This is a genomic window from Staphylococcus equorum (assembly GCF_001747895.1).
GTDB lineage: Bacteria > Bacillota > Bacilli > Staphylococcales > Staphylococcaceae > Staphylococcus > Staphylococcus equorum_A.
In genome coordinates this window covers 1-92,059 of record NZ_LNNB01000003.1, presented here as the reverse complement: position 1 = coordinate 92,059, position 92,059 = coordinate 1, and the positions used below count along the sequence as shown (strand labels likewise).

At 33.3% G+C, this 92,059-nt stretch carries 85 protein-coding genes, 1 pseudogene and 1 other annotated feature; of the genes and pseudogenes, 53 read left to right on the top strand and 33 right to left on the bottom strand.

The window, feature by feature from the left end; genetic code table 11:
• Positions 1–53: 53 nt before the first annotated feature.
• The 3 genes from yidC to AST02_RS00625 form a co-directional block, all read right to left on the bottom strand.
• Positions 54–905 carry a membrane protein insertase YidC gene (gene yidC, locus AST02_RS00635; RefSeq protein ID WP_081333341.1) on the bottom strand — a complete coding sequence of 284 codons (852 nt, stop codon included), beginning with the start codon at positions 903–905 and terminating at the stop codon, positions 54–56.
• The gene (locus AST02_RS00630) at positions 905–2,008 is read right to left on the bottom strand and encodes a helix-turn-helix domain-containing protein (protein WP_069814975.1); all 1,104 of its coding nucleotides are present in this window, start codon (positions 2,006–2,008) and stop codon (positions 905–907) included. The genes yidC and AST02_RS00630 overlap by 1 nt, the downstream gene beginning before the upstream one ends.
• A gap of 285 nt (positions 2,009–2,293) precedes the next feature.
• The gene (locus AST02_RS00625; RefSeq protein ID WP_069814973.1) at positions 2,294–4,444 is read right to left on the bottom strand and encodes a peptidase domain-containing ABC transporter; all 2,151 of its coding nucleotides are present in this window, start codon (positions 4,442–4,444) and stop codon (positions 2,294–2,296) included.
• A 138-nt stretch (positions 4,445–4,582) separates the two neighbouring features.
• Here AST02_RS00625 and AST02_RS00620 point away from each other — a divergent pair, with 138 nt between their 5' ends.
• Positions 4,583–4,807 carry a hypothetical protein gene (locus AST02_RS00620; RefSeq protein WP_069814971.1) on the top strand — a complete coding sequence of 75 codons (225 nt, stop codon included), beginning with the start codon at positions 4,583–4,585 and terminating at the stop codon, positions 4,805–4,807.
• A 295-nt stretch (positions 4,808–5,102) separates the two neighbouring features.
• Here AST02_RS00620 and AST02_RS14000 read toward each other — a convergent pair whose 3' ends face one another.
• From AST02_RS14000 to AST02_RS00605, 6 genes are all read right to left on the bottom strand, one after another.
• On the bottom strand, positions 5,103–5,273 hold the full coding sequence (locus AST02_RS14000) for a class IIb bacteriocin, lactobin A/cerein 7B family (protein WP_081333340.1): 171 nt from the start codon (positions 5,271–5,273) through the stop codon (positions 5,103–5,105).
• 53 nt (positions 5,274–5,326) lie between these two features.
• The gene (locus AST02_RS14265) at positions 5,327–5,494 is read right to left on the bottom strand and encodes a hypothetical protein (RefSeq protein WP_157946295.1); all 168 of its coding nucleotides are present in this window, start codon (positions 5,492–5,494) and stop codon (positions 5,327–5,329) included.
• 609 nt (positions 5,495–6,103) lie between these two features.
• Positions 6,104–6,391 carry an immunodominant staphylococcal antigen IsaB family protein gene (isaB, locus tag AST02_RS14645; protein ID WP_427707032.1) on the bottom strand — a complete coding sequence of 96 codons (288 nt, stop codon included), beginning with the start codon at positions 6,389–6,391 and terminating at the stop codon, positions 6,104–6,106.
• 140 nt (positions 6,392–6,531) lie between these two features.
• Positions 6,532–6,660 (bottom strand): hypothetical protein, encoded by a 129-nt coding sequence (locus tag AST02_RS14470; RefSeq protein ID WP_256092372.1) that lies wholly within the window; start codon positions 6,658–6,660, stop codon positions 6,532–6,534.
• An 87-nt stretch (positions 6,661–6,747) separates the two neighbouring features.
• Positions 6,748–7,548, bottom strand: a complete 801-nt coding sequence (locus tag AST02_RS00610) for an ABC transporter permease (protein WP_069814970.1) — start codon at positions 7,546–7,548, stop codon at positions 6,748–6,750.
• Positions 7,549–7,916: 368 nt separating this feature from the next.
• Positions 7,917–8,528 carry a YIP1 family protein gene (locus tag AST02_RS00605; RefSeq protein ID WP_069814967.1) on the bottom strand — a complete coding sequence of 204 codons (612 nt, stop codon included), beginning with the start codon at positions 8,526–8,528 and terminating at the stop codon, positions 7,917–7,919.
• Between the two features lie 245 nt (positions 8,529–8,773).
• Between AST02_RS00605 and AST02_RS00600 the strand changes: the two genes are divergently transcribed.
• Genes AST02_RS00600 through AST02_RS00590 form a run of 3 tightly spaced genes read left to right on the top strand, consistent with a single transcriptional unit; the run spans position 8,774 to position 11,735 of the window.
• Entirely contained in the window at positions 8,774–9,886 is a 1,113-nt protein-coding gene (locus tag AST02_RS00600) for an efflux RND transporter periplasmic adaptor subunit (RefSeq protein ID WP_069814966.1), read from the top strand.
• Positions 9,883–10,563 carry an ABC transporter ATP-binding protein gene (locus AST02_RS00595; RefSeq protein ID WP_069814964.1) on the top strand — a complete coding sequence of 227 codons (681 nt, stop codon included), beginning with the start codon at positions 9,883–9,885 and terminating at the stop codon, positions 10,561–10,563. Before AST02_RS00600 ends, AST02_RS00595 begins: the two co-directional genes overlap by 4 nt.
• Positions 10,560–11,735, top strand: coding sequence for an ABC transporter permease (locus tag AST02_RS00590; RefSeq protein WP_069814962.1), 1,176 nt, complete (start codon positions 10,560–10,562; stop codon positions 11,733–11,735). Before AST02_RS00595 ends, AST02_RS00590 begins: the two co-directional genes overlap by 4 nt.
• Before the next feature lie 154 nt (positions 11,736–11,889).
• Here the strand turns inward: AST02_RS00590 and AST02_RS00585 are convergent, their stop codons facing one another.
• The 4 genes from AST02_RS00585 to AST02_RS00570 all read right to left on the bottom strand — a co-directional run bounded on the left by AST02_RS00585 (position 11,890) and on the right by AST02_RS00570 (position 14,008).
• The gene (locus AST02_RS00585; protein WP_069814960.1) at positions 11,890–12,357 is read right to left on the bottom strand and encodes a DMT family transporter; all 468 of its coding nucleotides are present in this window, start codon (positions 12,355–12,357) and stop codon (positions 11,890–11,892) included.
• Positions 12,358–12,369: 12 nt separating this feature from the next.
• Positions 12,370–12,801, bottom strand: a complete 432-nt coding sequence (locus tag AST02_RS00580; RefSeq protein ID WP_069814958.1) for a DMT family transporter — start codon at positions 12,799–12,801, stop codon at positions 12,370–12,372.
• Positions 12,802–12,860: 59 nt separating this feature from the next.
• The gene (locus tag AST02_RS00575) at positions 12,861–13,172 is read right to left on the bottom strand and encodes an ArsR/SmtB family transcription factor (RefSeq protein ID WP_056935115.1); all 312 of its coding nucleotides are present in this window, start codon (positions 13,170–13,172) and stop codon (positions 12,861–12,863) included.
• A 215-nt stretch (positions 13,173–13,387) separates the two neighbouring features.
• The gene (locus AST02_RS00570; RefSeq protein ID WP_069814956.1) at positions 13,388–14,008 is read right to left on the bottom strand and encodes a hypothetical protein; all 621 of its coding nucleotides are present in this window, start codon (positions 14,006–14,008) and stop codon (positions 13,388–13,390) included.
• A 552-nt stretch (positions 14,009–14,560) separates the two neighbouring features.
• Between AST02_RS00570 and AST02_RS00565 the strand changes: the two are divergent.
• The 10 genes and pseudogenes from AST02_RS00565 to AST02_RS00525 all read left to right on the top strand — a co-directional run bounded on the left by AST02_RS00565 (position 14,561) and on the right by AST02_RS00525 (position 26,200).
• Positions 14,561–15,156 (top strand): annotated as a pseudogene (locus AST02_RS00565) (NDxxF motif lipoprotein).
• 350 nt (positions 15,157–15,506) lie between these two features.
• Entirely contained in the window at positions 15,507–15,779 is a 273-nt protein-coding gene (locus tag AST02_RS00560) for a hypothetical protein (protein WP_069814979.1), read from the top strand.
• A gap of 90 nt (positions 15,780–15,869) precedes the next feature.
• Positions 15,870–16,025 (top strand): hypothetical protein, encoded by a 156-nt coding sequence (locus tag AST02_RS14260; protein ID WP_176721532.1) that lies wholly within the window; start codon positions 15,870–15,872, stop codon positions 16,023–16,025.
• A gap of 316 nt (positions 16,026–16,341) precedes the next feature.
• Positions 16,342–17,244, top strand: a complete 903-nt coding sequence (locus tag AST02_RS00555) for an ABC transporter substrate-binding protein (RefSeq protein WP_069814954.1) — start codon at positions 16,342–16,344, stop codon at positions 17,242–17,244.
• A gap of 235 nt (positions 17,245–17,479) precedes the next feature.
• Positions 17,480–17,911, top strand: coding sequence for a universal stress protein (locus AST02_RS00550; protein WP_069814952.1), 432 nt, complete (start codon positions 17,480–17,482; stop codon positions 17,909–17,911).
• A gap of 339 nt (positions 17,912–18,250) precedes the next feature.
• A complete protein-coding gene (fadX, locus tag AST02_RS00545) occupies positions 18,251–19,825 on the top strand; it encodes a fatty acid degradation protein FadX (RefSeq protein WP_069814950.1) in 1,575 nt (524 codons plus the stop codon).
• A gap of 18 nt (positions 19,826–19,843) precedes the next feature.
• Positions 19,844–21,370, top strand: coding sequence for a long-chain-fatty-acid--CoA ligase FadD (gene fadD / locus AST02_RS00540; protein WP_069814949.1), 1,527 nt, complete (start codon positions 19,844–19,846; stop codon positions 21,368–21,370).
• A gap of 93 nt (positions 21,371–21,463) precedes the next feature.
• Positions 21,464–22,672, top strand: coding sequence for an acyl-CoA dehydrogenase FadE (gene fadE / locus AST02_RS00535; protein ID WP_069814947.1), 1,209 nt, complete (start codon positions 21,464–21,466; stop codon positions 22,670–22,672).
• Positions 22,673–22,724: 52 nt separating this feature from the next.
• Positions 22,725–24,983, top strand: a complete 2,259-nt coding sequence (gene fadB / locus AST02_RS00530; RefSeq protein WP_069814944.1) for a 3-hydroxyacyl-CoA dehydrogenase/crotonase FadB — start codon at positions 22,725–22,727, stop codon at positions 24,981–24,983.
• Positions 24,984–25,015: 32 nt separating this feature from the next.
• Entirely contained in the window at positions 25,016–26,200 is a 1,185-nt protein-coding gene (locus AST02_RS00525) for a thiolase family protein (protein WP_069814942.1), read from the top strand.
• 108 nt (positions 26,201–26,308) lie between these two features.
• Here AST02_RS00525 and AST02_RS00520 read toward each other — a convergent pair whose 3' ends face one another.
• From AST02_RS00520 to AST02_RS00485, 8 genes are all read right to left on the bottom strand, one after another.
• Entirely contained in the window at positions 26,309–28,132 is a 1,824-nt protein-coding gene (locus tag AST02_RS00520; protein WP_069814940.1) for an assimilatory sulfite reductase (NADPH) flavoprotein subunit, read from the bottom strand.
• A gap of 99 nt (positions 28,133–28,231) precedes the next feature.
• Positions 28,232–28,693: a DUF3021 domain-containing protein gene (locus AST02_RS00515; RefSeq protein WP_069814938.1), complete on the bottom strand. Its 462-nt coding sequence runs from the start codon at positions 28,691–28,693 to the stop codon at positions 28,232–28,234.
• Positions 28,690–29,130, bottom strand: coding sequence for a LytTR family DNA-binding domain-containing protein (locus tag AST02_RS00510; RefSeq protein WP_069814937.1), 441 nt, complete (start codon positions 29,128–29,130; stop codon positions 28,690–28,692). The genes AST02_RS00515 and AST02_RS00510 overlap by 4 nt, the downstream gene beginning before the upstream one ends.
• Positions 29,131–29,444: 314 nt before the next feature.
• Complete coding sequence (locus tag AST02_RS00505; RefSeq protein ID WP_069814934.1) at positions 29,445–30,185, bottom strand: cyclase family protein; 741 nt, start codon at positions 30,183–30,185, stop codon at positions 29,445–29,447.
• 24 nt (positions 30,186–30,209) lie between these two features.
• Complete coding sequence (gene metE / locus AST02_RS00500; RefSeq protein ID WP_141714580.1) at positions 30,210–32,456, bottom strand: 5-methyltetrahydropteroyltriglutamate--homocysteine S-methyltransferase; 2,247 nt, start codon at positions 32,454–32,456, stop codon at positions 30,210–30,212.
• A complete protein-coding gene (locus AST02_RS00495) occupies positions 32,450–34,291 on the bottom strand; it encodes a bifunctional homocysteine S-methyltransferase/methylenetetrahydrofolate reductase (protein ID WP_069814931.1) in 1,842 nt (613 codons plus the stop codon). The genes metE and AST02_RS00495 overlap by 7 nt, the downstream gene beginning before the upstream one ends.
• Complete coding sequence (metC, locus tag AST02_RS00490; protein WP_069814929.1) at positions 34,245–35,420, bottom strand: cystathionine beta-lyase MetC; 1,176 nt, start codon at positions 35,418–35,420, stop codon at positions 34,245–34,247. The genes AST02_RS00495 and metC overlap by 47 nt, the downstream gene beginning before the upstream one ends.
• Entirely contained in the window at positions 35,417–36,520 is a 1,104-nt protein-coding gene (locus AST02_RS00485) for a PLP-dependent transferase (RefSeq protein WP_069814927.1), read from the bottom strand. Before AST02_RS00485 ends, metC begins: the two co-directional genes overlap by 4 nt.
• 62 nt (positions 36,521–36,582) lie before the next feature.
• Positions 36,583–36,959: a binding site (T-box leader), on the bottom strand.
• 180 nt (positions 36,960–37,139) lie between these two features.
• Between AST02_RS00485 and AST02_RS00480 the strand changes: the two genes are divergently transcribed.
• Positions 37,140–37,985, top strand: coding sequence for a ParB/RepB/Spo0J family partition protein (locus tag AST02_RS00480; protein ID WP_069814925.1), 846 nt, complete (start codon positions 37,140–37,142; stop codon positions 37,983–37,985).
• 306 nt (positions 37,986–38,291) lie between these two features.
• Here AST02_RS00480 and AST02_RS00475 read toward each other — a convergent pair whose 3' ends face one another.
• A complete protein-coding gene (locus tag AST02_RS00475) occupies positions 38,292–39,896 on the bottom strand; it encodes an amidohydrolase (RefSeq protein WP_069814923.1) in 1,605 nt (534 codons plus the stop codon).
• 292 nt (positions 39,897–40,188) lie between these two features.
• Here AST02_RS00475 and AST02_RS00470 point away from each other — a divergent pair, with 292 nt between their 5' ends.
• The 12 genes from AST02_RS00470 to add all read left to right on the top strand — a co-directional run bounded on the left by AST02_RS00470 (position 40,189) and on the right by add (position 52,749).
• Positions 40,189–41,334, top strand: coding sequence for a globin domain-containing protein (locus AST02_RS00470; protein WP_069814921.1), 1,146 nt, complete (start codon positions 40,189–40,191; stop codon positions 41,332–41,334).
• Between the two features lie 421 nt (positions 41,335–41,755).
• Entirely contained in the window at positions 41,756–42,484 is a 729-nt protein-coding gene (locus AST02_RS00465; protein ID WP_069814909.1) for a phosphoadenylyl-sulfate reductase, read from the top strand.
• Positions 42,485–42,814: 330 nt separating this feature from the next.
• Positions 42,815–44,638, top strand: a complete 1,824-nt coding sequence (locus tag AST02_RS00460; RefSeq protein WP_069814907.1) for an assimilatory sulfite reductase (NADPH) flavoprotein subunit — start codon at positions 42,815–42,817, stop codon at positions 44,636–44,638.
• A gap of 20 nt (positions 44,639–44,658) precedes the next feature.
• Positions 44,659–46,368: an assimilatory sulfite reductase (NADPH) hemoprotein subunit gene (gene cysI, locus AST02_RS00455; protein ID WP_069814905.1), complete on the top strand. Its 1,710-nt coding sequence runs from the start codon at positions 44,659–44,661 to the stop codon at positions 46,366–46,368.
• A gap of 23 nt (positions 46,369–46,391) precedes the next feature.
• Complete coding sequence (gene cobA / locus AST02_RS00450) at positions 46,392–47,165, top strand: uroporphyrinogen-III C-methyltransferase (protein WP_069814904.1); 774 nt, start codon at positions 46,392–46,394, stop codon at positions 47,163–47,165.
• A 14-nt stretch (positions 47,166–47,179) separates the two neighbouring features.
• Complete coding sequence (locus AST02_RS00445; protein WP_069814902.1) at positions 47,180–47,920, top strand: sirohydrochlorin chelatase; 741 nt, start codon at positions 47,180–47,182, stop codon at positions 47,918–47,920.
• A gap of 36 nt (positions 47,921–47,956) precedes the next feature.
• The gene (locus AST02_RS00440) at positions 47,957–48,568 is read left to right on the top strand and encodes an NAD(P)-binding protein (protein ID WP_069814900.1); all 612 of its coding nucleotides are present in this window, start codon (positions 47,957–47,959) and stop codon (positions 48,566–48,568) included.
• A 25-nt stretch (positions 48,569–48,593) separates the two neighbouring features.
• Entirely contained in the window at positions 48,594–49,499 is a 906-nt protein-coding gene (locus AST02_RS00435; protein ID WP_069814898.1) for a sulfite exporter TauE/SafE family protein, read from the top strand.
• Between the two features lie 22 nt (positions 49,500–49,521).
• Complete coding sequence (sat, locus tag AST02_RS00430) at positions 49,522–50,700, top strand: sulfate adenylyltransferase (protein ID WP_069814896.1); 1,179 nt, start codon at positions 49,522–49,524, stop codon at positions 50,698–50,700.
• 18 nt (positions 50,701–50,718) lie between these two features.
• Complete coding sequence (gene cysC / locus AST02_RS00425; protein ID WP_069814894.1) at positions 50,719–51,318, top strand: adenylyl-sulfate kinase; 600 nt, start codon at positions 50,719–50,721, stop codon at positions 51,316–51,318.
• A 72-nt stretch (positions 51,319–51,390) separates the two neighbouring features.
• Entirely contained in the window at positions 51,391–51,591 is a 201-nt protein-coding gene (locus tag AST02_RS00420) for a hypothetical protein (protein ID WP_069814892.1), read from the top strand.
• A gap of 177 nt (positions 51,592–51,768) precedes the next feature.
• Positions 51,769–52,749 carry an adenosine deaminase gene (gene add / locus AST02_RS00415; RefSeq protein WP_069814890.1) on the top strand — a complete coding sequence of 327 codons (981 nt, stop codon included), beginning with the start codon at positions 51,769–51,771 and terminating at the stop codon, positions 52,747–52,749.
• 289 nt (positions 52,750–53,038) lie between these two features.
• On the opposite strand, the gene AST02_RS00410 is transcribed toward add, so the two are convergent.
• Positions 53,039–53,641 (bottom strand): class I SAM-dependent methyltransferase, encoded by a 603-nt coding sequence (locus tag AST02_RS00410; RefSeq protein WP_069814888.1) that lies wholly within the window; start codon positions 53,639–53,641, stop codon positions 53,039–53,041.
• Between the two features lie 255 nt (positions 53,642–53,896).
• Here AST02_RS00410 and AST02_RS00405 point away from each other — a divergent pair, with 255 nt between their 5' ends.
• Positions 53,897–55,078: an FtsW/RodA/SpoVE family cell cycle protein gene (locus tag AST02_RS00405; RefSeq protein ID WP_069814886.1), complete on the top strand. Its 1,182-nt coding sequence runs from the start codon at positions 53,897–53,899 to the stop codon at positions 55,076–55,078.
• Positions 55,079–55,096: 18 nt separating this feature from the next.
• A complete protein-coding gene (locus AST02_RS00400; protein ID WP_069814977.1) occupies positions 55,097–55,663 on the top strand; it encodes a phosphatase PAP2 family protein in 567 nt (188 codons plus the stop codon).
• 341 nt (positions 55,664–56,004) lie between these two features.
• On the opposite strand, the gene AST02_RS00395 is transcribed toward AST02_RS00400, so the two are convergent.
• Positions 56,005–56,790, bottom strand: coding sequence for a VLRF1 family aeRF1-type release factor (locus AST02_RS00395; RefSeq protein ID WP_069814884.1), 786 nt, complete (start codon positions 56,788–56,790; stop codon positions 56,005–56,007).
• Between the two features lie 248 nt (positions 56,791–57,038).
• Here AST02_RS00395 and AST02_RS00390 point away from each other — a divergent pair, with 248 nt between their 5' ends.
• From AST02_RS00390 to AST02_RS00360, 7 genes are all read left to right on the top strand, one after another.
• Complete coding sequence (locus AST02_RS00390) at positions 57,039–57,437, top strand: hypothetical protein (protein WP_069814882.1); 399 nt, start codon at positions 57,039–57,041, stop codon at positions 57,435–57,437.
• A 39-nt stretch (positions 57,438–57,476) separates the two neighbouring features.
• Entirely contained in the window at positions 57,477–57,809 is a 333-nt protein-coding gene (locus AST02_RS00385) for a general stress protein (protein WP_069814880.1), read from the top strand.
• 21 nt (positions 57,810–57,830) lie between these two features.
• Positions 57,831–58,727 carry an ABC transporter ATP-binding protein gene (locus AST02_RS00380; RefSeq protein ID WP_069814879.1) on the top strand — a complete coding sequence of 299 codons (897 nt, stop codon included), beginning with the start codon at positions 57,831–57,833 and terminating at the stop codon, positions 58,725–58,727.
• A 1-nt stretch (position 58,728) separates the two neighbouring features.
• Positions 58,729–60,318, top strand: a complete 1,590-nt coding sequence (locus AST02_RS00375) for an ABC transporter permease (RefSeq protein WP_069814877.1) — start codon at positions 58,729–58,731, stop codon at positions 60,316–60,318.
• Positions 60,319–60,765: 447 nt separating this feature from the next.
• Positions 60,766–61,713, top strand: coding sequence for a ferrochelatase (hemH, locus tag AST02_RS00370; protein ID WP_069814875.1), 948 nt, complete (start codon positions 60,766–60,768; stop codon positions 61,711–61,713).
• 13 nt (positions 61,714–61,726) lie between these two features.
• Positions 61,727–63,208 (top strand): catalase, encoded by a 1,482-nt coding sequence (locus AST02_RS00365; RefSeq protein ID WP_069814873.1) that lies wholly within the window; start codon positions 61,727–61,729, stop codon positions 63,206–63,208.
• A 20-nt stretch (positions 63,209–63,228) separates the two neighbouring features.
• The gene (locus tag AST02_RS00360) at positions 63,229–63,555 is read left to right on the top strand and encodes a PH domain-containing protein (protein ID WP_069814871.1); all 327 of its coding nucleotides are present in this window, start codon (positions 63,229–63,231) and stop codon (positions 63,553–63,555) included.
• A gap of 115 nt (positions 63,556–63,670) precedes the next feature.
• On the opposite strand, the gene AST02_RS00355 is transcribed toward AST02_RS00360, so the two are convergent.
• Entirely contained in the window at positions 63,671–64,405 is a 735-nt protein-coding gene (locus AST02_RS00355) for a glucose 1-dehydrogenase (protein ID WP_069814869.1), read from the bottom strand.
• Between the two features lie 149 nt (positions 64,406–64,554).
• On the opposite strand from AST02_RS00355, the gene AST02_RS00350 reads away from it, so the two are divergent.
• Together AST02_RS00350 and AST02_RS00345 are read left to right on the top strand one after the other, a co-directional pair.
• Positions 64,555–64,989 (top strand): MarR family winged helix-turn-helix transcriptional regulator, encoded by a 435-nt coding sequence (locus tag AST02_RS00350; RefSeq protein ID WP_069814867.1) that lies wholly within the window; start codon positions 64,555–64,557, stop codon positions 64,987–64,989.
• A 65-nt stretch (positions 64,990–65,054) separates the two neighbouring features.
• Positions 65,055–65,810: an SDR family NAD(P)-dependent oxidoreductase gene (locus tag AST02_RS00345; protein ID WP_069814865.1), complete on the top strand. Its 756-nt coding sequence runs from the start codon at positions 65,055–65,057 to the stop codon at positions 65,808–65,810.
• Positions 65,811–65,883: 73 nt separating this feature from the next.
• Here the strand turns inward: AST02_RS00345 and AST02_RS00340 are convergent, their stop codons facing one another.
• On the bottom strand, positions 65,884–66,309 hold the full coding sequence (locus AST02_RS00340; protein WP_069814863.1) for a MaoC family dehydratase: 426 nt from the start codon (positions 66,307–66,309) through the stop codon (positions 65,884–65,886).
• A 352-nt stretch (positions 66,310–66,661) separates the two neighbouring features.
• On the opposite strand from AST02_RS00340, the gene AST02_RS00330 reads away from it, so the two are divergent.
• The gene (locus AST02_RS00330) at positions 66,662–67,423 is read left to right on the top strand and encodes an SDR family oxidoreductase (RefSeq protein WP_069814859.1); all 762 of its coding nucleotides are present in this window, start codon (positions 66,662–66,664) and stop codon (positions 67,421–67,423) included.
• 163 nt (positions 67,424–67,586) lie between these two features.
• On the opposite strand, the gene AST02_RS00325 is transcribed toward AST02_RS00330, so the two are convergent.
• Both AST02_RS00325 and AST02_RS00320 read right to left on the bottom strand, forming a co-directional pair.
• A complete protein-coding gene (locus AST02_RS00325; protein WP_069814856.1) occupies positions 67,587–68,189 on the bottom strand; it encodes a hypothetical protein in 603 nt (200 codons plus the stop codon).
• Positions 68,182–68,814 carry a hypothetical protein gene (locus AST02_RS00320; RefSeq protein WP_069814854.1) on the bottom strand — a complete coding sequence of 211 codons (633 nt, stop codon included), beginning with the start codon at positions 68,812–68,814 and terminating at the stop codon, positions 68,182–68,184. The genes AST02_RS00325 and AST02_RS00320 overlap by 8 nt, the downstream gene beginning before the upstream one ends.
• A 176-nt stretch (positions 68,815–68,990) precedes the next feature.
• On the opposite strand from AST02_RS00320, the gene AST02_RS00315 reads away from it, so the two are divergent.
• Genes AST02_RS00315 through AST02_RS00295 form a run of 5 tightly spaced genes read left to right on the top strand, consistent with a single transcriptional unit; the run spans position 68,991 to position 73,165 of the window.
• Positions 68,991–69,614, top strand: a complete 624-nt coding sequence (locus AST02_RS00315; RefSeq protein ID WP_069814852.1) for a hypothetical protein — start codon at positions 68,991–68,993, stop codon at positions 69,612–69,614.
• Positions 69,611–70,216, top strand: a complete 606-nt coding sequence (locus AST02_RS00310) for a hypothetical protein (RefSeq protein WP_069814850.1) — start codon at positions 69,611–69,613, stop codon at positions 70,214–70,216. The genes AST02_RS00315 and AST02_RS00310 overlap by 4 nt, the downstream gene beginning before the upstream one ends.
• A complete protein-coding gene (locus tag AST02_RS00305; protein WP_069814848.1) occupies positions 70,213–71,346 on the top strand; it encodes an ABC transporter substrate-binding protein in 1,134 nt (377 codons plus the stop codon). The genes AST02_RS00310 and AST02_RS00305 overlap by 4 nt, the downstream gene beginning before the upstream one ends.
• Before the next feature lie 11 nt (positions 71,347–71,357).
• Entirely contained in the window at positions 71,358–72,356 is a 999-nt protein-coding gene (locus AST02_RS00300) for a FecCD family ABC transporter permease (RefSeq protein ID WP_002511943.1), read from the top strand.
• A complete protein-coding gene (locus AST02_RS00295) occupies positions 72,356–73,165 on the top strand; it encodes an ABC transporter ATP-binding protein (protein WP_069814846.1) in 810 nt (269 codons plus the stop codon). The genes AST02_RS00300 and AST02_RS00295 overlap by 1 nt, the downstream gene beginning before the upstream one ends.
• A 74-nt stretch (positions 73,166–73,239) precedes the next feature.
• Here AST02_RS00295 and AST02_RS00290 read toward each other — a convergent pair whose 3' ends face one another.
• Positions 73,240–73,620 (bottom strand): winged helix-turn-helix transcriptional regulator, encoded by a 381-nt coding sequence (locus tag AST02_RS00290; RefSeq protein ID WP_069814844.1) that lies wholly within the window; start codon positions 73,618–73,620, stop codon positions 73,240–73,242.
• Between the two features lie 121 nt (positions 73,621–73,741).
• Between AST02_RS00290 and AST02_RS00285 the strand changes: the two genes are divergently transcribed.
• The 3 genes from AST02_RS00285 to AST02_RS00275 all read left to right on the top strand — a co-directional run bounded on the left by AST02_RS00285 (position 73,742) and on the right by AST02_RS00275 (position 76,937).
• On the top strand, positions 73,742–74,923 hold the full coding sequence (locus AST02_RS00285; RefSeq protein ID WP_069814842.1) for an MFS transporter: 1,182 nt from the start codon (positions 73,742–73,744) through the stop codon (positions 74,921–74,923).
• A 157-nt stretch (positions 74,924–75,080) separates the two neighbouring features.
• Positions 75,081–76,277 carry an amidohydrolase gene (locus AST02_RS00280; protein WP_069814841.1) on the top strand — a complete coding sequence of 399 codons (1,197 nt, stop codon included), beginning with the start codon at positions 75,081–75,083 and terminating at the stop codon, positions 76,275–76,277.
• Positions 76,278–76,451: 174 nt separating this feature from the next.
• Positions 76,452–76,937 (top strand): hypothetical protein, encoded by a 486-nt coding sequence (locus AST02_RS00275; RefSeq protein ID WP_069814839.1) that lies wholly within the window; start codon positions 76,452–76,454, stop codon positions 76,935–76,937.
• A gap of 129 nt (positions 76,938–77,066) precedes the next feature.
• Here the strand turns inward: AST02_RS00275 and AST02_RS00270 are convergent, their stop codons facing one another.
• Positions 77,067–78,488: an MDR family MFS transporter gene (locus AST02_RS00270; protein WP_069814836.1), complete on the bottom strand. Its 1,422-nt coding sequence runs from the start codon at positions 78,486–78,488 to the stop codon at positions 77,067–77,069.
• Between the two features lie 589 nt (positions 78,489–79,077).
• Here AST02_RS00270 and mbcS point away from each other — a divergent pair.
• Positions 79,078–80,655 carry an acyl-CoA synthetase MbcS gene (gene mbcS / locus AST02_RS00265; protein WP_069814835.1) on the top strand — a complete coding sequence of 526 codons (1,578 nt, stop codon included), beginning with the start codon at positions 79,078–79,080 and terminating at the stop codon, positions 80,653–80,655.
• Between the two features lie 259 nt (positions 80,656–80,914).
• Here mbcS and AST02_RS00260 read toward each other — a convergent pair whose 3' ends face one another.
• A complete protein-coding gene (locus AST02_RS00260) occupies positions 80,915–81,460 on the bottom strand; it encodes a DUF1541 domain-containing protein (protein ID WP_069814833.1) in 546 nt (181 codons plus the stop codon).
• Between the two features lie 19 nt (positions 81,461–81,479).
• A complete protein-coding gene (locus AST02_RS00255) occupies positions 81,480–83,522 on the bottom strand; it encodes a heavy metal translocating P-type ATPase (protein ID WP_069814831.1) in 2,043 nt (680 codons plus the stop codon).
• 183 nt (positions 83,523–83,705) lie between these two features.
• Here AST02_RS00255 and AST02_RS00250 point away from each other — a divergent pair, with 183 nt between their 5' ends.
• From AST02_RS00250 to AST02_RS00240, 3 genes are all read left to right on the top strand, one after another.
• Positions 83,706–84,437 (top strand): MerR family transcriptional regulator, encoded by a 732-nt coding sequence (locus AST02_RS00250; RefSeq protein WP_069814830.1) that lies wholly within the window; start codon positions 83,706–83,708, stop codon positions 84,435–84,437.
• 177 nt (positions 84,438–84,614) lie between these two features.
• Positions 84,615–85,319, top strand: a complete 705-nt coding sequence (locus AST02_RS00245; protein WP_069814828.1) for a dihydropteridine reductase — start codon at positions 84,615–84,617, stop codon at positions 85,317–85,319.
• Positions 85,320–85,530: 211 nt separating this feature from the next.
• A complete protein-coding gene (locus AST02_RS00240; protein WP_069814826.1) occupies positions 85,531–86,118 on the top strand; it encodes an undecaprenyl-diphosphatase in 588 nt (195 codons plus the stop codon).
• A gap of 163 nt (positions 86,119–86,281) precedes the next feature.
• Here AST02_RS00240 and AST02_RS00235 read toward each other — a convergent pair whose 3' ends face one another.
• Positions 86,282–86,485, bottom strand: a complete 204-nt coding sequence (locus AST02_RS00235) for a TM2 domain-containing protein (RefSeq protein WP_069814824.1) — start codon at positions 86,483–86,485, stop codon at positions 86,282–86,284.
• A 263-nt stretch (positions 86,486–86,748) separates the two neighbouring features.
• On the opposite strand from AST02_RS00235, the gene AST02_RS00230 reads away from it, so the two are divergent.
• Together AST02_RS00230 and AST02_RS00225 are read left to right on the top strand one after the other, a co-directional pair.
• Positions 86,749–87,414 carry a 4'-phosphopantetheinyl transferase family protein gene (locus tag AST02_RS00230; protein WP_069814822.1) on the top strand — a complete coding sequence of 222 codons (666 nt, stop codon included), beginning with the start codon at positions 86,749–86,751 and terminating at the stop codon, positions 87,412–87,414.
• Between the two features lie 205 nt (positions 87,415–87,619).
• Positions 87,620–92,059, top strand: a 4,440-nt coding sequence (locus AST02_RS00225; RefSeq protein ID WP_081333339.1) for a non-ribosomal peptide synthetase, incomplete at its 3' end; no start/stop codon positions are given.

The following is a 92,059-nucleotide window of genomic DNA, read 5'->3' as shown; positions in this document are numbered from 1 at the left end:
TCTCTTAATCGTTTCAAAATCTAATATCGTCTTAATAACGATCGTTTAACAAACTACGTATTTTCAAACAAAGTTTGCTTACTTTCATTCTTTTGACTATGATTACTTTGAATTTTTTTCTCTAACTGATCAGCTTCTTCTCTCGCTAATTTTGAATAATACTTATTCGAAAAGAACATTTGAACGATTAAAAATGCAGCATTAATGGTCCAATACAATCCCAAGGCGGAAGCTGATGTGATTGATATATACATGATAAATATTGGAGAAATGATTGACATCATATAACCCATAGAACGCTGCTCTTTTGGCATATTTTCAAGATTTATTAATGGTTGGACGATGTATAGGATGCCAGCGATTATAGTAATCCAAATATCAGGCTGTGTTAAATTAAACCAAAGAAAATCGGCATGATCGGTTAAACCACCACTTGAGGGCCATTTTAGTGAAACATATAGCCCAAATAAGACAGGCATTTGTATAAGTAAAGGTAAGCATTCTAGCATTGTCTTCATAGGGTTCATGCCATAAGTTTTATATTTTTCCATCATTTCTTGATTGGCAGCCATTTTTTCTTCTTGAGTGTTTGCATTTTTAATTTTTTCTTGTATTTTAGTCATTTCTGGTTTAACTATATCCATTTTTTTGCGCATGAAATGCCCATTTTTAGATTGTGCTAACATAAATGGCAACATGATGAGTCTAACAATCAATACGATTGCAATAATTGCTAAACCATAGTTATTATCAAATATTGAACCTAACCAATGTAAAAGGTTATCCATGGGTACTGCAAATGTATTATAGAAAAACCCATCTTTATTTTCTGATTTTGAATAATCACAACCGGATAAAGTAATTAATGACGTTAATAGTAATAGCATTATCTTTTTCTTTTGTATCAATTAGATTCATCCTTTTTGTTATAAATTCTAAGCAAATCTTTCTTTATATATTTAAAATTTTCTAAAGTATTAAAGTTCTCGTTTTCCGAAACTCGTGAATACATAACACTCAAAGTATTTTCGTAATTAGCTGGTAATCGTTCTCCTAGGGGTAGTGTATCTAACCATTCATCAATTTCATTAAAGAAATCATCTTTTTGATATACAAAATCACTGACTAAATAATCAAAGCATTTGCAGTAATTTTTTAAATAATCAATAGCACAACTATCAGACTTCTCGACGTAATATAAGGCAAATTGATAATAACAATTAATACTTAGATGTGGGTATAAGTAATCCACATTAAAAGCTTTATTTAAATGGTAAAGCTTTGATTCTAATGATTCTATCGAAACAGAATGTAAGTCACGTGAAAGCATCAAAGCAAAATCATGCATGAAAATCATTAAAGATTGATACATATCCGTTTGGATTACATTTTTAGCTTTTGAAATATTATCTTTTTGTAAATAAGCCATCGCTAATGTCGCATTTTCTCCGATTTTCAAATCAAAATCTGGTGTGTTTTCTATAACAGAAGAGTAATCACCTTCAAACATATATAGCAATGTTTTGTATCCTTGTGCATGTTTTTTCAAATGAATTGAGTCTGAATTATCCTCTGTAGTCTTAATAAGTTCATGTGTTAGTGAGGCTGTTTCCTTTAGTTGTAATTCGTTTTCGCAATATAAAATATTGTTTAATAAAATACCTAATAACGAATTTAGAAATTTAAATTCATTACAATGCGTAATATAATATTCTCTCACAGTAGCTAAATATTCAGGATAACTTGTGTAATTAATCATTTTAGATAGTGATATAGATATTTTTTTAATTTCTTCATCAGTCATTGTAGTACTATAATTGAGTAAATCATCAACTGAAATATTAAATACTTTTGCTAATTTAGGGAGCATTGTAATATCAGGATAAAGGGATCTATTTTCCCATTTTGAAATGGTCGTTTTCGTCGTATTAAGATATTCAGCTAATGCTTCCTGCGTCATTCCGCGTCTCAATCGTTCTTTTTTAATTGTCTTTGCTATTTGGATCATTCATAACACCTCTTGTATTTAATGATACTAGAAAAACCATAGAGGGTATATTTCCCATATGACAACTTACATAAACAAAGTTTCCTAATAAGAAACAACAATTAAAGGAACTCCCTATTGAATAAGGAGTCCCTTTTAATTATGGCTTCTGATAACCATGGATTATGTTAAGCAGATATTGATGAACTTATATTTACTATACTGTAAGATATCTAGAGTTTTAAGCATCAATATTGTGAGACATGTTATAAAAATTTTGTGAAGAAAAGTCATATGGTAATTAATTTAAAATTGATTTGACCATAATTCGTAATATTCACCTTTATTATCTATTAAAGATTCATGCTTTCCTTGTTCAATGATTTTACCATGCTTAAGTAAATAAATATTATCGGCATTTTTAACGTTATTCAATTTATGTGTAATTAATATAATAGTTTTATTTATACAATGATTTTCTATGTTGTTTAATATGTTTTTTTCAGTTGAGGCATCTAATGAACTAGTGGCTTCATCTAATAATAATATATCTGAGTCTTTAAGAATAGCTCTTGCTAATGCTATTCTTTGTAGTTGTCCACCTGATAAATTAGATCCACCATTGTGTAATTGAGTGTCTAATTTTAGTGGGAGGTCATTTATAAAATCGTATGCGCAAACTATTTTACATACTTTATATATTTCCTCCTCACTAATATTTCTATTTAATCCAATTTTTAAATTTTCTTTGATTGTAGCACCGAAAATAAAATTTTGCTGTGTGACATAACTAATCATATTTCTTAATGAAGTCTTAGGAATATATTTTATAGAAATATTATTTATTTTAATAACTCCTTCATAATCCGTGTGAAAATTATCTATTAATTTAGCAACAGTTGACTTACCAGATCCACTTTCACCAATAATGGCTATTTTATGCCCTTTTGGTACTATCATATTTATATTTTTTAAAGTCATTTCTTTGAAAGTATATTGAAAATTAAGATTATTTATTTCTAATTGACTATTAAACTTAGTGGCCAAATCTGATGTTTTGTTATCATTTCTTTGTTCATTTTCAGTTTTGATATCCATAATGTCTAAGTATCTTTGAGTGGCTACAAGAGCTGACTGTATCTGTGGCTGTAGGTTTATTAAACGTTCTATAGGATCAATGTAGTATATGACTAGGGCATTAAATGTTAAAAGTGCACCTAATGACAACTCATCTTTCATAATAAGTGAAGACCCGATCCATAGAATTACTATGGTTGCTACCATTTTCATAAAGGCATTAATAGTAAGTTGAATGTTTGTAAAAAAACTTAATTTATAAAGTCTTTTTATTAAATTTTCAAAATAATGAACACCTTTTGTAAAAACTTCATTTTCTGCTCCAAAACTTTTTATAACAGGATAACCAGAAAAGCTTTCAATAAGATATGCACTTAAAGTTGCATCTTGTTCCATTACGAGTCTATTATATTTTTTTAAACTTTTTCTGAATGATAAACCTATTATTAAATATAATGGTACAAGAACTAAAGTAATGTAGAACAATGTTGAACTTTGAGTAAATAAAATAGTTCCTCCAACTACAACCATTAATGTATCTACAATCAGTGTGATTGTAACTGAAGAAAGGGCTTCTCGTATGTGAGACAGATCAGAAAATCTCGATAAAATTTCACCACTTTTTCTTGTTTCATAAAACTTAACAGGTAAATGTAGAACATGATAATAATAGTCCTTCATAAAGTTTATATCAATTTTCAAACTTAAATTTAGAGAAGCTTGGTACCTAATTAAAGAAATAAATGAATTTATTAAATATAAAAAAAGGACTGCTATAGAAATTATATGTAAATTCCCTAAAATTCTCGAAGGTATAATAGTGTCAATAAGGTATTTAAAGTAAAAAGCTCCAATAATTCCTAATAAATTTATAATTATTGAGAGTATAAGAATATTCATGATAGCAAACTTATTGTTTTTTAATATTTTTCTAAATAATTGAGACTTCTTAGGAATACTATAGGATTGCTCAAAAGAAGGGTTATTTTTTACGAGCAATAGGATACCTGTCCATTTTTCTTCGAATTCAGAAAAATTGCACTTTCTTTTTCCTCTTGCTGGATCCAAAATATGTAATTTGTTGTTCTTCTTTTTTTCTATTATTATAAAATGCATAAAGCCTTCTTCATTTACTACATGTGCGATTACAGGTAAATCGTCATTTTCAATATCTTCTATTTTCTCTCCTCTGACCCCTGTTAATTCAATGCCTAAATGCCCTCCGGCCTTTATGAGACCATATAGTGATGTACCTTCTTTATCTGTTTTTGACCATTCTCTAATTCTTGAGAGCATCGGTTTCTTTCCGTAGTGTTGGGCTAGCATTGCTAAACAAGCTGGACCACAATCACTTTCATCATATTGATTAATAAATTTCATTTTATCCCCTCGCGCAATATTTTGTAAAATAACTATAATAGTAATGTTTTTTAGAGAATTATTTTTAGCATAATAAAGATTAATATGTTATATTATAAATATAAAATATTTTATATTTATAAAACTAGAGGTGAAAACATGAGGGATCAAAAGCCTTTATACAAATTATTTTCAATTATATCAGGGGTTTTATTGGCCTTAGGTATTGTATTTTTATTAATGAGCTACAAAGAATTTTCTACTTTCTTATGTGTGTTAGCTGTAACTGTTGCATTCATTCCTAATTTATTAAACAAAGAAAAAATTGGTTATGTCTGTGTAATCTTCGGATTAATTATCCTCGTTTTATCATTGTTTTATTAAAATGAGGATAATTAATTTACAAGCTAGTCACAATAAAGTTATGTACTATTTTAAAGGTATTAATCATATTCTTTGACTCTATAAAAAAAGGAAAATATTAGGTTTTACTAACTTTAAAAGCAGATGAAGTTCTTATAATAATAAGGATTTCGCTTGCTTTTTTTCTATATCAATTACTTTCATATTGTTCAAGTTGGTAATAGAAAAATTAAGAAAACAGTTTAATTTGCATAAAGGAAGCACAAAACAATATGTATTTATTGTTTTGTGCTAATAGTTATGTATCAACTAATTATTATAATCTCTTTCCTCCGCCTGTTTCTTTCATTGCATCTTTATATCCTTTTTTGATCTCGTCTTGATAATTATAAACAGCAACACCTGCTGAACCTATCGCTGCTACTATTGGCCATACGCCACCATTAGTTGAATGTAATTCATTTTCACTAAGTTTTCTAAAAGTCATAATAAATTCCTCCTAAATTAATAAGTATTACCCAATTTATACTTCATTTCCAGTTACTTTCTACCGTACATTGCTTTTCCTGTATCATCAGTTGCTTTTCCTTGGGCTACTAAACCTTTGGTTACCCATCCTGAAGCAGTATAGAAAGCATCTGCAAAAAAATCTTTTACTCCGCCATTAACTGATTTCAAAGTATTGGTATCTAATTTATTATAAGTCATTAAATTTGGCTCCTTTCTAAGATATAAGTTTTACGTTACCACAAAAGAAATTTGTTTTAAATGTAATTTTTTTGTAATAATATACTTTTATAAACAAAAAAATGTAAAATTAAATTTTTATGGATAATTTAAATGAAAAGTTCATTAAGATTTTTTAAATACTAAATATTAATAATAGCACTTGAAGAGTGAAATAATGAAAAACTTAAGGAAGACAGAAAATAATAAATAGGATTTCGCTTTAGCATTTAAATTAGAAAAACAATTTTATATAATTGTTGATGAACTTTTTTCTAAACAATCGTTATTAAGATATTATTTGAATTTGGAAAGTTTAATACACAAATCTTTAAAAGGACTTATAGCTTTTTAAAAAGTGCAGACGTCTGAAAGAATCATATTTATGAGAGACTACATACTCGAATCATATTCCTAGATAAGCATGAACATCTGAAATCGAAAATTGCATAATATAAAATAAGCACATCACTTTGCGTCCTGATTTTAGTCAGTAGAGTGATGTGCTTACTATTTTACCTTAGGAGTTATGTCTCAAATTTTTAAATCCGCACTTTACTTTTAAGGTTACTACTTATTATAGTTGTTATTTCAATCTATTGAGCAATTATCATTTATATCAAAGAAAGCTTTATATGAACCATCATTTGTATTATAAGGAATCATTGTAACACCATTACTATCTGGTTTAGATTCATCGTCCGTGTCGATAGGTGCATGTGCTTTTTTGAATGCTTCTTTAGATACTGTGTCTGGTTTTGTATTAAAACTAATTTGAATAATTTCATTATTATAGTTAAAGTCTACTGATGTATCATAAATGTTTTTAGTATGGTCATAATTTTTATAAGCTTTGGGATCTACTTTATAGCCGTTGATTGAAGCATTGTCATATTTTAATGCACGTAAAAATAATAATCTTGTGTAAACGAGGGATCATACGTAGTATAACCTTCGTGGTTATACCATGGTGCTTCAGCTTTTAAACTTGCACTACTTTCAGTGTTGGCACCACTAGCTCAACTTTCACCATGACCCCATTTTTGAACTTGTTCTGCTACTTGAGCCTCTGGATTCATCGTCGTTAAATATGCCGCTGAAGAAACTACGACAAGTGTTGATACTATTTTTAGATATTTGTTTTTCATAATTTAACCAACTTACTTTATTTAAATTTAATTTCTAAATTTTCACTTCACTAATTCGAATCAATACATTAATTTTCAATCCTTTTATTACATATAATCGGCAAATCTATCTCTAAAACGCATATGCAAAATGGACCCTAAGCTAAAGATTAGAAGACAAAGGAAGATATTATACAGTGCCAGTTCCCAATGCGTAATAAAATACCATTCATGGTGTAATATAGCTGCCCTATATCCTCCAGCTAGAAAGTATATCGGATTAAATTGCATGACTGTTCCAACTATTTGATTATTTGGTAAATAGAGTATAGAAGAGACGAAAAATATCATTCTCATTAAAGTTTGTAGAATTAAATGTATGTCTCTAATTAACATACTTAATGTTGAAGCTAATAGTGCTATAGCGTTGGTTAAAACTAACGCATAAAACAAGTATATAAATAATTGTAAAGTATATATAGATGGCTTGTATCCTCCAATGAAACAAACACCCATAATAATTACTAGTAGAAAAATATGACCATAGAACTTACTAAAAACGACATAACTAGGAATAATAGAAAGTGGGAAATTCATTTTAGCTACTTGATTAAATTTTGAAGTAATAGACTTACTACCTTCTAGAACACCTTCATTTACGAAAAACCACATACTGATCCCAACAATGAGCCAATATATAAATGGAACGCCCTCCATAACCTTATTGCTTCTTAGAGCTAAACCAAATACAAACCAAAAAACAGCAATTTGCATAGTAGGATTAATTAACTCCCACGCCATTCCTAGATAATTCTTTTTGTTAGAAATTCTTAATTGAAATTCCGCTAATCTTCTTATTAAATATAAATTTTTTAGTTGTTCTTTTAATACAAACCATATTGAATTCATTTGAACATATCACTCTTTCTAAATGTAACGATACTTTTGCAAAAAACCAAATAAATATCATATTCATATTTTGTTATTATATAATTTGTTAACATTGCTAAACTTTACAATAACTAAATAACAGACACAACTTTTTATTCAGATAAAACAAAGTTATTTTTAAAATGAGTAGTCTAATTCAGTCAGCCACTGCCAATATAAAAAAAGGCTGACACATGTGATATGTCCCAACCTTATTGTATTCTTATATAGAATTTCATCTTAATAACAATTTCTCTGGTATCTAGAAAGTATATGTATTAAACAATCAATTTTCACTTGTTCTTTGTGCACCCTTAGCAAACTCCTAAACCTTTCACATAATTCTTTTATGAGAAAGATGCGCCTAACAATGCAAAGCCTATATACACTACAAGATATGCAATTGTCCAAATAATAGCTGATTTTTTAGAAAAACGATTTGTAGCGAATAGCATAACGCCAAATACATATGCACCAATAAATGTTTGTAAATTAAATGCACCTAATACTTTGTTTCCTTTATCAAAAATATTAAGACTTGTAATAGAATAATTTGTTGGTGATAAGCCAGCGATCCACTGGATGAGTATGACAATTAAAGCAATAATTCCGGTAATCAATGTATAACTTAAAGTAGCAGAGAAAATTGATTTTCCACTTGCATCAGATTTCATGATCTTGGAAATCAGTAAAAAGATGACAAATGTAATACCAATACTAACAATAGCACCGAATATGCCAGCAATTGCACCACCGATTTGTCCGAACATTTTAGCTTGTTCTAATTCCGCTCCTGTCATACCTGCATCTTTATACAGTTCGTTATAGTCAATTGCAAGCGACCCAATAACAGCTGATAATGTCATGACTACAATTGCGAGAATTAATTTTAAAACCCATTTAGGCTTATTACGTAGTTCTGAAAAGTGTGAAACTAAGGGTAATTTTGATGTTTCCATATGAATTTTTCCTCCTGTATGTATAATGACCAAAGCATAACACTACACATAAAATATTAAAATAGTTTTATAGAAATTAAAAAAATAATAAGTATTTATAACACTTAAAGATATATAAAGTAAATAATAAGTGTTTATGACATTCAAATAGTAATAATCATTCAAAAATATGTTATTAGATATATTTTTAATTGTGTGGCTATGGTAGTCTTGTAAAGTGAATAAATATAAGGAGTGTTTATCAATTGAAGAAAAAGTGGATGTGGCTTATAGGGATAGTCGCGATAATTGGATTAGTCGTCGTGGCATTGGTTTTGAAACAGACCAACAGTAGTTCGGCGGAGAAAGATGGTTATGATACATATACAGTGGAGAAAGAAAGTCCACTCAATTTAGAGGGAAAAGCATCACCCAATTCAGTTAAAACATATAACAACAACAGTCAATTAGGGGCATATATCAGTACACAAGTTGATGATGGTCAATCAGTTAAACAAGGAGACCCGTTAATTAACTACGATATTAATAATAGTAAGCGTGAACAATTAGCAGATAAAGTAGATGAAGCGCAAAATGCTGTGAATAAAGATTATCAAAATATTAATCAAAGTCCTAACAACAATGATTTGCAAAAGCAATTATCACAAGATCAAAATGCATTAAGTGAAGCACAACAACAACTGAATTCACAGGATAAACAAGTCAATGACAGTGTCTATGCAGATTTTGATGGAAAAGTAGATATTAAAAATGAAGATAATGTAACAGATGGTGAAAAGATTCTTCAATTAGTATCCAATGAACCACAGATTAAGACGACAGTTTCTGAATTTGACCTGAATAAAATCAAAGAAGGCAATAAAGTAGATGTGAAAGTGACAAGCACGGGGGAAACGGGCGAAGGTAAAATACAAAAAATTTCAGAATTACCTAAGAGTTATGAAGAAAATTTAAATGAATCGGCTGCTGGTGGTGCTTCGGCTGTATCGGGTAGTGAGGATGGAGGTGACACGCCGCAAGCCTCGAACCCAGTTGAAGGTGATCCTAGCGGTGGAAATGATTCAGAATCATCCAAATATACTGTAGTTATTGACGATATAGATATCCCAGTACGTGCGGGTTATTCTATGGAAGTGAAAGCACCTTTAGATTCTATTAAATTGCCTAAATCAGTCCTTACAAAAGATAATAATGTTTTTGTGGTAAATGAGGAAGGAAAAGTTAAAAAACGAAATATTAAAACAGACGAAATCAACGGTGAAAATTTCGTGAAAGAAGGTCTGGAAAAAGGGGATAAACTCATTAAAAACCCTAAAAAAACAATGAATGATGGAGATAAAGTTGAGGTGTCATCATGATAGAACTTGTAGATATCAATCGACATTTCAAAAATGGGGATGAACAAAACCATATTTTGAAAGACATTAATATCAACATCAATGAAGGTGAATTCATTGCTATTATGGGTCCTTCAGGTTCTGGAAAAAGTACGTTAATTAACATTTTAGGATTTATTGATCGTGGTTATGAAGGTGATTACCTTTTTAATCGTAAAAATTATCAAGAAAGTTCAGATAACCAACTTGCAGATATAAGAAATAAAACAGTTGGCTTTGTCTTTCAAAACTTTAAATTAATTCAAAATAATACAATTTTAGAAAATGTCAGCATTCCGCTCGTTTATGCAGGGTTAGGCACTCAAGCGCGTAAATCACGTGTAACACGTACATTACATGATGTAGGTTTGTTTGATAAAGAAAATTTAGTTCCCAACAAATTGTCGGGGGGCCAACAACAACGTGTTGCTATCGCACGTGCCATTATCAATCAACCCAAGTTTATTATTGCTGATGAGCCTACGGGGGCACTTGATTCGAAAACGTCTAAAGATATTATTGAATTATTTATAAAATTGAATAAAGAACATAATACGACGATGATATTAGTCACGCATGATCGCAAAGTTGCAGATCAAGCAGATCGTATTATTCATATTCTTGATGGTCGTGTTCAACGAGAAGAGGTGGTTGGATGAAGAATTTGTCTAATATCATCGTTATTTCATTCAAATCTATTTTAAAAAATAAGCGACGTAATATTTTTACGATGATTGGTATTATTATTGGTATTGCAGCTGTTATTACAATTATGTCTTTAGGAAACGGTTTTAAAAAAACGGCTTCTGAAGAATTTGAAGATACGGGTGCTGGAAAAAATTCTGCAAATATTAATTTCATGAGTAATGATATGGAAGGCGCGAAAAAGAACCCTTTCAGCCAGCAAGACTTGAGTATTATAAAACAAGTTGACGGCGTAGCAGATGCTGAAATTAAAGAAACGGATGACCAAGGTTTTTCTGCAAGAATGACTAATGCGCAGAAAAAAGGCGATATCAGTATTGTGAAAAAAGAAGCTATGGATAGTCCTGAAAAGGGCCAAGGCTTTGATAAAGATGATAATGAATTACGGAAGAAAGTCGTAACCGTTGATGATAAAATTGCCAAAGATGTTTTTAATAAAGATGCCATTGGTAAAACATTATATATTGATGATCAAGGTTTTGAAGTCGTGGGTATTGCCAATGACGCGATGAATCCATCAGCTGTGAATATGCCTTCAAAAACATTTGATCAATATATGAGTGGTTTAAGTCAAGATTTTCCGTCATTAAAACTTTCATTGGAAGACGGAGCTGATAAAAAAGATACAGCAAATAAGGTCGTAGATGAATTAAATAAAAAAGGTTCTGGCATCAGTGACGGAAGCTATAGTTACAATGACACTGAAGAAATGATGAAAGGCATCAATCAAGTCTTTGATGCGATTACTTACTTTGTGGCAGCTGTCGCGGGTATCTCATTGTTTATTGCCGGAATTGGCGTAATGAATGTGATGTACATTTCTGTTTCAGAACGTACAGAGGAAATTGCGATTCGACGCGCATTTGGTGCGAAGTCCCGAGATATCGAAATACAATTCTTAGTGGAAAGTGTCGTGCTTTGTGTGATTGGTGGCATCATCGGCCTGATTATAGGTATCTTAATAGCGTCAGGCGTCGATGCGTTAACGCCAGAGTACATTAAGAGTGTTGTCAGTCTAGGTTCCGTTTTAACAGCAGTTGGTGTATCTATGTTAATCGGCATCGTATTCGGTTGGATTCCAGCCAGATCCGCAGCTAAGAAAGAATTGATTGATATTATAAAATAGAGCTCTACAGTTCTATTTACATGATAAACGCCCTTCAAAGTGACACTTAAAATGTGAAATCTTTGAAGGGCGTTTTTTAGTTTGAAAAATATAAATAAGTCGTAATTAAGTGATAGATATTGCTGATTGCGATTTTGAACATATTAAAAATAGTTTAAGTTAACTTTTCATGTAAGCTATTTTTAATATCAGCTTTATAAATCAATCTTAGTGCGATAACCATTAAAATTAATGCGATAATTCTTTTTGCATCAAAGTGAATGACCATGCCTTCAAATAAACCAAAATGGTCGATGATCATACCCATGGTTAGTTGTCCGATAACAGCAGAGATATTTGTTGCTATAACGCCTATTTTGGGAATTGCTACAATTGTTAAAAATAGATAACCAACACCAAACCAAACGGCACTCAATTGCCATTTAGGGGCACTAAAGAAATCTAAGAAGTTACCTTCTCCAAAAAACAAAGTAATAATGAATAAAATCATACCACCTGTTATAAATGTTAAAAATGCACTTTCTAACGTTCCTGCTTTTTTGCTAAAAGCCCCGTTTACTGATGATTGTGTACTTAAAGTGATACCAGCTATTAAAGCTATGACTACTAAAGCTACTTGCATTTTATACTCCTCCTAATAAATAAGTGTTAATGCAACTATCATTAGTATAATTGCCACTACTTTTTCAATTCTTAATGGTCGTTTTTCACTGCCTAGTATGCCGTAATGTTCTATTAATGCACTCATAATCATTTGGCCAACCACAACGCTTCCCATTGCTAGGCCAACACCTATCATAGGAATGATGAAGACTAAAACAGTTAAGTAAATAACACCTAATATGCCGCCAGTTAATTGCCATTTAGGTGCTTTAATTGCGTAAGATAGTTTGCCTTTGCCTAAAAACAATAATGCAATGCCTAATATGATTGTTCCTATGGCAAAATTGTATAAACTACTTTCTAATTCTCCAATAGAATCACCTAATACTGCATACATGGCACCTTCGATACTCAAAAATATACCTGCTACTATAGCAAGGATATAAAATATAAATTTATTCATGATTTACCTCTTTTCCTCATTTCGCGAATTATCGAATTATAATCAATAAAAAAAGACCTTTAAAGATCTTCTTTTATTAGATTGGCTAATTCATTAATACTTTCTTCGTTTCTTCTATAATAAGTCCATTGACCATGTCTTTCAGATTCTAATAGCCCTACTTGCTGCATCATTTTTAAATAATGCGAGACAGTAGAGGGGGACATATTGGCTTTTTCTTGTATATCTCCTACACATACGCCTCCTTTTTCTTTTAAATATTCACCTGTATAAATATGTCCAAAATGTTCACTAGGATGTTTCAGCCAAACTAAGATATCAACACGGGCATAGTTACTTAATACTTTAAAAGTTTCAACTAAATTTTTCATAACACACATACTATTCGAGAATATTCGAAATGTCAATACACAAATACTTTTCAATAGAAGAACAACAAAATTTTGAATGTTATTCTCACTAAAATGACTAATAGTCTAAGCATATATATTAAAAGAGACTTCCTTTCAAAAAGGGAGTCTCTTAATTGTTTCATTATCAAATTTACTTTTAATAACAAAGCATACGGATAGTTATTGTTAGCTATCTAAATAGCTTTTAACTTTTCATTAAAGTTTTTTATTTTTTCAGCTCTTAAATTTGTATAATATTCTATATCTTCTTCTCTAGTTTCTAAAGGAAATATGTTATAAATATCTTGATAAAATTCAATACTTGATTTATTACGTTGGCCTTCTAAAGATATTCTTGTACTATCAGGTTTAGTTGTTGATAATTCATAATTAGGTATCACACTATGATACACGTTTACTATTTTGCCATCTTTTATTAAATCTGATGTATTTATAAATTTAACCTCTATATGATGTTGATGTGATAATTCTCTAGTTAACATTGCCAGCATCACGTCACAAAACATGATGGTCATGACGCCTTTATTTTCAAATGTAGAGGTTACTTCTAGTTTTTCAATACAAAATTTTTCGGTTTCCCCAAAATGCTTGAACCTGGACTCGAATTCCTCATTTTCTTCACCATCACATCTACTAATCACACTTGTTGCAATGTAATCAAATGAAGTATTTTTCAAATAATAATAAGAACTTCCATAATCGATTAATCTATTGTATGTGAAGGCATTTGTTTCTTCATATTTATTTTTACAAATTATATTAAACGGATTGGTAATACTATCCTTTACAATCATACATTACGCTCCTTATAAAATTTTTGCTTATATAATAGATAGTCTTCACAACATCTATTATTAAACGTTGATTTAAAAACATAGAAAAACACCCCACATTAAAATGTGAAGTGCTAAAGCCGATATTTTTTTGAATAGAAATAATATTTCAAAGAAATAAAAATCACTTCTTTTTAATATAATTCTGATATTTTATATTCAATATCCGACTATATCAAAGTTCAACATTTAAAGAAACATAATTGATTCATTCGAATTTAATTATGAGTAGATTAAAATATTTTTATTGAAATAAAGTCTTCTCGTATCGACATTTTCTCCGACTTTGTTGGCGGTTTTTTATGTGTATTTTCTACTTGTACCGCCTCAGCTTGTAGTCTTCAACTAGTAATTCTCCTGCAAGAGTCGGTCAGACTAATGATACTTCTTTATAAAAAAATGCCTTATTCGTTTAAACAATTTTGGGTTTAATAAAACAAGTGAATATAATTTTAATTAAAAGTATTTATAATATTTATAAAAATGGTATTCTAAAGTAAAGAGGAGGCTATTATGAAAATCATAAAATACATATCATTAATAACATTAGCCTTGTTATTAGCTGCTTGCAGCAATGGAGAATCCGAAAACAAAAGTTCTGATCAAGAAGCGAAAGCAACAGAAATTCCAAAAAAGGTCTTTTCAAGTCAAAAAAGTGACGAGAAGATTAGTGAAGATGAAATGGGTTCAAGTATCAAAAAGTATTTAGACACATTTGATGCATTAGATGAAAATACTTCGGAAATTAGAGATAAAGATGAATTAAATGAAAAGACCAGGATAAATTAAATAAACTTACTAAGCTTACAAATAAAAATGATAAAAATTTTAAACAGTTTATAGAAAATAACCAGCTACCGAAGCAATACGAAAAAGGAAGTTTAAAAGTAAGTGATTATGTAACTTCAGTAAATGAATTAATGAATCAAATCAACGATAAAGTAGATGCAACAATGGATGATGCTAATACGGACCAAACAAAATTAAAAAATGTAGGCGAAATAAAAGAGATAAATGCTCAATATAAAAAGCAAGTTAATGGTAAGAAACAAAAAGAAGTAGAACAATTTCTGAACAAGCATGATATCCAAACTAAGGCTTTTGAATAAAAAGGATTGAGTTAGATTGACACAACGAAGAACAAAATATAAAGCAATTACTATTGCGTTGAATTTTGTCTGTATAGAGGTGATATTGTGAAGTGGTTTTTATTTTTAATCCAAACAATTTTGACAATTTTATTAGCTGTTTTTGCATATCAACAAATGAATCAAAATCACTTAGACACTTGGTTTTCTTTTTATCTGTTGTTTTTTATTCTCTTTTTATTTTGGAATAATCGTGATGAAAAACGTTGAATATATAGTTTAGATAAGATTTGTAAGAGTTAAGTGTTCTGATGTTAACGTCCATACTTCAATATCGTTTTATATTCAGAAAAGAAAAGGAAGTTTTAAGTGTGAAAAAGAGAGTTGTGAGTGGTCTGAAAGATGGCTTTTTCGTATTTATAGGTATTGCTGTAGTTGCTATATTTTTAAATGTTACGGGTTTGAATTTTGCGCATAATAGAGTTTGGAGTAGTTTAGGTAATTTGGAATTAATTAATATCTTTAAAGATAAAGAATTGAATGGATTGATTGTTTTAGGCTTTATACTAGGATTTATTGCTTTTATTTTAGGCTTTTCTTCTTTGGATAAGGTGGAAAAATCTAAAAAATTAAAAGACGAATAGAGAAATATACAACAGCTGAATATTGTAAAATGAGGAAAAGGAATTCGAATGAAATAATTATGTCATTTTAATTTTAAAGGAGATATAGGTATGAAAAAATTTATTAGCTGGATTCCATATATGGCAATTATATCTATTGGAATGTGTTATACATTAGGTTTTCCTTTTGGTATCGGACCTAGCATTGCAATAGGCGCAATGATTGGTATGACTGTTGATTTCGATAAAAAGAGAAAATTAATTTAATAACTTGGGTGTTCCATCTAAAGCACCTTACTTTACAGAATAAGCTACACTTTTCATAAAACACCTCCGTATAAGTTCATTTCCAAATGAATTTATATGGAGGTGTTTTTATTATTTTCTATTGTCTCAGTTAATACGTTTTTGTAACACTCATAAGCTTATGAAAATTTTCGTTTTATGAATTAAGACGCCCTTATATTACATGTTTTGTTCTTTTAAATTAATTAAATTATTTTTAAATAGTAGTTGCTAAAGTAATAAAAAATTATATAATTGATAATGAATATCAATATCAATTATATATGGGGGAACATAGATGAAAAAATTAACAGTACCATTTTTAATAGTATTGTTGCTACTGACTGCATGTAGCAATAATGATCATAATGAAAAGACGAAAGATGAAAAAAAGTATACTTTAGACTCTGGTAAAAAGATAAGTATACCCAAAAATCCCCAACGTATAGTTGTTGCAGCTGATACATACGCAGGAGGTATAAAGCAACTAGGCGGACATGTAGTTGGTGTGAACAAAGACATAAAGCAAAGTGATATATTAAATGAAAAATTCAAAAAGGTTAAAAAAATAAACGCTGAAAATGTAGAAGAAATAGCTGAACTAAAACCAGATCTTATTATTGCAGATACTGATGACAAAAACTTGAAGAAGTTCCAAAAAATCACAAAAACAATCCCGATGGAATATGGTAAAAGAAATTATTTAGATACTCAGCTTCAATTAGGAAAATTATTAGGAAAAGAAGAAAAAGCAAAGCAATGGGTGAATAATTGGAAGAAACAGACAGCTAAAGATGCTAATGAAATCAAAAAGCACATTGGCACTAATGCCACAGTTTCAATTTTTGATGACTTTAATAAAGAATATTATGCTTTCGGTAAAGATTGGGGTAGAGGAGGAGAAATTTTGTATCAGGCATTTAATTTAAAAATGCCAGAATCTTTAGAAAAGGTAGTGGAAAAAGATGGGTATAAAGCTTTATCATTAGAATCAATGCCTAAATACGCTGGAGATTATATTATTACAATGAGCGAGGGAAAATCCTCTCCAGAATTTGAAAAAACTAATGTTTGGAAGAATATTCCGGCAGTAAAACAAGGTCATGTATTTCACGTTAAAGCTGAAAACTATTGGTATAATGACCCATACTCATTAGAAGAAAATAGAAAAATACTAAAATCCAAATTGCTAAACAACTAAATTTAATCCTTTATAGTTTATTAATTAGAATATTTGAGATAAACAATCTTGTATCCTTTCATAATGCAAAATGATATTAGACACATCTCTGTTATTATAAAGTTTCTAACTTCAACTACTTTGAATTTGTCTCTCCAATTGGTTGGCATCTGTTGTCGCTAAATTAAAAAATATTTTTGAGGGTATTATATAAATAATAGGTATCTAAATACTTGCCACTAGGAGGTTAGTGTATATGTTTAAAAATATATTATTACCCTATGATTTTGAAAATGATTTTAGTGCAATTCCTGACCATTTAGCAAAAATGGTTGATACAGATTCAATTGTTACAGTTTATCATGTGGTTGAAGAAGCTAATTTTGCAACTAATTTAGAAAATTATATTGAACATAAGAGTGATATTATTAGAGAAACAGAAAGCGATCTTGCTCCATTTTTACATGAATTAGATGAAAAAAAGGTTCAATACAAAGTAGATATTGATTTTGGACCTGTTAAAGATACAATCTTAGACAAAATTACTTCTGGCGATACAGATAAAGGTGAATACGATTTAGTAATTATGAGTAATCATAGAGTGAGTTTGAATATTAAACACGTTTTAGGAGATGTTACGCATAAGATTGCTAAAAGGAGTTCTGTCCCAGTATTAATTGTTAAATAAAGATAAAAAGTATAGAAATTCTATTGAACTAACCATCATGTCTAATATTTTTAATATATACTGACCTGAAAAGTACTACAATCTTATAATGATATATTCCCTTCAAGGTGTCCGCTGAAAAAGTGTGGATTTTGAAGGGATTTTTAATTCACTCATATCTGCCCGCCATTATCCCGTTTGTTTATTAATTTACTATGTAAAATAAAAAATTTTTGCATAATTTTCAATAATGATGGTATATTACATGTAAGGGCTTACATTTATATAAAGGGGAGAGATTATTCAAGGGGAAAATGATAGATAAAATAGCCGGATTAAACAAAGATAGGAGTCGCAAGTATGAAAATTATTCCGTTTTCAGATTTGAAAGACATCATTAATGAAGGTGATGTGATAGCCCTAGCAGCATTATCAACGGCTAACTTACCAGCTGAGATTCTCAAAACATTAGTCGATCAATATGATGAGCATCAAACACCTAAAGCCTTCACCTTTATGTTGGCAAACGATATTAGTGATTATCGTGGTGACAGTTATGATTTAGATTCTTTTGTATCAAGGGGTATGATCAAACGATTAATCACAAGTATTATTACTGGTTCACCTAAGACAATCAATGCAATGCGCAATAATGATATTGAAGCCTATTACGTGCCTCAAGGTGTAATTACGACACATTATCGTAGTCAAACACCTGCTTCACCAGGGACAATTACTAAGATTGGGCTGAATACTAATGTCGATCCTAGATATTCTGGTGGCAAAGTAAATACACGTACGACAGAGGATTTAGTATCTTTAATTGAAATCAACGGAGAAACATATTTAAATTATGATTTTCCAGAAATTGATGTCGCATTGTTACGAGGTACATATGCCGATACAGAAGGTAATATTTATATGACGCATGAAGCACACCTTGGAGAGGGTTACAGTGTTGCAGCAGCTACACATAAGAATAAAGGTAAAGTGATTGTGCAAGTGAAAGCAGTCATCCAAAGTGGGCGTTTCAATCCGAGTGATGTATTTATTCCGGGTAAACTTGTAGATTATGTTGTAGTTAATAGTAACCCAAAATATCATAGACAGGTTGTCCAAACACAATATGACCCAGCACTTTCAGGACATTATCAGATTACTGAGATGCGAGAGCCATATATAGCATTAGGTAGCCGTAAAGTGATTTTGAGACGTGCAGCTCAATTTTTACTTGAGGGAGACGTAATCAGTATTGGTTTTGGCATTAATAATGAATTGTCGAATGTTTTAGAAGAGGAGCAAGCCAATCATTTAGTTCAAACGAATATAGATACAGGCGTTTTTGGTGGATTGATTAGTAGTGGTAATTACTTTGGTATGAACTATAATCTCAGTGCACGTATCAGACATGAGTTAACATGGGATTTTATCTATAACGGTGGTATAGATGTTGCATTTCTAAGCTTTGCTGAAGTTGACCAATATGGCAATGTTAATGTGTCTAAGTTTGGAGACAAAATGAATGGTTGTGGCGGTTTTATTGATATTAGCCAATCAGTTAAAAAAATTGTTTTTTCAGCTTCAATGGTTGTTGGGGGTCAACTAAATTTCGCTAATGGTGAAGCTCAAGTGGAAACCCAAGGTAAGTCACCTAAATTTGTAAAACAAGTGGGCAACATAGATTTTAATGTTGAAAATGCACAAAAATTAGCACAGGAAGTTTATTTTGTTACCGAACGCGCAGTATTTGAACTAACGGACAAAGGTATTAAATTAATTGAAATTGCACCTGGCTTAGATTTAGAACGAGATATTTTAGCAAATATGGAGTTTCAACCAATCATTTCTGAAGAGATTAAGGTAATACAGAGTGATATTTATCAAAACACATGGGGAGGTCTGTCTCAGGTAATTAAGTCGGAAGATCGTATTTAAATTAAGGGGGAGAAAAATATGAATTACGACTGGATTAAAACGAGAGCAGTATTTGATGAGGAAAAGCCAGCAGTTATCGATCCATTTAAAGGTACTGAATGGACTTATCAAGATTTAAATAAACGTGCAGAGAATTTAGCAAACCATTTACAAGATCAAGGTATAGAACGTGGGGACGTCGTTGGTATTTTTTCACCAAACGATGTAGCTATTCTAGATTTACTATTCGCTACATTCAAGATAGGTGCAGTATATTTACCGATGAATTGGCGTTTAAAACCACAGGAAATTGAAAGTGTGATCCAAGATTCTGATGTGAAATTAATTTTTTATTCACAAAAGCATTTATCAAGTTTAGAAGGCATTGCAGACGGACTCATTCATATGGATGTTGATTCCGAGCAATATGATGATATGGTGAATCCTAACAATCACCGTCCATTCAAAACGTTAAATGTAGAAAAAGATGATTTAGCAGCGTTAATGTACACGAGTGGTACCACAGGATTACCTAAGGGCGTTATGTTTACGTATGAAACTTTCGTCAGTAATCCAATAAACACGGCACTCACTTATAAAATAAATTCTACGTATAAGACCATTGTTTCAACACCCATGTTTCATGTATTAGGTTTTAATGATTTGACGTTACCATTGTTAATGGCAGGCGGCACATTGATTATACAACGTTACTTCAATGGTGAAGCATTGAATGATCTCATGGCACATTACAAGCCTGATTATTTAATACAGATACCAACGATGTACTATGCAATGTTAGTTGCAGAGAATTTTGACCTTAAAAACTTCGATAACATTGAATTCTTACTTCAAGGTGGGTCAGCACCGCTACCAGCTGTGCAAAAGAAATTTAACAGCATGGGCTTATCTATCATTAATGGTTACGGTTTAACGGAAGCACCACTTACAATGGTTAACACGCCAGAAAATGGTGCTGAAAAACCTGGTAGTATTGGACAACCCGTCATGTTCGTAGATTACCGTATTTTAAATGATGAATTTGAAGATATACAAACTGGAGAAATTGGTGAATTAGCTGTAAGAGGTAATAATGTCACACCGGGTTATTGGAAGAAGCCTGAAGAAACAGCGAAAAACTTCAAAGATGGATATTTCTTAACAGGAGATTTAGCAAAAATAGATGAAGACGGTGATATCTATATTGTTGATAGACGTAAAGAAATGATTATCACTGGTGGTGAAAATGTGTTGCCTTCAGAAGTAGAAGCGGTCTTAGCAACACATCCTTTAGTAGCACAAGGTGTGGTAGTGAGCTATGAAAGTCCCAAATATGGAGAATCTGTCTCAGCAGCAGTGGTATTGACTGAAGATGATCCAGACTTTGAACAAAAACTGGACGCGCACATGAGAGAAAACATAGCTGGATATAAAATTCCGAGAATGTATTTAAAATTAACAAATATTCCGCTGAACTCAACTTCAAAACCAGATAAGTTAGAGTTACAGAAGAAGATGAATAGTAAAGCTGACAAAGCACGTCAACAAGATGATGAATTAGCTTAAATAACTTATGCTTTTATAAATATTTTAAAATAGTAACTATAAAATTTTTTGACAATCTTTGTAAGCGTTAACATTAAAGTGGAGGTTTTAATTATGCCAACAAAAGAAGAAGTAATCAAAGCATTATATCCAGAGGATATTTTAAGTATTGCGAAAGATTTAACTGAAGGAGAAGTTAAATTATTAAAACAGCTTAATGATATGTTAGAAGAAAAGTACCGCGACTCTATTAATGAACATTGGATAAACGCGACACAGCCCGAAGACTACTTTGATGAATTAGGAAAGTTAGATTATTTCAACAATCCATTATTATATGAAGGACGTGAAGGTGAACATACGCCAAGTCAGATGTTCCAATTCTTCATGTCATATACAATAGCTAAATTTGATGTATCTTTAGCGACACTGCTAGGTGTACATCAAGGCTTAGGTCATAATTCGTTTTGGTTTGGTGGTAGTAAGGAGCAACAAGCTTATTATTTACCAAAATTACAGTCACACGAATTACGTACGTGTTTTGCTTTAACAGAACCAGAACATGGCTCTGATGTCGCAGGTGGTTTAGAAACAACTGCTAAAAGAGAAGGCGATGAGTGGATTATTAATGGTACGAAAAAATGGATCGGTGGAGCGAATGTCGCTGATGTGATACCACTGTATGCAGTGGACGTGGATACTGGAAAACCTAAAGGGTTTATTATCGAACCAGACCAAGAAGGCGTGGAAATCGATCTTATTGAAAATAAAATCGCATTACGTATCATACCGAATGCTAATATTCGTTTGAAAAATGTGGTCGTTAAAGAAGAACAAAGGCTGCAAAATATTAATAGCTTTAAAGATATTGCGAAAGTATTATATTCTACTCGTGCAGGCGTGGCGTATATGGCAACAGGAGCGATGGCAGGTGCATTAAAAGCTACGACAGACTACGTAACGCAACGTAAACAGTTTGGTAAAGAAATTAGTAAGTTCCAATTAATTCAAGAGAAATTAGCCATGATGCAAGGCAATCTTGCGCAAGCAATGGCGACATGTGCGCAACTTGCACGCATGCAAGCGAAAGGTGAATATGATGAAGTGGCAACTTCAACAGCTAAGATGATGAATGCATTAAGATTAAGAGAAACAGTAGCAATGGGCCGTGGCGTACATGGTGGTAACGGTATTTTAGCTGGAGAGTATGACATTGCAAGATTCTTTGCAGATGCTGAAGCGGTTTACACATATGAAGGTACACATGAAGTCAATGCGCTCGTAATTGGCAGAGCAATCACAGGAGACTCAGCATTTATTTAATATAAAGCATGAACGATTGAAACTATAGAAAAAACAATTTGGAGGTTTTAGTATGACGATTAGAAAAGCAACTGTGTTAGGTGCAGGTACGATGGGTAGTCAAATCGCTGCGCTCCTTGTCAACGCAGGTTTAAAAGTAAAATTATTAGACATTGTGATTGATGAGCATGAACCTAATAAAATTTCCAAAAAAGCATATGAAATCATAACAAATCCAAAGCGCCCACAGCTATTTGATTTAGCCTTTGCCTCAAATTTATCTTATGGCAACTTTAATGAAGATTTGGTTGAGCAAGATGATGCGGACATTTATATTGAAGCAGTAAAAGAAGAAGTAGATATTAAGCATCAAGTTTGGGATAAAGTAAAAAAAGTAGCAAAAGCTGACGCTATATTTGCAACGAATACATCAGGAATTCCAATTGAATCGATTGCAGATGTATTTGAAGAAAAAGATAAAGCACGATTTTTCGGAATGCATTTCTTTAATCCACCACGCATTATGAAGTTAGTCGAAGTGATTCCAAATGAAAAAACGTCTGAAGCAGTAGTGGAACGCGTACAAGCATTTGCAGAAGACGTATTAGGTAAAGGTGTCATCGTTGCAAATGATGTCCCAGGGTTTGTGGCAAACCGCGTTGGTACACAAACGATGAATGACATTATGTACAGAGCAGAAAACCAAGACTTTTCTATTACAGAAGTGGATGCTTTGACTGGGCGTAGTATTGGACGACCAAAAATGGGAACGTATGGTTTATCAGATTTAGTTGGTCTTGATATTGCTATGACAGTAATTAAAGGCATGCAAAACGTACCAGATGAACAACCATTTTTCCACGATGTAAAACTTTCGGAAAAATTAGCAGCAAAAGGTGCATTAGGTAATAAAACGAAACAAGGGTTTTATAAAAAAGTAGATAAAAAACGTTTCGTCTTTGATTCAGAACAAAATGATTATGTGCCACCGCAACCACCACAATTAGAGATTTTAGGTAAGTTTAGTAAAGACTTGGCTTCTAACTTAGACGTTATCTTTAATGCACAAGATGATGCCGGCGTATTTTTATGGGAAACATTGAGAAATAACTTCTATTATTCAGCGATTAATGTACCTAAAGCGGCAACAGATTTTAAAGATATTGATCGCGCCTTAGTATGGGGCTTTAACTGGAAACAAGGGCCATTCCAATTGTGGGACTTAATGGGCTTCGAACGTGTGAAGTCACGCATGAAAGAAGAATTAGGATCACTTCCAGATTGGATAGAGCAACGCAATGAAGCATTCTATAGTGAAGGTGAATCGATTGAACGTGTTACACCAGTAGCAGAGTATATTGACCAAGAGATTTGGGAAAGAGCAGATTCTAACTTATCAGTAGCGCATAAAGATCAATTGCTATTAAAATTACAAAGTAAAAACAATGTGATTACTGGCGGATTCCTTGATGATTTATTAGAATCTATTAACAAATTAGAAGATGAAGACTACAGTAGCATGATCATCTATGCAGGCGGCAACAACTTTAGTGTCGGTGCGAATTTGTATCAAATGAAAAAAGCACACGAAGAAAATAAAGTGGTCTCTGAAGTAGGTGACATGGTCGGAAAACTACATTATATTTTCACTAGACTGAAACATGCGTTGAAACCAGTTGTTACTGCAGTTCAAGGCAGAGCGTTAGGTGGCGGTTGTGAACTTGTACTTCATTCACCATTTGTGGTTGCTGCAAGTGAATCTTATATTGGTCTTGTCGAGACAGGCGTAGGGTTACTACCAGCTGGTGGTGGACTCGCAGAATTAACGGATAGAGTATTGCGCACAAATCATAAAAATAATGATAAACAAGATTCAATTACTAAAATATTAATGCAAGTTGGTTTTGCAAAAGTCTCAACAAATGCATATGAAGCAGTGAAATATGGTTATTTAAGAGAGACAGATACTGTAATTTTGAATACTGAAAGACGTGTCGAAGTTGCATTAAATAGAGCACGTTACGAATCAGAAACAAATTACGTACCTACACCAAAATCACAATACATTGCTTTAGGCAAAGACTTTAAGGCATTAGCTGAAGGTCAGTTAGATGCACAACGTATGGGTAACTTTATCAGTGACTACGATTATGAAATTACGTTAAAAGTGGCAGAAGTTTTAGCAGGCGGTGACATTCCTCGTAACACATACGTGAATCAAAGATATTTACAGACACTTGAAAAAGAAAGATTTTTAGAACTTTTACAAAATAAAAAAACGTATGACAGAATTTCACACATGTTAGAAAAAGGAAAACCACTACGCAATTAATAATTGAGAGTAAAAAGAAAGGGTGAACTTTAATGCGAGATGCATATATTGTAGCTTATGGACGTTCAGCAGCTGGTAAGGCAAAGAATGGAGAGATGGCTCACGAAAGACCAGATGAAGTGGCAGCAAAAGTATTAAAAGGTGTATTAGAAAGAGTTGGAGGTTCATTTGATCCTAGCATGGTAGAAGACGTTATCGTCGGTAATTCGTTCCCAGAAGGTTTGCAAGGACAGAACATTGCAAGAACGATTGCATTACTTGCAGGCATGCCAAACGAAGTACCAGGACAAACGGTCAACCGTTACTGTTCATCAGGACTTCAAACAATTGCACATGCAGCAAACCAGATTAACGCGAATCAAGCAGACATCCTTGTAGCAGGCGGTATTGAATTAATGAGTGCAGTACCAATGGGTGGTAATGAACCAACGAATAACCCAATTCTACAGGACGAAGATTCAGGTGTTTCTTATCCAATGGGACTGACTGCAGAAATGGTAGCAGAAACTTATAATGTATCTAGAGAAGATCAGGATGCATATGCAGTACAGAGTCATCAACGTGCTACAAGAGCACAACAAGAAGGTAAATTTGATGACGAAATTATACCGATTGAAGTGAATAAAGTCACTTATGATCAAAATGGTCCAGTCGTTTCGAAAGAAGTATTTAAAGACGATGAATTAATCAGACCAGATACAAATAAGGAAACTTTAGCTAAATTACCTACAGTGTTTAAGGCTGACGGTACAGTGACCGCAGGCTCCTCGGCCCCCTTAACAGATGGTTCAGGGTTTGTCGTGGTCATGTCTGGTGAAAAAGTGAAAGAATTAGGCGTGAAACCAATTGCACGCTTCGTTGGCTTTAAAGCCGTGGGCGTAGATCCTAAATTAATGGGTATTGGTCCAGCTTATGCAATTCCAGAAGCATTGAAATTAGCAAACTTGGATGTTAAAGATATTGATTTAGTTGAGTTAAACGAAGCATTTGCATCTCAAACGTTAGCCTCTATTAGAGAAACAGGTTTAGATATTGAGAAAACGAATGTTAACGGCGGTGCAATTTCGCTAGGGCATCCGCTTGGCGCAACAGGCGCGATGTTAGTAGGAAGATTACTTTCTGAAATGAAGAAACAGCCAGATACGAAATACGGCATGGTTACGATGTGTATTGGCGTTGGAATGGGCGCTGCTGGTATTTTTGAATATGTAAGATAACCGTAGTTTGAATATGTAATAAATAACCCCTTAAGCGTAAGATAAATGCTTAAGGGGTTTTGATATGAATTAAATCATTGTTCTGTGCTTAGTTATACTTGATACATACTAATAAACGTCTCGTTGATAACGTTGATTTTTAATTAAATCTCTTAAATAGTCTTCTGCACTATCTTGACTGTAATTACCATGTTTAATCAGTACATTCACTAATGCTTGATGGACACCTGAAGCCATCTCATCTTTATTTCCACATAGATAAATCGTAGCGCCCGCTGTCATCCATTTATAAAATTCAGCACTATTATCTTCAATACGATGTTGGACATAAATTTTAGTTTCAGTATCTCTTGAAAAAGCTAAATCTAATTTACTGAGTACACCGTCACTCAGCCAGCCCTCTAGATCACTCTGATAAAGGAAGTCTGTATCATAATTTTGGTTGCCAAAAATAAGCCATTGTGAGCCTTTAAGATCTAAATGTGCACGTTCTTGTAGATAGGCTCTGTAAGGTGCAATGCCTGTGCCAGCACCAATCATAATGACAGGTGTTGTTTCTTCATAAGGAAATTTGAAGTTTGGATTCTTTTTAAGATAAACAGGTATATGATCACCAGGTTGTATACGTTCAGCAAGTTGAACGGAACAAACGCCTAGACGTTCACGGCGATGTGCTTCATATTTCACGACACGTACTGTGATTTGTACACGATTTGGATTAACGTTGTTACTGCTTGCGATTGAATATTCTCTAGGTGGTAACTTTCTTAATAATTGCGGTAACATTTTTGGTTGAAGTGATACGGGTGAAAAGTCTTTAATCAAATCGATGACATCTCGACCATAAATATAATCTTGAATCCAATCACTATTTTGAACATTTGCATTTAACATTGGGTTACTGAATAATTCAGCGGCACTGCTCATTAATGCAGGTGTTATTTTTGAAATTTCAAAGTGATGTGTCAATGCATCTTTTAATGTTAGTTGCTGTTCATCTTTATCAACATAAACAAGTGTTTCAGCGTCCCAGCCTAAAGTATCGATAAAGTGTTCAACAAGGGCAGGATCATTTTCAGGGATCACTACTAAACTATCTCCAGGCTCATATGATTCGTTATAACCCCCAAGAGACAATTCAAGATGTCTGACTTCGCGTGTTGCATTGGCTTCAGTCAGTACATTATTTTGTATCACTTCAGCTTGAAATGGGTTTGATTTGGAATACTGACCATGAGGTTCTTCAATTGTGACTTCGTCGTCTATCACATCATTTGAATCTGTGTTTGGCGAAACGTTGGTCAATAGCTCTAGCATATCTGCGATCCATTGTTCTGCTACTTCTTCAAAATCAAAATCACAATCTACCCTTTCAGCTAATCGATGGCCATCAAGTTTACCAAAGATTTCATCAAAGTCTCTTCCTGCCTGACAAAAATCGGGGTAGCTTTCATCTCCTAATGCGAGTACAGAGAAGTTTAATCCATCTAATTGTGGGGCTTTATCACTGTGCATAAACTCATGGAAATCTATCGCATTGATTGGGGGCTCACCCACGCCTTGTGTAGAGCATATGATAAACAAGTAATCTATATTTGTCAGTTCATCTAGCGGAAAATCATCCATCTCCGACAAATGAACATTTAAATTGTGTTCCTTTAATTTTGCTTCAAATTGCTCGGCAACTTCTTCAGCATTACCTGTTTCAGTGCCAAATAGAATATTTACTTCTAAAGGTTCAGCCGTCGTTGTTGATTCAGGTATTGAATCAGCAGTTGCTCCTGATGACGTCGTATGATCATCTTGTTCTTCAGGATTTACCAAATAACTACCCAACCACTGTTGCTGGCTTGAAGATAATGTTGGCAGAAGTTGATTTATAAGTTCCAATTGTTCTCTATTAAAAGGGGTATTGTTTTCATTAAGTTGCAAATCATTCACCTCGTTTTTTTATTGTATGAGGTTTGCGTAAACATCATGTCCTTAAATCATAACATCATTGAATTACTTTATTAATTAATTGAAATAGGATTAATGTTTTTGATTCTCTGAAATGATTTGGTTTATTTCATTTACATCTCTTTGCGCTCTCCTACTTTCAATAAACCAAATAATAAAGTAAATCATTGTATATATGAGAATAAATACGATGATGACCGAGATTCGGAGTGGAAACCAACCTGCTAATATGCCTAAAGGAAACATGACTATCAACATGACACTAAAGTGAATCACCGTCTTTTTAAAAATTGAGAGGCGGGTATGTGAAAATATTAGTTCACCAAAACTAAATGTGACACCGATGAATGCCCAAATTAGAACGGATATCAGCATAATCTGTAACTCAGTGAAGTGTTCATAGTAAAATCGTCCCATCGTCGATATTGGAGAAACGGGCATAAATTGCGTATGTGAAAAAATAAAAGAAAATAATAACGAAATCATTGTACCTATGGAAACGCCTATAGTTGCCCCATGTATTATCCTTTTCATAGTTTTAAAGCCTCCTTTATTATAGATAAGTATCTTCTGGAAGAATATGTGAAGTCATCATTTGAAAAGCGAATTTCTATAGTTCCATTTTTATTGAGTTTCAAATGGTCGATATAATCGATATTGATGATTTCTGATTTAGATATTTGTAGGAAGTTTGAACTTAATTGTTTTTTGATGGTATATAGTCTTTCGTTCAGCGTAAATTGTTGATTCGATGTATATATAGTTAGTATTTTATTTTCCATCCTGAAACATATAATATCTCGCTGTTTTATAAAGTGAATTTCATCATTATATTTCCCAGTAAATGTTTTTCGGTTGGATAATTGTTTGATGTATTGCACGATATCCGGCAAATTTTCTGCATTTTCGTTAGCTTGTATGATAACTTCATCTTCTGATAATTCATTGTTGTATTTAACTCTCACCTTCATATGCAACGCCTCCTGTTAAGTTAAGTAAAACAAATATGAGCATTAAATACTATATAGTTTAATTAAGTGGTCAGTATTGCTAACTAAGTGGTGACAAATGCACATTAAGCGGATGAACTTTAAAGGTGCACATATAAATACCCCCAAATCATTTTTGGTAGGCAATGATTTGGGGGTATAATTTATATGTTTTAAAAGGAGATGTTGAGATATCAGAAGGGCTCAATTTCTTAATATCTTTGTACATTATAATAGCTAGGCTTTTAAGTTTGGGGTGCTCGTGTATATCTAATGATATTTTAAAGATTTAGCCATTAGGGTGTAATAGCGAATGCGCGTACAGGAAATCCTGGCGCGTCTTTAGGTTTAGGGCTAATCGTGTAAATAATGGCGCCTCGTGTGGGTAGTTGATCTAAATTCGTCAACAATTCAACTTGAAATGTATCTTGTGCTAGGACGTAACGTTCACCAACAATATCACCATTTTTGGCTACATCTATCGAAGCATCTGTATCAAATGTTTCGTGACCAATGGCTTTGACTTGTCGTTCTTCGAGTAAGTATTTTAAAGCATCGAGGCCCCAACCAGGTAAATGAAGGTCGCCATTGCTGTCTTTATTCTCGAACTGTTCGATGTCTGGCCAACGTTTCGACCAATCACTGCGTAAAGCGACAAATGTACCAGGTTCTATTGTTCCATGCGTTGCTTCCCATTGTTTGATATGTGTGCGAGTTAAGATAAAATCTGCATGCGCTGCTACTTCTTGTGAAAAATCTAAAACTACAAGTGGTAGAGCGAGTTCTTTTAAATCTAATTCATGTAAATAGCGTGTGTTTTCCACAAAATGAATAGGTGCATCGATATGTGTGCCGTACTGACTTACTATATTCCAATTTTGAACATAAAAGCCATCGTCTGCTACGTTAAACAGGGTAGAAACTTTAGCGCGTTCAAATTCGCTAAAACATGGAATGGTTTCATCAAATGTGTGGGTCAAATCGACCCACTTTGATGATTTTAATTGCTCTAATTGTTCCCATAATGGATAACTCATGTGTATCACCACCATTTTTAATCGTTATACTGTTGCTGTGTTTGTTGATTTTCGTAACTTATCAACGGCATTTACTAAGACACTTAATGCTTCTTTTACTTCATCTTCTTTACGTGTCTTCAAGCCGCAATCTGGATTGACCCAGAATAGCGAACGGTCAATTTCTTGTAAGGCACGGTGGATTGCTTCTGTAACTTCTGATTCAGTCGGAATACGTGGACTATGAATATCATATACCCCTAAACCAATACCTAAATCGTAAGTAATATCTTCGAAGTCTTTAATCAAGTCACCATGGCTACGAGATGTTTCAATAGAAATCACGTCTGCATCTAAGTCGTAGATTGCATGTATGATTTGTCCAAATTGCGAATAGCACATATGCGTATGAATTTGCGTTTCATCAGCCACGGAAGATGTTGCAAGTTTAAAAGAATGTACAGATTTGTTTAAATAGTCTTCGTGATATTCTGAACGAAGCGGTAAACCTTCTCTTAAAGCAGGTTCGTCTACTTGAATAATTTGAATGCCTTCATTTTCAAGTGCCAATACTTCTTCATTAATAGCGAGTGCAATTTGATCTTGTACTTCTTCACGCGGTAAGTCTACGCGTTCAAATGACCAGTTCAGAATTGTGACAGGTCCAGTGAGCATACCTTTTACAGGCTTGTCTGTTAAACTTTGTGCATATAGCGTTTCTTTCACTGTAAGAGGTTCAGCCCATTTCACATCGCCATAAATGATAGGTGGTTTCACCGCACGCGATCCGTATGATTGTACCCAGCCGAATTTAGTTACTAAGAAACCTTGTAGTTTTTCACCAAAGAATTCAACCATATCATTACGTTCAAATTCACCATGGACTAAGACGTCTAAACCAATATCTTCTTGAATTTTAATCCAACGTGAAATCTCATTTTTTAAGAATGATTGGTAATCTTCATCTGAGATGCGGTCATTTTTCCAATTTGCACGGTATTTACGTACTTCTTGAGATTGTGGAAATGAACCGATTGTTGTCGTTGGTAAATCTGGTAAATTAAGACGTTTGTCTTGTGCTTGTTTACGTACTTTAAAAGCAGATTGTCTTGAAGTGCGCACGCTATCAAAATCATATTCAAGATTTTTAAATGATTGGTTTTGGAAACGATTATAGCGTGCTTTTAATTCATCATATTTTTCAGCATCATTGTCATTAAATAGGCGTCTCAAAGCATCTAATTCGTCTAATTTTTCAGTAGCGAAGCTTAAACCCTCGGCAATTGAATCTTCAAGTGTTTCATCATCTAATGATACAGGAACGTGTAATAGCGACGCTGATGGTTGAATAACAAGGTCATTTGTGTAATTTTGTAAAGTGTCGATGAGTTCTTTTTTAGCTTCAATGTCGGCAGCCCAAACATTACGGCCATCGATAATACCTGCATAAAGTGTTTTGTTTTTATCAAAATCGCCAGCTTTAATTTGTTCAAGGTTAAAGTTATGGTCATGAACGAAATCTAGGCCGAGCCCTTTAACTGGTAGGCTGTTTAAAAACTTTAAATTAACGCGTTCGAAATAAGTTTGTATCACGATATGATTTTCTAAACCAGCATCAGCGAAATACGCATATGCTGCTTGTGTAATACTTTCATAATCTGCACTATCATCTGTCACTAATGCAGGTTCGTCGATTTGAATATATTCAGCCCCAGCATCTTTTAATGATTGTAGAACTTCTTTATATAAAGGTAGTAGTGTGTTTACTTTTTCTTCGAAAGATTGGTCGCCGCCTTTAGATAATTTAACAAATGTAATTGGACCTACAATGACTGGATGTGCATTTACGTTTAAAGATTTTGCATAGTTAAAGCGTTCTAATAATACATTGTGATTAAGTTTCGGTTCTGCATGATCCCATTCTGGAACGATATAGTGATAGTTTGTGTTGAACCATTTGATTAGGGCACTTGCAACATGTTCTTTATTACCTCTAGCAATATCGAATAATAAATCATCATCTATGTCTCTACCTTGGAAACGTTCAGGAATAATATTGAAGAGTAAAGACGTATCAAGAATATGATCATAAAGTGAAAAATCACCGACAGGAATACTTGATAAATTGTAATTTTTTTGTAGTAATAAATTTTCTTTATGCAAATCTGTTAATTGCTGGTGTAATGTATCTAAATCTAATTTTTTAGACCAGTAACCTTCGATTGCTTTTTTCCACTCTCTTTTTCTACCTAATCTTGGAAAACCTAAGTTTGATGTTTTAATAGTCATAATATTGCCTCCTGTTTAGTTGAAGTAATTGATTTTGAATAAGCTGCAAGTTCTAATGTGTAATCTACTTTTTGGAATGGTGTAATTAAATACAAGCCATTAAAATATTCATGTACTGTGTCAATCAGTTCTTTGGATAGTTTCAAGCTTAATTCTTTTGTTTTTGTTTTATCATCTTTAACGGCTTCAAATTGTTCTAACACTTCTTCTGATAATTTAATGCCAGGTACTTCGTTGTGTAAAAATATTGCGTTATTATAACTTGTCACTGGCATAACCCCGATAAAGAAGGGAACATCTAAATGTTTGGTTGCTTCATAGACTTCTTTAATTTTTTCAGTGCTATAAACCGGTTGTGTAATAAAGTAATGCGTACCGCTTTCTAATTTTTTCTCTAAGCGTTTTACTGCACCGTCTAATTTTCTTACATTTGGATCAAAGGCACCTGCGATGTTGAAGTTTGTCTTTGTCTTCAGCGCATCACCATCTGTGTTGATACCTTGGTTGAAACGTAATGCAATTTCGGTTAAACCTTTGGAGTTTACATCGTATACATTCGTGGCACCTGGTAAGTTGCCTATCTTAGAAGGGTCACCTGTAATAGTTAATATTTCATTGATGTCTAGTAGTGATAACCCTAATAAGTGTGATTGCAATCCGATAAGGTTGCGATCGCGACAAGTGATGTGCACTAATGGTTCGATATCGTATTGTTGTTTAATAATGCTTGCTGCAGCGACATTACTAATTCTTACGGTTGCTAAAGAATTGTCTGCTAATGTGACCGCATCGATATGGGCATCATCAAGTTTTTTGATATTTCTGAAAAATGTGTCTGTGTCTAAGTGCTTCGGTGTATCTAATTCAACTATAATCGTCGGTCGTTGCTTTACCTTTGATGTTAGGCTCTGAGATTGTGTTTTTTTAGATGAAGTACTTGTATATTTTGTGATCGGTATGACATTTTTATCTGCTACGGGTTTTAAATTAGCTATGGATGATTTAATGAACTGAATATGCTCAGGTGTTGTACCACAACAACCGCCAATGACGCGAACGCCTTCGTTAATAAGTTTCTGTGCTACATTACCAAAATACTCGGCGTTATCGCTGTATTTGAATTGGCTATTTTCGATATCAAGCAAACTTGCGTTCGGATAGCACGATAAGTATGCGCCTTCTGGTAATTCAATATGTGAGAATGACTGTTGCATATGGTGGGGGCCATGATGACAATTCAATCCCACAATATCAGCGCCACTTGCTGCTACTTGTTGTAATGCGATATTAATCTCTGTACCATCTCTTAAATAATTTGTATTCAAAGCAGTGAGTTGTGCAATAATCGGTATATCGTGTTTACGTTTTGTCGCTTTTATAATATTTGTAAGTTCTTCTAAATCGTAATAAGTTTCAAAGAGTAAACCATCTACGCCAGATTCTACTAAAGTATCCACTTGAATTTCTGTATGATATTGAATCGCAGATAGACCTAAATCTTCTTGTTTAACACCTCTAAATCCTCCAACAGTACCTAATATGAATGTGTCATCTTTTGCAGCTTCTTTTGCGATTTTTACAGCAGATTGATGAATTTCTTTCACTTTATGTTCTAAGCCAAAGTCTTTTAACTTTTCAAAATTTGCGCCATACGTATTGGTCTGTATAATATCAGCGCCAGCTTCAATATAAGAACGATGGATATGTGCTACTTTCTCAGGATGTGTTAAGTTGTAAGCTTCGGGACAAGTATCTAGGCCTTCAGAGTAAAGAATTGTGCCGATAGCGCCGTCAGCTACTAATATGTTGTTCTTCAGTTTGTCGATGAGTTGACTCATTGAAAGCCTCCTTAATTGCGTAATTTAAATCTGAAATTAATTCATCTGCAGATTCTAAACCAACACTTAATCTAAATAATCCAAATGTAATGTTACGTTCTTCGCGTACTTCTTTAGGTACTGCTGCGTGTGACATTGTAGCTGGGTGCGAAAGGATTGTTTCTACGCCACCTAAACTTACAGATACGAGTGGTAATGATAATGCGTCTACAAATGCTTGTGCTTTGGTTTCGTCTTTCAATCTAAATCCTAATACTGCACCGCCATGACGTGCTTGTGATAAATGTAAGTCGTCATTTCCCGGGTAATATACTTCAGCAATTTCATCGCGCTGAGCTAAGAATTCATAAAGTTGTTGCGCATTTTCCACAGATTGATTGAATCTCACTGGCAACGTTTTTAAATGTTTGGCTAAAGTCCAGCTATCGTGGGCGGATAATGCTGTGCCTGTGCCATTTTGTAATAAATAAAGTGCATCTGCTACGTTTTGATTATTGGTAATCGCTACACCGGCAATAATGTCGCTATGACCACTTAAGAACTTCGTTGCACTATGAACAACGATATCTGCACCAAGTGCTAATGGTGATTGACCAAGTGGTGTCATAAATGTGTTATCCACTGCGAGTAAGAGTTGATGTTGCTTGGCGATGTGCGCTACACCTTTAATATCTGTAATTTTGAATAATGGATTAGATGGTGTTTCCACATAAATTAGTTTTGTGTTGTCTTGTATCGCATCTTCTATCTCATTTAAGTTTGTCGTATCTACTGTTGAAAATTGAATGTTAAAACGTGTTAATATCTGTTCAGTTAGTCTGAATGTGCCACCATAAACATCATCAGGTAGGACAACGTGATCACCAGCATTTAACGTAAGCAATACTGCTGAAATTGCGGCGATACCTGAAGCATAAGCAAATGCATGACTACCACCTTCTAGTTTGGCTAATTTTTCTTCTAATAATGCTCTATTAGGATTACCACTTCGTGCGTAGTCGTATTTTGCATTACCACCTAACACTTTTTGATGAAACGTAGAAGAATCATATAAAGGAGGGTTCGCCGAATCATAATCAGTACCTCTATGTGCATCGAATATTACTTCTGTCTCTTTTGATAAACTCATGAAATCACTCCTTGGTTAGATTTTTGTAATGCTTGTATGATATCTTTCTCAATATCTTCATAATTTTCAATTCCGATAGATAGTCTAAGTAAATGTTCATCAATGCCGCGTTTGTCTTTTTCCTCATCTGGCATATCTACATGGGTTTGGGTATATGGAAATGTTATGAATGTTTCAGTACCGCCGAGACTTTCGGCGAATAAACAAACTTTTAAATGTTCTAAGAATTTATCAGCTTTATAAGCTTTGTTTAAACGTAAGCTCAACATGCCAGTGCGTCCGCTATAAAGTACTTTATCAATTGCGTCTAAGTTACTACATCGTTCTGCGAGTAGTTTAGCGTTATATTCTGAACGATCCATTCTGATGTGTAGTGTTTTTAAACCACGTTGTAGTAAATAACTATCGAAAGGTGATAGTGTAGCACCAATCATATTGTGTAACTGTGCTAATTGTTCTGCTAGCGCATCGTCATTCACTGTAACAACACCAGCAAGTACATCGTTATGACCACCTATATATTTTGTAGCAGAATGTAAGACGATGTCTGCACCATCCTCGAGTGGCGTTGAAAGATAAGGTGTTAAAAATGTATTATCTATAATTGTTAGTAAATTGAATTTTTTACTTAAGATATAGTACGGATCAATATCAACATCTATCATTTGTGGATTAGAAATTGGTTCTATAAATAGTGCTTTTGTATTTTCAGTAATACTTTGTTCTACTTCTTCATAATTAAGGAAGTCTACATATTTGAAATGAATACCATACTGTTGCTCGTAAAAATCAAAAAGTCTAAATGTGCCACCATATAAATCGAAAGATACTAATATTTCGTCACCAGTTTTGAATAAGTTACAAATAAGTTGAATGGCTGACATACCACTTGAAGTTGCAAATGAAGCAGTACCTCGTTCTAGTTTTGCAAAAGCTTCCTCAAATGCTGAACGAGTTGGATTTTTCGTTCTTGTATAGTCGTAACCAGTTGATTCGCCTAAGTGAGGGTGTTGGTATGCTGTTGATAAATATATTGGATTTGCAACTGCGCCTGTATGATCTTGTGACAAAGCAATTTGTGCCAGTTCAGTATTTTTCATAATAGATAACCTCCTTTTAAAAATAAAAAAAGCTTCCGTCCTTTACACCCGAATAATCGGATATAAAGGACGAAAGCTTAGCTCGCGGTACCACCTTTGTTTGTTACTCTATCACTAAAGTAACCTTATCCAGTACGCCAAATTGTTGAATAGGCAACAGAGACTGAATAGTGACATCGTATCTTCGTTGAAATTAAAAAACTCATCTTATATGAATAAAATGAGTATTAACGAAATATACGACGCGTGGATTTAATCCAGTACGCCATTTAACAAAATGTTAATACTGTATCGCTATAACGGGCGATCCCGTTGACACCTCATATTGGTATCAACACTCAAAGGCCATTTTCAAACTTTCTTTCCGTGTCTTCTTTCAGCGAACAAAGACTCTCTGTGTCAGCAGTGTAAGTTTTACTTTCCCTATTACTGTGTTTCGTATGTGCAATTCGTATTTGATATACCTTAGATTACACACCAAAATACTTTTTGTCAACAACTTATCTGAAAATTTAGATTAAACAAATTATTTTCCATGTATATTTACTGTCATGAGAGTGATGATATACTGTGAATATATTAAATACGTAAAGAGATATTGGATGAGGAAAGTAGGTGTATGATAATCGAAAATTCAAAAGATCATAGATTACAATTAGAAGAAGATGCTCAAATTCAACAAGTTAAAGTAACGACTATTAAAGCGAACCCTTATCAACCACGTAAAACATTTGATGAGGAACGTTTAAATGACTTAGCAAAATCGATTAAACTTCACGGTATTTTACAACCTATCGTATTAAGAAAGACTATTACGGGTTATCACATTGTAGTAGGTGAACGACGTTACCGAGCGGCAAAAATAGCAGGGTTAACAGAAGTGCCCGCAATTGTTAAAGCACTAACTGATGAAGATATGATGGAACTTGCCATTATTGAGAATTTACAACGCGAAGATCTCAATGTCATTGAAGAAGCAGAAAGCTATCGTCAATTAATGGATGATTTAAAGCTAACCCAACAAGAAGTTGCAGAGCGTTTAAGTAAATCTAGACCTTATATTGCGAACATGCTACGCTTACTACAATTACCTAAAGACGTATCGAATATGATAAGAGAAGGTACACTATCTGGTGCGCATGGACGTACCTTATTAATTGTAAAAGATGTACAAAAAATGCGTCAAATCGCCAAGCAAGTCTCCCGGGAGTCTTGGAGTGTTCGTTATTTAGAGCAATACGTAAATGAGAATTATAATGAAAAAAATACAAAGACGAAAACACAGAAAGCAGCTTCAAAACCTAAGTTTATTCAACAACAAGAAAGACAACTTAAAGAACAATATGGTTCAACCGTTTCTATTTCTACACATAATAAAAAAGGAAACATCACTTTTGAATTTAAATCAGAAGCTGAATTTAAAAGATTAATCCATCAATTAAATGAGAAATATAATAATGATTAACTTACTTCATATGTGAGGAATAAAACACTGTAATTTTAGACTGATTTGCCTAGGACACTGACTCAGCTTGCAGTCTTTGGCTCGTGCTGGTTCCTCATGCGACTCGTCAACATTTTGATAAATGTTAAATATAGCATCACTAAAAAAGGACATGTTGAATTTTGAGTTCAACATGCCCTTTTTTATATCAATGTTTCGTATTGTAGTGCGCGCTTTCCGTGGATATGGTTTGAGACTGTGGTATTGAGATGGATGCCATTCTCATAAGGAGTCTTTCAAACAATACACATCATCCATAGGGCGCTGCTATTTTTTATAGACTAATTTACCGTTACAAATCGTTGCTTCAATTAAGTTGTTATCGAGTGTTACATCTTCCTCGAGAGGATTACGATTCAGTATGACAAAGTCTGCAACATGTCCAACTTTAATTGTACCTTCGTAGTCTTCTGTATGATTTAAACGCGCTGCATCTGCAGTCATCTTTTTATATGCGGAGCTGCGAGATAAACGTTGGTGGGCACCAAGTATCTCACCGTTTTTAGTTTTTCTTTCAACAGCAATCTGAATAGATTCTAAAGGAGAAATTGGTGTCACTGGCGCATCCGTATGCAAAGTAAACACCATGTTTTCATCTTCTGCCCATTTAACTGGGTCTAAATTTTGCGCTTTATCGCTGCCTAAAAAGACATCACGGTGTAAGTCACCAAAATAATACACATGATTAATAAAGAAAGAACCTCCAATATCATGCGCTGCCATTTCTTTAATATCTGAACGCGTTACTGTTTGTAAATGTTCAACTCTATTGCGCAAAGCGTTTGTTTTATACGCTGCTGTATCCTTATAAGCTTCTATCACAGTTTGGGCTGCATAATCACCATTTGCGTGGGTAATAATATTAAAGCCTAATTGCTGAAAATGTTTGAATTTTTCTGTCATCACATCTTGTGACATTAAAGGTTCAGGTGGTGTTGCGCCATCTAAGTAAGTACCTCTTATAGAAGCAGTTTGTAATTGAATAGATCCGTCATTAAAGAATTTTACGCCGCCTAAATGACTCATACGATCACTTTGCTGTTGAAAAGTACGATCAAGTGTTTCGGCATGGACGTCTTTAAATTCAGGATGTTTTTCCAATAATTCATGCGTAATCACCCAGCGTGTGCGGATACGTTGAGGTGCGTTTAAAAATGTTAATATGCCTTCATAGTCTGTGTAGCCATTACCGCCGATGAGTAAATCAGACGTATTCGTTATACCATTTTTTACATAATCATCAATTGCTAAATTCATACTATAAGCGAAACTATCTGCTGTAGATTTAGGTAGTGCTGCTCTTAATTTAACAGTAGCTGGCAATTCAATAAGCACACCGTTGACATAGCCTTCTGAATCTCGTTGGTAATAACCACCTTCTGGATTATCGTCTGTTAGGTTAACACCCATAACTTCAAGTGCCTTGGTATTTACAGTAGCCATATGACCAGAGTAATGCATAATCGCAATTGCAGTATCCTGAGAAATTTGGTCTAAGTCAAAGCGATTAGGATGACGTTGTTCGGTTAAAGCTTTTTCATTATAACCGTAACCTATCAACCAACCGCTGTTAGTTAAGCTATGCTTATTGTCATTAAATTTATTAATTAAGTCTGTGATGTTTAGAATGTCAGAAGCAGCACAATCTACCATTAATTTTGTTGAACCATAGCCTGTCGGATGACTGTGCGTATCTATAAAACCAGGTGTAATCCATTGTTGTTCCAAGTCTAGCGCACTGTCATCTTCTACGATATCTTCTTGTGGCACAATGTCAGAGATGACACCGTCATTTAATATTAGCGTGCCTAAAAATGGTTCATTATCTTCCATATCCAAAATCATTGCATTTACTATTTTTGAAAATTTCAAAGTAAAGCCTCCTACTTGTCTTTTGTATCCATTACATATACTAATCTTGAAAAAAAGTAAATTCAATTGATAACATATTTTAAAGGAGAATTTATTAGTTTAAAATATAAGTTTTTGAGTAGTATAAGTTTTAAATTCATGTTATGCGCATTTGTTTATTTTTAAAAAACGGAAAATAATTACAAATTTATGAATATAGAATGTGAATGTTGTGTGAAATAAGTTTCAATTTATTGTAAGTAATTGAAGTTCGTATAATAATGGATATATACAAAATATTAGGAGGGCCAATATGTTAACTCAAGAAGAGATACAAACAATTAAAGAAACAGTGCCATTACTAAAAGATAAAGGACAAACGATTACATCAATTTTTTATAAGAGACTCTTTGAACAACATCCAGAATTAAAAAATGTATTTAATCAAACTAACCAAAAAAGAGGATTACAATCTTCAGCACTTGCAATGGCTGTATTAGCAGCAGCTGAAAACATCGAAGATTTGTCACCGATTGTTCCAGCGATTATGCCTGTTGTATACAAACACTGTGCATTACAAGTTAAACCCGAACATTACCCAATTGTTGGTGAAAATTTAATATGGGCGATTGAAGAAGTGACTGGTCTTGAAGATGAAGATCCAATTATCCAAACATGGATTAAAGCTTATGGAGAAATTGCTGATGCGTTTATCGGTTTAGAAAAAGAAGTTTACAGCAATATGGCTTGGGATGGTTTCAAACCATTTGAAGTTACTGAAATCACTGAAGAAACTGAGATTATTAAAGCATTTACAATTCAATCAGAGGATATTGATTTAAGTCAATTTGTTCCTGGTCAATATATTACTGTAGATATTACGAGTGAAAAACTACCTTACCAAGCTAAGAGACATTACTCTATCGTTGATGGTGGTAAAGACTTCTTAACATTTGGAGTTAGAAAAGATGTTACTGAAGCGCATGAAGGTGAAGTATCAACAATTCTACACGATGAAGTGTCAGTTGGAGATACGTTAAGCTTATCTGCGCCAGTAGGTGGTTTTGCTTTAGCGAATAAAGAAAATAAACAATTATTCTTAGGTTCAGGTGTGGGCGTTACGCCACTTGTCTCTATGTATAAAGAAGCGGTCGACGCAGGTTTAGAGTCAACATTCTTACAATCAACATCTAATGCGCAAAATGTCGCTTTTGAAAACAAATTAAACGATATTTCTGATCGCGCTTCATTTGCACGTTTTGACACACATTTCCGTGATGAAGACGGCTTTATTGAAGTAGCACAACTACAACAATATGTAGATAATGAAACAGAAATTTATATTTGTGGTGGCGATTCATTCTTAAAAGCAATGATTTCTGAATTACAAACAATTGGCGTGCCAATGGATAATATTCATTTCGAAACATTTATTCCAAGACTTAGTTTTTCAGCATAATTATTAGATAAAATTGAATTTATTTTATGAACTAGCGCCAATGACATTTAATTGTTATTGGCGTTTTTGTCATTTGATTAAAAATAAATTATGATCTTATAAAAATTAAAATAAGAAAAATATTTTTAAAAAATAAGAAATGTTGATGTAACGTGTTTTACAACGTTGTTAATGAAAATTACATTATTATAATTATTATTTAAAAATAATTATCAAAAACATTTTGAACACGCTATGTTAAGCGCTTACATTTCACGAAATTATACTGTTTTTAATAGAAACTATAGTTTAAAAGTACGCTTGACATAAAAAATTACAATGAGTAAAGTATGTATCATAATTATTTTCGAATAATTCTAAAGACTAAAAATGATATGAATTTTAAACACAGCACATTAAAGAAAAGGGGATGAACCCATTAATGTCAGAGGAAAAAATAACATATGAGCACTTTAAAACCGACGCTTTTAGTGACTTAGATATTTCAGATGAAACTAAAGGTGCACGTCAGGTTATCGCATGGGCATATGAAACGTATGGTGATTCGATTGTTTATGCATGTAGCTTTGGTGCGGAAGGCATGATTTTAATTGATTTGATTTATAGTGTTAGAAAAAATGCTGAAATCGTATTTTTAGATACAGATCTTCATTTTCAACAAACCTATGATTTAATCGATAGAGTCAAAACGCGTTATCCAGAACTGAATATCAAGCTTAAAAAGCCAGAATTAACACTAGATGAACAGTCAGAGCAATTCAATTCTGCACTTTGGAAAAATGATCCTAATCAATGTTGTTACATACGTAAAATTAAGCCACTGGAAGAAGTGCTATCAGGTGCTACAGCTTGGGTTTCAGGATTGCGTAGAGAACAATCGCCAAGTCGTCAATTTACAAATTATGTAAACAAAGATGAAAGATTTAAATCAGTAAAAGTGTGCCCGCTTATTCATTGGACCTGGGATGATGTATGGCATTATATTAAAAAACATGATTTACATTATAACGAACTACATGATTTTAATTTTCCGAGTATTGGCTGCATACCTTGTACATCAGCAGTTTCAACTTCCGGAGACTCAAGGGAAGGTAGATGGAGTAATTCTAACAAGACAGAATGTGGTCTTCATACTACTGAAAAACCATAATTTAGATTAAGATTCTTTTTTTACTATTAATCCTTAGTATACACATCGGATATGTATAGAATGAAAGCATAATTTATTCAATAAATATATTATGAGCAAGATATAGAGCTGTTTTTCAGACATGAGCTTAGGACATGAATATATATCTCAAACTCAATTATTAAATTGGCAATAGCTGACTGAATTGAAAATATGCTTATGCAGGAGCTTCAGCCCTTGTATTTCATTTTCTAGTCATCCTTGCCGGTCTGGGCTCATACAACGAAATCTTATTAGAAAAATTAGATTTCTGTCCCACTCCCATAAAAACAAAAAAGAGGTGAACTTGCGGTGAATTTATCTGTATCAAATAGTCCATTTAATGAGCATCAAGCAGACCAACTCAATCAGGTTGTTAGCATTTTAACCACAGAACAAAAAGTTTGGTTGAGTGGTTATCTTTCAGCATATCAAAACACTTTAGTCAGTGATGCTGAAGCCCCACAGCAAGTAGCAGAATATGTATTAAATAGTGAGTCAGAAGACAATGTTGATAGAAATATAACAATACTTTATGGCTCAGAAACTGGTAATGCGCAAAGTTTAGCAGAAATTTTTGCAGATCGATTAGTAGAACATAACTACACTGTGAAACTGACTGCAATGGACGAGTTTAAACCTAAAGACTTGAAAAAAGTAGAAGATTTATTTGTGATTTCAGCTACGCATGGTGAAGGCGATCCACCAGATAATGCACTTACATTTCATGAATTTTTACATGGCAGAAAAGCGCCTAAATTAGAAGGTGTACGTTATTCAGTACTTGCCCTTGGAGATGAATCATATGAGTTCTTTTGCCAAACAGGGAAAGACTTTGATGCTAGATTTTTAGAATTAGGCGGCGAACGTTTAGTAGCGAGACGTGATTGTGATTTAGATTTTGATGAGCAAGCGGAAGCCTGGATGAATGAAAATATTCAACAACTCAACCAATCATCGAGTCATAAAGAATCAGTAATACTAGCAGAAACAGCACAGGCTACAAAAGAAAAGCGTTATTCCAAGTCGAATCCATATGAAGCAGAAGTATTGGAAAACATTAATTTGAATGGCCGAGGATCTAACAAGGAAGTAAGGCATATTGAGTTTTTACTAGATGACTATGGTGAGACATATGAACCAGGTGATTGCTTAGTCGTAGTGCCACAAAATAATCCGAATATTGTGGCATTACTTATTGAAACTTTAGGTTGGCATGCTCAAGACGAAATTGCTATTAATTCGAATGGTGACAAGCTCACGCTCGAAGAAGCATTACGAGATCATTTTGAAATTACTAAATTAACAAAGAACTTAGTGCTAAAAGCCTCAACGTTATTTGAAAATACGACATTAACCGAGCAAGTAGAGGATACGTTATGGATACAAAGTTACATAGAAGGTCGAGATTTAATCGATTTATTAACAGATTTTCCACCGAGTCAATTTAATTCACAGTCATTACATCAATTGTTAAGAAAGTTACCACCGCGAGAGTATTCTATCGCAAGTAGTTTTCAAGCAAATCCAGATGAAGTGCATATTACAGTCGGTGCAGTAAGGTATGAGGCTCACGAACGTGAACGTGATGGTGTTTGTTCCGTACAATTAGCCGAACGCTTACAACCCGGAGATAGTATACCAATTTATTTGAAGAAGAATCCTAATTTTAAATTTCCATTTAACGAAGAAATACCTGTAATAATGATTGGCCCAGGTACCGGAGTTGCACCATTTAGATCATATCTTCAAGAGCGAGAGGAACTTGGATTAACTGGTAATACATGGCTGTTTTTCGGAGAACAGTACTTTACTACAGATTTTTTATATCAAACAGAATGGCAAACTTGGTTAAAAGATGATGTATTAAGCAAATTAGATGTAGCATTTTCACGCGATTCAGAAGAAAAAATTTATGTGCAACATCGTATTGCTGAACAAAGTGCAACATTTTACGAATGGATAATGAATGGCGCTGCATTATATATATGTGGTGATGAAAAACAAATGGCTAAAGATGTGCATGAAACGATTCGCTACGTATTAGAACAAGAAGGCGGCATGTCTGAAACAGATGCCGAAGCGTATCTTACACAAATGAAAAAAGAAAAACGTTATCAAAGAGATGTTTATTAAAAGAGAGGTAGGGATGATGTATGGCTGAAACGAATGTGAGTTTTTCTGACAAACTCGATGAATTAGAACGTATCAAAGAGCATAGTAATTATCTCCGTGGCACGATTGTTGAAGGTTTAGCAGATAGAATTACTGGTTCGATTACAGAAGATGATACAAAACTTTTAAAGTTTCATGGCAGTTATATGCAGGACGACCGAGATATTAGAGATGAACGTCGTAAGCAAAAATTAGAACCGGCATACAGTTTCATGATCAGAGTACGTGCGCCAGGCGGTGCTTCAACGGCTGAACAGTGGATTGCGATGGACGATATTGCGAATACTTATGCCAATGGAACAATCAAACTTACGACAAGACAAGCATTTCAATTTCATGGCATTTTAAAGAAAAATTTAAAAAGTTCTATGCAAAGTATAAATCAGGCATTACTAGATTCTTTAGCAGCTTGTGGTGATGTGAATCGTAATGTGATGTGTAATCCGAATCCTTATCAGTCTCATGTACATGGAGAAATTAATCAAATTGCGAATGATATTAGTCGACACTTGTCACCGAAGACGCAAGCCTATCATGAAATTTGGTTAGATGGTGAGAAAGTATTAGACACGAGTGATGCAGAACCTGAGCCAATGTACGGTAAAACGTATCTTCCACGTAAATTCAAGATTGGTATTGCAGTACCACCTTCAAATGATATCGATGTTTATTCACAAGATGTTGGTTTGATTGCCATTATAGAACAAGACGAACTCGTCGGTTTCAATGTAACAATTGGTGGTGGCATGGGAATGAAACATGGCAATACAGCTACCTATCCTCAAGTAGGTCGGCTGATTGGCTATTTTCCTAAAGCAGAAGTTGTGGACGTTTGTGAAAAAATATTAACGATTCAACGAGACCATGGTAATCGTGAAGACCGTACGAACGCACGTTTTAAATATACAGTAGATCGCAAAGGCGTAGAGTGGGTTAAAAATGAATTAAACGCACGTCTTGGATGGCAATTAGAAAGTGAGCGACCATATCATTTTGACCATAATGGAGATCGCTATGGTTGGACAGAAGGCAGCGGTAAGTGGCACTTCACGCTATTTATACAAAATGGTCGGGTCAAAGATACGGATGACTATAAATTAAAAACAGCGTTAAGAGAAATTGCTCAAATTCATAAAGGTGATTTTAGACTAACTCCTAACCAAAATTTAGTTATTGCGCATGTTTCTGACAGTGATAAGCCAAAGATAGAAAAAATCATCTCAGAATATAGTCTAACAGATGGCGAACATTATACAGGATTAAGACGAAATTCTATGGCATGTGTTGCTTTTCCGACTTGTGGTTTAGCGATGGCTGAATCCGAACGTTATTTACCATCACTTATTGGAAAAATCGAAGAATTATTAGATGAAGCAGGATTAAACGACGAAGAAATTACGATTCGAATGACAGGTTGCCCTAACGGATGTGCCAGACCTGCATTAGCAGAAATTGCATTTATAGGTAAGGGCCCAGGAAAATATAACATGTACTTGGGTGGCGGCTTTACAGGCGATCGATTAAATAAAATTTTCAAAGAAAATATAGCAGAAGCTGAGATTTTAGAAAGCTTGAGACCTATATTAATCCAATATGCGAAAGAAAGAAACGAGGGTGAACATTTTGGTGATTTCGTCATACGTGCAGGCATCGTAGCCGAGGTTAAGGACGGTCAAGTATTTCATAGCTAATAAATTGAGAAGGTGGTGTCAAGATGGGCAAAGTATTTTTAGTAGGCGCGGGTCCAGGCGATCCTGATTTAATCACAGTAAAGGGATTAAAAGCGATTCAACAAGCAGACATCATTTTATATGATCGACTAGTAAACAAAAAGTTATTAAGTCATGCATCGCCGCAAGCGAAGTTTATGTATTGTGGGAAAGACCCTTATCGTCATTCTTTATCACAAGAAGATACGAATAAGTTGTTAGTGAATTTTGCGAAAAAAGGTCAAACCATTACAAGATTAAAAGGTGGAGATCCTTTTATTTTTGGAAGAGGTGGAGAAGAAGCAGAAATTTTAGCAGAACATCAAATTCCATTTGAAATTGTGCCAGGTATTACATCAGGTATCGCAGCACCTGCATATGCAGGTATCCCCGTTACACATAGAGATTATAGTTCATCTGTTGCCTTTGTTACAGGTGTGATTAATAAGAATATAGATAAAGATTCGTATTGGAAACATCTTGCTCTCGGTCCAGAAACACTGTGCATTTATATGGGTGTCAAAAAATTACCAGAAATTAGTGAACTATTGATTAAACATGGACGTCCCATTGATACACCGGTTGCTTTGGTTCAGCTTGGTACATCAGAGAATCAAAAGACAGTGGTTGGTAACTTGATGAACATTGTGGAAGTTGCCAAAGATATTGAAAACCCAGCAATGATTGTCGTAGGCGAAGTGGTCAAATTAAGAGAACATATCAGTTGGTTTGAAGCGGGACAATCAGAAGCGTCACTTGCGAATTTAACATATCAATAGAGGGAGGTCTTAGTATGCGAGGCGTCTTATATGTCAGCCACGGTAGTAGAGTAGATGAAGCTGTTACAGAAGCTGTGAACTTTATTGAATTAGTTAAAAATCAAATCGATGTGCCATTACAAGAAACATGCTTTTTAGAATTAACACAGCCTAACTTGTCACAAGGCTTTCAGCGATTAGTCAATAAAGGAGCAACTGAAATTTCTGTGATACCCGTACTTTTACTAAGCGCAGGACATTATTTCAAAGATATACCGACAGAAATTCAACGAAATCAGCAAATGTACCCACATGTCAAAGTTTCTTATGGAAAACCATTAGGGGTACAACGCCGGTTAACTGAAATACTACATCAAAGAATTGAAGAAACACATATGACACCTAATATGGATGCGAAAGTATTGATCGTGGGCAGGGGGAGTTATAATCCTCAAACACAAAATGACCTCTCGACAATCAAAGCGCAGTTACAAGATAAAAATATTCATTTAGACATCGAAGTGTGTTATTTGGCTGCGTGTGGGCCTTCATTTGAAGAAGCGCTTCAAGATGCAGTCAATAAAGCACATTCACAAATATTTGTAGTTCCATATTTGTGGTTTACAGGTATTTTAGAACGTCACATAGCAACAACTATAGATGACTATCAAGTAGAGCATGGCATTGTACTGTGTGACCGACTTGGCAACCATAGTCATTTACAAATTGCATTAAAAGAACGTGTAGAAGCAACATTTGAAACTGTAAACCAGTAACAGTCTTAAGTACTCAAGATAGTAAGGAGTGACATAATGCCATTGATTCCACTCATGATTGATATTTCAAATAAGAAAGTCTTTGTAATTGGCGGGGGTAAAGTTGCAGAACGAAGAGTGAATACTTTAGTCAATTATGCCAAAGACATTCATGTGATTAGCCCCACTATTACTGAAAATTTGAAAGATATGGTTCAACACTCAGCAATAAAATGGAGTGAAAAATTATTTGAAATTAACGATATCCAGCAGGCAGATTTCATTGTTGTAGCGACAAATAGCGCATCTACAAATCAATGTGTATTGCAACATAAACCAAGTCACGCAATGATAAATATGGCTGGAGCATCGACCTCAGGTGATGTGGTATTTCCAAGCATATTACGACGTGGCAAGTTGACATTAAGTATTTCTACAAACGGTGCAAGCCCAGCGCTTACAGCACAAATTCTCGCTGAATTTCAACAACAGTTTACGAGTCGTTATGAAGTGTATGTAAATTTCTTATATGAATGTAGACAACGCGTTAAACGGAGTTCGTTATCTTCATTAGAAAAGCAAAGATTTTTGAAATCAATTTTAGCAGATTGTTATTTGGAAAAAGATAACCAAAGAGATGTGGTTAAATGGCTTGATTCACTGAATTAAACACAATTCGGAAGGAGTATGACACATGTATAAGTTATTTATCTTCGCACTTGCAGGATTTCTCGCACAATTGATAGATGGTTCCCTTGGTATGGGATTCGGTGCATCTTCTTCCTCAATATTATTAACTTTCGGTATAGCGCCAGCAATCGCATCTGCAACGATTCATTTTGCTGAAGTTGCAACAACTGCTGCTTCTGGCACAGCACACTGGAAGTTTGAAAATGTGCACAAGCCGACAATGATTAAATTAGCAATTCCAGGCGCAATTACAGCATTTATTGGAGCGGCGTTTTTAAGTCATATACATAGTAATTTAATTAAGCCTTTTATTGCTGTGTTTTTATTAACTATGGGTTTTTACATTTTATACCAATTTTTATTTAAAAAAGACAACCAAGTACAAAAAGATGCAAGTAAAATAGGGCGTTACGCTATGATTCCACAAGGCGCAATTGCAGGTTTCCTTGATTCAATTGGTGGCGGGGGCTGGGGGCCAGTCAACACACCATTGTTATTAGCTCAAAAAAAGTTAGAGCCAAGATATGCAATTGGTACCGTGTCTGCGAGTGAATTTTTCGTGGCACTCTCAGCATCAATTAGCTTTATTATCTTTTTAGGTTGGAGTCAGATTAATTTAGGTTTAGTGGTTTCATTGAGTATTGGAGGGTTGATTGCAGCACCTTTCGCAGCTTGGCTTGTTAAAATTTTACCGGTGAATATCTTAGCGGTTTGCGTAAGTGGTTTGATTATCTTTACTAATAGTAGTTCTTTAATCAGCGTTTTTGACCCAACACCAGTAATATCCATAACAATTAAAGTATCGCTTATTGTCATTTGGATTATTTTAATTACTTATGCGTTATATCAAAATAAAAAATTATCATTTTCAATTTCTAAAAATAAAGCAAACACGAATGAACTAGATTAAAACATAAAGGAAGTGTATAAGTATGACATTAACAACAGAATCAATTGCAAATACGATTGAAGCACATGGTGGGAAACTCATTAACAGAGAAGTGAGTGACTTACTAAAAAAGGAATTATTGGCCGAGTCGAAATCATTATCTACTATTACACTGAATCCATGGAGTTTGTCAGATTTAGAGCTTATTGGTATTGGTGGGTTCAGTCCGTTAACAGGATTTATGAATGAAGCAGACTATACAAATGTAGTAGAAGACTTACATTTAAGTAATGGCTTAGTGTGGAGTATTCCCATCACTTTACCTGTAACTGAAGATAAAGCAAAGCAACTAGAGATAGGAACACGTGTCGCATTATATGGTGAAGACGAGCATTTATATGGCGTACTTGAATTAGAGGAAAAATATACGTACGACAAAGAGAAAGAAGCGCAACGTGTATATGGTACTACAGACATTGACCACCCTGGCGTGAAGAAAGTATATGAAAAAGGGAATGTCTATCTTGCTGGACCAATCTATTTACTAGATCGACCAAAGCATGACGATTTTGTAGATTATCATTTAGATCCGGCTGAAACGCGACAATTATTTAATGACTTGAATTGGAAGACAGTTGTAGGATTCCAAACAAGAAATCCAGTACATAGAGCACACGAGTACATACAAAAAGCAGCTTTAGAATCTGTTGATGGACTATTATTGAATCCATTAGTTGGAGAGACAAAATCTGACGATATTCCAGCTGCTGTACGCATGGAGAGTTATGAAGTCATTCTTAATAATTATTACCCGGAAAATAAAGCACGCTTAGTCATTTATCCTGCGGCAATGCGCTATGCTGGTCCACGAGAGGCAATATTACATGCGACAGTAAGAAAAAATTATGGCTGTACACATTTTATTGTTGGACGCGATCATGCTGGTGTAGGTAACTACTATGGTACTTATGAAGCACAAGAGCTTATTTCTAAATATGAAGCAGAGTTAGGAATACAAATTTTGAAATTCGAACATGCGTTTTACTGCAAAACTTGTGAAAATATGGCGACTGCAAAAACATGTCCACATGACGCTTCCTCACATTTACATTTGAGTGGTACAAAAGTTCGTGAAAAGCTTAAAAATGGAGAATCACTACCTAAGGCATTTTCAAGACCAGAAGTAGCAGAAGTATTGATTAAAGGCTTGCAAGAGCAATAATTTAAAGGAGTGAAGTGAATGAACACATCTCAACATATTACATGGCATGAATCCGAAGTTAAAAAAGAAGAAAGACAACGCCGTAACGACCACAAAAGTGTATTGATTTGGTTTACTGGATTATCAGGGTCTGGTAAATCGACGGTGTCTGTTGCGTTAGAAAAAGCATTGTTTCAACGCCAGATACATACGTATAGATTAGATGGAGATAATGTCAGACATGGACTTAACAATAATCTTGGGTTTAGTCCAGAAGACCGTACAGAAAATATTAGACGGATTGGCGAAGTAGGAAAGTTAATGGTAGATGCAGGGTTAATCACTGTTTCTGCATTTATTTCACCTTATCAAGCGGATCGTGACACGGTACGTAGCTTATTACAAAAGGACGAATTTATAGAAGTGCATACATTATGCAGTCTCGAGGAATGTGAAGCGAGAGATCCTAAGGGGTTGTATCAGAAAGCTAGAAGTGGAGAAATTGCTGGATTTACAGGTATCAGTGCACCTTATGAAACACCAGAAACACCAGAAATAGTCATAGATACAGAAAAAGATAGTATCGAGCAATCTGTAAATAAAATTATTAACTATTTGAAGCTGTATCAATATATTTAGATAGATGAGTTAAATCTTGTGGTGTGTTGATTTAAGTATTTAATAAAGATAAAACACGAAAGGGGAATATGGATGGAAATCTTAAATATAATTGCTTATAGTTTGCTTATTATATTGATCTTAGTAGTGTTTTGTGGTGTTTTCCTAGTAAATAAAGGACAAGATAGAAGTTATTTTATGCTAGAGTTCAAAGTGATTGTACTTATATTGTTCACGTGCTTTATAGGCTTAGGTATAACATTAACAATTTTGGGTTATTTTGGAAAACTATAATAAATTAAAGGGCATGATTTTTAATTGATTAGCATCTGTCTTTAATGTAGAGGGTTTTATGGTCATGTTAAAATAATCATGTTATAGTATATGAATTAATTTCTAATAAAATCTTTCTTTGTGTCTACAGCAAAATATAATTATAGTGACATATTGGAAGTAAGGAAGGTTTCGGACATGAATAAAACCATACAAGATATATCTAAAATAGAACTTCATTGTCATCTCGATGGTTCTACAAGTATAGCGTTAATCAAGCAACTTGCTTATGAACAAAATATAGTTTTAAAAGAATCCCATTTGCTCGTAAGTGAAAATTGTGAAAGTCTGGATGAATATTTGCAGTGTTTTGATGAAATATTAAAAGTGTTGCAGACCAAAGATAGCCTCAAAAGAGCTGTCTTAGATGTTGCGCAACAAGCGAGTAAAGATAATATAAAGTATATAGAAATTCGCTTTGCACCGTTATTGCATACTGAACACGACTTGTCGTTAGCAGACGTATTGGAAGCAGTCGAAGCGGGCGTCCAACTTGCAACAGAAACGATGGATATCAAAATTAATTTATTGGTTTGTGCAATGAGACAGCATGAAGCTACAGTGAATGAAGCGCTTTTCGATTATCTTGAGCAGAGAGATAGTGAAGTGGTGCGTGGGATTGATTTTGCAGGTCCGGAAGCAGCATTTCCACCGGAAGATATTCGTACCACAATTCAATACGGTTTAGATAAAGGGTTTAATCTCACTTTACACGCTGGTGAATGTGGATGTATGCATAATGTTATGGAGTCTATTAAATTAGGCGCAAAACGTGTGGGTCATGGTGTTGCCATTAATGAAAATGAAGCTGCGTTACAAGAAATAAAGCGAAACAATGTGATGTTAGAAATGTGTCCGAAAAGTAATGTTCAAACGAAAGCGATAAAAGATTTAACAGAATTAAACATACCTTATTTGCTAGAGCAGGATATACCTTTTATTATTAACACGGATAATCGTACGGTCACTCAAACTTCACTAAATGAAGAGTATGCGTTATTAATGAAACATCAATTGATTTCAGTCGAACAGATTGAATTTATCAACTTAAGAGCAATCGAATATGCCTTTTTGTCAGATATTGAAAAAGAAAATTTAAAAGCAGTGATGCAATCATAAAAAAACGAACTTCCAATAGTTGGAAGTGCTCTTAAAGTCTCTGACTTTATTGGCAGTTTTTGTGCATGCTTTCCGCGGGCACAGCCTCAGCCTGTAGTCTTCGACTAGTGCTTTCCCCGCAGGAGTCAGCCCAAATCACTGCCATTTTCTAAAACGAAGATATAACTGAATTAACAAAAAGAGAACTTCCGTTTCTAATAAGTGTTAAATAAAGAAATGAATCAACAAAGATGGTCTACGTTCTGAGAGAACTTCCAATAGCTGGAAGTTCTCTTTTTTGTATAACAAATTATGAACGGCCAGATGCAATAAATAAACTCGCATCTTTATTCATAAATATATTTTCACCTTCATAAAATGTGTGTGATTGGACATGTGTTAAACCTAATTCAGTAAATAGTTGCTGGATATCCGTTTGTTCAAAGCCATTATAGACTTTTGGATGATATACATTTTCATTCTTATTAAAATCAACAAGAACGAGCAGACCACCAGGATTTAATTTCGCACGTAACGCTGTTAATAATGCTTTGTAATCACCGCTGTGAAGTAGTACTAATGAAAGGAAAACTACATCATAGGTAGCGTTAATCTGTGTTTCATCCGAAAGAATGTCACCTACATATGCGTGAATATTTGTTTTGCCTAGTTCAGCAATTTTGCTTTCAAACACCTTGATCATTTGAGGTGCAGCATCCATCATTGTGACTTCGTCAAAATGACGCTCTATATTTAATGTTACTAGACCAGTGCCGCCACCATAATCTAATAGTGACTGATATGAAGTGTTTTTGAATACCTTATTCACTTCGGCTGCAATTGTATCGGCAAGATGTATTCTACTCGGGCCATCGTACTTTTGAGCAATTTGATCAAAACGGTCTTTATTCAAGTTAAAACTCCTTTGTTGAGTGAAATTATTATAAAAAAATCATTCATTTATATAATGGTTATTATAGACATGTTAAGTCGTTAATAGAGTTTATCACAAGATGAAAAGTAGCACAATGTATATTATTTAAAACAGTATATTTAATAATATGAAAATACATGTGTTCAAATAAGTATTAGGTGAGCCTAAAGTATGATTGAGGACATGTTAAAAATATGTTTTACTGGAGTCTATCAGTCATAATGAGGTGAAGTCATGAAGCGATTTTTAACACTGGCGTGCAGGCGTTTAGAAGGTTTGGATTTTAGTATGATTCTCTGTTTTATCATACTTGGTATTATAGGTGTAATGATGGTTTACAGTGCGAGTATGGTATCTGCATCTAAAGGCGCATTAACAGGCGGTGTGCCTATCGAAAGTAATTATTTTATGAAAAGACAATTGCTCTTTTTGGTATTGGGTGTAGTTATTATTATATTTATTGGTAGTTTCGTTAACATTAACGCTTTTAAAGAGAACAATGTACAGAAAATGATGGTGTTAGGTACATTGTTGCTATTGCTAATTACTGTGTTAATTGGTAAGGAAATCAACGGTTCCAAAAACTGGATTAATTTAGGTTTGTTTAGTATTCAATCTTCAGAATTTTTAAAGCTAACCTCAATTTTTTACCTTTCCTATGTGATTAACCAACGTGTATCGAGTCGAAGGGATTATCAGTTGAAACATCTCATTCCACCACTAGGCATCATCGGGATAAGTTTATTACTTGTCTTAATGCAAGGGGACTTGGGCGGTACTTTATTAACAGTAGCGATTATTGCTTGCATACTGATTTATTCAGATTTAAAAAATAAGGTAAAAATTCAAATCATGGCAATCGCAGTGATTCCAATTGTATTTTATAGTATTTATACATTGATTTTTGATGCTAAAAACCTTTACAGATTAAGACGTATTCAAGTCATGCTCGACCCATTTAAATACGAAAAAGATGATGGGTATCAACTTACGAGTGCTTTAACAGCAATTGGAAATGGCGGATTTACTGGCAAAGGTCTAGGTAATGGTATTGCTAAATTAGGGTATTTACCAGAACCACATACTGATTTTATTTTCACGGTTATTTCAGAGGAATTAGGTTTACTGGGCGTATTATTTATATTACTGATTTATGGCTTTATATTAGTTAAAGGACTTATATATGCAAATAAAACCACAAATCAATTTTATAAATTAATTTGCGTCGGTGTCGTAAGTTATTTATTTATGCAAGTGTTCATTAATTTAGCAGGAGTCTCTGGCATCATTCCTTTAACGGGGGTAACATTGCCGCTATTAAGCTATGGTGGATCATCTATATTGAGCATAAGCATTGCCTATGGAACGCTATTAGCAGTAGCTAGAAGAATTAATAATGAAAGGAAATTAAACTAAGTGAGAGACTATTTGAAAATGATTTTAATAAGTTTGTGCTTATTGATACTCATGATATGTATACATATAGATTTAACTGATCCATTAGATAATTTTATTTATCAATGGTTACATGGAACGATTAACTCTAATAGTGTCGTTGTATATCTTGAAATAATTTCTAATATATTTGAGCCGTTGCACTGTTTAATCATGATATTGATGATTTTAACACTCGTATTTTTTTATAATCAATTTAAGTTTTGGTGGTATGGATTTTGGTGTTTCAGTGTTTTGTTGATAGGTACATTTTTTAAATATATTATTCAACGACCAAGACCTGATATCAGTATAGATGGCTATAGTTTTCCAAGTATGCACGTGTTAAGTGTCTGTCTACTGGTGAGTCTCATATTATTGTTGAAAAATAATCAATGGCTAACGCTCATATGCGTATTATTGATCATTTCGATTATCGTTTCTAGAATATATCTACGTGCACACTTTTTTACAGATACAATAGGTAGCATACTCATTATAGGGATTATGCTTCAAGCTTTGAAATTGGGTAATGCAACTTCAACTACAACTAAAAATGATAGGTGACATTACTAGCCATGTGTAAAAACACCTCTTTATCAGGTTGTCGACAACGACTTCTACTTTGTTAGCAGTTCTTTTGTGCACGCTTTCCGCGGACACAGTCTCAGCTTGTAGTCTTCGGTTAGTGCTTTATTAACGAGTTAGAAGTCGACTCAAATCACTGCTATTTTTAATTTAATAAATTTGCAATAACAATGAACAAATCAAAACAAAATTTAAAGGCTTGTCTCCTACAAAAATTAGGAAACAAGCCTTTAAAATTATATGCTAAAGCAAAGTACAGCTTTTAAAATTCAGTACATATTCAGGTGTTTTGATATATTGTGACTAGCATGATTTGAAATTTATTCTTCCATTACTTTGTTTATAATTTCTGTTGCATTTAAATTTAATATATTACTTGGTGTGACTTGGTCAATGTTACGATTGAACATCGTTTTTAATTTTTCTACTTCTTCTTTTTCACCAGCTAAATAGAGTTGGTGCCAGCCTTTCTTCTTAGCATTTTTCTCAATAGTAGCGACTAAACTTTTGAACCAACGCTCTTGATTAGCTTTCACACGTTCTTTATATTCATCTCTTTGCGCGCCACCTTGAGTTAAATCATCGCCTTGTGGTCCGGAATGTTCTCTCCAATCATTAGTATCTAAATCTAGAGTGTAATAATCTTCGTCTACAATTGTACCAATTTCAGTTTCAATCACACGTGCTTTGTCTTGTTGTAAAACTAAAATACCAGTGTAAGGATAGCTTTGTTGTAATGATTTGAGCTGATCTAATTTGGGTTTTGTGTCCCATTTAAATTCTGTTTTTATAGAAATGTTAACGTGTTTTTCGAACCTTAATGACTCGTCGGCAGTCATAAATAAAATAAGACCTCTTTTTAAATTAGGTTCAGCGCCTTGTATTTCAGTTTCTACTTTATTGATAATATCTTTTGCTTGGTTTTTTTCTTCGTGATTGTCACTGCTTTTTGTTTTGTCTGATAAGTCTTTCAAGGCATTTTTTAATTCAATTTTCCACTTTGTTCCTTGTTCGGGACTGGTATCTAAATAAATTGAGAATACTTTTTGATTTTGTGACTTACCATCGAATTGTTCCAAGTTATTAATTTCTTCTTGTAAAAGCATTATATATCACCCTTCATAATTCTTACATACTATATATTTTGCCTTTTTTATAGAAGTTAAACTTTAGATATATTATCAGATCGTATTAGTAAATAAATATAAAATCTTAATAATAATTTTTTACAACAATAAAAGTTAATTTTTAGATTTTAAAAGTGTTTAAAAGCGTTTTCAAAGGGAAAATTAACTATAATATTGGAAAAAGATAACTTGAATTGAAAATTCACACGAATAAAGGGGGAGTATGTATGGCTACGCTACTATTTCTTGTAACGATACTTTTCATATTAGTCATTTACTTACTTGTTAAGCTAAAGTATACAAAGGATTTTAAAGCTTCAAAAGATAAGCGTCACAGAGAAAGACGAATTGAAGAATTTGTACAAAGTGCCTATAAGATAGATAACTTAGAAGCAATACATCAAGGGCGTGCGCATCTCGAACTCATTTATAAACGTAAGACAGTAGATGTAAGAAAAGATCAAGTTAATTTTGTTGAAGATGAAGCGCAAGAAAAGGTTGAAACGCAATTTGAAATGACAGATGACATGGTCAGAGATGAATTGTTCGATTTAATGTTAGAGGATACTTATTTTTATATAACTGAAAATCGATATAACAGTTTAATGATTAAGACAAAAAATTAATATATTAATAAGTTGAAGTATTGGAAAGGGAGGATTCTTATGGCACCGGTTGTAAAACCTTATACAAATGACGCGGCTTTAGTAGCGGATGTGAAGGCTTTAAAAGATCGAGGTATTGGTAGCCAAGATATATACGTGCTATCAGATGATAAAGATCGAACTGCAGAGGTCACTGAAAATATAAAAGTTACAGCAGTTGATTACAATAAAGTTGATATAGATGAAGATTTTGATTCGAAAGCTGAAGAATTAAGAGAAAAGCTTAGCATATTAGGTGTGCCTTCTAGTGATGCAGATCATTGTGAGGCAGAAATGAAAGAAGGCAATATCATTTTAATTGTTACTGATTTTAGAGTTAAAGGACTGTTATAAATCATGTAAAGGGTGGTGTGTATGACCCTACTTAAAATTCATAATTTAACAAAACGCTTTGGTAAATTCTATGCTTTAGATGGTGTGGATTTAGAACTCAATGAGGGTGAAGTTTATGGGTTTATTGGACCAAACGGGGCTGGGAAATCAACGACAATCAAAGCAATATTAGGTATGTTGAAACCAACGCAAGGTACTATTGAAATTTTTGACAAAAATGCGCTGAAAGATGCAGTAGCCGTGCATAAAGATCTTGCTTTTGTGCCTGGCGATGTCAATTTTTGGCCAAATTTAACTGGTGGAGAAATTATTGATTTCTTTCTTAGTCTTCATCCTAAAGCAAATTACGATAGAAAAAATGAATTAATTAAACGCTTTGAATTAGATACTACTAAAAAATGTAGTGCTTATTCTACAGGAAATCGTCAGAAAGTAGCGTTAATTACTGCGTTTAGTATTGATGCAAAATTATATATCTTAGATGAACCTACTTCTGGTCTTGATCCTCTAATGGAAGAGGTTTTTCAAGAATGTATAAGAGACATTAAAAATAATAACAAAAGTGTATTACTCTCAAGTCATATTTTAAGTGAAGTAGAAAAATTGTGCGATCGCGTAGGTATTATCCGTAAAGGGAAGATGATAACTTCTGGGACTTTAGATGAGATGCGCCATCTTACACGCATGCAATTCACCGTAGAAAGTGGACAGCAATTAGGCGCGTTAACACAAGTGACAGGTGTGCATAATGTGAGGCAAGAAGACAACACATATTATTTTGAAGTTGATTCAGATAAAATTTCTGCTGTCATTGAATATCTAAGCCGCTTTGAAATTAAAAAATTAGAATCTACGCCACCAACACTAGAAGCAATATTTAAACGATATTATGAAACCACAGATGAAGTAGGTGAATGATATGAAGCAATCATTTTACCAAACCTCAAAGTTATTTTATTTTTATGTAAAAAGAAATAGTAAAAAAATGATTTTATGGGTGGTTTTATTAACTGCTTTAACGTTAATGATTCCACCTGCTTTTGAGTCGATGTACCCGAGTCAATCTAAGATGAGTCCTATCATCGAGATGTCAAAAAATCCTGCGATGCAAGCGATGCTTGGTCCGGCTGATTTTGATGATGTAAATATTGGCGTGCTTTTTACGCATGAAATGACTTTATTCACAGCAATAATGGTAGCAATTATGAATATTTTAATAGTATCTCGAGACACACGAGGCGATGAAGAAGACGGTAGAATAATCATTTTAACTGCATTGCCAATTGGTAAACAAGCACCTTTGATGGGGCATCTAATTCAGACTTTATTACTTAATGTCAGCCTAATCATATTACTCACTTTAGGGCTAGCGTCGTTAAACGTTGAGGGTATAGATTTAGTAGGTGCATTTTTATATAGTTCAGCTTTAGGTGTATTTGGTATGATGTTTGCTGCGTTGCCCATGTTCGTTGCCCAATTTGTATCATCTAGTAGTGAGACGACTGGTGTGAGTATCGCTTTATTGCTCATTATGTATTTGATTAGAGCGTTTGGAGATGTAGCCAATGAGACGCTATCTATGTTTTCACCGATGGGCTGGTTGTCTAGAACGTATGCATTTTCAGAAGATCATTGGTGGCCGGTGTGGTGCATTTTAGGCCTTACAGTTATCATTGCTATATTTGCCTTTGTGTTAAATGGTTTGCGTGATATCGATGCTAAATTATTACCACAGAAAAAAGGGAGCCAACATGCGAAGTGGTACATGAAGTCTCCACTAGGTTTACAAATCAGATTACAAAAAATGAGTTTTATATATTTTGCTATTGGATTATTTATACTTGGATTATCATATGGCTCTATTTTTGGAAATTTAGACGACTTTTTTAAAGATAATCCATTATTACTGTCTATGTTAGAAAATCCAAATGGAGATTACGTCAAACAATTTTTACCGCAATTAATGTTGGTGATGGCAATAATCAGTACGGTGCCTACGCTGTTAGGTTTATTTAAAATAAAGAAAGCGATAGATAGAGGGTACGCGATGCTTGTATTAGCCAATCCGCTTTCGCGTATCAAGTACTTACTGAGTTTTCTAATTATCAGTGTGGTGAATGCGGTAGTGATGATTTTTGTCGCAGGACTCGGTTTGTATGTTGGCCAATTCTATTCAATGGATACACCACTCGACTTTAACATGGTCATTCAATCGGCTATTGTCTATATACCAGCCATACTGAGTTTTGTTGGTATAGGAACTGTCGTAATTGGATGGGGCATAAAGTTAACGACTTTAGTCTATGCTTATCTCGCTTATACTTTTTTAGTGAATTATTTAGGTACTTTACTGAATGTGAAAGATTGGATGAAAGATATCACACCATTTGAGCATATACCAAGTTTGCCTATAGATGATTTTACAAGTGGGCCGATAATCAGCCTTATGCTTATTTTTATTATACTATGTGTCATAGGTGCGGTCGGATTTAACGAAAAAGATATATAATGACTATAATAAAAATGATTTTGTATAATGATGAATCGTGATGTGAATTGAATATAATCACTAAAAAGAGTTGCCAAATTGTTGGCAGCTCTTTTTTTGCCATATTAAATACTATTTCACACTCGCTTGCCAAGGGTATAGCCACGGTCTTCAGATGTTCAACTCGTGTTAAATTGTTTGGTGTGAGGCAGGCCTTTATTATGTACACTACCAATATATAAAATATAGATTATTGCAAGAAAGTGAAGTGTTATTTTACTATTTAATAGTAATAAAAATAATGAAAACGCATAATTCATTATCACTTATAAGTATGTATTATCAATTCAAATGATATATTAAATATTTAAATATAGACTTTAATCATTTTTACGTTATAATAGATTATAATAATTACAAATAGATAATTATTGTAAAGAAGAGCAAGTTAGTGGAGGTGCACTTAACATGAAACGTGTAGCATTATTATGTATGTCTTATGGTACGCCATATAAGGAAGAAGATATTTTACCTTACTATACGCATATCAGACATGGACACGAACCAAGCCATGAAGCATACATAGATTTGAAAGATAGATATGAATATATTGGTGGCGTATCACCTTTAGCAACAACGACTGAAAAACAAGCTGAAACATTATGTCATACACTTAACTCAATGACGAGTGACATAAGCTATGAATTATATATAGGTTTGAAACATATACATCCATTTATTGAAGATGCGATAGATGACATTAGTGCGGCAGGCATAGACGAAATCGTCAGCGTAGTTTTAACGCCGCATTATTCTTCATTTTCAGTAGAAATGTATAACCAGCGCGCATCTCAATATGCAAATGAGAAAAATATTAAAGTAACGACATTGGATCAATTTTATAAAGAAGAGAAATTCATTCAGTATTGGGTTGATTCAGTAAATACACAATTGAATTTAATACCTGAGGAAGCGCATCAAAAAACAGCAATTATCGTTTCGGCGCATAGTCTTCCAGAAAAAATATTGGAACATAATGATCCTTATCCAAGTCAACTTGAAGAAACAGCACAGTTAATCCAATCACGAATTGGACATAACCATGTTTTTAACGGTTGGCAATCTGAAGGTAACACTGGGGAACCTTGGATTGGACCAGATGTGCAAGATTTGACTCAAACATTACATGAACAATATGATTATCAAAACTTTATATACGTTCCATTAGGTTTTACATGTGAACACTTAGAAGTCTTATATGATAACGATTATGAATGTAAAAAAGTTTGCGATGATTTAGGTTGTAATTATTATAGAGCTGAAATGCCTGGCTCAAATCAACTGTTTATTGAAAGCATTGCAAATGCAGTCATCAATAATTATAAAGAAAAGAATCACTTAACTGCGGTAAATTAAAGGAGATAATATAATGAGTAAAAAACTAACAGGATTATTTGGTGCACCAGTAGGAGATAGAGAAAATAGTATGACGGCAGGCCCTAGAGGTCCGCTTTTAATGCAAGATATATATTTCTTAGAACAAATGGCACACTTCGATAGAGAAGTTATTCCGGAACGTCGTATGCATGCAAAAGGATCTGGTGCGTTTGGTACATTTAAAGTAACAAATGATATTACACAGTACACTTGTGCAAGTATTTTTTCTGAAGTTGGCAAAGAAACAGAAATGTTCGCTCGCTTTTCAACAGTAGCAGGTGAACGTGGTGCAGCTGATGCAGAACGTGATATTCGTGGGTTTGCATTGAAATTTTATACAGACGAAGGTAACTGGGATCTAGTTGGTAACAATACACCAGTATTCTTCTTCAGAGACCCTAAATTATTCGCAAGTTTAAACCATGTTGTTAAACGTAATCCAAAAACAAACATGAGAGACCCTCAAGCAAACTGGGATTTCTGGACATTATTACCAGAAGCGTTACATCAAATTACGATAGTGATGTCAGATCGTGGTATTCCTAAAGGTTTCAGAAATATGCATGGCTTTGGTTCTCACACATACTCTATGTACAATGATAAAGGTGAGCGTGTTTGGGTTAAATTCCACCACAGAACACAACAAGGTATAGAAAACTATTCACCTGAAGAAGCAGCACAAGTTATAGCAAATGACAGAGAGTCTTCTCAAAGAGATTTATTTGGAAACATTGAAGAAGGTAACTTCCCTAAATGGAAAATGTACATCCAAGTAATGACTGAAGAACAAGCACGCAATCATAAAGATAATCCATTTGATTTAACAAAAGTTTGGTATAAAGACGAATACCCATTAATCGAAGTAGGAGAGTTTGAATTAAATAGAAACCCTGAAAACTATTTCCAAGATGTTGAACAAGCAGCATTTGCACCAACAAACATCGTTCCAGGTCTAGACTTTTCACCAGATAAAATGTTACAAGGGCGTCTATTCTCATATGGCGATACACAAAGATATCGTTTAGGTGTAAACCATTGGCAGATTCCTGTTAACCAACCTAAAGGTGTAGGTGTAGAAAATATCTGTCCATTTAGTAGAGATGGACAAATGCGTATTTTAGATGATAACCAAGGTTCAAAAACACACTACTATCCAAATAGTAACGGTGCGCTTGAAGACCAACCGCAACACAAAAAACCAGGCTTAGACATTCAAGGCCAAGCGTTCGAATATGATTATCGTGAAGATGATGATAATTACTTTGAACAACCAGGTGAATTGTTCCGTAGAATGTCACCTGATAAACAACAAATATTATTTAATAATACGGCTAATGAAATGGGCCCAGTTACTGACCCACTAAAACACCGTCATATTAGACATTGTTATAAAGCGGATCCAGCTTACGGTCAAGGTGTAGCAGATGCTTTAGGTATTGATATTAATACTGTAGACTTAGAAGTTGCAGACTAATTGAAAAGGTAGGTAATCGAATGATATTAGATAATATTAATCCAGAAGATTTATTTCCAACTGAGAAACAAGGGCCTTCCGTTTTAGGAAATATGGAATACCCTGTTCAAGGAGAAATAAAAGTATACGAAGCGGCTTATGTCGCAACAAATGAACGTCTTATATTAAATGTTGATATGGGCGGCCAGTTTTACTATAGAAACATTAGATATGACGAAATTGAAAATATCGAATTAGACGGTAATGTATTAACGATGCGCTTTAGCATTGGCACATTTTCTTTAACAGATTTAAATAAAGAAGATGCTGAAAACTTTGTCGCTTACGTAGAACCTAAAAAAATATAATTAGTAATTTGATTTCAATAGATAGTATGAATTATTATAAACCCCCTTCACAACCATTTAAATGGTATTGCGAAGGGGGTTTTGTTGTTTGAAATATTTGGTTTGCTTAAGTTGTTTATAACGCAGTAAGACCGCCATCGATGACGAATTCAGAACCTGTAGAGTAACTGGCGTCATCTGAAGCTAAAAAGATGACCATATTAGATACTTCTTCAGTCAGAGCTACACGACGCATTGGAATGGTCTTCGCGAATTGTTCGACTGCTTCTTTAACACCTTCTTGTTCAATCATAGGTGTCTGAATTACACCGGGATGTACTGAATTCACACGTATATTATAGGGTGAAAGATCTCTTGAAGCAGCCTTAGTCATGCCGCGAACTGCAAATTTCGTATCTGTGTAGCCAATTGCACCACCAACAAGTCCATTCATAGAAGATATGTTTATAATTGAACCGTGCTGTTGCGCTTTCATAGTTGAAGCAACTGATTTCATACCTAAAAATACAGACACTTGATTGATGTTTACAATTTTCATATAACTTTCTAAACTGAGTTCTTCTATAGGCGTGTTATAAGTAATGCCAGCATTATTTACTAAGACGTCTATTTTGTCCCATTTTTTGATTACTGTATCTACTACATTTTGCCAATCTGCTTCATTAGAAACATCATGTTTAATAAAAAGTGCATTTTCCCCAAGTTCTTGTGCAACTTCTTGACCGAGTGTTTCATTGATGTCAGTAATCACAACTTTTGCACCTTCATGCAATACTTTTTCAGCGTGCATTTTCCCCATACCTTGTGCTGCGCCAGTAATAATTACAACTTTATTGTCTAATCTTTTCATAATTTAACTTCCTCCCATGATCAATTCACTATTATTATATAATTTAACAGTAAATACATTAAAAGTTAACTGTTTAGCATTAAGTATTTTACTGCTAAACTAATTTTGTATATACTATTATTATATCAACGTATTTAAGGAGGCATATCATGGAAAAGAATAACTTTTTCGAACTGATTCATAATGCTGAGTTATTTAATGACGCGACAATGACACTTTTTATGAAACAATTTAATATGAATGTTAATATTTCACAAATTATTGCCTTATCTAAACTTAAAGAGCATGGTGCGCAGAAGCCATCCGCGCTTGCGCAGTCGCTTGGTTATACTTCAGGTGCAATTACCGGTTTAACAAACAGACTCGTTAAAGAAGGCTACGTAGTAAGGGCACATCAAGAAGAGGATAGACGTTCCATTTTAATTACGATTACTGCAAAAGGACTGGATTTATTAGAAGAAGCTCAAAAACAAGGTCAAAAAATGAGAAATGAAATTTATTCAGTATTAAATGATGAAGAAGTGACGGAATTACTTAACATTCAGAAAAAACTTTATAGTCATGTCAAACAATTGAATAAATAAGATTTTATACGTACAAAAGAAAGAGCGAAAATATTCTAATATTAAAAAATGAAAAGGTGATTTTAATGACTAGATTAGATGGTAAAGTAGCAATTGTGACTGGTGGCGCAGGAGGTATTGGCTCTGGAATTGTGAAGGCATATGTTAAAGAAAATGCGAAAGTGGTTATCGCTGATATCGCTGAAGAAAAAGGGGGATTATTGAGTGAAACACTAAACAGTCAGGGTTATGAAACGTTATTTATTAAGACAGACTTAACAGATAAAGATTCATTGCAAGCATGTGTAGATACTACGCTAGAAAACTATGGAAAAATTGATATATTAGTTAATAATGCACACGCATCTCGCATGAAGTCTTTTTTAGATATTACAGAAGAAGATTTGAACTTATCATTGAATACTGGATTTTATGCGACATTTTATTTATGCCAAATGGTTATACCTTATTTGAAAGAAACAAAAGGTAATATTATAAACTTTGGTTCGGGCGCCGCTGTAAAAGGGGATAAGCATCAAGGTGCATATGTTGTAGCCAAAGAGGCGATACGTGGTATTACACGTGTAATAGCTAATGAATTTGGCGAATTTGGCATTAATGCTAATATCATATCTCCAATCGCTTATTCTGAAGGCGTTGATCAATGGCGTAAAGATAACCCTGAATATTATGAAAAGGTGGTCCAAGGCATTCCATTGCAAAAATTTGGAGATGTTGAAAAAGATATTGGTCCAGTAGCAGTATTTTTAGGGAGTGAAGACGCGCAATATATCACGGGACAAACGGTTATGGTAGATGGCGGTAGTATTAAATTATACTGATGATGTTACAAGCATAACGAAGTACTTGTGTATCAATTGAGATGAAATAGAATAATTTATTAACAAGAGCGTTTTAACGTTTGATAAGTGCCGTGAGTTCGCCTTCAAATACTTTAACATCTTCATGATTAAATGTTGTCATTAATACCGTAAGTAAACCTTGGTCTCTTTTACCAGCCTTTTTATCAATAACTTTTATCACAGTATGTAATTCATCATCCGGAAATACTGGTTTGATAAATTTAATATTATTCATATGTGTACCTGCAATGACATCTTCTCCGTATTTGCCTGTTTCAATCCATAGTTTAAAAGAAATGGCTAGTGTCTGGATACCGGAAGCGATGACACCATTAAATCTGCCTTGTTGTGCTTTTTCTTTATCTAGGTGCATATATTGTGGATCAAATTCACTAGCAAAATCCGTAATTGCTTCTTCGCTTATTTTATATGGCTTAGTCGTAAATGTTTCGCCAATGTGAAATTCATCTAGTTTCATGATTGTATTCTCCTTTAATGTGTTAAATGATTCATATTTCTATTGTACTGAGTAATATGAAAAATTAAAATTTATTGAAATGAAGTTTAGCTGTTTTTTCAACTAACTAATATATAATTGTATCAATTATGGCGGAAGATTCGTACCATCATGTCACTGGTTCTATTTGTTATAAGACAATTGAAAGCAACAGATTCATTTTTGGAGCTAAAAGGGTTTTTAAATGGTATATTTACACTAGTTGATGCAATTCATATACGTATCATCATAGTCGTTATTAGTTTAATTCTATCTTATTGGATTAAAAAACCAATAAAATTAAGAAATCATTTGAATAAAGGGGCTGAATATTATGAAATTAAAAGATAAAGTAGCGATTGTCACAGGTGCAGCATCTGGCATGGGTAAAGCAATTGCCGAATTATATGCTAAAGAAGGCGCTAAAGTTATTGTAGCTGATCTTAATTTAGAAAAAGCAGAAGCAGTGTCAAAAGAAATTAATGAAAATAATGGCGTTGCTCAAGCCATTGAGGTAAACATAGTTGAGCAAGAAGATATCGATAATATGATTGATACAACCATAGAATCCTATGGTACTTTAGATATACTAGTCAATAATGCGGGTGTTATGGATGGTTTTGAACCTGTGGGAGATATTTTGGATGAACGTTGGGATTTAATATTTGATATTAATACTAAAGGTGCAATGAGAGCAATGCGCAAGGCGATACCAATATTCTTGGAAAAAGGAAAAGGTATTATAATCAATACGACTTCTACAGGAGGATTAAATGGTGCACATGCGGGCGCTATTTATAGTGCTTCTAAACATGCACTCGTAGGACTTACCAAAAACACTGGATTTATGTATGCTAAAAAAGGTATACGTTGTAATGGAATTGCGCCAGGAGCAATTGAAACAAATATATCTGATTCAATGAAAAATATTAACCATTTTGGAGCTGAACGTACAAAAATTGCACAAAGTGCGATACCTAAAACAGGGCAAGCAGAGGAAATTGCTAAAGTAGCATTATTTTTAGCTTCTGATGATTCGAGTTTTATCAATGGGACAATCGTCACAGCAGATGGTGGATGGACCGCAGCATTCTAGAATAAATATGCATAGCATTATCATCATTATTTCTTGGGAAATATAAAACAACTGTAACTAAAAAAATGATGGCTTCTACGTGAAATAAAGTAGAAGCCATCATTTTTGTATAAACTAAGTGATTGTCATTAATATTATGGTTTTATTTCTTATTTATAAAAATTTATTCATAAGCTAAGTATGGAAAAAAGCCTTCAAGAAATTTTTCTGTAGCTGGCATGAAATATGAGCCAAAATGATAATCCGGATCTAGCGTTGTAATAATCCAATGACCATATTGCTTGGATTTTTGTTCGTACATTACAGCACCGCCATTTTTTGAGGCAATTAATATTTCAGCATCTTCTGGTGGCCAAAACACACCATGTTGATGCCACGTGCAATCATTTAGCGTAAGGTAACGTGCGAATAATGAATGATTCGGTGCGGATAAAAGCAAACCACTATCAGCATTCTCTTCTAACCACCACCAAAAATTAGTAGGTCTAAATTCCCAGTTTTGATTTGGTAACCAGTCGTGGGGTTGTGGTCCAAATGCGACAACAGTGCCTCCAGATTGTGCGAAATCATGAATTTTGTCGACACTTTTTAATAATAAGGGCTGGTTTAGCTGTGAAGGCACGATTAATATATCAAGCTGACTAATGTCTGTTTCTAAAAAACCTGGATGGTAAATTAATTGGTCTATAAATTGATGAAACTTAGGTTCATGAAATGTACGATAATGTGACTCATTTCCAGAGTATATAACACCTATTTTATTCATTAATTTTTCCTCCTTGTAATGATATTATTTCTTGTTTTAACCAAGTTATAAATTGACCAGAAATATAATCGGTTGTTTTATTTTGCGCTTTGTATCCTAAAAGTGAACGGCCCGCGTGCATAAAGAGTGTCCCTTCTGTTGATATTCTATCTACGTAGGTTACAACATGTCCGTTTTGAAAGGTTAGGTGTATTTCATGTTCAGGTTGCGTTTGGTAATGGCCTCTTGCAAAGAAACCAGCTACCCCTTTATTAAATGTCATATCGTCAGTTTTGACATTGGCATATATAGAAGAGTCATGCTTTGGAGTTAGCGAATAATCACTGAAATGATGAATGTGCTCAGGCATAAACAAAGCAGTTTTCGGCAAACAAGGTTTAAATAAGTGTCCAAAAAAGACAATGATTTTTTTAGTGTTCAAATAATCGTTTATCAAACCTTTATGACGATACAAATATTCTTGATCTACAAAATTAGGAATGATAATTGCGTCAAATTTAAAAATGTCTAATTTATGAAATTCGTATTGAGGTATATACTCTACAATGATTTCTTTGTCTATATCACTTTCTTTGTTAATGCCAAATGCATGCTCAGGGTCGATGTGACCGATTAAATAAGTCATTAAAAACATCCTTTTATAATTAATTTGTTTTTTGAAATAACATTTTGATGATAATTAATTTTTAAATTTAAATTCAATTTCAAAGTTTTAATTGAAATTGAGAATCATTATCGGTAAAATGGTTTATATATTATAAAATACGCATAAATATAAAATTTAGCAAGGGAAGTAGAAAAATGAATGAAATCGCATATTTAGCAATAGACATCCAATTTTCGAGACTTACAGAATTAGATCGTCAAAGAGGACTCGTGTTTTTAAATGTATATGACTTACCAAACACCAATTTAAATACATTTGATGGCGTGATTATTTCAAACCATATCGATGAACCTTATCTATTGGCACAAGACGACATATTAAATGACTATATCAACCAAGGTGGAGTGATTTTCACATTAGTGGAGAAATCTTTACCTTGGTTGAATTGTGTATCGACTTGGAAAAGGTCTCCCATTCCATTAAAAGATCGAGCGTTAGAAATGAAAGCAACCGATAATGGGCTTTTTGAAAATATTAAAGTAAAAGATTTGGAATATAGACGAGGTGTGCGTGGTTTCTTTTCAAGAGGTTATTTTGAAACGGTTCCAGAGCAAGCAAAAGTATTAATTACGGATCAAGAACAACAACCTATTGTTTATGTAGATCGAACACATAAAGGCACGATATATGCAGGTGCAGGCACTGATATGTACCGTATCTATACACATGAAGACAACACTTCAAATCAAGTAGGGCTACAGATGTTGAATGCTATACGCACAGAAGCATCGAACATTAGGGGGGAATATCAACATTGAATATTGCTTTGATTGTTAATGGGACACCATACCAAAATAGATTTTTAGAAGAACAGGAATTTAAGTATTTATATAATGACGTAATACATATTAGAACATTAAGTTCATACGACTTAAGTTGCTATGACACGATTTTATTATCGTGTCGCTTAGATATTCAATTATTGAAACAACATAGACAATTATTTTTAAAATTTTTAAAACTAGGTAAGCGGCTAGTGATTTTTGGAGAAGTATTGGATCAGTGGTTTCCTCACGTACATTGGGAAGATTCTGAAGTGAATTTCAGTTGGTGGGTCCGACCCAACGGTGACCTACCGTTAAATCCTGATTATCAAACGCATAGTCTATATGAATACTTAAAAGTGGATGATATGAAGTGGCATTATCACGGCACGTTCGATCCACCAAATGGTGCGAAATCATTATTAAATACACCAGATGGACGGTCGATTTTTTATATTGATGATGTCAATTTCAATGGCGAGTTAATCGTAACTTCGTTAGACCCAATGTTTCATATTGGACTTGGATTTATTAATCAAGCTAAGCCATTTTTACATGGTTTAGGACAATGGCTAAGAACAGGAGATAATCAATGAAGAAAAAATATAGTGTCCTAGCTGGGATTGTATTATCAGCTACATTACTTACAGCATGTAATTCAAATACGACAGCTACGAATTCAGAAGATAAAGAAGTAACGAAAGAAGAAAAAATAGTGAAAGATCAAACAAATCGAGAAGTGAAAATTAAAAAAGATCCAGACAGTATTGTAGTAGGAGGCATCTTGCCATATTTTTCTACTTGGTTTGTAGGGACGAACTCTACGAAAGAAATTAAAGGAATACATCCTAACGCGTATAACGCTGCAGAAAATTCTATACTTTCTAAAATATCACCTGATATAAAAAAAGCGTCTACAGAGTTTGTGAAAAATGGCGATGTGAATATAGAAGAACTATCTAAAATAAACCCAGATGTCTACTTTGAAAATGCTACTGAAGAGAAAACCTTAGATAAAGTTGCAGAGAGTGGCATACCAACCATGGGACTAGAAACAATCAAGGTTGAAGACGCTGATCCTTTAGCTACATTTAATAGCTGGTTAAAAGTTACTTCAGATGTTAAAGGTGGCAAGACGAGCGATAGAACTGAGAAATTTATGAAAGAGGGAGAAAAATCTCAAAAAATGATTGATGATGGCCTAAAAGACACGAAAAAATCAGACAAACCCAAAGTTCTATTCTTACATCAACATACAGACAACTCTATTGTTGTTGGTGGCGGTAATTTCTTTAGTGAAAAATGGACAGAAGCAACTGGTGGTATCGATGTTGTTGGCGATGATGGTGTCGATGGTCAAAAAGAAGTTAATATGGAGCAAATTTATAAATGGAATCCAGATAAAATCTATATTACAAACTTCACTGAGACCCAACCTAATGATTTATTGAAAAACAAAGTGTCTGGTCAAGATTGGAGTCAGGTAAAAGCAGTTAAAGACAAAGCGGTCTATAAGGTGCCTTTAGGTATCTATCGTTGGTTCCCACCAAACGGAGATGCACCGTTAATGCTTAAATGGATGGCACAACATAATCACCCAGATAAATTCAACTATGATATGAAAGATGAAATCAAATCATATTACCAAGATTTTTACGACTATAAATTATCAGACGAAGATGTTGAGTCTATTTTACATCCTTCATCTGATGCTGCGAAGTATTAAGGAGTTAACTAATGAAGAAATCAAAAATATTATTATTAATTGTTTTACCACTTGTGGTAGCAATTATTTCACTCGGAGTAGGAAGAGTTTTTATAGATCCTATTACGATTATTAAAATTTTAACATCACAAATTATTCCTATAGAAGAAACATGGGCACCAGTACAAGAAACGGTAGTGATGAATGTTCGTTTTCCAAGAATATTATTAGCCCTATTAATAGGGGGTGGATTATCTATTTCTGGTGCGAGTTTTCAAGGCATGTTTGGCAACCCTTTAGTTTCGCCAGACATACTGGGTGTTTCAGCAGGAGCTGGATTTGGAGCATCTCTAGGTATATTGTTTTTTGGTAACACTTTTGGGGCACAAATATTAGCTTTAGCATTTGGACTATTGGCGATACTGTTCACATTTTTTGTAGCAGGAAATCAAAAAAATTCTCCAATCTTTATGTTTGTGCTCGCAGGTGTCATTACATCAGCATTGTTTAATGCACTTATTTCATTAATGAAGTTCGTAGCTGATCCAGAAGAGAAATTACCCGCAATCACGTATTGGTTAATGGGAAGTCTAGGAACAGCAACTTATAAAGATTTATATGTTGCGGCACCGATTATCATCATAGGCGTGCTCATATTGTATACACTAAGATGGAGACTTAATTTACTCACATTACCAGAAGATGAAGCTAAGTCTATGGGTATTCCTGTTGTAGCTTTAAAATGGGCAATCATTGCAGGTGCAACGATTATCACAGCAGCTACGGTTGCGGTAGCGGGTATCGTAGGATGGGTTGGTTTAATCATCCCACATATTGCACGTATGTTTGTAGGTAACAATAATCAATATGTGTTACCTGTATCACTTGCTATCGGTAGTACATATTTGTTAATCATTGATAACTTGGCTAGAAGTTTAACAGCTACTGAAATTCCATTATCTATCTTAACTGCAATTATTGGCGCACCATTTTTTGCATACTTATTACGCCGTATGGGAGGTTCGTGGTAATGCACTTAGAAGTAAAAGAAGGCAACTTTCATTATAAAAACAAACCTTATTTATATAAAGAAGATGTGAATTTTAAATTGGCTCCTGGCGAGGTCTTATCGATTTTAGGGCCTAATGGTGCTGGAAAAACAACATTGTTAAAATGTGTTATTGGGTTGCTAGATTGGACGGATGGCGAAACGTTTATCGATGATGTCCCGTTAAATGACCTGAAGAAAAAGGAATTGTGGAAAAAGATTGGTTATGTGCCTCAAGCTCAAAAAATGACTTTTGGTTACACGCTCTTAGAACTTGTGATCATGGGAAGAGCGCCATTTATCAGTACTTTAGCACAACCTTCAAAAAAGGATGAAGCGGCTGCAATTGAAGCGCTGGAAACAGTGGGTGTTAGCCATTTGGCCAATCAGTCATGTAACGAGGTCAGTGGCGGAGAATTACAATTAGCACTCATCGCAAGAACACTTGTATCGGGCCCTGAATTATTAATACTGGATGAACCAGAATCTCATTTAGATATTCAAAAACAAATTACGATTTTAAAAACGATACGTAAGCTGTCAAAAGAACAGGGGATATCATGCATTATTAATACGCATTATCCAAACCATGCGTTTTATCTTTCAGATAATGTGATTATTACTGGAAAAGAAAAAGGTATCGTTTTTGGAGAAACAACTGAAGTAATGACCGAACAAAGAATGAAACAATTCTTCGATGTTGATTTGAAGAAACTGTATTATGAAGATGAAGAACTACAACTTGAAACGATGGTTCCTAAAGATTTAGGAATCCAAAAAAACAAGATTTAAGAACAGAAATAATCATAACAATTTGGTATACAAAACGCCCTATTCTAAAGTTATAGAATAGGGCGTTTTTGTTATTAACTCGGTTTGGGTATATCGACAAAATCTTGTTGTGCTAATGATACTGTTTCCCCTTGTTGATGCATTTTTTCAATATGGAACTCTCCCCAATAACAAAGTGAAGAAAGTAAATCTCCTAGTGTTTGACCATAATTTGATAATTCGTATTCAACTTTAGGGGGGATTTGATCATATACGATACGGTTGATAATACCGTCTTTTTCTAGTTCGCGTAATTGCTGTGTTAACATTTTTTGAGTAATCGTTGGAATGGCACGTTTTAATGCAGATGTACGCATCAACCCGTTGTTTTGTAAATGACATAAGATGACAGGTTTCCATTTTCCACCGATGACATCAATGGTTGCTTCGACGCCGATATTATAAGATTTGCTCATTTAATTACCTCCTGATAGGTACTCAAAGGTACCTATAGTACTTTAAAGTGCGTACTTCCGCTTTTGATATGTGTAGTTTATATTAACACATACATAAAACAAGAAGGAGTCAAAAAACATTATGAGAAAAAACAAATTCGCTATATTAGCGTTAGCAATGTCTGCCTTTGCAATTGGAATGACTGAATTTATTAGTGTAGGTCTCTTACCACTCATTAAAGATGATTTTGATACTACGATTTCATTAGCAGGATTAACTGTATCTTTGTACGCTGTGGGGGTAACAATAGGAGCGCCTTTACTAACACCAATGACAAATAAAATAAAATGGAAGCATTTACTATTAGTCATTATGCTTATTTTCATTATTGCGAATTCACTTGCTGCCTTTGCGACCACGTTTAGTATGTTGTTAGCTATGCGTGTACTATCGGCATTGATGCACGGCGTGTTTATGTCTATCGCTACAGCAATCGCAAGTGATTTGGTAACGCCTGATAAGCGTGCAAGCGCGATTGCGATGATGTTTACAGGTTTAACCGTTGCTACAATTACAGGCGTACCATTAGGAACATGGATTGGTCAGCACTTTGGTTGGGAAGCATCGTTTATTACAATTGCTATGATTGGATTGATTAGTTTAATCATTAATATATTAGCAGTACCAAGTAATTTGGAAGAATATGCTCAGGCATCGATAAAGGAACAATTAAAAGTGTTTAAAAACAAATCATTAATGATGGTTTATTTGATTACTGCACTCGGTTACGGCGGCACTTTTGTAGTCTACACATACTTGACTAGTATTCTTACAGATATTTTGAATTATAGCGACGAAGCGGTGGTGATACTGCTAGTGATGTATGGTGTAATGGTTGCTATTGGCAATACACTTGGTGGGAAACTGACAAACAATAAGCCAACAAAAGTACTTATATGGATATTCTTAATTCAAGCGATAGTTTTATTACTTCTAGGCTTAACTGTGACACATTATTTCTTAGGTACCATAGCCATACTTCTGATGGGTTTGTTCGCATTTATGAATGTTCCGGGACTGCAATTGATTGTGGTACTTTTTGCAGAACGAAAAAATAAGGCAACGACTAACTTTGCTTCTAGTTTAAACATTGCTGCTTTCAATATCGGTATCACATTGGGAGCAGTCATCGGAGGATATGTGCTCAATCATTTTTCACTTGCAATGACACCATATTTTGGTTTCGCTATGGTGATGATCGCTAGTATTATGATGTATATCGTTTATAAAAATGAGACAGAAGCACAAGTAGGTATACTATAAAAATATCGTAATGAAACGAATCAATGTCACTTCATTAAATAATTAAAAATGTAATATTCCATAAAATAGTAATTTATTTTTGTATTAATCTTCTTTAAGATTTAAACTTTTAAAATGGTTAAATTATTTACAAACAAATTGAAAGAAGTGAATCTTTATGAATACAAAAGAGATATTATTTAAAAAGTTAGAAGATAAGGAATCTGAAATGATTCAGCATCGTCGTTATTTACATCAACATCCAGAGTTGTCATTTCAAGAGGATGCTACAGCACAATATATTAAAGATTTTTACAAAGGTAAAGATGTGACAGTTACGCAACCTGTTCTAGGTAGTAACGCAATTATTGTAGAAATCAAAGGGCAACAACCTGGCAAAACAATAGGATTACGCGCTGATTTTGATGCATTGCCGATACAAGAAGAGATAGATGTACCCTTTAAGTCAACAAATGAAGGGGTAATGCATGCGTGTGGCCATGATGCACATACCGCGTATTTGTTAGGACTAGCAGACGCATTAATTGAAATGAAAGAGGAACTTTCAGGTACAGTTAAAATTATTCATCAACATGCTGAAGAAATGCCTCCAGGTGGTGCACAACAAGTGATGGAATCAGGTGCATTAAATGATCTAGATGAAATATATGGTATCCATGTAGTACCCGTCGCTGGTACAGAAGTGATTGGATATAATAAGGGCAATGCTTTCGCTGGCAGTTCTACATTTACTTTAACGATTAATGGTTTAGGTGGTCATGCTGCGAGTCCTCATAAAACACACGATGCTTTGATTGCAGGAACCAATTTTGTAAACACCCTCCAAACAATAGTGTCTAGACGTATCGATCCTTCGGAAATGGGCGTGATTACTGTTGGCGCGTTTGATGCACCTGGTGGAGCCAATGTTATACAAGACAAAGTAACAATCAAGGGAACAGCGCGTTATCTTAACGATGACTTAGAGCAATTTATGTATGAAGAGATTGAGAAAGTCGCAAAAAGCGTAGCCGTTGGTTTTGATATTACGTATGATTTAGATTACCAATTTGGTTATCCTGTGCTGTACAATCATCCCGAACAAACAGAACAAGTAGTAGATATTCTAACAGCAAGTAAGGGTGACTATTTTGAACATCTTGTAGAAATACCGTCAGTTTCAGGTTCTGAAGATTTTGCCTATTATTTAAAAGAAATACCAGGTTCTTTTTTCATCGTTGGCTGTAAACCAGAAGATATTGAAGCACCATATATGAATCATCATCCTAAGTTTGAAGTGAATGAAGATGCATTATTAGTTGCAGCAAAAGCAGTGGGTGAAATTGCAATTAACAGACTTTCTGCTACAGATTAATCTTTAAAAATATAAAAAGTAATGTGAAAATCCAATTATACCTTTGAAGTCAATTGAGACAATTGGTATTATAGAGTAGTTGGTAAGTAGAGATATTGATTAATTTCATTAATCAAAAATATATGTCGATTGATACGTCTACAACCTGAATTTCAATAAGGAGACGATCAAAATATGTATTTAGAACCAAGGTTACCTCAAAATGGTAGGGAAGCTATGTTATTTGTTGCCATTATTTCTATTATTTCAGTAAACACGATAGGTCCATTAGTTATGGGATTCCAGTTTGGTTTTAGTTTAGATAACTATCTTATGACTTTAACAAAACTACCATTTATATGGATAGCTGTTGTTATACTTGTAATCTTTGTTGCTAATCCACTCGTAGGAAAACTCGTAGCAAAATTTGCTAGCAAAGATGATAGTTTTAATGCTCAAATTTTATTCAATATTTTATTTAATGTAACTATTTTATCCATATTATTAACAATCATTGGTACATGGATTGGAACTGGAACAGTAAATTTAGAGGTTTTTGAAACATTCTTTTATAATTGGCCTCGTAACTTTTTTATTGCATTTTGGATTGAACTACTCATAGCTCAACCGATAGCGAGATTTGCAATGAAAACACTACACGCTAAAAAAGCGAGCAGTTAACAAAGCAGATATATCAACCGAAGTTAATAGATTAAAACATAAAAAACACTTTCGAAAACATTCATACTTAAATGAATGTAACGAAAGTGTTTTTGTTTATACTAATGAACTTTTTCATTAGATGATTAATTACAATGTTCTGCGAGATGGTTTTGTTTCATCTGTAAGTTTTGCTGATAACAATAGTGCGATGACTGATATACCAGTAGCAACCATAAATGTTACGTTCACACCATGAATCATACCTTCCATACCTTCACTAGGGATGGCTGAAACAGACATTAATGTAATAAATAATGCTGTACCGATTGCGCCGGCCATTTGTCTAAATGTATTGTTCATGGCAGTACCATGAGCAATGAGGCTGTTCGGTAATTGGTTAATCGCTAGTGTTGTCATAGGCATCATAACCATTGCAAGTGATACCATACGCACTGCGTTAGCCGTGGCAAGGTAATTAAAGCTTGTATGCGCTGTAAGCATTGTAAATGGTATTGTTGAAGCAACTAAGACAAGCAAGCCAATACGAGCGAGCCATTTGCCGCCATATTTATCAAATAAACGACCTGTAATAGGGTTCATAATACCCATAACAATTGCACCTGGTAATAATACTAAACCAGATTCTAATGCAGAGAAACCTAGCATATTTTGCATATACAACGGTAAGATAATATTTGATGCGATTAGTACACCAAATACGAACATACTTAATGCTGTACCTAAAGTGTAAATACGATAACTAAACACTCTAAATTCAAGCATAGGTTCTTTGAGTTTCAACTGGCGACGAATGAATATAACCAATGAAACGATACCAACGATAAGTGGTAAGATAAATTGTACGCTGCCCCATCCTGCTTCTCCAACAGAACTGAAACCATATAAGAGTCCACCAAAACCTAGTGTAGATAGAATGACTGATGCGATATCTAGTTTTGGATTTGAAGTTTCTGTAACGTTTTTCAATAGGAAAATTGAAGCAACGATGATAACAACTGCGATTGGGAATACGACGTAGAAGACACTTCTCCATGAGAGATGCTCTACTAAAACGCCTGATAACGTAGGTCCAATTGCTGGTGCGAATGCGATGACTAATCCGAATAAGCCCATTGCCGTACCACGTTTTTCTACAGGGAAAAGTAAGAATAAGATTGTTTGCATTAATGGCATCATAATACCTGCACCTGCTGCTTGTAAGACACGTCCGATTAATAACATTGAAAAATCTAGTCCGACAGCACAGATTAAGGTACCTACTGCAAAAATGCTCATGGCGGTTAAGAATAACTGCCTTGATGTATAACGTTGAATTAAAAATGCTGTAATAGGTATCATAATACCGTTTACTAACATAAATATAGATTGTAACCACTGTACCGTACTTTCAGATACTTGTAGGTCATTCATAATTGGGGGTAAAGCTGTACCAAGTAACGTTTGGTTTAAAATTGTAATAAAGGCCCCTGATAATAATACGATAAATAAGGGGATTCTTTTTTCTACATGGAATGCTCCTGTTTCAGTCAATAGACTCACTTCTTTCATAAAAATTGCACATCTAAACAGTTTAACACTAAGCTCATTTTCAATCTAGTGATTAAGCTTAAAAATAAATAATATATCCAATAATTGATGAACAGGGACCATTTCTCAATCTGTTTAATTATTTTTGAAATGGTGCGTATAATTTTCGTAGTGATTTACACATTTATAATGCTACGTATGAAATACTACACTTTTATTATAGCGAATGTCAAAATAAACTCTAGTTATATGAAGGGAAATTTAAATGAAAATGAAAAACTCAGAGTTAACATAAATTATTTAGCTCACTTTTAGAACTTGATAAAGTACTTGGTAGAGCTGTTTTTTAAGAATTAACAAGTATGTAAAAAAATGATATTGCAGATATATTTTAATTATTCTGAATTTAAAATATATCTATATATGGGTCACTTTTGCTATAATAAATAAATGGATAAATCATTTAAGCCATAATCGTATCTATTTACATGTAATAAGTTTAAAATTGTCATTAAATTATTGGAAAGTATTTGGATAAGTAATCAGTAATCTATACATTTAAAGTACAATTGTACAGATTATAGATGTTCGAATAAAAGGAGAGTAAATAATGAATAAACAAGATTTAATCGCTCCAGAAACTTATAACATAGTGAGCGAAATCGAAAAATTTACAGCAGATCAATCTAAAAAAGCTGTAATATTTGAAAATGAAACAGGAGAAAATAGAGAAATTACATATACCAACCTTATCAAAAATGCGAATAAAGTGGGTAATATGTTTTTAAAATATGGTTTAAAAAAAGGTGACAAAGTTCTCATCATGATGCCACGTTGCATTGAAACATATGAGATTTATCTTGCTGCCTTAAAATTAGGTATCATTATTATTCCTAGTTCTGAAATGTTACGTACGAAAGACTTACAATACAGAATCACGCATGGTGAAGTAAAAGGAATTGTAGTTATTTCAGATGCGCTTGATGAGTTTAAAGCAGTCAAAGAATACGACACACTAACTAAGTTTATTGTTGGCGGTCAAGAAGATGGTTGGATGTCAGTTGAAGATGAAAAAGCAAATTCAACGGATCAATTAGACATTGTTGAAACTTCTCGTGAAGATATTGCTTTATTATCTTATACGTCTGGCACAACTGGTAATCCTAAAGCTGTTGTCCATTCACATGGTTGGGGCTATGCACATATGCAGATGGCACCGAAACATTGGTTGAGTATTAAAGAAGACGATGTTGTTTGGGCAACTGCTGCACCAGGTTGGCAAAAATGGGTATGGAGCCCGTTATTATCAATTATGGGATCAGGTGCAACTGCCTTTGTATATAATGGAAGATTTGATGCGGAAAAATATTTACAATTATTACAAGATAATAAAATTAATGCGCTTTGTTGTACACCGACTGAGTATCGCTTGATGGCAAAACTTTCTAATTTAACAGATTATAATTTGGAACATTTGCATAGTGCAGTGTCTGCAGGCGAACCATTAAATAGAGAAGTCGTTGAAAAATTCCAAGAAAACTTTGATCTTACAGTAAGAGATGGTTATGGCCAAACAGAAAGTACATTGTTGATTGGATTTTTAAAAGATACAGAGAGCCGTCCTGGTTCAATGGGTAAAGCAATCCCTGGTAGTCATGTAACTGTCATTAATGATGATGGCGAACTATCTGAAGTAGGCGAAGTAGGTAATATCGCAGTGCCGTTAGACTTACCTGCATTGTTCAAAGGTTATTATAAAGACCCAGAACGCACAGCAGAACCACAAAATGGTGACTACTTTATGACGGGTGATTTAGCTAAAATAGACGAAGATGGTTATTTCTGGTTTGAAGGTCGTAAAGATGACATCATTATTAGTTCTGGCTATACAATAGGGCCGTTCGAAGTTGAAGATTCACTTACGAAACATCCTTACGTAAAAGAATGTGCTGTTGTTGCGAGCCCACATGAAATTAGAGGGAACATCGTTAAAGCATTTATTATTTTACAAGATGACGTAACTGGTAATGAAGACACAATCAAAGAATTACAAAACTACGTCAAACACGATGTTGCGCCGTATAAATATCCAAGAGCCATCGAGTTTGTCGAAGACTTACCTAAGACCAACTCAGGTAAAATTAGACGTATCGAATTAAGAGACGCTGAAAAAAAGAAACAATCATAATTGATTAATCTTAAAAATGCTTAGTACACAAAAAACCTGTCAATATCATTGAGTAATTTTGATGATATTGACGGGTTTATTTTTTTATTAAAAAAGTGTTTAATGTGTATTATTTATATAGAACATAGGTGATTCTATTAGAATTCTCGCAATAGTTTCTGAGTTTTATAATGAAAAAAGAGATTATAGAATATCAATCGAGAGTAATAGGAATGCAAAATACGGTTATATTTTAAAAAGTCTAAAATGATAATTTAATTTAGCGTGATTTTAGCTCGTCACTTGTCATCCATTTATGATTTTTCACCATCTTGTCATTTTCAGTTGATTTATAATCAACTACATAAACAGTTGTCTTATTTACATCATCTATTTTTGCTTCTGCGCCCTTCATACCAGGCATGTGGTCAGCTTCTAATTTAACTGTATCACCTTTCTTAAATCCATTTTCAGGGGCATCGGCAACTTCTTCATTAACAACCCATTTATGATTACTTACCTTTTCATCCCCATTTGTAGGCATATAACTTACGACATAAGCATAAGTCTCATAAGCACCCTTTACAGTAGCTTCCGCATTTTTCATACCTGGCATGTGTCCTGTTGTAATAGTGACTGTATCACCTTGTTTAAATTTACTATCATTTGTATGCTTCATATCATCTGGTACTTTACTTTCACTTTTGTGTTCTGTATGTTCTTCTTGTTTTTGATCTTTGGTGTCTTTATCTTCTTCGCTTTCATTTGAACAAGCTGATAATACTAATCCTGCTGTTAATATAATAAATCCTAATTTTTTATACATATTTTAAAACTCCAATCTGTTATTTCAACTTTAACGTGAAAGCGTTAATTGCTACGATGACCGTACTTAAGGACATGAGTACTGCACCTACAGCAGGCGATAATATTAAACCTATAAAAGCTAATATGCCGGCTGCGAGAGGGACAGCTACAACGTTATATCCTGCACCCCACCATAAATTTTGAATTGTTTTTCTCATAGTGTTTTTAGAAAGTGTCAAGAATTTGATAATATCGTATGGATTACTTTTAACAAGTATGACATCACCTGATTCGACTGCTACATCTGTCCCAGCGCCTATCGCCATGCCAATATCTGCTCTTATAAGACTGGGCGCATCATTGATCCCATCACCGACCATCATAATTTTACTACCTTTGCTTTGATATGTTTTAATTATACTTTCTTTATCTTCGGGCATTAATTGTGCATGTACATCATTAATGCCTAATTCTTTAGCAACGGTTTCTGCAACTTCTTTATTATCGCCAGTAAGCATCACTGGTGTAATGTTTCTTGATAATAAGTCTGATACCATTTGCCTTGAGCTTTCTTTAATTTTATCGCCTTGTGCAATCATGCCAATAACTTGTTGGTTATGAATTAAATAACTAATAGAGTTACCTTGTTGAGCAAGATGAGTAAATTGTTCTTTATTGTACTTAAGATTGTTATTATCGAGATAAGAAGCGTTCGTTATTTTGAGTATCTTATTATCAACTGTGCCTTCTAATCCTACACCAGGTAAATTATTAACTTTTTTAGGATTAGCATAAGAGATGTTTTTACCTTTAGTAAAATCAACAATTCCAGTAGCAAGTGGATGATTAGAACTACTTTCTAATGAAGCAAATAGACTCAATATGATCTCATCATGGAATTCATCCGTAAAACTTTCATAGTGATTAACTGTAAAATCACCTTCAGTGAGTGTTCCTGTTTTATCCATCATAACGTAATCAATATGTTGGGCAATTTCTACAGATTCTCTGTTTTTTATGATTAAGCCATTATGTGCACCTATAGAAGTAGAGCGTGCTGTAACTAATGGAATTGCCAAGCCCAATGCGTGAGGACAAGCAATAACTAATACGGTAACAAGTCTTTCAAGTGCGAAGTCGATATCATTTTGAATAAGCATCCATACAATAAATGAAATCAGTCCAATACTTACTGCAAAATAAAATAAGTAACCAGCGACTTTATCTGAGAGGAGTTCAGCTTTTGATTTATCATTTTGCGCTTGATTAACAAGTCCCATAACTTGGGAGAGATAGCCATTTGCACCAGTGGCTGTAACTTTAACTTGTATTGTTCCTGAACCATTGATAGAACCGCCAATAACGTCATCATTATACTTTTTAGCAACTTTCTTTGATTCACCAGTAACTAATGATTCATCAATTGATGTCTCACCCTGAGTAATTGTGCCATCTGTAGGTATGCTTTCCCCAGCTTTAACTTCAACAATATCATCAATATTGATGTTATCAATTTTTACTTCATGACGTTGATCATTATCTGTAATTTTAACTGCGGTATTAGGTAAAAGTTCTGCCATTTTTTTCAATGCATTACCTGCATTACCTACTGCGTTCATTTCAATCCAATGGCCTAATAACATGATTAAAATTAAAGTCGCTAATTCCCAGAAAAAATCCATTGTATGTGTTGAGGAATCACTAAAATTATTCATGTAAAATGCATATAAACTATAAAAATATGCGACTGAAATGCCTAAAGCAACGAGTGTCATCATTCCAGGTTTTTTAGTTGAAATTTCATCTTTAGCACCTGCTAAAAAAGGCATGCCTCCGTAAAAGAATAAAATTGTGGCAAGAATTAATACAATCCAATCTGAACCGGTAAATGAAAATTGAAATGGCAATGTGACACCCATCATTGGGGATAAAATAATAATAGGTATCGCAAAAATTAAAGAAATAAAGAATTTATTTTTAAAATTACCGTGATGATGCGCATGTTCATTATGACTAGCATGCTTCTCATCTTCATGATGCTCATAGCCATCATGAAGATGGTGTTTATCATTATGTTCCATAATAAAACCTCCTATATTTATAGAATTAGTAATAAGATGATTTTAGTATAACACATACCCTGAGGGGGTATAAATGTTTCGACTTTTAATAAAGAATCTGGTAAAAAATATAATGAAGATGTTTATTTATATTGACTGTTACTCAGGGTAATAGTTTATTAAATAAAGTAGGAGGTGAAAAATATGTCTATATATTCAACAGGAGAGTTAGCTGCCCTTTTTTCTATTACAACTAGAACCATTCAATATTATGATAAAAAAGGAATACTCAAACCATCCTATGTTAAGGATAATAACTACAGAGTTTATACAGAAAAAGAAGTTAAAAAACTACAAATCGTCATAGCTTTAAGAAATATGCAATTCAATTTAAAAGATATTAATAAGCTAATTAATAGTGATGAAGATTTGAGGTCAATATATTTATTATTAGATCAAAAGATAGAGGGTGATGAACAACGCATAAAAGAAGATCAGCAAAGACTTAATAACTTGAAACGTTTTAAAAGTATGATTTCTGAAACATCTAACTCACCGATACAAAAATTATTAGACATAGAAGATGTTATGAATAAAAATGAAAATATTAGTAAGTTATATCGAAAACTATTTTTGGTGGGTGGATTAGGGACATTAGTCCAGTTAATAGGTATATCAATAAGTTTTGCTATAAAAAGTTATTTACCATTTGTAATATCTTTTGTTTTAGCTATTATTTGTGCGATTACAATAACAAATAAATACTTTAATTCAGTATTATACATGTGCCCGAATTGCCATTTTAAATTCAAACCTAAAAAATTACAATGGATGTTAGCTGCGCATACATCGAAGACTAGAAAATTAAAATGTCCAAACTGTAACGAAAAATATCATTGTATAGAAACATTAAAAGAGGTTGAAAAATTCTCTTAATTAATGGAAAAGCGTGAGCAGAAAACATTTATTTTCTGTTCACGCTTTAAATATAGCGAAAATTACTTCTGCAAAATGATTTTCAATAAACAGTAATATACTTTAATTGATAATTATTATCATTTGAAGTATATTATATAAATAGATTTAATTGTAAATGATGAGGAGAATATATAAATGCAGATATATTGGACTAAAATAAATAAGATTATTAATGAGACGTCTGAAATTAAAACGTATTTACTTGATCGCCCAGAGGATTTTACTTGGGAAGAGGGCTCTCACACGCACATGGGATTAAAAGGTTTTAATGAAGGCGAAAAACCAAATAAAAGCTTAGTTCGCCATATGTCGATTTCTACTGTTCCTAACGAGAATATAATTGGAATTACTACAAGAATAAGAAAACAATGTTCTGAATTTAAAAATATTTTAAATAAGTTAGAAGTTGGACAAGAAGTAGCGCTTTTTAAAACACATTCAAATATTCCACTAAAAAGAGAAAGTAAAAATGTGTATTTACTATCTTCGGGTGTTGGCTTAGCGACATATAGACCAATAGTGCTTAAATATTTAGAGAACGCTGAAAATGTTAATAAAATACATTCTATAAATGTTGATTCATCTAAAGAATTCTTATTTACAGATATATTTAAATCTGTACCAGATAAAAAATTCACATCACAATTTGTGGATAGCAGAGCATCATATTATGAGCAATTAGAAAATATTTCAACGGATAAAAATGCTTTATTTTATATAGTAGGTAGCGATGAATTCGTAACTCAAAATATTGAAAAATTATTTGAGTTAGGTATGAAAACATCACAAATTGTAATTGATAAGCGTGAGAAACAACGCTCGGAATTCCTAACAATATAAATGCTTAAATTGCTATAAAATTAAAATATTGTAATGCCTCAAGCCAAAGGTCTGTTATATATTTTTGAATATATTCAAAAATCTTTTCTTTATATTTCAAAGTAATTTTCAACAATATTTTATAGATATTGTTTTAATATTTTATTTTGGTATAGTTGAAGGTCAGTATAAACTATATTTAATAAAATTAAATAATTAAGGAATGATTTGAATCAATTTATCAGAATTAAATGTTGAACTATTTAGGGTGTTTAACGAATTAAGTAAACAACTGGTGTTTTTAAATCCAGTAATGATTTTTTTAGCTAAATACATGGAGTATTTTTTAATTTTAAGTATTATCATATATTGGTTTACTCGAAAACAACAAAATAGAATGATGGTCATTAGTGCAATCATTGCTTTTGTAGTCGCAGAGTTATTAGGAGATATTATAGGGAAAGTATATTCAAATAACCAACCATTTGCAGAATTATCAAATGTTAGTCAACTTATTGGACATGAAATAGATAATTCATTTCCAAGTGATCATGCACTACAATATTTTGCTATATGTATCATGTTTCTGCTTTTCAAAAAAAACTTAAGGTATTTTTGGCTAGTATTAGCTTTTCTTGTAGGGATTTCAAGGATTTGGGTTGGTGTACATTATCCAGGAGACATATTGGCAGGCGCAATTTTAGGTACATTTTCGGCAGTAGTTTCTTTCTGGATCGTTCCTCATATAAGGCTAACTAAAAAACTTTTAGAAATATATGAAAGAGGAGAAACGTTCATATTATCGAAAATATCAAAATAAAGCGTATAGATGAATAACAAGGCATGATAATATATAAAATTTCTGAAGTTAAGAAAATAAATTAAAACATACTAAAATAGCAGTGAAGAAATCTATAATGATAGAGGCCCTCACTGCTATTTTATATGAGTAGATTATCCAGTATCTTAAATTTCAAATTGCTTTATACTGCTATATCTCCATTACTATCCGACTTTTTAAAAACAGTTAAAATCGCTTCTACGATACCAATGATTTCAGGAATACCAGTCCAACAAAATACAAAATATAATATCCCTAATTTTCTTTTGTTTGAATAAAATTTATGGACGCCTAATCCACCTAGAAAGAAGGCTAATAGCATATAAATTATTTTGTTAACTTTCATTAAACCATCTCCTGAACCTTTTATAGGCACTATACAATATAAATGGTGGTATACATAATGTTTTGACTATTTAGACTTGAATAACAAATATATCTAATATAATAAGTGGCTTAAATTTTTAAAAGTCATTAAAAACTTTAACATTAAAAATATTTTAATATGTTACCATAATACTAATAATATAATATTTTTAATAATTTCCATGTATTAGTAAAGTTTTTTATAATGATATATCGTGAACCTATATAGAATGGAGCAAATAGATGAAGTTATATTTAATAAATGTAAGTGACTTAAACTATGATGCTATACAAAATCGGTTTTTAAATCATATCAGATGTGACAAGCAGAATAGAATTCATAACTTACATGCTGAAAATGATAAGGTGCTTACTTTGATCAGTGAATTGTTATTATATTATGCGCTGATCAAAGATTATGGTTTTTCTCTAGAAGGACTCATTTTTGAGGAAAATGAGTATGGCAAGCCATATTTACTAAAATCACAGAACGTACATTTTAATTTATCTCATTCAAATGAATGGGCGGCTTGCTATATCTCTGATTCGCCAGTAGGCGTCGATATAGAGCAAATAGATGATATAGATAAGAAACTGTTTTGTGATATTACACATGCTAATGAACGCGCTATGATGAGCAATAACAAAGAGAATTTCTTTTCTTTTTGGTGTTTAAAAGAAAGTTATACCAAATTTATAGGAAAAGGCTTATCTTTTGATATTAAACAATTATCTTTTGATTTTAACATCAAACACAATATTGAGTTGGTATATAATAACGAAATAATTACAAACCATTTTTTATTATTAGATGTAATAGAAAATTATAAATTAGCTGTTTGTTGTGAAAATATAGTTACACCTAAAATTGAGTTTGTAACGTATAAAAATATAGAAAAACACTTATAAAATAATCGTGGGAGAGCTGTTTTGGAATAATTTTACAATCATTTACTATAAGTTAATAATAATTTATGATTTAATAAAAAAATTACAAAATATTTACAATTTATAACCTTTTATAACTTTTATTATTATAATAATAAGAGTTATAAAAGGTTATTTTTTTAAAAAAATATGTTAATCTTAAGATATAAAAAAAGGGGGTTTAATTATGGAAACAAGTACTTTATCAGATGCACAGACCGAAATTATTCAGTTACAAGAATATTATGAAAATAATAGCATTAATAATATACCGGGGATTATTTATATTAAACCTGAAGTTAAAATAGAAAAAATAGAAAAGGCATTAAATAATCTAATAAAAACACATGAGAGCTATAGAATTAAAATGAAAAAAGTGAAAGGTGAATATAAACAATATATTACTGAACACAAAGATAGAAATTTTGATTTTATTGACTTTATGAATAATCAAGTAGGGTATGATGAATGGATTAATGAACAGGCACGTAAAAACCTATTTTTTGAAAATAAGGACTTATTTGACTTTAAAATAATGAGGTTACCTACTGGGAAAACCGGAATACTTTTGCTGGAACATCATGTTATTTCAGATGCGTGGAGTGTGACAGTAGCTATCAATACAATATGTAAATATTTAATTGATGGAACTAATAACAAGCAAATAGAGTCTACATATTTTAATTACATCAAAGAAGAATTAGAATATAAAAATTCTAAAAGGTTTGAAAAAGATAAAAATTTCTGGTTAAAAAAGGTTGAAAATTTAGAAGATAATGAATTATTCGAAAATAATAGTGAAAATAATGGTCTGAGTAATAGAAAAAGTTATAGTTTCTCTGATATAGAAACCCATAGAATACACGACTTTTGTGAAAAAAATAATATAAGTATTAATAATTTATTCTCTTCCATTATGATTATTATAAAATATAAAAAAACAGCATCGAAAAAAATTTCAGTCGGGTCAGTAATGCATAATAGAAATAAAAAAGCAGAAAAAGGGCTTACTGGCGTGTTTTCAAGGGCATTGCCAATTATAATTGATGTCTCTAGTGATTATTCTATATTTGATTTATTAACCCAAACAAAATATGAAAGTTTCAATATACTAAAACATAGAAAATATCCGTATAGAAATATAGTAGAAGATAGTGGCGGGCAAAAAGGACTATTAGACTGTTTGATTTCCTATCAAAACACTCAACACAATTATGAAATTATAAAAAATGGTTATTCAGATGAATGGATAGAAAATGGCTCAAATAACGCACCATTAACTGTAAATATTAGTAATAGGAATAGAGAAGATACTTTAATTGTAGATTATGATTATCAAAGTGCTGTTGTGAATGAGAAAGAAATTATAGACCTGCATAAGATAATATTAAAAGTCATAGAAGAAATAATAGAAAATCCAAATAAAAAGATTAAAAATATAGAGTTATTGGATGAAAACGAAAAACATACCATTTTAAACGACTTTAATGACACAGAGGTGAGTTTAAATAATACGGAAACGTTTGTTGAACGTTTTGAAAAGCAAGTGAAAAAAACGCCTTATCAAACAGCGATTACGTATGAAGGCAAACGTTTAAGCTATAATGAGTTAAATATCCGTGCGAATCAGCTTGCTTATCAATTAAGAGATGAAGGTGTGAAAGCTGACAGTCTAGTTGGTTTAATTATGGATCGACAACTTGAAACGATTATTAGTATTTATGGAATTTTAAAAGCAGGTGGCGCTTATGTTCCAATTGATCCTAATTACCCAATTGACCGTATTAATTATATTTTAGAAGATAGTCAACCGAAGGTTTTACTAACAGATCGAGTATTAGATGAATCTATAAAATATGAAAATAAAGTAATTGATTTAACTAAAGAGACAAAATCAGAAACATTTCCAACCTCTAATTTAAAACAAATTTCAGATAAGTCTAACTTAATGTATGTGATTTATACTTCAGGTACAACTGGAAAACCGAAGGGCGTTATGGCACATAGTGAAGGCGTTATGAACCGTTTGAACTGGGTGATAAATAAATATAATATTGATGGCGACGATACAATATTATTTAAAACGCCTTATACTTTCGACGTTTCAGTTTGGGAAATATTTGGCTGGGCTATGGCTGGTAGTCAAATTGTTTTACTACCATCTGGAGAAGAAGGCAACCCTGAAAATATAACTGCATTATTAGAAGATTACGCGGTAACGATGGTTCACTTCGTGCCTTCGATGCTAAATATGTTCGTCAATTTTATTAAATCTACGAACAACTCACAGTCCATTTCGAAATTAAAATATGTTTTAGCTAGTGGCGAAGCATTGAAACCTGAACAAGCTAATGACTTTAATCATTTTATCGGGAATAAAAACAATACTGCCTTACTAAATCTATATGGTCCTACTGAGACAACCGTTGACGTAACAAGTTTTGACTGTGAAAACCATAAGACATATGACTCAATTCCAATCGGTAAACCAATCTCAAATATTCAAGCTTATATTTTAAATGAAGATAATAATATAATGGGTATCGGCGTGCCTGGCGAACTCTGTATTGCGGGCGTGGGTGTCACAGCAGGTTATTTAAACCGTCCTGAATTAACACAAGAGAAATTTATTGATAACCCGTTTGGGAAAGGTAAATTATATCGTACGGGAGATTTAGCAAAATGGAATGCCGACGGCAATATTAGTTATATAGGTCGTATAGATGAACAAGTTAAAATACGTGGTTATCGTATTGAATTGGGCGAAATTGAAAGTGTTTTAAGACAACAGGCTCATATCATTGATGTAGCGGTTGTTGCGACAACGATGGTTGAAAATGAATTATCTATTTGTGCGTATTTAGTATCAGATGACGCACTTGATTTTGGATCTCTAAAAACATCTTTAGGTCAAAAGTTACCAGATTATATGATACCTGCACATATGACACAACTTGATAAACTGCCAGTAACTTCAAATGGAAAGCTGAATAAAAAAGCTTTACCAAAAATTAAAGTTGAAAGTAAAGTATATGTAGCGCCGACAAACGACATGGAAAGCGCTGTGGCGAAAGCATTTGAAGCAGTATTACATGTGAATCAAGTTAGTATCCATGATAATTTCTTCGAAATGGGAGGGCACTCACTTAAAGCCATTAGTGTAATCAATGAAATTGAACATTGTATTGGGATCAGATTACCATTAAAAATTATCTTTGAGAAACCAACGGTTGCTCAATTAGCTGAGTTTATAAAAAATAGTAAAGACCATAAGAATATTCAAGATATTCCACAAGCTGAAGATAAACCCTCTTATTATGTATCTTCACAACAGAAGAGATTATATGTTTTAAATGAAATGACGGAGGGGCAAACGGCTTACAATATGCCGGGAATACTTGAAATTAAAGGTGACGTAGATATTGAACGTGTACGTTATGCTTTCCAGAGTTTAATTAACCATCATGAAATTTTAAGGACACATTTTGAAGTGTTTGAAGGAGAACCTGTTCAAATTATCAAAGATAGTGTATCTATTAATATAGACTATGAAGAGAAAATGGATATTAATTATGATAATCTCTTAAGTGAATTTGTAAGTCCATTTGACTTAGCACAGGCGCCTCTATTAAGAGTAAAAGTAGTGAAGTATGACGAACAAAAATATCTTTTATTATTTGATATGCACCATATCATTTCTGATGGTTTATCTATCAATATTATTATTAAAGATTTTTCGAGATTGTATCAAAGCGAAACATTAGAAGCATTGAAAATACATTATAAAGACTATAGTGAGTGGATGCGTGAACGTGATTTAAATCAACAACGTGCATTTTGGTTATCACAATTTGAAGAGGAAGCACCTGTTTTAGATTTACCTTATGATTATACTAGACTTAAACAGCAAAGTTTTAAAGGTAGAACAACGTCAATGCACATGCCTAATGAAACTAAGAACGCGATTAGTCAGCTTGCGCAAAAAACTGGTAGTACGGATTACATGATTTTATCGGCATCATTTATGGTATTACTTCATAAATATAGTAGACAAGAAGATATAGTTATTGGTAGTCCAGTCTCCGGAAGAACACATAAACATACCGAAGGTATATTAGGTATGTTTGTTAACACACTGGCAATGAGAGGTTATCCAGAACGAAATAAAACGTTTGAACAATTATTGTCAGAAGTAAAGAACCTTTCTATAAAAGCTTTTGATAATCAAGAATATCCACTAGAAGATTTAGTAGAAGAAGTAGTAGAAAGACGTGATTTAACTCGTAATCCTTTATTCGATGTATTATTCACGTTACAAAATAATGATAATCAAGCATTTGAAATTAATGATTGGTCTGTTGAAGTTAAAGAAGCATCACATACAAATGCGAAATTTGATTTGAGTATGACAATTGAAGAAGATGAAGGATATAAAGTTTCATTAGAATATGCAAGTGAGTTATTTAGTAAAGCGACGATAGAGCGCATGTTGAAACACTTTATGGAAGTTTTAGTTGAAATTACAAAGGATTCCTCTCAAAAACTGAGTGAGATTGAGATGATAACTGAAGAAGAAAATGCAGTTATTTTTGATGACTTTAATGATACAGAGGTGAGTTTAAATAAT

What these genes read in the sequence shown, in the direction of transcription:
- AST02_RS00570 (WP_069814956.1), bottom strand. Translation starts at nt 14,008, where the DNA reads ATGATTGTAAAGGATAGTATTACCAATCCGTTTAATATAATTTGTAAA.
- AST02_RS00580 (WP_069814958.1), bottom strand. Translation starts at nt 12,801, where the DNA reads ATGAATAAATTTATATTTTATATCCTTGCTATAGTAGCAGGTATATTT.
- fadB (WP_069814944.1), top strand. Translation starts at nt 22,725, where the DNA reads ATGACGATTAGAAAAGCAACTGTGTTAGGTGCAGGTACGATGGGTAGT.
- AST02_RS00230 (WP_069814822.1), top strand. Translation starts at nt 86,749, where the DNA reads ATGAAGTTATATTTAATAAATGTAAGTGACTTAAACTATGATGCTATA.
- AST02_RS00295 (WP_069814846.1), top strand. Translation starts at nt 72,356, where the DNA reads ATGCACTTAGAAGTAAAAGAAGGCAACTTTCATTATAAAAACAAACCT.
- add (WP_069814890.1), top strand. Translation starts at nt 51,769, where the DNA reads ATGAATAAAACCATACAAGATATATCTAAAATAGAACTTCATTGTCAT.
- sat (WP_069814896.1), top strand. Translation starts at nt 49,522, where the DNA reads ATGACATTAACAACAGAATCAATTGCAAATACGATTGAAGCACATGGT.
- AST02_RS00420 (WP_069814892.1), top strand. Translation starts at nt 51,391, where the DNA reads ATGGAAATCTTAAATATAATTGCTTATAGTTTGCTTATTATATTGATC.
- AST02_RS00285 (WP_069814842.1), top strand. Translation starts at nt 73,742, where the DNA reads ATGAGAAAAAACAAATTCGCTATATTAGCGTTAGCAATGTCTGCCTTT.
- AST02_RS00470 (WP_069814921.1), top strand. Translation starts at nt 40,189, where the DNA reads ATGTTAACTCAAGAAGAGATACAAACAATTAAAGAAACAGTGCCATTA.
- AST02_RS00355 (WP_069814869.1), bottom strand. Translation starts at nt 64,405, where the DNA reads ATGAAAAGATTAGACAATAAAGTTGTAATTATTACTGGCGCAGCACAA.
- AST02_RS00320 (WP_069814854.1), bottom strand. Translation starts at nt 68,814, where the DNA reads ATGACTTATTTAATCGGTCACATCGACCCTGAGCATGCATTTGGCATT.
- AST02_RS00260 (WP_069814833.1), bottom strand. Translation starts at nt 81,460, where the DNA reads ATGTATAAAAAATTAGGATTTATTATATTAACAGCAGGATTAGTATTA.
- fadD (WP_069814949.1), top strand. Translation starts at nt 19,844, where the DNA reads ATGAATTACGACTGGATTAAAACGAGAGCAGTATTTGATGAGGAAAAG.
- AST02_RS00610 (WP_069814970.1), bottom strand. Translation starts at nt 7,548, where the DNA reads ATGAATTCAATATGGTTTGTATTAAAAGAACAACTAAAAAATTTATAT.
- AST02_RS00435 (WP_069814898.1), top strand. Translation starts at nt 48,594, where the DNA reads ATGTATAAGTTATTTATCTTCGCACTTGCAGGATTTCTCGCACAATTG.
- fadX (WP_069814950.1), top strand. Translation starts at nt 18,251, where the DNA reads ATGAAAATTATTCCGTTTTCAGATTTGAAAGACATCATTAATGAAGGT.
- AST02_RS00505 (WP_069814934.1), bottom strand. Translation starts at nt 30,185, where the DNA reads ATGAGTTATCCATTATGGGAACAATTAGAGCAATTAAAATCATCAAAG.
- AST02_RS00495 (WP_069814931.1), bottom strand. Translation starts at nt 34,291, where the DNA reads ATGAGTCAACTCATCGACAAACTGAAGAACAACATATTAGTAGCTGAC.
- AST02_RS00525 (WP_069814942.1), top strand. Translation starts at nt 25,016, where the DNA reads ATGCGAGATGCATATATTGTAGCTTATGGACGTTCAGCAGCTGGTAAG.
- metC (WP_069814929.1), bottom strand. Translation starts at nt 35,420, where the DNA reads ATGAGTTTATCAAAAGAGACAGAAGTAATATTCGATGCACATAGAGGT.
- AST02_RS00280 (WP_069814841.1), top strand. Translation starts at nt 75,081, where the DNA reads ATGAATACAAAAGAGATATTATTTAAAAAGTTAGAAGATAAGGAATCT.
- AST02_RS00375 (WP_069814877.1), top strand. Translation starts at nt 58,729, where the DNA reads ATGAAGCAATCATTTTACCAAACCTCAAAGTTATTTTATTTTTATGTA.
- AST02_RS00255 (WP_069814831.1), bottom strand. Translation starts at nt 83,522, where the DNA reads ATGGAACATAATGATAAACACCATCTTCATGATGGCTATGAGCATCAT.
- AST02_RS00360 (WP_069814871.1), top strand. Translation starts at nt 63,229, where the DNA reads ATGATATTAGATAATATTAATCCAGAAGATTTATTTCCAACTGAGAAA.
- AST02_RS00325 (WP_069814856.1), bottom strand. Translation starts at nt 68,189, where the DNA reads ATGAATAAAATAGGTGTTATATACTCTGGAAATGAGTCACATTATCGT.
- AST02_RS00620 (WP_069814971.1), top strand. Translation starts at nt 4,583, where the DNA reads ATGAGGGATCAAAAGCCTTTATACAAATTATTTTCAATTATATCAGGG.
- AST02_RS00315 (WP_069814852.1), top strand. Translation starts at nt 68,991, where the DNA reads ATGAATGAAATCGCATATTTAGCAATAGACATCCAATTTTCGAGACTT.
- cysC (WP_069814894.1), top strand. Translation starts at nt 50,719, where the DNA reads ATGAACACATCTCAACATATTACATGGCATGAATCCGAAGTTAAAAAA.
- mbcS (WP_069814835.1), top strand. Translation starts at nt 79,078, where the DNA reads ATGAATAAACAAGATTTAATCGCTCCAGAAACTTATAACATAGTGAGC.
- AST02_RS00380 (WP_069814879.1), top strand. Translation starts at nt 57,831, where the DNA reads ATGACCCTACTTAAAATTCATAATTTAACAAAACGCTTTGGTAAATTC.
- AST02_RS00480 (WP_069814925.1), top strand. Translation starts at nt 37,140, where the DNA reads ATGATAATCGAAAATTCAAAAGATCATAGATTACAATTAGAAGAAGAT.
- AST02_RS00245 (WP_069814828.1), top strand. Translation starts at nt 84,615, where the DNA reads ATGCAGATATATTGGACTAAAATAAATAAGATTATTAATGAGACGTCT.
- AST02_RS00630 (WP_069814975.1), bottom strand. Translation starts at nt 2,008, where the DNA reads ATGATCCAAATAGCAAAGACAATTAAAAAAGAACGATTGAGACGCGGA.
- AST02_RS00250 (WP_069814830.1), top strand. Translation starts at nt 83,706, where the DNA reads ATGTCTATATATTCAACAGGAGAGTTAGCTGCCCTTTTTTCTATTACA.
- hemH (WP_069814875.1), top strand. Translation starts at nt 60,766, where the DNA reads ATGAAACGTGTAGCATTATTATGTATGTCTTATGGTACGCCATATAAG.
- AST02_RS00235 (WP_069814824.1), bottom strand. Translation starts at nt 86,485, where the DNA reads ATGAAAGTTAACAAAATAATTTATATGCTATTAGCCTTCTTTCTAGGT.
- AST02_RS00485 (WP_069814927.1), bottom strand. Translation starts at nt 36,520, where the DNA reads ATGAAAAATACTGAACTGGCACAAATTGCTTTGTCACAAGATCATACA.
- AST02_RS00625 (WP_069814973.1), bottom strand. Translation starts at nt 4,444, where the DNA reads ATGAAATTTATTAATCAATATGATGAAAGTGATTGTGGTCCAGCTTGT.
- AST02_RS00515 (WP_069814938.1), bottom strand. Translation starts at nt 28,693, where the DNA reads ATGAAAAGGATAATACATGGGGCAACTATAGGCGTTTCCATAGGTACA.
- AST02_RS00445 (WP_069814902.1), top strand. Translation starts at nt 47,180, where the DNA reads ATGCGAGGCGTCTTATATGTCAGCCACGGTAGTAGAGTAGATGAAGCT.
- AST02_RS14000 (WP_081333340.1), bottom strand. Translation starts at nt 5,273, where the DNA reads ATGACTTTTAGAAAACTTAGTGAAAATGAATTACATTCAACTAATGGT.
- AST02_RS00300 (WP_002511943.1), top strand. Translation starts at nt 71,358, where the DNA reads ATGAAGAAATCAAAAATATTATTATTAATTGTTTTACCACTTGTGGTA.
- AST02_RS00340 (WP_069814863.1), bottom strand. Translation starts at nt 66,309, where the DNA reads ATGAAACTAGATGAATTTCACATTGGCGAAACATTTACGACTAAGCCA.
- AST02_RS00390 (WP_069814882.1), top strand. Translation starts at nt 57,039, where the DNA reads ATGGCTACGCTACTATTTCTTGTAACGATACTTTTCATATTAGTCATT.
- AST02_RS00605 (WP_069814967.1), bottom strand. Translation starts at nt 8,528, where the DNA reads ATGGAAACATCAAAATTACCCTTAGTTTCACACTTTTCAGAACTACGT.
- AST02_RS00395 (WP_069814884.1), bottom strand. Translation starts at nt 56,790, where the DNA reads ATGCTTTTACAAGAAGAAATTAATAACTTGGAACAATTCGATGGTAAG.
- AST02_RS00275 (WP_069814839.1), top strand. Translation starts at nt 76,452, where the DNA reads ATGTATTTAGAACCAAGGTTACCTCAAAATGGTAGGGAAGCTATGTTA.
- cysI (WP_069814905.1), top strand. Translation starts at nt 44,659, where the DNA reads ATGGCTGAAACGAATGTGAGTTTTTCTGACAAACTCGATGAATTAGAA.
- AST02_RS00350 (WP_069814867.1), top strand. Translation starts at nt 64,555, where the DNA reads ATGGAAAAGAATAACTTTTTCGAACTGATTCATAATGCTGAGTTATTT.
- AST02_RS00385 (WP_069814880.1), top strand. Translation starts at nt 57,477, where the DNA reads ATGGCACCGGTTGTAAAACCTTATACAAATGACGCGGCTTTAGTAGCG.
- AST02_RS00290 (WP_069814844.1), bottom strand. Translation starts at nt 73,620, where the DNA reads ATGAGCAAATCTTATAATATCGGCGTCGAAGCAACCATTGATGTCATC.
- cobA (WP_069814904.1), top strand. Translation starts at nt 46,392, where the DNA reads ATGGGCAAAGTATTTTTAGTAGGCGCGGGTCCAGGCGATCCTGATTTA.
- AST02_RS00345 (WP_069814865.1), top strand. Translation starts at nt 65,055, where the DNA reads ATGACTAGATTAGATGGTAAAGTAGCAATTGTGACTGGTGGCGCAGGA.
- AST02_RS00400 (WP_069814977.1), top strand. Translation starts at nt 55,097, where the DNA reads ATGATTTTAATAAGTTTGTGCTTATTGATACTCATGATATGTATACAT.
- AST02_RS00510 (WP_069814937.1), bottom strand. Translation starts at nt 29,130, where the DNA reads ATGAAGGTGAGAGTTAAATACAACAATGAATTATCAGAAGATGAAGTT.
- AST02_RS14470 (WP_256092372.1), bottom strand. Translation starts at nt 6,660, where the DNA reads ATGAAAAACAAATATCTAAAAATAGTATCAACACTTGTCGTAGTTTCT.
- AST02_RS00590 (WP_069814962.1), top strand. Translation starts at nt 10,560, where the DNA reads ATGAAGAATTTGTCTAATATCATCGTTATTTCATTCAAATCTATTTTA.
- AST02_RS14265 (WP_157946295.1), bottom strand. Translation starts at nt 5,494, where the DNA reads ATGACTTATAATAAATTAGATACCAATACTTTGAAATCAGTTAATGGC.
- AST02_RS00305 (WP_069814848.1), top strand. Translation starts at nt 70,213, where the DNA reads ATGAAGAAAAAATATAGTGTCCTAGCTGGGATTGTATTATCAGCTACA.
- AST02_RS14260 (WP_176721532.1), top strand. Translation starts at nt 15,870, where the DNA reads ATGAAAAAATTTATTAGCTGGATTCCATATATGGCAATTATATCTATT.
- AST02_RS00555 (WP_069814954.1), top strand. Translation starts at nt 16,342, where the DNA reads ATGAAAAAATTAACAGTACCATTTTTAATAGTATTGTTGCTACTGACT.
- AST02_RS00465 (WP_069814909.1), top strand. Translation starts at nt 41,756, where the DNA reads ATGTCAGAGGAAAAAATAACATATGAGCACTTTAAAACCGACGCTTTT.
- AST02_RS00550 (WP_069814952.1), top strand. Translation starts at nt 17,480, where the DNA reads ATGTTTAAAAATATATTATTACCCTATGATTTTGAAAATGATTTTAGT.
- AST02_RS00365 (WP_069814873.1), top strand. Translation starts at nt 61,727, where the DNA reads ATGAGTAAAAAACTAACAGGATTATTTGGTGCACCAGTAGGAGATAGA.
- fadE (WP_069814947.1), top strand. Translation starts at nt 21,464, where the DNA reads ATGCCAACAAAAGAAGAAGTAATCAAAGCATTATATCCAGAGGATATT.
- AST02_RS00585 (WP_069814960.1), bottom strand. Translation starts at nt 12,357, where the DNA reads ATGCAAGTAGCTTTAGTAGTCATAGCTTTAATAGCTGGTATCACTTTA.
- AST02_RS00440 (WP_069814900.1), top strand. Translation starts at nt 47,957, where the DNA reads ATGCCATTGATTCCACTCATGATTGATATTTCAAATAAGAAAGTCTTT.
- AST02_RS00270 (WP_069814836.1), bottom strand. Translation starts at nt 78,488, where the DNA reads ATGAAAGAAGTGAGTCTATTGACTGAAACAGGAGCATTCCATGTAGAA.
- AST02_RS00330 (WP_069814859.1), top strand. Translation starts at nt 66,662, where the DNA reads ATGAAATTAAAAGATAAAGTAGCGATTGTCACAGGTGCAGCATCTGGC.
- AST02_RS00595 (WP_069814964.1), top strand. Translation starts at nt 9,883, where the DNA reads ATGATAGAACTTGTAGATATCAATCGACATTTCAAAAATGGGGATGAA.
- AST02_RS00575 (WP_056935115.1), bottom strand. Translation starts at nt 13,172, where the DNA reads ATGAAAAATTTAGTTGAAACTTTTAAAGTATTAAGTAACTATGCCCGT.
- AST02_RS00405 (WP_069814886.1), top strand. Translation starts at nt 53,897, where the DNA reads ATGAAGCGATTTTTAACACTGGCGTGCAGGCGTTTAGAAGGTTTGGAT.